At 40.9% G+C, this 115,343-nt stretch carries 110 protein-coding genes and 2 riboswitches (2 of these 112 running past the window's edge); of the genes, 79 read left to right on the forward strand and 31 right to left on the reverse strand.

Annotated features, from left to right (window positions below; all coding sequences use genetic code 11):
• On the forward strand, window positions 1-48 hold the 3' end of the coding sequence (locus ABZP26_RS04285; protein WP_016900259.1) for a hypothetical protein. It extends 471 nt beyond the left edge of the window; 48 of the gene's 519 nt are visible here — the last part of the coding sequence; its start codon lies beyond the left edge, outside the window; it ends in the stop codon at window positions 46-48.
• A gap of 41 nt (window positions 49-89) precedes the next feature.
• On the opposite strand, the gene coaD is transcribed toward ABZP26_RS04285, so the two are convergent.
• Window positions 90-581 (reverse strand): pantetheine-phosphate adenylyltransferase, encoded by a 492-nt coding sequence (gene coaD / locus ABZP26_RS04290; protein ID WP_024601870.1) that lies wholly within the window; start codon window positions 579-581, stop codon window positions 90-92.
• Window positions 582-759: 178 nt separating this feature from the next.
• Here coaD and ABZP26_RS04295 point away from each other — a divergent pair, with 178 nt between their 5' ends.
• Complete coding sequence (locus ABZP26_RS04295) at window positions 760-1,413, forward strand: TetR/AcrR family transcriptional regulator (RefSeq protein WP_013464311.1); 654 nt, start codon at window positions 760-762, stop codon at window positions 1,411-1,413.
• Window positions 1,414-1,513: 100 nt separating this feature from the next.
• Window positions 1,514-2,971 carry a tRNA uracil 4-sulfurtransferase ThiI gene (thiI, locus tag ABZP26_RS04300; RefSeq protein WP_013464312.1) on the forward strand — a complete coding sequence of 486 codons (1,458 nt, stop codon included), beginning with the start codon at window positions 1,514-1,516 and terminating at the stop codon, window positions 2,969-2,971.
• A 291-nt stretch (window positions 2,972-3,262) separates the two neighbouring features.
• On the opposite strand, the gene ABZP26_RS04305 is transcribed toward thiI, so the two are convergent.
• Both ABZP26_RS04305 and ABZP26_RS04310 read right to left on the reverse strand, forming a co-directional pair.
• The gene (locus tag ABZP26_RS04305; RefSeq protein WP_368485403.1) at window positions 3,263-4,165 is read right to left on the reverse strand and encodes a ketopantoate reductase family protein; all 903 of its coding nucleotides are present in this window, start codon (window positions 4,163-4,165) and stop codon (window positions 3,263-3,265) included.
• Complete coding sequence (locus ABZP26_RS04310; protein WP_008466003.1) at window positions 4,158-4,508, reverse strand: VanZ family protein; 351 nt, start codon at window positions 4,506-4,508, stop codon at window positions 4,158-4,160. The genes ABZP26_RS04305 and ABZP26_RS04310 overlap by 8 nt, the downstream gene beginning before the upstream one ends.
• 151 nt (window positions 4,509-4,659) lie before the next feature.
• On the opposite strand from ABZP26_RS04310, the gene ABZP26_RS04315 reads away from it, so the two are divergent.
• Window positions 4,660-5,142, forward strand: a complete 483-nt coding sequence (locus ABZP26_RS04315; protein WP_013464315.1) for a YajQ family cyclic di-GMP-binding protein — start codon at window positions 4,660-4,662, stop codon at window positions 5,140-5,142.
• A gap of 240 nt (window positions 5,143-5,382) precedes the next feature.
• A riboswitch (cobalamin riboswitch) is annotated at window positions 5,383-5,548 on the forward strand.
• A 36-nt stretch (window positions 5,549-5,584) separates the two neighbouring features.
• A complete protein-coding gene (locus tag ABZP26_RS04320) occupies window positions 5,585-7,435 on the forward strand; it encodes a TonB-dependent receptor (protein ID WP_368485610.1) in 1,851 nt (616 codons plus the stop codon).
• Window positions 7,436-7,500: 65 nt separating this feature from the next.
• Here ABZP26_RS04320 and msrA read toward each other — a convergent pair whose 3' ends face one another.
• The 3 genes from msrA to ABZP26_RS04335 all read right to left on the reverse strand — a co-directional run bounded on the left by msrA (window position 7,501) and on the right by ABZP26_RS04335 (window position 12,268).
• Window positions 7,501-8,037, reverse strand: a complete 537-nt coding sequence (gene msrA, locus ABZP26_RS04325) for a peptide-methionine (S)-S-oxide reductase MsrA (RefSeq protein ID WP_013464317.1) — start codon at window positions 8,035-8,037, stop codon at window positions 7,501-7,503.
• A 76-nt stretch (window positions 8,038-8,113) separates the two neighbouring features.
• On the reverse strand, window positions 8,114-11,212 hold the full coding sequence (locus tag ABZP26_RS04330) for an efflux RND transporter permease subunit (protein ID WP_013464318.1): 3,099 nt from the start codon (window positions 11,210-11,212) through the stop codon (window positions 8,114-8,116).
• Between the two features lie 3 nt (window positions 11,213-11,215).
• Window positions 11,216-12,268 (reverse strand): efflux RND transporter periplasmic adaptor subunit, encoded by a 1,053-nt coding sequence (locus tag ABZP26_RS04335; RefSeq protein ID WP_138686400.1) that lies wholly within the window; start codon window positions 12,266-12,268, stop codon window positions 11,216-11,218.
• Window positions 12,269-12,515: 247 nt separating this feature from the next.
• Here ABZP26_RS04335 and ABZP26_RS04340 point away from each other — a divergent pair, with 247 nt between their 5' ends.
• From ABZP26_RS04340 to ABZP26_RS04365, 6 genes are all read left to right on the forward strand, one after another.
• Window positions 12,516-13,220, forward strand: a complete 705-nt coding sequence (locus ABZP26_RS04340; RefSeq protein ID WP_368485404.1) for a DUF2982 domain-containing protein — start codon at window positions 12,516-12,518, stop codon at window positions 13,218-13,220.
• Between the two features lie 35 nt (window positions 13,221-13,255).
• Window positions 13,256-13,588, forward strand: coding sequence for a hypothetical protein (locus ABZP26_RS04345; protein ID WP_013464320.1), 333 nt, complete (start codon window positions 13,256-13,258; stop codon window positions 13,586-13,588).
• Between the two features lie 66 nt (window positions 13,589-13,654).
• On the forward strand, window positions 13,655-15,301 hold the full coding sequence (locus ABZP26_RS04350) for a DUF1566 domain-containing protein (RefSeq protein WP_368485405.1): 1,647 nt from the start codon (window positions 13,655-13,657) through the stop codon (window positions 15,299-15,301).
• 10 nt (window positions 15,302-15,311) lie between these two features.
• Complete coding sequence (locus tag ABZP26_RS04355; protein WP_013464322.1) at window positions 15,312-15,827, forward strand: DUF1566 domain-containing protein; 516 nt, start codon at window positions 15,312-15,314, stop codon at window positions 15,825-15,827.
• A gap of 153 nt (window positions 15,828-15,980) precedes the next feature.
• Window positions 15,981-16,898 (forward strand): ExeA family protein, encoded by a 918-nt coding sequence (locus tag ABZP26_RS04360; RefSeq protein WP_013464323.1) that lies wholly within the window; start codon window positions 15,981-15,983, stop codon window positions 16,896-16,898.
• Window positions 16,899-16,909: 11 nt separating this feature from the next.
• The gene (locus ABZP26_RS04365; RefSeq protein WP_368485406.1) at window positions 16,910-17,917 is read left to right on the forward strand and encodes a general secretion pathway protein GspB; all 1,008 of its coding nucleotides are present in this window, start codon (window positions 16,910-16,912) and stop codon (window positions 17,915-17,917) included.
• Between the two features lie 7 nt (window positions 17,918-17,924).
• On the opposite strand, the gene ABZP26_RS04370 is transcribed toward ABZP26_RS04365, so the two are convergent.
• Window positions 17,925-19,121 (reverse strand): HD-GYP domain-containing protein, encoded by a 1,197-nt coding sequence (locus ABZP26_RS04370; protein ID WP_033104047.1) that lies wholly within the window; start codon window positions 19,119-19,121, stop codon window positions 17,925-17,927.
• Between the two features lie 110 nt (window positions 19,122-19,231).
• Complete coding sequence (putA, locus tag ABZP26_RS04375; protein WP_368485407.1) at window positions 19,232-23,035, reverse strand: bifunctional proline dehydrogenase/L-glutamate gamma-semialdehyde dehydrogenase PutA; 3,804 nt, start codon at window positions 23,033-23,035, stop codon at window positions 19,232-19,234.
• Window positions 23,036-23,204: 169 nt separating this feature from the next.
• Between putA and ABZP26_RS04380 the strand changes: the two genes are divergently transcribed.
• Window positions 23,205-23,687, forward strand: a complete 483-nt coding sequence (locus tag ABZP26_RS04380; RefSeq protein ID WP_016899359.1) for a winged helix-turn-helix transcriptional regulator — start codon at window positions 23,205-23,207, stop codon at window positions 23,685-23,687.
• A 91-nt stretch (window positions 23,688-23,778) separates the two neighbouring features.
• Here the strand turns inward: ABZP26_RS04380 and ABZP26_RS04385 are convergent, their stop codons facing one another.
• Window positions 23,779-24,384, reverse strand: a complete 606-nt coding sequence (locus tag ABZP26_RS04385) for a TIGR04211 family SH3 domain-containing protein (protein ID WP_013464329.1) — start codon at window positions 24,382-24,384, stop codon at window positions 23,779-23,781.
• A gap of 212 nt (window positions 24,385-24,596) precedes the next feature.
• Here ABZP26_RS04385 and ABZP26_RS04390 point away from each other — a divergent pair, with 212 nt between their 5' ends.
• Window positions 24,597-26,117 (forward strand): CYTH and CHAD domain-containing protein, encoded by a 1,521-nt coding sequence (locus ABZP26_RS04390; RefSeq protein WP_036956778.1) that lies wholly within the window; start codon window positions 24,597-24,599, stop codon window positions 26,115-26,117.
• Window positions 26,117-26,794 carry an START domain-containing protein gene (locus tag ABZP26_RS04395; protein WP_036956779.1) on the forward strand — a complete coding sequence of 226 codons (678 nt, stop codon included), beginning with the start codon at window positions 26,117-26,119 and terminating at the stop codon, window positions 26,792-26,794. Before ABZP26_RS04390 ends, ABZP26_RS04395 begins: the two co-directional genes overlap by 1 nt.
• Before the next feature lie 69 nt (window positions 26,795-26,863).
• Here ABZP26_RS04395 and ABZP26_RS04400 read toward each other — a convergent pair whose 3' ends face one another.
• A complete protein-coding gene (locus tag ABZP26_RS04400; RefSeq protein WP_036956780.1) occupies window positions 26,864-28,381 on the reverse strand; it encodes a S10 family peptidase in 1,518 nt (505 codons plus the stop codon).
• A 304-nt stretch (window positions 28,382-28,685) separates the two neighbouring features.
• On the opposite strand from ABZP26_RS04400, the gene ABZP26_RS04405 reads away from it, so the two are divergent.
• The 5 genes from ABZP26_RS04405 to ABZP26_RS04425 all read left to right on the forward strand — a co-directional run bounded on the left by ABZP26_RS04405 (window position 28,686) and on the right by ABZP26_RS04425 (window position 37,038).
• Complete coding sequence (locus ABZP26_RS04405; protein ID WP_036956781.1) at window positions 28,686-29,468, forward strand: response regulator; 783 nt, start codon at window positions 28,686-28,688, stop codon at window positions 29,466-29,468.
• A 255-nt stretch (window positions 29,469-29,723) separates the two neighbouring features.
• Window positions 29,724-30,062, forward strand: a complete 339-nt coding sequence (locus ABZP26_RS04410; RefSeq protein ID WP_010391070.1) for a P-II family nitrogen regulator — start codon at window positions 29,724-29,726, stop codon at window positions 30,060-30,062.
• A gap of 9 nt (window positions 30,063-30,071) precedes the next feature.
• Window positions 30,072-31,301 carry an ammonium transporter gene (locus ABZP26_RS04415; RefSeq protein ID WP_368485408.1) on the forward strand — a complete coding sequence of 410 codons (1,230 nt, stop codon included), beginning with the start codon at window positions 30,072-30,074 and terminating at the stop codon, window positions 31,299-31,301.
• 138 nt (window positions 31,302-31,439) lie between these two features.
• Window positions 31,440-33,773 (forward strand): penicillin-binding protein 1B, encoded by a 2,334-nt coding sequence (gene mrcB, locus ABZP26_RS04420; protein ID WP_036956782.1) that lies wholly within the window; start codon window positions 31,440-31,442, stop codon window positions 33,771-33,773.
• A 244-nt stretch (window positions 33,774-34,017) separates the two neighbouring features.
• Complete coding sequence (locus ABZP26_RS04425) at window positions 34,018-37,038, forward strand: TonB-dependent receptor (RefSeq protein ID WP_036956783.1); 3,021 nt, start codon at window positions 34,018-34,020, stop codon at window positions 37,036-37,038.
• A gap of 88 nt (window positions 37,039-37,126) precedes the next feature.
• Here ABZP26_RS04425 and hemL read toward each other — a convergent pair whose 3' ends face one another.
• The 4 genes from hemL to ABZP26_RS04445 form a co-directional block, all read right to left on the reverse strand.
• Window positions 37,127-38,407: a glutamate-1-semialdehyde 2,1-aminomutase gene (gene hemL / locus ABZP26_RS04430; RefSeq protein WP_024601882.1), complete on the reverse strand. Its 1,281-nt coding sequence runs from the start codon at window positions 38,405-38,407 to the stop codon at window positions 37,127-37,129.
• Window positions 38,408-38,445: 38 nt separating this feature from the next.
• Window positions 38,446-39,462, reverse strand: a complete 1,017-nt coding sequence (locus ABZP26_RS04435) for an aspartate carbamoyltransferase (RefSeq protein WP_013464336.1) — start codon at window positions 39,460-39,462, stop codon at window positions 38,446-38,448.
• A 111-nt stretch (window positions 39,463-39,573) separates the two neighbouring features.
• Window positions 39,574-40,008 (reverse strand): CopD family protein, encoded by a 435-nt coding sequence (locus tag ABZP26_RS04440; protein WP_010391077.1) that lies wholly within the window; start codon window positions 40,006-40,008, stop codon window positions 39,574-39,576.
• A 16-nt stretch (window positions 40,009-40,024) separates the two neighbouring features.
• On the reverse strand, window positions 40,025-41,707 hold the full coding sequence (locus ABZP26_RS04445; protein ID WP_013464337.1) for a chloride channel protein: 1,683 nt from the start codon (window positions 41,705-41,707) through the stop codon (window positions 40,025-40,027).
• Between the two features lie 238 nt (window positions 41,708-41,945).
• On the opposite strand from ABZP26_RS04445, the gene erpA reads away from it, so the two are divergent.
• Entirely contained in the window at window positions 41,946-42,284 is a 339-nt protein-coding gene (gene erpA, locus ABZP26_RS04450) for an iron-sulfur cluster insertion protein ErpA (RefSeq protein WP_002958911.1), read from the forward strand.
• 57 nt (window positions 42,285-42,341) lie between these two features.
• On the opposite strand, the gene ABZP26_RS04455 is transcribed toward erpA, so the two are convergent.
• Entirely contained in the window at window positions 42,342-42,530 is a 189-nt protein-coding gene (locus ABZP26_RS04455) for a hypothetical protein (protein ID WP_013464338.1), read from the reverse strand.
• Window positions 42,531-42,891: 361 nt separating this feature from the next.
• Here ABZP26_RS04455 and ABZP26_RS04460 point away from each other — a divergent pair, with 361 nt between their 5' ends.
• A complete protein-coding gene (locus tag ABZP26_RS04460; RefSeq protein ID WP_008111877.1) occupies window positions 42,892-43,131 on the forward strand; it encodes a helix-turn-helix domain-containing protein in 240 nt (79 codons plus the stop codon).
• Window positions 43,132-43,199: 68 nt separating this feature from the next.
• Here ABZP26_RS04460 and ABZP26_RS04465 read toward each other — a convergent pair whose 3' ends face one another.
• Genes ABZP26_RS04465 through ABZP26_RS04480 form a run of 4 tightly spaced genes read right to left on the reverse strand, consistent with a single transcriptional unit; the run spans window position 43,200 to window position 46,965 of the window.
• Window positions 43,200-44,579 carry an MFS transporter gene (locus ABZP26_RS04465; RefSeq protein ID WP_036956784.1) on the reverse strand — a complete coding sequence of 460 codons (1,380 nt, stop codon included), beginning with the start codon at window positions 44,577-44,579 and terminating at the stop codon, window positions 43,200-43,202.
• Window positions 44,580-44,632: 53 nt separating this feature from the next.
• Entirely contained in the window at window positions 44,633-45,253 is a 621-nt protein-coding gene (locus ABZP26_RS04470) for a peptidylprolyl isomerase (protein ID WP_013464341.1), read from the reverse strand.
• 2 nt (window positions 45,254-45,255) lie between these two features.
• The gene (locus ABZP26_RS04475) at window positions 45,256-45,816 is read right to left on the reverse strand and encodes a YajG family lipoprotein (protein WP_013464342.1); all 561 of its coding nucleotides are present in this window, start codon (window positions 45,814-45,816) and stop codon (window positions 45,256-45,258) included.
• Window positions 45,817-46,965 carry a methyltransferase gene (locus ABZP26_RS04480; RefSeq protein WP_036956785.1) on the reverse strand — a complete coding sequence of 383 codons (1,149 nt, stop codon included), beginning with the start codon at window positions 46,963-46,965 and terminating at the stop codon, window positions 45,817-45,819.
• Between the two features lie 43 nt (window positions 46,966-47,008).
• Between ABZP26_RS04480 and ABZP26_RS04485 the strand changes: the two genes are divergently transcribed.
• The 17 genes from ABZP26_RS04485 (at window position 47,009) to cyoE (ending at window position 62,813) form a co-directional block, all read left to right on the forward strand.
• Entirely contained in the window at window positions 47,009-47,608 is a 600-nt protein-coding gene (locus ABZP26_RS04485) for an alpha-ketoglutarate-dependent dioxygenase AlkB (protein WP_013464344.1), read from the forward strand.
• Between the two features lie 69 nt (window positions 47,609-47,677).
• Window positions 47,678-47,989 carry a BolA family transcriptional regulator gene (locus ABZP26_RS04490; protein WP_013464345.1) on the forward strand — a complete coding sequence of 104 codons (312 nt, stop codon included), beginning with the start codon at window positions 47,678-47,680 and terminating at the stop codon, window positions 47,987-47,989.
• Window positions 47,990-48,098: 109 nt separating this feature from the next.
• The gene (gene fabV, locus ABZP26_RS04495; RefSeq protein ID WP_036956786.1) at window positions 48,099-49,292 is read left to right on the forward strand and encodes an enoyl-ACP reductase FabV; all 1,194 of its coding nucleotides are present in this window, start codon (window positions 48,099-48,101) and stop codon (window positions 49,290-49,292) included.
• A gap of 355 nt (window positions 49,293-49,647) precedes the next feature.
• Window positions 49,648-50,991, forward strand: coding sequence for a Na(+)-translocating NADH-quinone reductase subunit A (locus ABZP26_RS04500; RefSeq protein WP_036956787.1), 1,344 nt, complete (start codon window positions 49,648-49,650; stop codon window positions 50,989-50,991).
• A 1-nt stretch (window position 50,992) separates the two neighbouring features.
• On the forward strand, window positions 50,993-52,198 hold the full coding sequence (locus ABZP26_RS04505; protein ID WP_008111893.1) for an NADH:ubiquinone reductase (Na(+)-transporting) subunit B: 1,206 nt from the start codon (window positions 50,993-50,995) through the stop codon (window positions 52,196-52,198).
• The gene (locus ABZP26_RS04510) at window positions 52,191-52,940 is read left to right on the forward strand and encodes a Na(+)-translocating NADH-quinone reductase subunit C (protein WP_024601889.1); all 750 of its coding nucleotides are present in this window, start codon (window positions 52,191-52,193) and stop codon (window positions 52,938-52,940) included. The genes ABZP26_RS04505 and ABZP26_RS04510 overlap by 8 nt, the downstream gene beginning before the upstream one ends.
• Entirely contained in the window at window positions 52,940-53,572 is a 633-nt protein-coding gene (locus ABZP26_RS04515; RefSeq protein ID WP_006791491.1) for an NADH:ubiquinone reductase (Na(+)-transporting) subunit D, read from the forward strand. The genes ABZP26_RS04510 and ABZP26_RS04515 overlap by 1 nt, the downstream gene beginning before the upstream one ends.
• Window positions 53,573-53,582: 10 nt before the next feature.
• Window positions 53,583-54,191, forward strand: a complete 609-nt coding sequence (nqrE, locus tag ABZP26_RS04520; protein WP_006791490.1) for an NADH:ubiquinone reductase (Na(+)-transporting) subunit E — start codon at window positions 53,583-53,585, stop codon at window positions 54,189-54,191.
• 17 nt (window positions 54,192-54,208) lie between these two features.
• A complete protein-coding gene (gene nqrF, locus ABZP26_RS04525; protein WP_036956788.1) occupies window positions 54,209-55,432 on the forward strand; it encodes an NADH:ubiquinone reductase (Na(+)-transporting) subunit F in 1,224 nt (407 codons plus the stop codon).
• Between the two features lie 140 nt (window positions 55,433-55,572).
• Window positions 55,573-56,598, forward strand: coding sequence for an FAD:protein FMN transferase (locus ABZP26_RS04530; protein WP_036956789.1), 1,026 nt, complete (start codon window positions 55,573-55,575; stop codon window positions 56,596-56,598).
• Between the two features lie 97 nt (window positions 56,599-56,695).
• Window positions 56,696-56,908: a (Na+)-NQR maturation NqrM gene (nqrM, locus tag ABZP26_RS04535; RefSeq protein WP_010391098.1), complete on the forward strand. Its 213-nt coding sequence runs from the start codon at window positions 56,696-56,698 to the stop codon at window positions 56,906-56,908.
• Window positions 56,909-57,233: 325 nt separating this feature from the next.
• Window positions 57,234-57,662 (forward strand): hypothetical protein, encoded by a 429-nt coding sequence (locus ABZP26_RS04540; protein ID WP_013464351.1) that lies wholly within the window; start codon window positions 57,234-57,236, stop codon window positions 57,660-57,662.
• A 327-nt stretch (window positions 57,663-57,989) separates the two neighbouring features.
• Window positions 57,990-58,943, forward strand: coding sequence for a ubiquinol oxidase subunit II (gene cyoA / locus ABZP26_RS04545; RefSeq protein WP_013464352.1), 954 nt, complete (start codon window positions 57,990-57,992; stop codon window positions 58,941-58,943).
• A gap of 2 nt (window positions 58,944-58,945) precedes the next feature.
• Window positions 58,946-60,934 (forward strand): cytochrome o ubiquinol oxidase subunit I, encoded by a 1,989-nt coding sequence (gene cyoB / locus ABZP26_RS04550; RefSeq protein ID WP_024601893.1) that lies wholly within the window; start codon window positions 58,946-58,948, stop codon window positions 60,932-60,934.
• Window positions 60,931-61,563 carry a cytochrome o ubiquinol oxidase subunit III gene (gene cyoC / locus ABZP26_RS04555; protein ID WP_008111916.1) on the forward strand — a complete coding sequence of 211 codons (633 nt, stop codon included), beginning with the start codon at window positions 60,931-60,933 and terminating at the stop codon, window positions 61,561-61,563. Before cyoB ends, cyoC begins: the two co-directional genes overlap by 4 nt.
• Window positions 61,563-61,919, forward strand: coding sequence for a cytochrome o ubiquinol oxidase subunit IV (gene cyoD, locus ABZP26_RS04560; protein WP_013464355.1), 357 nt, complete (start codon window positions 61,563-61,565; stop codon window positions 61,917-61,919). Before cyoC ends, cyoD begins: the two co-directional genes overlap by 1 nt.
• A 9-nt stretch (window positions 61,920-61,928) precedes the next feature.
• Window positions 61,929-62,813 (forward strand): heme o synthase, encoded by an 885-nt coding sequence (cyoE, locus tag ABZP26_RS04565; protein ID WP_013464356.1) that lies wholly within the window; start codon window positions 61,929-61,931, stop codon window positions 62,811-62,813.
• Window positions 62,814-62,908: 95 nt separating this feature from the next.
• Here the strand turns inward: cyoE and ABZP26_RS04570 are convergent, their stop codons facing one another.
• From ABZP26_RS04570 to ABZP26_RS04585, 4 genes are all read right to left on the reverse strand, one after another.
• A complete protein-coding gene (locus tag ABZP26_RS04570; RefSeq protein WP_029609918.1) occupies window positions 62,909-63,586 on the reverse strand; it encodes a hypothetical protein in 678 nt (225 codons plus the stop codon).
• Between the two features lie 135 nt (window positions 63,587-63,721).
• Window positions 63,722-65,692 (reverse strand): phytase, encoded by a 1,971-nt coding sequence (locus ABZP26_RS04575; protein ID WP_368485409.1) that lies wholly within the window; start codon window positions 65,690-65,692, stop codon window positions 63,722-63,724.
• Window positions 65,693-65,703: 11 nt separating this feature from the next.
• On the reverse strand, window positions 65,704-66,678 hold the full coding sequence (locus ABZP26_RS04580) for a metallophosphoesterase (RefSeq protein ID WP_024601896.1): 975 nt from the start codon (window positions 66,676-66,678) through the stop codon (window positions 65,704-65,706).
• A gap of 64 nt (window positions 66,679-66,742) precedes the next feature.
• Window positions 66,743-69,049 (reverse strand): TonB-dependent siderophore receptor, encoded by a 2,307-nt coding sequence (locus ABZP26_RS04585; protein ID WP_024601897.1) that lies wholly within the window; start codon window positions 69,047-69,049, stop codon window positions 66,743-66,745.
• 285 nt (window positions 69,050-69,334) lie between these two features.
• Between ABZP26_RS04585 and ABZP26_RS04590 the strand changes: the two genes are divergently transcribed.
• Together ABZP26_RS04590 and ABZP26_RS04595 are read left to right on the forward strand one after the other, a co-directional pair.
• Entirely contained in the window at window positions 69,335-70,243 is a 909-nt protein-coding gene (locus tag ABZP26_RS04590; RefSeq protein ID WP_024601898.1) for a GGDEF domain-containing protein, read from the forward strand.
• A complete protein-coding gene (locus ABZP26_RS04595; RefSeq protein ID WP_024601899.1) occupies window positions 70,227-71,225 on the forward strand; it encodes an AraC family transcriptional regulator ligand-binding domain-containing protein in 999 nt (332 codons plus the stop codon). Before ABZP26_RS04590 ends, ABZP26_RS04595 begins: the two co-directional genes overlap by 17 nt.
• Here ABZP26_RS04595 and ABZP26_RS04600 read toward each other — a convergent pair whose 3' ends face one another.
• From ABZP26_RS04600 to ettA, 3 genes are all read right to left on the reverse strand, one after another.
• Window positions 71,226-72,134: a histone deacetylase gene (locus ABZP26_RS04600; protein WP_024601900.1), complete on the reverse strand. Its 909-nt coding sequence runs from the start codon at window positions 72,132-72,134 to the stop codon at window positions 71,226-71,228.
• 57 nt (window positions 72,135-72,191) lie between these two features.
• A complete protein-coding gene (locus ABZP26_RS04605) occupies window positions 72,192-72,554 on the reverse strand; it encodes a PilZ domain-containing protein (protein WP_013464365.1) in 363 nt (120 codons plus the stop codon).
• A gap of 137 nt (window positions 72,555-72,691) precedes the next feature.
• Window positions 72,692-74,365, reverse strand: a complete 1,674-nt coding sequence (gene ettA, locus ABZP26_RS04610) for an energy-dependent translational throttle protein EttA (protein WP_024601901.1) — start codon at window positions 74,363-74,365, stop codon at window positions 72,692-72,694.
• Between the two features lie 224 nt (window positions 74,366-74,589).
• Between ettA and metA the strand changes: the two genes are divergently transcribed.
• The 4 genes from metA (at window position 74,590) to ABZP26_RS04630 (ending at window position 80,499) form a co-directional block, all read left to right on the forward strand.
• Window positions 74,590-75,537, forward strand: a complete 948-nt coding sequence (gene metA, locus ABZP26_RS04615) for a homoserine O-succinyltransferase (protein WP_028835473.1) — start codon at window positions 74,590-74,592, stop codon at window positions 75,535-75,537.
• The gene (locus ABZP26_RS04620) at window positions 75,527-76,597 is read left to right on the forward strand and encodes a homocysteine S-methyltransferase family protein (RefSeq protein ID WP_016899386.1); all 1,071 of its coding nucleotides are present in this window, start codon (window positions 75,527-75,529) and stop codon (window positions 76,595-76,597) included. Before metA ends, ABZP26_RS04620 begins: the two co-directional genes overlap by 11 nt.
• Before the next feature lie 10 nt (window positions 76,598-76,607).
• Window positions 76,608-79,238, forward strand: a complete 2,631-nt coding sequence (gene metH, locus ABZP26_RS04625; protein ID WP_368485410.1) for a methionine synthase — start codon at window positions 76,608-76,610, stop codon at window positions 79,236-79,238.
• A gap of 565 nt (window positions 79,239-79,803) precedes the next feature.
• Window positions 79,804-80,499 carry an aspartate/glutamate racemase family protein gene (locus ABZP26_RS04630; protein ID WP_368485411.1) on the forward strand — a complete coding sequence of 232 codons (696 nt, stop codon included), beginning with the start codon at window positions 79,804-79,806 and terminating at the stop codon, window positions 80,497-80,499.
• 73 nt (window positions 80,500-80,572) lie between these two features.
• On the opposite strand, the gene ABZP26_RS04635 is transcribed toward ABZP26_RS04630, so the two are convergent.
• The 5 genes from ABZP26_RS04635 to flgA form a co-directional block, all read right to left on the reverse strand.
• Window positions 80,573-80,770: a CsbD family protein gene (locus tag ABZP26_RS04635; protein ID WP_010391132.1), complete on the reverse strand. Its 198-nt coding sequence runs from the start codon at window positions 80,768-80,770 to the stop codon at window positions 80,573-80,575.
• Between the two features lie 338 nt (window positions 80,771-81,108).
• Window positions 81,109-82,626, reverse strand: a complete 1,518-nt coding sequence (locus ABZP26_RS04640) for a DUF3360 family protein (protein WP_036956799.1) — start codon at window positions 82,624-82,626, stop codon at window positions 81,109-81,111.
• A 506-nt stretch (window positions 82,627-83,132) separates the two neighbouring features.
• Complete coding sequence (gene flgN / locus ABZP26_RS04645) at window positions 83,133-83,555, reverse strand: flagellar export chaperone FlgN (RefSeq protein ID WP_016899393.1); 423 nt, start codon at window positions 83,553-83,555, stop codon at window positions 83,133-83,135.
• Window positions 83,552-83,842, reverse strand: coding sequence for a flagellar biosynthesis anti-sigma factor FlgM (gene flgM / locus ABZP26_RS04650; RefSeq protein WP_016899394.1), 291 nt, complete (start codon window positions 83,840-83,842; stop codon window positions 83,552-83,554). Before flgM ends, flgN begins: the two co-directional genes overlap by 4 nt.
• A gap of 93 nt (window positions 83,843-83,935) precedes the next feature.
• Entirely contained in the window at window positions 83,936-84,697 is a 762-nt protein-coding gene (gene flgA / locus ABZP26_RS04655; protein WP_036956800.1) for a flagellar basal body P-ring formation chaperone FlgA, read from the reverse strand.
• A 59-nt stretch (window positions 84,698-84,756) separates the two neighbouring features.
• Between flgA and flgB the strand changes: the two genes are divergently transcribed.
• From flgB to ABZP26_RS04830, 35 genes are all read left to right on the forward strand, one after another.
• Window positions 84,757-85,176, forward strand: coding sequence for a flagellar basal body rod protein FlgB (flgB, locus tag ABZP26_RS04660; RefSeq protein ID WP_016899396.1), 420 nt, complete (start codon window positions 84,757-84,759; stop codon window positions 85,174-85,176).
• Window positions 85,176-85,592, forward strand: coding sequence for a flagellar basal body rod protein FlgC (flgC, locus tag ABZP26_RS04665; RefSeq protein ID WP_010391144.1), 417 nt, complete (start codon window positions 85,176-85,178; stop codon window positions 85,590-85,592). The genes flgB and flgC overlap by 1 nt, the downstream gene beginning before the upstream one ends.
• Window positions 85,593-85,596: 4 nt before the next feature.
• Complete coding sequence (locus ABZP26_RS04670) at window positions 85,597-86,250, forward strand: flagellar hook assembly protein FlgD (RefSeq protein WP_036956801.1); 654 nt, start codon at window positions 85,597-85,599, stop codon at window positions 86,248-86,250.
• An 18-nt stretch (window positions 86,251-86,268) separates the two neighbouring features.
• On the forward strand, window positions 86,269-87,597 hold the full coding sequence (locus ABZP26_RS04675; protein WP_036956802.1) for a flagellar hook protein FlgE: 1,329 nt from the start codon (window positions 86,269-86,271) through the stop codon (window positions 87,595-87,597).
• A gap of 11 nt (window positions 87,598-87,608) precedes the next feature.
• A complete protein-coding gene (locus tag ABZP26_RS04680; protein WP_036956803.1) occupies window positions 87,609-88,340 on the forward strand; it encodes a flagellar basal body rod protein FlgF in 732 nt (243 codons plus the stop codon).
• A 14-nt stretch (window positions 88,341-88,354) separates the two neighbouring features.
• Complete coding sequence (gene flgG, locus ABZP26_RS04685) at window positions 88,355-89,140, forward strand: flagellar basal-body rod protein FlgG (protein WP_010391154.1); 786 nt, start codon at window positions 88,355-88,357, stop codon at window positions 89,138-89,140.
• Window positions 89,141-89,142: 2 nt separating this feature from the next.
• Window positions 89,143-89,865: a flagellar basal body L-ring protein FlgH gene (locus ABZP26_RS04690; protein ID WP_013464383.1), complete on the forward strand. Its 723-nt coding sequence runs from the start codon at window positions 89,143-89,145 to the stop codon at window positions 89,863-89,865.
• 18 nt (window positions 89,866-89,883) lie between these two features.
• Complete coding sequence (locus tag ABZP26_RS04695; protein WP_013464384.1) at window positions 89,884-90,993, forward strand: flagellar basal body P-ring protein FlgI; 1,110 nt, start codon at window positions 89,884-89,886, stop codon at window positions 90,991-90,993.
• 11 nt (window positions 90,994-91,004) lie between these two features.
• The gene (locus ABZP26_RS04700) at window positions 91,005-91,466 is read left to right on the forward strand and encodes a rod-binding protein (RefSeq protein WP_290191241.1); all 462 of its coding nucleotides are present in this window, start codon (window positions 91,005-91,007) and stop codon (window positions 91,464-91,466) included.
• 6 nt (window positions 91,467-91,472) lie between these two features.
• Window positions 91,473-92,780 carry a flagellar hook-associated protein FlgK gene (flgK, locus tag ABZP26_RS04705; protein WP_290191242.1) on the forward strand — a complete coding sequence of 436 codons (1,308 nt, stop codon included), beginning with the start codon at window positions 91,473-91,475 and terminating at the stop codon, window positions 92,778-92,780.
• A gap of 11 nt (window positions 92,781-92,791) precedes the next feature.
• Window positions 92,792-93,688, forward strand: a complete 897-nt coding sequence (gene flgL, locus ABZP26_RS04710; RefSeq protein ID WP_028835463.1) for a flagellar hook-associated protein FlgL — start codon at window positions 92,792-92,794, stop codon at window positions 93,686-93,688.
• A 26-nt stretch (window positions 93,689-93,714) separates the two neighbouring features.
• Window positions 93,715-94,740, forward strand: a complete 1,026-nt coding sequence (locus ABZP26_RS04715) for a hypothetical protein (RefSeq protein ID WP_028835462.1) — start codon at window positions 93,715-93,717, stop codon at window positions 94,738-94,740.
• Window positions 94,741-94,983: 243 nt separating this feature from the next.
• Window positions 94,984-95,823 (forward strand): flagellin, encoded by an 840-nt coding sequence (locus ABZP26_RS04720; protein ID WP_016899401.1) that lies wholly within the window; start codon window positions 94,984-94,986, stop codon window positions 95,821-95,823.
• 124 nt (window positions 95,824-95,947) lie between these two features.
• The gene (gene fliD / locus ABZP26_RS04725) at window positions 95,948-97,246 is read left to right on the forward strand and encodes a flagellar filament capping protein FliD (RefSeq protein WP_290191243.1); all 1,299 of its coding nucleotides are present in this window, start codon (window positions 95,948-95,950) and stop codon (window positions 97,244-97,246) included.
• A 6-nt stretch (window positions 97,247-97,252) separates the two neighbouring features.
• Window positions 97,253-97,639: a flagellar export chaperone FliS gene (fliS, locus tag ABZP26_RS04730; RefSeq protein ID WP_016899403.1), complete on the forward strand. Its 387-nt coding sequence runs from the start codon at window positions 97,253-97,255 to the stop codon at window positions 97,637-97,639.
• A gap of 226 nt (window positions 97,640-97,865) precedes the next feature.
• On the forward strand, window positions 97,866-98,201 hold the full coding sequence (locus ABZP26_RS04735; RefSeq protein ID WP_290191244.1) for a hypothetical protein: 336 nt from the start codon (window positions 97,866-97,868) through the stop codon (window positions 98,199-98,201).
• Complete coding sequence (locus tag ABZP26_RS04740) at window positions 98,198-99,487, forward strand: flagellar hook-length control protein FliK (protein ID WP_290191245.1); 1,290 nt, start codon at window positions 98,198-98,200, stop codon at window positions 99,485-99,487. Before ABZP26_RS04735 ends, ABZP26_RS04740 begins: the two co-directional genes overlap by 4 nt.
• Window positions 99,488-99,512: 25 nt before the next feature.
• The gene (locus ABZP26_RS04745; protein WP_028835459.1) at window positions 99,513-99,944 is read left to right on the forward strand and encodes a flagellar basal body-associated FliL family protein; all 432 of its coding nucleotides are present in this window, start codon (window positions 99,513-99,515) and stop codon (window positions 99,942-99,944) included.
• A gap of 9 nt (window positions 99,945-99,953) precedes the next feature.
• Window positions 99,954-100,676, forward strand: coding sequence for a FliA/WhiG family RNA polymerase sigma factor (locus tag ABZP26_RS04750; RefSeq protein ID WP_051440338.1), 723 nt, complete (start codon window positions 99,954-99,956; stop codon window positions 100,674-100,676).
• A 17-nt stretch (window positions 100,677-100,693) separates the two neighbouring features.
• Window positions 100,694-101,557, forward strand: a complete 864-nt coding sequence (gene motA / locus ABZP26_RS04755; protein WP_368485412.1) for a flagellar motor stator protein MotA — start codon at window positions 100,694-100,696, stop codon at window positions 101,555-101,557.
• Window positions 101,557-102,555 (forward strand): flagellar motor protein MotB, encoded by a 999-nt coding sequence (locus ABZP26_RS04760; RefSeq protein WP_290191246.1) that lies wholly within the window; start codon window positions 101,557-101,559, stop codon window positions 102,553-102,555. Before motA ends, ABZP26_RS04760 begins: the two co-directional genes overlap by 1 nt.
• Window positions 102,548-102,949 (forward strand): PilZ domain-containing protein, encoded by a 402-nt coding sequence (locus tag ABZP26_RS04765; RefSeq protein ID WP_013464393.1) that lies wholly within the window; start codon window positions 102,548-102,550, stop codon window positions 102,947-102,949. The genes ABZP26_RS04760 and ABZP26_RS04765 overlap by 8 nt, the downstream gene beginning before the upstream one ends.
• Before the next feature lie 33 nt (window positions 102,950-102,982).
• The gene (locus ABZP26_RS04770; RefSeq protein ID WP_290191247.1) at window positions 102,983-103,888 is read left to right on the forward strand and encodes a FliM/FliN family flagellar motor switch protein; all 906 of its coding nucleotides are present in this window, start codon (window positions 102,983-102,985) and stop codon (window positions 103,886-103,888) included.
• Between the two features lie 3 nt (window positions 103,889-103,891).
• Entirely contained in the window at window positions 103,892-104,224 is a 333-nt protein-coding gene (locus ABZP26_RS04775) for a FliM/FliN family flagellar motor switch protein (RefSeq protein ID WP_055011667.1), read from the forward strand.
• A 4-nt stretch (window positions 104,225-104,228) separates the two neighbouring features.
• Entirely contained in the window at window positions 104,229-104,981 is a 753-nt protein-coding gene (gene fliP / locus ABZP26_RS04780) for a flagellar type III secretion system pore protein FliP (RefSeq protein ID WP_013464396.1), read from the forward strand.
• On the forward strand, window positions 104,978-105,247 hold the full coding sequence (locus ABZP26_RS04785) for a flagellar biosynthetic protein FliQ (protein WP_013464397.1): 270 nt from the start codon (window positions 104,978-104,980) through the stop codon (window positions 105,245-105,247). Before fliP ends, ABZP26_RS04785 begins: the two co-directional genes overlap by 4 nt.
• Window positions 105,244-106,023 (forward strand): flagellar biosynthetic protein FliR, encoded by a 780-nt coding sequence (gene fliR, locus ABZP26_RS04790; RefSeq protein WP_290191248.1) that lies wholly within the window; start codon window positions 105,244-105,246, stop codon window positions 106,021-106,023. Before ABZP26_RS04785 ends, fliR begins: the two co-directional genes overlap by 4 nt.
• A gap of 4 nt (window positions 106,024-106,027) precedes the next feature.
• A complete protein-coding gene (gene flhB, locus ABZP26_RS04795) occupies window positions 106,028-107,158 on the forward strand; it encodes a flagellar biosynthesis protein FlhB (protein WP_028835453.1) in 1,131 nt (376 codons plus the stop codon).
• A gap of 16 nt (window positions 107,159-107,174) precedes the next feature.
• Window positions 107,175-109,250, forward strand: a complete 2,076-nt coding sequence (flhA, locus tag ABZP26_RS04800; RefSeq protein WP_138764138.1) for a flagellar biosynthesis protein FlhA — start codon at window positions 107,175-107,177, stop codon at window positions 109,248-109,250.
• Between the two features lie 139 nt (window positions 109,251-109,389).
• Window positions 109,390-109,472: riboswitch (cyclic di-GMP riboswitch) on the forward strand.
• Window positions 109,473-109,567: 95 nt separating this feature from the next.
• Window positions 109,568-110,440, forward strand: coding sequence for an OmpA family protein (locus ABZP26_RS04805; protein WP_028835452.1), 873 nt, complete (start codon window positions 109,568-109,570; stop codon window positions 110,438-110,440).
• Between the two features lie 20 nt (window positions 110,441-110,460).
• On the forward strand, window positions 110,461-111,774 hold the full coding sequence (locus tag ABZP26_RS04810) for a sigma 54-interacting transcriptional regulator (RefSeq protein WP_368485413.1): 1,314 nt from the start codon (window positions 110,461-110,463) through the stop codon (window positions 111,772-111,774).
• Between the two features lie 17 nt (window positions 111,775-111,791).
• Complete coding sequence (locus tag ABZP26_RS04815; RefSeq protein WP_010391195.1) at window positions 111,792-112,115, forward strand: flagellar hook-basal body complex protein FliE; 324 nt, start codon at window positions 111,792-111,794, stop codon at window positions 112,113-112,115.
• A gap of 8 nt (window positions 112,116-112,123) precedes the next feature.
• Entirely contained in the window at window positions 112,124-113,851 is a 1,728-nt protein-coding gene (gene fliF / locus ABZP26_RS04820) for a flagellar basal-body MS-ring/collar protein FliF (protein ID WP_368485414.1), read from the forward strand.
• Window positions 113,832-114,851 carry a FliG C-terminal domain-containing protein gene (locus tag ABZP26_RS04825; RefSeq protein ID WP_028835449.1) on the forward strand — a complete coding sequence of 340 codons (1,020 nt, stop codon included), beginning with the start codon at window positions 113,832-113,834 and terminating at the stop codon, window positions 114,849-114,851. Before fliF ends, ABZP26_RS04825 begins: the two co-directional genes overlap by 20 nt.
• A 2-nt stretch (window positions 114,852-114,853) precedes the next feature.
• Window positions 114,854-115,343: the 5' portion of a FliH/SctL family protein gene (locus ABZP26_RS04830; RefSeq protein ID WP_368485415.1), read on the forward strand. 143 nt of this gene lie beyond the right edge of the window; 490 of the gene's 633 nt are visible here — the first part of the coding sequence; the start codon lies at window positions 114,854-114,856; its stop codon lies off the right edge, out of view.

Consider the following 115,343-nt stretch of genomic DNA (forward strand, 5'->3'; position numbering starts at 1 on the left):
CTCTGGTTAGTGAAAAGATTTAAAGGCCGTTTTATTTTAGGAGTCTAAAAGTAGCGTCTCATTTATACGCTACTTTCTGAAAAAATTATTTAATGCTTGGTTTTCCCGAGCCTTGATTGCAGCGCCTTCATTACTATGGTGTCAACAAACTCACTCACATCCCCGTTATGGCGTGCTACTTCTTTTACTAGTGTTGATGATATAAAGGTATTGCGCTCGGCGGGCGTTAAAAATACGCTTTCTAAATCAGGGTTTAAACGGCGATTCATATTCGCGAGCTGAAACTCGTAATCAAAATCAGAAACCGCTCTTATGCCTCTGATCAGTACATTAGCATTATGGTCACGGGCTAAATCGGCGAGTAGCCCTGAAAAGCCAATGACTTTTACATTATCTAAATGGCTTAAAATCTCATTTGCTAAATCAACGCGTTCTTCTAAAGTAAAACACGGTTTTTTACTTGGGTTATGAGCAATAGCCACAATAACGGTATCGAACATTTTAGCCGCACGCTGAATTAAATCAGTGTGGCCGTTGGTAAGAGGGTCAAATGTGCCTGGGTAGATTGCGGTCACTTTCATAATATTTACTGTGTTATTATTTTTAGCCGTAGTGTAGCAGTGTTTAGTGTGCAAAGCAGCCTTGTGAGTAAATTGTATATAACTGCAGCTACGCAGTGTTACAAATGCAATGATTTGTTTATACTAGGCGGATTATTTTAATGCAGCATCGTATTTTCGAAAATTGAGTAATGAGTATATGAATACCAAGGATAAAATAATTCAAACCAGTATTTCATTGTTTAACGAACATGGTGAAAGAGCAATATCTACTAATCATATCGCATCGAGTTTAGGTATGAGTCCGGGTAATCTGTACTACCACTTTAAAAATAAAGAAGACATTATTCGCCATATATTTGCACTTTATCGTGACCATTTAAGTACTCATTTTAAGCCGGTCGATCAAGGCGACGATGCTTTTGAACACCTAGGTCCTTATTTAGATTCGCTATTTGAATTGATGTGGCGCTATCATTTTTTTTACGACAACCTTGGCGATATTCTCGCTCGCGATAGTCATTTAAAACAGGGTTACATTGATTTTCAGCAAGAGTTACTTGAGCAGGTGCGTAACATCATTTTGGCTTTACGCGACAGTGAAATTATTGCCATTGATGAACAAGATGCTATCGAACTTGCTCATACGTTAAAATTAACGGTCAGCTTTTGGACACCCTATATGAAAGCAAGAAGGCTTAGTGGTGTGCTGGTTGAGCAAGATATTTACCCTGGTATTGTAAAAGTACTGACTTTATTTAAAGCCTACAGCACCGAAAAAAGCGCAAATAAAATTAATCAGTTAAGAGACAAGTACGCACTTTTAGCAAATGCTGCTCCCCAGAATCCTTAAGCCCGTTAAGTTGGTTAGTTCCTAGGCGCTAAATTTTTTGCTATAATCCGCCGCGCCCAATACCTGGGTGCGCGAATTCCCGCAGTCTAAGAGTTAAACTATGCTTAAATTTATCGTCAAACTTCACCCTGAAATAGCCATTAAAAGCCGTTCAGTCCGTAAACGCTTTACTAAAGTGTTAGAAAATAACATTAAAATTGTATTGCGTCGTGTTGACGAAAAAGTACAGGTACGTAATAACTGGGATAACATTTCAGTTGTAACAAAACTTGACGATGCTCAAACTCGCCTTGATTTTATCGACAGCTTACAACGTATACCTGGCATCGTGCAATTTATTGAAGTGACTGAAACAGACTTTAAAACGATTGATGACATTTATCAAAAAACTATTGAGCTAGTTGGTCACACTATTATTGGTAAAACCTTTTGTGTCCGTGCTAAGCGCATAGGTCAACATGATTTTACTTCAACTGAGCTAGAGCGTTACGTTGGTGGCGGGCTTAATCAACATGTTGAAGGGGCTCGAGTAAAGCTAAGTCGCCCAGAAGTAACGATTCGTTTAGAAATTAAAGACGAAAAAGCCTACATAGTAACGCAAACGCATTTAGGAATGGCGGGCTTTCCACTGCCAACACAAGACGATGTATTATCGCTTATGTCTGGTGGGTTTGATTCTGGCGTTGCCAGTTATCAAATGATCCGTAAAGGTGCTCGCACGCACTTTTTATTCTTTAATTTAGGTGGCGCTGCTCATGAAATTGGGGTTAAACAAGCGAGTTACTATCTATGGAAACAATATAGCTCTACGCACAAAGTTAAGTTTATTACTGTTGATTTTGAGCCAGTGGTTGCTGAAATCTTAGAAAACGTTGAGAACAGCCAAATGGGCGTTGTCCTTAAACGTATGATGATGCGAGCGGGTAGTGCCGTCGCTGAAAAACTAAATATTCAAGCATTGGTCACGGGTGAAAGTATAGGTCAGGTGTCTAGTCAAACCTTAGCTAACTTAAGTGTGATTGACCGCGTAACCGAAACGCTCATTTTACGCCCACTTATCCAACATGATAAGCAAGAAATCATCAATATAGCGCGCCAAATAGGCACTGCAGAAATGGCAGAGACGATGCCTGAATACTGCGGTGTGATCTCTAAAAAGCCGACAGTTAAAGCCAAAATTGAAGTGATTAAAGCAGAAGAAGAAAAGTTTGACTTTGATGTATTAGATACCGTTATTGATAACGCCCGTGTTATGGATGTGCGCGATATTGATGTTGAGGCTAAGCAAGAGCTTAAAGAGGCAGAATCAGTTACAGAGTTACCAGAGGGAGCGGTTGTTGTTGATATTCGCTCGCCTGAAGAAGAAGATGCGGCACCGCTGGAAATTGAAGGTATTGAAGTTATCCACTTACCGTTTTTCCGCTTAGCAACAAAGTTTGGCGATTTACCTAAAGGCAAAGATTATTACTTATATTGCCAAAAAGGAGTAATGAGCCAATTACAAGCGCTTATTCTTCACGAAGAAGGCTTTAACACCGTAAAAGTATATCGTCCTTGATGGCTTAAGATATTGGGTCTGTTGACCTTTGCGGATTATAATTTGTTCAAACTAGGGGCGGTTTAATCGCGGCGCGAGGTTTGTAACCTAGTGGGCTAAGTATAAATCGAGCAACAAAGAGTAAATCGCCCCTAGGCAGAACCCTTCGGGCAGCGCCTGTTTGGCATTGATGCTGCGTTATCGCCTATTTATGGGGAATAACCACACCACATAGGCTCTGCCTTACCTAAATACCAAACAGACTGCTGCAAATTTAACCTTGAAAGGTCAACAGACCCTAAATGCGCGGATTTATTCCGCGCTTTTTTTTGCCAAAATTTTAGCAAGTAAGGCGTCATTATAAGGTGTTGCAATATGGTGCAGTTTTCCTTGCTCACTTATATAGCCACAAATCGCCATGATCTCTGTTTGTCTATTATGCATTACATCTTGATGCATCGAAGAGTAATTTTCGGCAGTTAAACTCATTACTTTGTAAGCCCGCTCTAGGGCATCTATAAGCTTAATATTGAGTTTTAGCGCGGTTGCAATGTGGCATGCCTCAGCTAATAAATTAATAATTGCACTACTGTATTGCGGTGCACGTAACTGACCATTTTTTATATTGTGGTGAGCGGTTAATGGATTTATTGCAATATTAACCAGTAGCTTTTCAAACCGTAGTTGTTCAATATTGTTACTGACAATTAACTGCGGAATAGTGTGTAATTGCGCACTAAGCTGTTGAATATTTTGAATAGCTAGTTGATTACAGCCCCCTAATACACTTTGCCCGTTTCCGGTATGTTGCACAATATTAGAGTTTGACTTAAATCCAGCCATGCTGGTGGTTAAAAAGTACAACGACTGCTGCTTTGTTAGCTGTTCATTTAATTGTTCAACATTACCCATGCCATTATGACTCAGTATAATATGGGTATTATTGCCTAGATAAGGTTTTACTTGAGCATAGGCTTGTTGCACTGTAAACGCTTTTACCGTGAATAAAACAATATCAAATTCAGGAGTTTGAGATAACTGCTCTTGTGAGATAAAAGTGGCGTTAATTTTTTCAGACGCAGCGTTACTGTGGCTGTAAAAGCGAGTATTAACTGTGCCTTTTCGAGTAAGTATATATATAGCGTGATGTTTGGCTAAAAAATGGCTAAATAACAAGCCAATAGCGCCATCACCTACAACAAGTATGTTAGCCATAATGCTTCTTTTTACGCAGTGTTAACAGGGCTTTAGCTAAAAAGTAGCTCGCTGCACCAATAAAATCGGCAACAAAATCGGCCAGTGATGCTTGTCTGTAAGGAAGGCTATCTTGCATAATTTCTATTGCTGCACCGTAACCAGCGAGTAATAGTATTTGTGCATATAATGGGAGTTTAAACGCTTTATCCATAATAATGGCAAGTAAAAAGAAGATACCAAAATGCGCTACTTTATCAACATGCGGAAATAAGTTTGCCGCGCCCTTTACCTCTTTAGCAAATAAGAAGGTAAACGCAACAATACTAATTAAAAAAATTGCTTGGTAAACACGCCTTGTCACGAAAATTCCTAAAATCGTATAAAAAAGAAACCTCAGTATATCAAACTAATTTAGTATCGCACCTGAACAAAATGCAGAAAAATGTAAAGATTTATCATTTTAACGTTATAATTGCGGCATAAAATTAAGATTAGATAGTTAGGAGAACGCTATGCCTTCATTTGATATTGTATCTGAAGTAGAAATGAACGAAGCAAAAAATGCGGTTGATAACGCCAACCGTGAACTAGAAACGCGATTTGATTTTAGAGGCGTTGATGCCTCAATAGAACTAAATGATAAAACAATTAAATTAAAAGCTGAAGCCGATGCTCAGGTAATGCAGTTATTTGATATTTTAGCGAGTAAAATCTCTAAGCGTGGGATGGATGTTGCAAGCTTAGAGCTACAAGATATTTCTCGTGCGGGCAAAAATGTTTTTCGTAACGTTGCACTTAAACAGGGTATCGAAAAAGACATGGCTAAAAAAGTAGTAAAAGCCATCAAAGACTCTAAAGTAAAAGTACAAGCGGCCATTCAAGGTGAGGAAGTTCGCGTAACAGGTAAAAAGCGTGATGACTTACAAGCGGCTATGCAAGTTGTACGCACTGCTGATTTAGGTCAACCATTTCAGTTTAAAAACTTCCGCGATTAATTTATTGCCTCGAGCATGGCAGTATAGGTGCTGAGCTCAAAGGAGTGCGTATAAAGCCAAACACGTTATATTGTTTGGCTTTTTTATTTTTGGATCTATGATAATTATCGAACCCCGAACCCCGAACCCCGAACCCCGTATCCTGAATCTTGAATCTTGAATCTTTGGATTTTTAGATGTTTAGACGTTCGTTGACTTTTTTTAGTAAACAGATAACAATAGCAGCCTATTTTTAAGGTGCTTGCTAAACACTTCAATGGTGTGATTTTTTTAGTAGGATAATCGGGAAGTTGGTGCGTTTTCATTGATGAAGTCAATCCCAACACTGCCCCCGCAACGGTAAAGTTATGCTGTATTAAATTATGGTAACTGAGTCCGGAGACCGGCCTTGATTTAATCTTACTTACTAACATCTTTGCGGTGGGCAAAGATAGGGGACATGATGTTAAATAAAACCGCACTGGGTGTGGCCATTTCGGCTGTACTATCTATTTCTGTATCTGCTGCAGAACAAACCATTGAAAAAATAACCGTTACTGCGAATAAATTTGAACAACCTATAAATGATGTATTAGCAAGTGTGGCAGTTATCGACCGCGCTGATATTGAAAAAGCGAATTATCGAGACTTACCTGCAATATTAAATACCATAGCTGGGATAGATATTGTTCGTAATGGTGGGTTAGGTCAAAAGGCAGATATATTTGTTCGCGGGGCCAGCGCTAAATATACCTTAGTATTGGTTGATGGCGTAAGAGTGAGCGATGCAAGTTCAGGTAGTGTATCGCTGACGAATATTCCAGTTAACAGTATCGAGCGTGTTGAGCTTATTAAAGGGGCAAGAGCTGCTATTTATGGCTCTGATGCGGTAGCCGGAGTAATTAATATTATCACCCGTAAAGCCTCAAATAACTCGCTTTCGGCTACTTTAGGCAGCCATAGCTACAGTAATTATCAGCTTGCTGGTGGGCTTGTAAAAGAGGCGCTTAGCTTTAATTATAATTTAGGCTACGAAGAGACGGATGGTTTTGATGTTACTGGCAAAGATCCAGCGGCTGAGTACACAAAAGATCATGATGATGATGGCTACAAAAATAAAAACATTGGCTTTAATTTAGCTTATGAGCTTGCTGAACTAGGCCAATTGAGCCTGCAATCTCAGTATAGTGAAGGCGAAGCACAATATGATAATGCATGGGGTAACGATGCCTACGACTTTGAAAATTACACCGCTAAGCTAGGCTGGAACAAAGCCTCAGATATATATAGCCAAAGTACCTCGGTGAGCGTTTCGCAAGAAGAAAATACCCAAACAGGTACCGATGTGCAGCAAGTGTATAGCACAGAGCGTGTTGAGTTTGAATATCGAGGGCTTTATACCCTTACTCAAGAACTTGATATATCGGGTGGCTTTAATTATTTATCTGAGGATTTATCAAACTCGTCAGCAACGTCATCAGAAGAAAAACGCGATAATAAGGCGTTGTTTATAGGCGCGTTTTATAGCCATAACAAATGGTTAGCAAATGCGGTTGTTAGAACCGATGATTATGACTTCCATGGCCGTGCAAACACTTACAGTACAGGACTTGGTTACAAAGCAAATAACTATGTAACACTACGTTTAAATCACGGTACTGCATTTAGAGCTCCTTCGTTAATTAATGCGTTTGTGACTAACAGCCCGTACTATTTACCAAACAATAATATTAAACCTGAAGAAGCCTTAAATAATGAGCTTGGTATAACTTTAGAAACCCAATGGGGCCGTTATGATATTGCTATTTTCGATAACCGTATCAATAATTTGATTAGTAATAATTATGATGCAGACTCAGGTAAATATATTGCCACTAACATAGATAAAGTATCTATGCAGGGATTTGAGCTGTCGGCAGAGTTTTCAGCGCTAGGCTTTGAACACTCGGTTAATTTTAGCTTTTTAGACGCTACAGATGAAAAAACGAATACCGATTTACCACGTAGACCTTCTGAATCGCTTAATTATCAACTCGCTAAAACATGGGGTGATTTTGATGCCAGCTTGGATATGCAATATCGCTCATCGCGTCCTTCGATTGCGTATTATGACTCGGAGCTCGCTGCTTATACGGTATTTAATATAGCAGCCAATTACCAGTTGCTAGATAATTTGTCGTTAGCTGCTCGAATAGAGAATATTACTGATGAAGAATATTTTACTGCTGCGACGGGCTTTGCTGCCAGTGGTAAGCTATTAGGTTATAACAGCGCAGGAAGAACTTTCTTTGTAGGGGCAAATTATCAGTTTTAGTCACTTATCCTAGTGCCAAGGAACAAATAGCCCAGCTTATTGCTGGGCTATTTATTAAAAGCACTTTATTCCGATAAAAACTCGCTAAATTCGGTTTCAAACTTATGTAATTTGGGTGCAATTAAAATACTGCAATAGCCCTGCTCAGGATTTTCATTGTAATAGTCCTGATGGTAGTGCTCTGCGGGGTAAAAAGTGGTTGCTGGGCTCACCTCAGTCACTATAGGTTCGCTAACATGACTTTGCAGCTCTGCAATAACTGCCTGTGTTTGTACTTGTTGTTGCTCATTATGATAATACACAACGCTGCGGTATTGAGTGCCTATATCGTTACCTTGGCGATTTAGTTGTGTGGCATCGTGTAGGGTAAAAAACATCGCGAGTAAGGTTTCAAAGCTGATAACACTGGCATCAAATTCAACCTTAATTACCTCTGCATGGCCACTGTTGCCAGTGCAAATAGTTTTGTATGTTGGGTTATCAGTATGTCCACCAGTATAACCAGAGCAAACACTGAGTACACCTTTTACACGCCTAAATGCTGCATCAATACACCAAAAACAGCCGCCGCCGAGTGTTGCTACTTGTGTGGTCGAACTCATAAGTACTTCCTCAATTGTTAGGGATATGTGCACTGAATAAAGCGCCGTAACAGCTAGTTACGACGCTCTAAGTGACTTAGATCTCTTTAAGCGGTTTTTCAGCGGCTTGCTTATCAAGTTTTTGTTGTAAAAACTCAGGTGATTGTGTGTTTCGCGCTAGTGCGTAATAAGCGGCTGGCACCACAAACAGAGTTAGTATGGTTGCAACCGTTACGCCAGTAAATACTACCACACCAATTACCATTCTACTTTCCGAGCCTGGACCGGAAGCCAACACCAAAGGTACGGCACTCATAACCGTTGTTAGGGAAGTCATAATAATAGGGCGCAAACGCTGTGTAGCCGCTTGTAAAATGGCCTCACTAAATTCTACGCCTTTATCACGTAACTGGTTGGTAAATTCAACAATCAGTATACCGTTTTTAGCACTTAACCCTATGAGCATAACAATACCTATTTGGCTGTATATATTAAGCGTTAACCCCATACTCCAAAGCCCAAACATGGCACCCATTAAACCAAGTGGCACAGTTAACATAATAACAAATGGATGCATAAAACTTTCAAACTGAGCTGCCAGTACTAAAAAGGTCACGGTTAATGCCAGCACAAACACATAGGTCATGGCTGAGGCACCTTCATAAAACAATTGCGACTCACCTTTATAGTCAATGGCACCATCAATGTCGTTTTCCTCTGTGGCAACCTTGTTTAAAAAGTTTAGTGCTTGTTCTAGCGTGTAACCATCAGCTAGGTTGGCACTTAAAGTAATTGCACGCATTCGGTTATAACGGTTTAAACGCGAGGCGGTGGCTTCTTCTTTTAAGCTAATAAGGCTATCAAGAGGAACAAGTTCTCCGCTACGTGATTTTAGGTAAATATTTGAAATATCAGTCGGGTTGGCAAAGTCTTGTTTTGTGCCCTTTAAAATTACATCGTATTCTTCACCGCGGTCAATAAAGGTGGTTACACGGCGTTGGCCAAGCATGGTTTCAAGTGTACGACCCACATCAGAGACTGATACGCCTAAATCAGCGGCTTTATTTTTATCAATACTGACTAAAAACTGAGGGAAGGTTTCTTTATAATCATGATCAATACGCACTAATCCAGGGTTTTTCTCAGCGCGTTTAATAATTCTATCTCGCCAATCGGCAAGTTGAGCATAATCATTACCTTGCAAAACAAATTCAATAGGGCGAGATGAACCACCTCCGCCAATACCACGGCGCATAATAGCAAATGCACGAACGTCGGTGACCTCTTGCATTTTGCCGCTTATTTCATCCATGACTTCCCATGTTGAGCGTTTGCGCTTATCCCAGTCAGCCATGCCTACAATAGCCACGCCGCCACTGCCACCCCAACCTGGGACTCGAACAAGCACTCGACTTAGTTCGCCAGATTCAGAATAAGGCATCAAGCGCTCTTCAATTTTTGCCATATTAGCTGCGTTATTTTCGTAACTTGCCCCTTCAGGGCCATTCATAAGCACAAAGAAGGTGCCACGATCTTCTTTTGGCGTGAGCTCTGAGGGTATTTGTAAAAATAATGAATAACTAACAAACCCAGCCAAAACTAAGCTCAGCATTAAGCCCCATTTTCGGGTCATGTTTGACGCTAAAGCGTTACGGTATCCATTTTCTAATTTAGTAAAAAAACGGTCCATAACTTGGCTAAACTTACTTTCTTTTTCAGAGGCCTTTAACACTTTTGAACACAGCGCCGGAGAGAGTGTCAACGCAGTGATACTAGAGAAAAACACGGCAGCACTTACTGCCATAGCAAACTCTGTAAATAGTGCGCCAATTCGTCCTTCCATAAACACTAATGGTACAAACACGGATATAAGCACTAAGGTGGTGGCTATAATTGCAAAGCCCACCTCACGTGCGCCGCGATAAGCTGCCAATAAAGGCGGTTCACCAAGTTCAATACGGCGGTGAATATTCTCTAGCATTACAATGGCATCATCGACCACTAAGCCTATTGCTAACACCAGTGCTAGTAGAGTTAATAAGTTAATTGAATAACCCATTGCTAATAAAAACATAAAACTACTGACTAGGGCGACCGGTACTGTGACCGCGGGAATAAGAGTGGCGCGAATGTTACCTAAAAATATAAAGATAATAAGCACGACTAACCCCATAGAAATTGCTAAAGTTTTATAAACCTCATTAATTGACTCTTTAATAAATACCGAAGAATCATAACTGTCTTCTATGGTGGTGCCTTCAGGTAAATTACGTTTTATTTTTTCCAGTTCACTGCGGGCGTTATCAACCACAGTTAGGGTATTGGCTTTGGCTTGTTTAACAATACCCATACCAATCATATTACGGCCATTACCTCGGAATAAACTTTCATCATCGGCGGCTTCTAGTTTTACGTCAGCCACTTCGCCTAGACGCACTAAATAACCATCTTCACCTCGTTTAATAACTAGGTTTTGAAAATCACGTTGGTTTTTATAGCTGCGGGCAGTGCGAACGGTAAAATCACGATCAACTGATTCAATTTCACCGGCCGGAAGTTCTACATTTTCACTACGCAGTGTTTGCTCAATATCACTGGAGGTAATACCACGGGCGGCCATCGCTTGGCGGTTAAGCCATACTTTCATGGCATACTTTCGCTCCCCCCCAATGCGCACATTCGATACGCCATCAACAACGGCTAATCGATCTACAATAAAACGCTGTGCATAATCAGAAAGTTGCAATGAATCCATGGTTTCGCTGTTAAGTACAAACCACGCGATAGGGCTTTCGTCACTATTTGATTTTGATACTTCAGGAGGACGCACTTGTTCGGGTAGGCTATCAAGTGCACGCGCTACACGTTCACGCACATCGTTGGAGGCATCATCTATGTCGCGGCTAATATTAAACTCAATGGTAATGTTTGAGCGGCCATTACGACTCGATGAGTTAATACTTTTAATACCTTCAATGCCCGAAATACGGTTTTCAATAACTTGCGTTATTTTTGTTTCAATAATTTCGGCAGATGCACCGGTATATTCAGTACTAATATTTACAATCGGTGTTTCAATATCTGGATACTCACGCAAAGGCAACATGCTAAAAGCAACTAAGCCAAAAGTGAGTAACAGTAAGTTAATAACAATCGCAAAAACGGGGCGTTTGACGCTAGTATCGGTAATTTTCACGTGTTACCCCTTAACGCTTACTTTACTACCTGAGCGAATTTTAATTATTCCCTCGGTAACAATTTGCTCGCCATTACTTAACCCTTTGTCTATCGCAACCCAGCCATTATTTCTACTTGCAACATGTACTTCTTTGCGGTTTGCTATGCCATCTTCAATTTGAAAAACGTAATGCTTATCTTGCAGAGGAATAATGGCCTTTTCAGGCACCATCAGCGCTTGGTTACTGCTCAGTTCTAAAGCGGTATTAAGCAACATACCTGGGCGAAGTAAACCTGATTTATTAGCAAAACTGGCTGTTACTTCTACACTGCGAGTGATTGAGTCGATACGTGAGCTTATATGGGTTACTTTACCGCTGAAGGTTTGATCAGGGTAAGCATCGTTTTGAGTGCGAACAATCATTCCGTTTTTCAATTGAGCTAAATACTTTTCAGGCACTTTAAAATCAACTTTTATAATACTAATGTCATCGAGGGTTGTGATCACAGTACTATTATTAATATACGCACCCACCGATATTTCGCGTTTCCCCAGTAACCCAGAAAAAGGCGCGGTGATGGCCATTTCATTGAGTTTGGTTTTAGCACTTTCAAGTTGTGCTTCGCTGGCATCAACGCGAGCGAGTTGTTCTTCAAGCAATGACTTGGCCGTCGCTTGCGAGCGAGAAAGCTCGGTCAGTCTGGCTAATTGACGTTTTTCTTCTTGTAAATTAATGCTAAGTTCTTTTACTGCAAATTGTTCTTGTTGGTTTTGCAGTTGTACTAATTTTTGTCCTTTGCTGACCAAGTCGCCATCTTCAAAGTAAATGCTAGTGACATAATCGTTTTGGGCGCTTTTAATGTAGATAGCCTGATTAGCACGAGCACTGCCAATGGCTTCAATCATAATTGCGTTTTCTTGCGATCTTACCGTGTGGGCAGAGACTTGCGTTGTCATTGCCGAGTAATTGGCTTGCTCGCCCTGTGATGCGGGAAAATACAAATAAACGCTAAAAATTATTAGTAACGAAATAATAAATGGAAATAAGGCTTTACCTGATTGTTTAGAGTGCATTGTTTTCATACCTGAAAATAGATTATAAGTATTGTACGAAATCAGGACAAAAAAAGGCGGTTATGTATCTCATTAATTTGTGCGTTAAGCGTAAAAATAACTGATACTTAGTCATTGCGCATATTTAACAGTAATAATGGGAGTCAATTGATGAGCTTTAAAACATCATGCAAACGCTGTTTAACGCTGAGAAAGTTAGTATTGTGGGCTATTATTATGTTTATATTTTATATGGCGTTTTTTCAGTATGGCTAATATAAATAAACAAATACTAAAATACCGAGCGCAAGGCGCTAAAAATGGAATTGAAATATTAGTGGTCGGCAGCATTGGCTTGATTATTATCATGCTGTTTAATTTATTACGCCCAGGCGAAATAAGTATTATCGAAATTTTTTTAGTAAGTTTATGTATTGCTGCAATTTTAATTGGCTTTTTTAAAACACAAGAACCTTTTTATAGTATTATTTTAACTGAGCAGCAATTAATATATCAGCATAAGTATGGACAATGGCATTTACACCCAGAGAATTTGCACCATTGTGGTATACCTAAGGTTGATAATGGCATTGATTACCTTGAGCTTAATGCGATTGGTATTAAGTTAAATGATATAGATTCATTCTTGTCTGCTTTAGCTCCAAGAATTGCGGGTAAATTGTTGATAGAGCAGCGACATTTCTTTATGCAAGTTGTTCAAAAAAATTGCAAAAATGGGCATTGCCCATCAGAATGGTTAGTTGAAGATAATAAACATAGGTCAAAAAAAGGAATTGACTATAATGGGCTCATAGCGATGTTTGCTAATAGGGCTAAACATCTTCAGCTTTTAACAGGGTATGACTTACTGTTACCAGCGAGTGTAATAGAAAGTGATATTTGGGAATTTAGCGCAAATTTAAATAAATGGAAGCGCGATCCCTCTCAGTTTATAAAGTCGCAGTGTGAATAATAATATAAGCACTCACTGCGGGATTAGGAATAACTATGAGCCAAGACAGATCTTTCATTAAAAGTGGTCGAAACACCATAATACATAAAGACAGAAAACTAGATTTAGTGATTGTTAATGGTGAGACTCACCCTAAAATTAAAGTAACAGGTAATGGTCTTGAGCCATTTAAAGAAGAACTGCCAAAAAACCGCCGAGATGCAAAAGAGCGTTACCTCGACGTTGTTTATATTACTAGTGCTGATGTATTTAGCGAAGAAAAACAATTGTTGTTTATTCAATCCTTAGATGGCCGCGAATATAAAGTAGATTACAGTAAAGTTGGCACTAAATTATTTGTTCGTATTCATCAAGATAGCTATTTATAATTTATGATGGCATTTTTTTTGCTTAATAGTTTTATTAGATAATTTTAAGACAAAAAGGTGCTGAGTATGAGAGCAATTTCGTTAATACCACTTATGTCATGCTTGCTTTTGGCTGCATGCGGAGGGGGAGGCGGTGCTGATAACAGTGATATTAAAACATCAGTATTTGCAGGTAACGATCTTCAAGTTGTAGAAAAATCAGAGTTTACTATTTCTGCAAAAGGCTCTCCTGCAGATGGTACATTTACTTGGCAGCGTGTAAGTGGCCCTATTATAGATGTGTTTCCGCTTGAAGGGGCTGAACAAACCATTACTGCACCAGATGTAAAGTCTGACAGTGAACTGGTATTAAGAGTTAGCTATCAAACGTCAGATGGCAGTTTAGTGAATGACGACTTGAGTGTTTTCATTGCCTCTAATAATCAGCTTCCTCTTGCTGTTGTTACCCAAGTTGCTCCTGGAAACTTGCCCTCAGTTTATAAGGATACTGTAACCCTAAGTGGTTTAACTTCCACAGACCCAGATGAAAATGGCGAAATTAGCAGTTATTTGTGGCAATTATTGTCAGGGCCGGATTTAACAATTGATAGCTATACCAATCCAACGCTTAGTTTTTCTCATCCATTATTAGAAAATAACACCAACTTAAAATGGCAGCTCACCGTAACGGATGATGAAGGCGGAGTATCTGCATCACAATTTGATATGACCCTTAATAAAACAGCTCAGGTAATTATTGCCAATGCAGGCGCTGATCAAACAGTAGAAGAGTTTGATAAGGTTATTTTAGATGCCACTGCAAGCGAAGCGGCAACTCAATCTTATCAATGTATGTGGCAACAACTTACCGGTAATGCAGAAACCCTGATTGAACCGAAGTCATGTACTGCCAGCTTTTTTGCCTCTGATATTGATTTAAATGCAACGCTTAGCTTTGAAGTACAAGTTATGGACTTAAAAGGGCGCACCGACACAGATACCGTATTTATTGATGTAACACCCAAAGCGCTTGGGTTAATAAATGATACAGGGGTAGGAGAGTGTTATAACAATACTCAGCGAATTAATTGTAATAATGATGAATTTCCAGCTCAAGATGCTGATCTTGGGCGCGATAGTTTTGCCAATCGTTTAGGTAAAGTGGGTAAAGGGAATCTGGCTTTTGATTACACCAAACTTAATGAGTTTGCCGATGAGCTTCTCGATGATGCGCAAAACTTTAGCTGTATTCGTGATAATACTACCGGCCTTGTTTGGGAAGTGAAAAGCCCTTATTCCGGTGTGTTACCAAATACTTCGTTGCGTGATGGACAAAACCGTTATATTTGGCAAGGGACTGTCAATAGTGGCGATGTAGCGGGTAGTGATAATACCACATGCCCGAGCGATACTGATTGTGGATTACAAACCTATATAGATGAGGTTAATGCGCTTGATTTTTGTGGTGGTAGTAACTGGCGTTTACCCACTTATACTGAACTTTTAGGTTTAATTGATTATGGTAAACAAGGGCAAAACGTATTGATAGATACTGCATTTTTTCCTAATACACCATCGACTAACACCGAAGGGCATTTACGCTATTGGACCTCACAGACCGCGGTTGATGGTGCCAGTTTATCTCAGGCTTACATTATCGATATGATGGATGGCAACGACTTAGCCTATCCAAAAGATAATGCCGCTTATGTGCGCTTAGTTAGAAATCGTTAAGGTGATTATTATGAAATTAATTAAAGTCTCTATGTTATTAGCCTTAGGATTAAGTCAGTCACTTGCAGCGCAGCAGTGTTATCAGGAAGTCGCGACTAGCGATGATACAGACCGATTTGTGATTAATATTGATGGCACTGTGTCAGATACTAAAACAGGGCTAATGTGGCAGCGCTGTAACTATGGTCAAGTTTATAATAGCGAAACAACTAGCTGCGATGGTGATACTCAACCATTAAATTGGCAAGCTTCACTTAAAGGCGCACTTAATGACACCACGGCAAATTATAACGACTGGCAAGTGCCGAGTATTAAAGAGTTAGCTAGTATAGTAGATCACCGTTGTACCGATCCAAGTATTAATGCGGGTATATTTTTAGCAACGCAGTCGCAAAATTATTGGTCTAATACCTCGGGTATTAGCAATATAAATTCGGCATGGGTTTATCAATTTTCCAGTGGTTTAAATAGCTTACATGCTAAAACAAGTAACGTATATTTACGCCTAGTACGCTATGAGAAGTAGTTAATTAATATATTAGCGAATCTAAAAATGCTCTTTTATTTACGGTTAGCCTTTTTATTTACACTATTTTAATAATAAAGCCTGGTTGTAGTTGTCACCCAGGCTATTTTTTTGCCATTATAGGCCGTGAATTAACGACCAAGGACTATAAAGGTGTATTTAAGCTATTTTGGTTTACAAGAAAAGCCATTCTCAATTTCGCCTAATCCCCACTACTTATTTTTAAGTGAACGCCACAAAGAAGCATTAGCGCACCTTACCTATGGACTAGGTGAAGACGGTGGCTTTGTGCTGTTAACTGGTGAAGTGGGGACGGGTAAAACCACCATAACACGTAGTATGTTAGAGCGACTGCCTGAAAATACCCAAGTAGCCATGATCCATAATCCTGCGTTATCAGAACTTGAACTGTTAGCCAGTATTTGCGATGAATTACAAATAACTTACGACGCCAAAAATGCCACGCTGAAGAGTCTAACGGATGTGATTAAAAAGCACCTTGAGTTTAATAATAAAGCGGGGGGGCATACTATTTTAATTATTGATGAAGCACAGCTACTTGCCCCCGATGTGCTTGAACAACTTCGCTTATTAACCAATATTGAAACGGATCATAAAAAGTTATTACAAATAGTATTAGTTGGGCAGCCTGAGTTACAGGTACTTTTAAAACGTAATGAGTTAAGACAGCTGGCACAGCGTATTACAGCCAGGTATCACTTGTTAGCGCTAACACCAGGGCAAACCATTGCTTATATTCAACATCGGCTACATATTGCAGGTTGTGACAAGAAAATATTTTCAATGGAAGCGATGCAAATGGTGCATCAGCTAACTGGCGGTGTGCCACGATTAATGAATTTGGTGTGTGAACGCGCATTAGTAGGGGCATTTTCTAAACAACAAGAAATTGTTGGCAGTGATATTGTTAAGCAAGCAGCGAGTGAATCTTTACCTATCGACTTTATTGCCACAAATAATAAGGTGAGTAAAACAGGTTCGATTTGGCCCTATAGCGCTGCTGCGTTAATGCTTTTTGGTGCAGGAATTGGCCTGTCATTTATTCTTTAGTTAGGTGATTCATGTCTTATTTATTAGATGCGTTAAAGCAGTCAAAGCACGATACCATGAGCGCAGAGCAATATGACTTGCAAGCGCAACAATTAAAACAACAACACCAGTTGATGACCTATCGTCGAATTAGTTTTTTACTCGCAGGAAGTTTATTGGCAACGGGTATATTGACCAGTGGCTTTTTTGTCGGGAAGTGGCTGCAACAAGAAAATGTAGCCGTAAAAAATAAGGTTGTCCAAAATGACCTTAGTCAAAAAGACTCAGCAGTGGTAGAAAAACCAACAAGCCCAGAGGAAGTACAAAAAACGGTTGTTCAAGCAGTAACAACCCCTCAAGCGCCCCTTGTTACAACTGCGCCTAACAATTCTGTGCCACTGGCAGGGCAATTGGTTTATGTACAAACCCCAACGGGTGTACAGCAAATGTTGCTTACGCCTCAAGGGCAATATTTACCTATGAGCGTTAATCAAGCGTCTCAAGGGCAAGCGCACAATTTCTCGGCGCAGAATAACGTTCCATCTAGTTTTCAATCACAGAGCAACCAACCGAAAAGCGTACCAACTCAAGCAACGAAAAGAACACTCAGTGCCGATGAGTTAAGTAAATACAAAGTGTTAGGTAAACCACTTAATCAAAATGTGCCTGCTCAGCCAGAATCAACCGCTGAACTAGATACGGTTCCCGACACGCTTAAAAATGCGTTTGCGCAAGCCGTTAATGACACAGAAACAACAGCCGACTACGAAGTAACTAAAGGCTCTCGTCATTCATCACGGGTACAACCCGTTGAGCTACTGCCGGATGGCCTACAAAGTATGTTGCCAAGCATTAAATATCAGGCACATATTTATTCGTCGACAGCAGATAAGCGCTGGATAAAACTCAATGGCAGAGAGCTATATGAAGGGGAGTCTATTGGTGCATTGAGGGTGCTAGAAATAGCACCGGATCAGAGCGTACTTGATTTTGATGGCTATGAATTTAGCTTAAAAGCCCTGCAAGATTGGCCACAATAGTGGCCAATTAACTAAAGATAGAGTGCTTATAAAAGCCCTCTAAATCTATATTATATTCTTTGGGTTTCACTGCTGATTCAAGCGTGTCTTGTGTTCTTTTGCTTGATAAGTCAATATCTTGAACTTCAGTGTAACGCCCATGTTTGGCATTAAAAAACGTTTTTACGACTGGTTTTAATGGTGTTGCAGGGTTACTTTGGGTCACCAGCCCCACTTTTTGGCTGGAAAGTTTTACCAGCGTGCCCACAGGGTGAATACCAATACATTGAATAAATTTATTAAGTAGCACGCCATCAAAGCTATCTGGGCAACCTTGTTTTAATATTTTAAACGCCTTAATTGGCTCCATACCCGCTTTATAAACGCGTTCAGCGGTTAATGCATCATATACATCAACAATAGAGGCCATACGAACGTATTGGCTTATTTCATCGCCTTTCTTACCAAAGGGGTAGCCTTTACCATCTAAGCGCTCATGGTGCATACCTGCGATATCAACAGCAATCCCCGTTAATCCTGCGTCTTCTAGTATTTCTTTGCTAAAGCGCGCATGGTTTTGCATCACTTTAAATTCTTCGTCACTGTAGCGACCTGGTTTGTTGAGAATCGCGTCAGGTATTTTTATTTTTCCCATATCATGCAATAGGGCACCTGTTGCAAGTTCTTCAATGATTGGTTTTTCAATATTGAGATGTTTTGCAAAAATACTCATTAAAATAGACACATTTATCGAGTGCTCTAATAAATAGGCATCTTTTTGGCGCATTTGCGTAATGCACGCCAGCGCATCTTGATTTCTAAATACGGAGTCAATAAACCCGCTAGCCAGCTCCCTAAAAGGAGCAACATCAACAGTGCGGCCAGATTCTATATCGCCAAATGCTTTGGTTTGTAAGTTTTTTGCTTCATCATAAAGCTTTTTAGCTTTACTCATTTCTTGCTCAGCGCTGTGGGTTATTAACCATGGATCGCGCTTTTTGATTTCGTGCTTAGTAGCAGGCGTTGGTTGTGTTTCAGATTCTTCAGAGGTGAGCATTTTATCAGGATCGATTTCAACCTCTAAAATGCCAGATTTTATTAATTTATCAATTCCACTTTGAGTTTTAACCCAGCCTTGGTTTTTTATTCTAATATTGCCAGTTTGCTTAACAACTTTTTGTACAAACATACCAGGTTTTAGCTGTGTAGTAGGAATGGTTTTCAAAGTGAACTCTAATTAACAAATATGATTAGAGAAAGTAACAAATAAATTCACATTTAGAAATAAAAAAAGGCATCAAATTGATGCCTTTTTAATTAAATGATGACTATTTTCTATTCATCATCTTCAACAAGCGTCATCAACGAGGTGTTACCGCCTGATGCCGTTGTATCGATACTGATTGTTTTTTCAGTAATTAAGCGCTTAATTAGCGTGTCGTAATACTCTGAGCTGATCACTGGCAGTATTGCGCCTTTACGTTGTGCAAGCTGTTGGCTGAAGTAGCCTAAGCGAGAAGAACGTGCAGCAACTACCGCACCCGCTAGGTGAGGGTGTGCCAATATAGCTTGTAACTGGTTTGGTTTAGCTACTTGGAAAACACCTTCAGCAACGCCGGTTGCAATAAACTTATCTCTAAAGGCAACCGCTTCGTCGTAAAATATTTCAGATGCAACAGTAATTACCGTATTACCAGCCGCTAGTGCGGTAATAATAGACAGTGCCCAAAAGTTAAATGAGGTGCTTTTATCTGCGTAACAAACCACACAACCCCGAGCTTCAAGGTGAAGTGTATTCGACTCACCTGTTGGCCCTGGCAATGTTGTATATTTACGCATGTGCTTTTCTAAGCGGTTTAACTGAGCGCGAGCATCGGCAAGTGTTAACGCTAAATCGTCCGCGAGGTCGTCAATAATTTCAACCGTCGCTACTTTCGCTAATAACTGACGTACCGCAGAAACACGATCATTCAGTGGCGTTGCACGCCAGATTTTTTCATCGCGCATAGAGTTAACCATCAGCTTTTCTACTTGCTCATTTGCGCCACTGTAGTGGTGTAAATCAAGCTCATCTGGCGTTAGGTTAGTCATTTGTACGTTATCTGGTGATGCTTTTTCTTTTATTAGGCGTTGTAGGTAGTTTGGTCCACCGGCTTTAGGGCCAGTACCAGAGAGTCCACGGCCACCAAACGGTTGCACGCCAACAATGGCACCAATCATATTACGGTTGATGTATACGTTACCTGCACGCGACATTTTCGCTAAATGTTCACAACGTTCTTCAATGCGAGAATGAATACCCATTGTTAAGCCGTAACCCGTGTTGTTGATTTGATCGACAACATTATCAAGCTCACTCGATTTAAAGCGGATAACATGCACACACGGGCCAAATACTTCACGTTTCAATACCGATAAGTCTTTAATTTCGTATAAACGTGGTGCAAAGAAAAATGCGCCATTTTCGCTGTTATCAGGAATTTTACACTCATAGTGAAGTGTTGCATTACCCTTTAGGTATTCAACATGGTCGTTGAGTGTTTTAAGCGCTTTTTCATCTATTACTGGGCCTACGTCTGTAGAGAGTAATGATGGGTCGCCAATATGCAACTCAGCAAGTGCGCCTTTAAGCATATCGATAATGCCATCAGCTACGTCTTCTTGAATAAAGAGTACGCGTAATGCTGAACAACGTTGACCTGCACTTTGGAAACCAGAACTGATAACATCATCAACAACTTGCTCAGGAAGCGCTGTTGAGTCAACAATCATACAGTTTTGGCCGCCAGTCTCTGCAATTAAAGGCACCTGAATATCGTTACGTGCCGCTAATGTTTGCGAGATAAGCGTGCCCGTTTCAGTTGAACCAGTAAACATAACAGCTTGAATACGCTCATCAGGAACAATGGTTTTACCTACTTCGCTACCGCGAGCAATGACAGGTTGTACAACGTGCTCAGGTAAACCAACTGATAGCATTAATTCAATGGCACGTAGTGCGATTAAGCTGGTTTGCTCTGCTGGTTTTGCAATAACCGTGTTACCAGTAACAATGGCCGCTGCAACTTGACCCAAGAAAATAGCGAGCGGGAAGTTCCATGGGCTAATACATAAAATAACACCACGGGCTTCAAAGCGCTCATCTTGCGCAAGCTCTTCTGCACGGGCTGCGTAGTAACGACAAAAATCAACGGCTTCACGTACTTCATCAATACCATCTTGTGCTACTTTACCTGCTTCTTTAATACAGATAGCAACAAGCTCATCGTGATGGCGCTCTAAAATATCAGCAACGCGACGCAACAAATTGGCGCGCTCTTTTACCGGTGTTTGTGACCATGATTCAAATGCGGTTTCAGCGTTGGCTAGCAACACTTTCATTTCATCGCTATTTTGTAATTTTATATGGCCAATAATTTCTTTATGGTTTGCAGGGTTTTTAACTGCCAGCGCGCCCTCTGGTACTTGACTTTCATCAATTAAGTGCTCTTCAAACCAAGTGTCTAAATTTTCTTTAAACGGGGTGATCACGTTAATATCAGTTAAGTCCATACCTTTTGAATTGGCACGTTCTTCACCGTATAAATCAATTGGCATTTTTATCTGTGTGTTGTATTTATTACGTAAACCTTGCAGTGTTTCAACAGGATCTGGCAATAATGCTTCAACCGGTTGTGTGGTATCTACAATGGCATTTACAAATGACGAGTTAGCGCCGTTTTCTAGTAAACGACGCACAAGGTAAGCAAGCAGGTCTTCGTGTTGGCCGACCGGTGCGTATACGCGGCACTGAATTTTTTCTTCATCAACGATTTGGTCAAATAAAGATTCACCCATACCGTGAAGACGTTGGAATTCAAAACCTTGGTTATCACCTTTGGCTACTTCTAAAATAGTCGCTGCGGTGTAGGCGTTGTGTGTTGCAAATTGCGGGTAAAGTACATCACGTGCTTCTAGCATTTTAATCGCACACGCTTTATATGATACATCCGTGGTTGCTTTACGGGTAAACACCGGGAAGTAATCTAAACCATCTTGTTGTGTGGTTTTGATTTCTGTATCCCAGTATGCGCCTTTTACTAAACGCACCATCATTTTTCGACCCACACGGGTTGCTAGGTCGGTCAGCCATTCAATAACAAAAATAGCGCGTTTTTGATAAGCCTGAACCGCTAAACCAAAACCTTGCCAATCGCCTAAATCGTCATCGCTAAATACTGCCTCAATAACATCAAGAGAAATATCTAAACGGTCAGCTTCTTCTGCATCAACAGTAAAGCCGATATCGTATTTTTTAGCGGCAAGGGCTAGTTCTTTTAGTTTTGGAACGATTTCTTCCATTACACGCTCTCTATGAGTGAACTCATATCGAGGGTGAATAGCCGATAACTTTACAGAAATACCTGGGCTTTTTATTGGACCACGGCCATTTGCGGCTTTACCGATAGCATGAATCGCATTCATGTAGCTATCAAAGTAACGCTTGGCGTCTTTCATTGTGCGAGCACCTTCGCCTAGCATATCGTAAGAATATACATAGCCTTTTTGCTCTTTTTCAGCAGCACGCTCAATCGCTTCGTTAATGGTACGACCCATTACGAACTGTTTGCCCATTATCTTCATAGCAAAGTTAACAGACTTACGTATAACTGGCTCGCCTAAACGACCAATGGTTTTTTTGAGTATGCCAAACTGTTGCTCTTTAGTCTTATCGTTATAGTTAACCATTTTACCGGTTACTAATAATCCCCAAGACGAGGCATTAACGAATAAAGAGTCACTACTACCTAAGTGAGAGCTCCAATCGCCGTTTGCTAATTTATCACGTATTAATGTTTCTTGAGTTGCTTTATCAGGAACACGAAGCAGCGCTTCGGCTAAACACATTAATACCACACCCTCTTCACTCGATAGTGAAAATTCATTTAATAGCGCATCAACACCGCTTTGACCGTCTTGGTCTTTACGAATGTTTAAAACTATTTGGCGAGCTCTTTCCCATGCACGGCTTCGTGCTTTAACACCGACTTCTGCAAGTGGTAAAATGTGATCAATAACCGCATTTTCATCTATACGGTAGAAGTCACGGATCTTTTGTCTGATCGGACAAGTCGTTGTTAAATCGCCATTGAATAACATAAGCAACCCTCAGGAGTGTTAAGACTTAGGGTAATTGTTAATTACCGCTAAATGTTGTTGGTGTAAAGCGTGCATTCTAATTAAAATCCAGCAGAATATGCTGGTTAATTTTGCCGTTTTACGATAATTTACAGGGCATATTATTAACTTATCCATATAAAATACTGATATGACTAATCCGAATAGATTACGCCTGCTTGATCGTATCGATATATCAATTTTAGACGTTTTGCAGCGCAATGGTAGAATTTCAAATGTTAACCTCGCAAAACAAGTGAATTTAAGTCCTAGTCCTTGTTTAGATAGAGTTAAACGTCTGGAGCAAGAAGGCTACATTGAGGGATATTTTGCAAAGTTAAGCGAGGAAAAGCTCAATCAAAGCTTAGTGGCGCATGTGCAGGTATCGTTAGTCACCTCAAATACAGCGGTATTTAAAGTGTTTCGTGAACACATTCTTAAAATTAAGCAGGTTGTTGAATGTGACATGGTAGCGGGTGGTTACGACTATTTATTAAAAATTCGTGTCTCTAATATGGACGAATACAGAGAAGTATTAGGTGATTTGGTCGATATTCCAGGGGTGGGTACACACCACACTTACATGGTAATAGAAAAAATAAAACAGGATCCTGGACTGCGTTTAGATATGTAACCTTTGAGTACATTATTGCAGGTATAAAAAATTGCAGGCATAAAAAAAGCATCTTTTTGATGCTTTTTTATGCCTGCAATATAGGTGGCGCTTACGCCCAACCTTCATAGCGTTTTCTGCGCGATAACACAATAGTTAAAATAATTCCTAAGAACAAACCTAAAAATGCAATAGCACCACCATAAGTGAGTAGCTGACGCTTTTCTTTAGCACTGGTTGCTTGCTTTAATTGTTGTTCTTGAGCAAGCGAGTCTTGTAATTGACTTATTTGTGCTAACAGCTGAGCATTTTGTTCGGTTAGCTGTGAGTTTTGTTCTTGTAGTTCAGGTAATTCTACTTGCGCTTGGCGTAATTTATTTTGCATAGCGCTAATTTCGCTGTTAAGCGCTTGATACTGCTGCTTTAAACCAGCTGATTCGCTGATGAATTTAGCCTCTACCCAGCCTTCACGGTCTTTATCATCTTTAACTTTTATAAAACCGTTTTGTTCATCAGATAATAAAGTCAGTTGCGTGCCTGCATCAATAGAACCGAGTAAGCGATAGTCTTTACTGGCGCCTGAACGCATAAAAGTATACAAGTTATCGATTATATAAGCTGTTTTAGCATTAGTAGGCGGCGTTGATTGAGCTTCCTCTGCTTGGCTCATAAACGGGGCGGCTGTTAAAAGCAGCCATAGTAAACAGTGTTTTAGCATTTATCTACCTTGTTAATCTAGCAGTGTCCGTTGTGAACGTGATTTTTATTTCGCATAAGTATATAGATAGTATGGATTTAATAGTTTAATAGCAAGATAGATATTGTAACCAAAGTATTTTGCTTGCGTGTTTATGATTAAAAAATTTGCAATATAGGTCTGCTTTGTTTATTTTGAGCACTTATTAATTTTAAGGGTAATCCGCAAGCCTAATGGATACTGAGATAGAACTGAAGTTTTTGGTATCAGATGACGTCATTCCACTGATCCCCTCGTTAATTACTCAATTTGCAAAAACAGTTACAAACAAGCCTTCTAAAAGTTTGCAAAATGCTTATTTTGATACGCCAAGCAGAGAGCTGAGAGCACTCGATATTGGTTTTAGAACGCGTTGTACAGACGAGCGCTGTGAGCAAACAATTAAGCTTGCAGGAGATGTGGTGGGGGGATTACATCAACGTCCAGAATATAACCTTCCCATAGAAACAAATCGACCTAATTTAATGGCGTTTGATTCATCAATTTGGCCACACGGCATGCAAATTGATGTTATATCACAAAACCTCTACCCTATATTTAGTACTAATTTTATCCGCCGTACGTGGTTAATTGAAACGCAAAATGGTGCCAAAATTGAAGTGGTATTAGATAAAGGTGAAGTGGCCGCCTCGGGTAAAGTGGAGATTATTAGCGAGCTTGAAATAGAGCTCGTCGAAGGTAGCCGAGACGAGCTATTTGCTTTAGCAGATAAATTAATAAGCCAAAACAGTGTGCGCTTGGGGCTTTATTCAAAAGCAGCAAGAGGCTACCGCCTAGCGGATAACACACCGTTACAACCGAGTAAATCTATCGGTTTTGTTAAACTTACTAAGCAAGCCACTCAAGAGCAAGCACTTATTGAAGCCATGGGCTTTGGTATTCGCTTTGTGCAAAAACATGAGCAATGCTATTTTGATAAGCCAAGTTTAAAAACATTAAAACGTGTGACCGACGGTATTAGTTTAATTCGTCATAACTTTTGGTTATTTGATGATATTGTCAGTAAAGACAGCACCGAGCACCTCAGAACGGAGCTAAAGTGGTTATTGAGTGAATTAGCATGGGTTGAAAATGCCATTCAGTTAAAAACTTACACTTCTAAGCGCCATGCTTTTTATAAAAAAATAAACAGTGCGCCCGCCTTAGCTCAAGTTATTAACGATTTAAAAGAGTTACAACCGAGTATTGATGATATTTTTGCGCTTTTTCATAGTGCGCGCTACAACCGTTTATTGCTGAGCTTAACAACGTGGCTGATAAATAAGCAGTGGCGTAAAGACTGGAGCCAAGCAGAGCTACAAAATGCTGAGCAGCCCGTTATTGATATTGCTCATCGTTTATTTGATAAAGATTGGAAAAATTTACACCGCTTATTGCCTAAAGAGCAAAGTTTAGCGGGCAATGATTATTTAAATTTTCGTACTCAGTTAGAGAATAGCTTACTCAGTGGTAACTGTTTAGGTGCACTGTTTAATAAAGATGAACGATTAGAATTTAGGCTTCCTTGGCTCGATATTTCTCATGGCATGTATGAGCTAAGCACGCTTAATTATTTAAAACAGCTGTGTGGCGGGCAAGAAGATGCTCAACTAGCAAAAATACAACTATGGTTGGAACAAAAGTCTGACTTTTTAGTCAGTGCCATGGAGCAAAGTCGACACGCTTCATTTGATACAGAACCGTATTGGCTTTGATGGCTAAGCACTTTTGCACGCTTAACTTGTTGCAAAAGTGCATTATTCTATCGCTTTTGTGTTTTGTTACAAATGTGTATTCACAGCCCTCTTGGCAGCTTTACGAGAGTAAACAGGGGGTGAGTATTTATTTTCAGCGTTTGAGCGATGATACCTTGAAAATGAAAGCTGAAACGGTGGTTAAGAATACCACAGCAGAAGATTTAATCGCCTTACTCAGTGATACCGATGCTGCTCCCCGCTGGATAGAAAATATTGCTAAAGTAAAATTACTGAAATATTTAAGCCCCTCAGAAAACCTTGTTTACAGCTTTATTGACTCCCCTTGGCCCGTTGCAAATAGAGATTTAGTCACGTATTCGTGCTATACAAAACGCAGCGCGTTGCAAACTCAACTTAGTATTCATGCCCGTCCTGATTTTTTACCTCAAACTAAAGGGGTAGTAAGAATAAGCACATTAAATGCGACGTGGTTACTGACTCAGCAAGCGAATAACTTGCATATTGACTATCAGGTTTATGCGTTACCAGGCGGAAGTATACCCAATTGGCTAAATAACCGAGTCGCTCTAAAAAGCACCTTTAACACGCTAATAAATCTAGCTGAAATACTCACGACAAAGCAGTACACAGCAAAGCCAACCGTCATTCGCACCGGTAATTGCACGCATAGCTAATGACCTCAGTTATATACAAAAAAAGTGACCTGAGTGGTCACTTTTTTAATTGTTATAAGCGCATAATCATTAGTATTTAGCGGATTCACCGTCTTTAGGTATAGACTGTTTTATAAACTCGCGTAAATCGTTGTTAGAGCTTTCTAAATCTGCATGACGTAGGTACATCATGTGGCCACTACGGTAGCCTTTAAAGCTTAATCTATTTTGCATTTTACCACTTGGATCTAGTTGCCACATTGTGTATTTAGCATCAAAGTAGTTTGTTGCACCATCAAAATAGCCAGCTTGAACCATCACATTTAAATACGGATTTTGAGCCATAGCTAAACGCAAGTTTTCACCGGTATTGTTTCCGCTTCTATCCCATGGGTGAACGTTACCAAATAAGTTATATTTGATGTCGGTTTTGTAATTAAGCTCTTCACGCAGGTAGTAGTTAATTGCAGGGGTAAAAGAGTGCAGCCACGATGTAAGCTCTGCCCAGTAATCTGGTGATTCACCGGCATCGCGCTTATCAATCCCTAAATAACGAGAATCCAGACGACCAACCATTTGTCCGCGTTCACGTAATAACTCTTTCCAAAAAAACTGTGTCGGAATGTCTAAGTTATTTTGGCTAACAAATGTTTCAGATAGACCTGCATATTCGGCCATTTTTTTAATAATACGACGTTTTTCATCTGGAGCAATAAATCCGCCTTTTGCAAGCGCGGGAATGAGCTCATTAACGGTAAACTGTTCCACTTCAGGTAATAGCTCGTCTAAGTCTTTAGCTTGTAAATCAGCGTTTAATGCCTTGTGGTACCACGCTGTAGCTGCAAAGTAAGGTAAGCGGTTAGCGGCTTTTACAGGACCATCGCGCTTAATACCAATATCGGTAGGTGAAACGAGTACAACACCGTTAATGTACATCCATTGACTATTTTGTAGCTCATGCGCTAAGCCTGATACACGAGTGGTACCATAGCTTTCACCAATTAAAAATTTAGGAGAGCGCCAGCGTTCATTGCGAGATACAAAAGTATTAAGCCACTCTGCTAGATATTTTATATCGGCATTCACACCAAAAAATAACTCTTTTTGTTTATCCTTTGGTAGAAGGTTACCATCTTTATCTTCAACGACACGCGAATAACCCGTGTTTACAGGGTTTACGTAAACGATGTCGGCTACGTCTAAAACCGAGTAAGGGTTATCTTTAACACCGTAAGGTTGAATAGGGTAGCCTTCGTCGTCAATTTTTAAAACGCGTGGGCCGGTGTATGCTAAATGCATCCAAACTGACGCTGAGCCTGGGCCACCATTAAATGAAATAAGTAATGGGCGCTTTGTTCTATCATCGACCTTATCGCGCGTGTAGTAAGTGTATTGAAGGGTTGCGATGGCGTCTCCCTTGTCATCCCATACCGGTTGTGTGCCAGTTGCTACTGTGTAAGAAAATCGTTCATTATTTATTTTTGCTTTGTGCTGGGTAACCACTTTACTGTCAATATCAATGCGACGTTGATTATCGGCAAACGAGGCGCTACTTAGGGTGAGCGCAATAGCGGCAATGGGTAAAAATAGACTTCGACTAAATTTCATAAGTGACCCTTTTTATTTTATGTACTGCAGTTATAGCGATATTTGAGTAAAAAACAAAAGTAATGAGACTAGCTGCCGATAATAATCGTTGAGTTTATGTAATTAAGATTAATCTGATCACAGCAAACAGGCGAAATATGCTTGATGTGTATACCGCACTGTAAGTTTAAGGCGATTAAAAAATTTAATTATTAATTAAGTTTTTAAGTAGTTGGTCGCTTTACTTGTTTCTATATGGATGATTGAAAGTGATTTCTTTTTAGGTTTATAACCTTAAAGAGTGAGCGCAAATAAAAGGGAGTTTATGCAACGGGTTTTAATTGTTGAAGATAATATAAGAGTACAGCAGGTACTCAAACATATTGCTGCTCAATACCTTGATGTTTTGGTTGATTTTGCCTCGTCACTTACTCAATGCAAACAACTCCTGAGCCAAACAAGTTACTCACTCGCCTTAGTTGATTTGCCACTTAGTGGACAAACCGATATGGATGTTGCTCGCTATATTTTATCGCAAGGTATCCCTACGCTATTAATGACAACGCAATTAGAAGAGTCCACGCGCCTAAAAATGCTGGAATTAGGGATTATTGATTACATTATTAAAGATAACCGTGACTCTTACCTTTATGCCATTAAATTTGTAGCACAGTTACTGCGTAATCAAGGGCGTAAGGCGCTAATTGTTGATAATTCTTTATTGAGCAGTAGCTTGGTTAAGCAAATGCTCGAAAAACAGTTATTTGATGTCATTACTGCTGATAATAGCGCTCAAGCATTGCATATACTTAACCATAATAGGGCAATTAAGTTAGTCATTACTAATCATAATTTAACTGATATGAATGGGTTTGAATTAATTAGAGCAATTCGAAATGTTAAAAGTCGTGAGCAATTAGCCATTATTGGTCTGGCCGATGTATATAGTTATGGTGTTGCCACGCAGTTTATTAAATCGGGTGCAAATGACTTTTTAACTAAGCCCTTTACTCATGAAGAGTTTCATTTTCGAGTGGTAAAAACTATGGAATCGCTATGGCTGGGTGAAGCTATAAGAGCTGATTTATCCCTCGACGCGACTGAGTAAGTCATTATGCTTAAAAAATTAATTAGTACTTAGAACGTTGTGCAGCGGGTCACTAGAGATGACGTCTTGCTTTTAACCACCTCGCACCAATGCAGTATTTTGCATAAAAAAAGCGCACCTAAATGGTGCGCTTTTTTGTTTTATATATTATTTGTTTTTTTAAGTTTATGTTTTTATTATTAATTTAAAAATGGCACAAAGGTTGGATTGTATAGAGGAAATACAATAACAAGCTAGCGTCCTAAGGGGGCCTTTGTGAAAATGATCAGTGCAATAATAAAGCCATTCAAACTAGATGATGTGCGTGAAGCACTCGCTGATTTAGGCATCGAAGGAATGACAGTGGTTGACGTTAAGGGATTTGGACGTCAAAGAGGGCATACTGAGTTATACCGTGGTGCTGAATATCAGGTTGACTTTATACCTAAAATTAAACTTGAAATTGCTACTCGTAGTGAAAATTGCCAACGCGTTGTAGAAACCATTACCAAAGTCGCTGGAACGGGCAAAATTGGTGACGGAAAAATTTTTGTTTACGACCTAGACCAAATCGTCCGTATTCGTACTGGCGAGCTTGATGATGATGCAATTTAAGGGGGCAACATGGAAAATACAATTATAGAGCTGAAGTTTTCGCTCGATACGTTTTACTTTTTAATGTCTGGCATCTTAGTCATGTGGATGGCAGCCGGTTTTGCAATGTTAGAAGCGGGTTTAGTGCGCTCAAAAAATACCACAGAAATTCTAACTAAAAATATCGCGCTTTATTCTATCGCGTGTACTATGTTTTTGTTGATAGGCTACAGCATTATGTACGTAGATAATGTTGAAGGCGGTGTTATTCCTTCGTTTGGTGGCCTAATAGGTAGCCAAGCGGCAGATGCTAATCATTCATTAGAGTCTGACTTTTTCTTCCAAGTAGTGTTTGTTGCAACGGCTATGTCTATCGTATCTGGCGCCGTAGCTGAGCGTATGAAATTATGGGCTTTCTTAGTGTTTACTGTGGTACTAACAGGTTTGATTTACCCAATTGAAGGTTACTGGACATGGGGTGGCGGCTTCTTATCTGAATTAGGCTTTGTTGATTTTGCAGGCTCTGCCATTGTCCATGCAACGGGTGCGGCTGCAGCGCTTGCGGGTGTAATTCTACTGGGTGCACGTAAAGGTAAATATGGTAAAAATGGTGAAATTTACCCAATTCCAGGTTCAAATTTGCCGCTTGCTACATTAGGCACATTCATTTTATGGATGGGTTGGTTTGGCTTTAACGGCGGATCACAGTTATTAATTTCAGATAAAGAAAACGCAACAGCGGTAGGTCAAATATTACTTAATACCAACGCTGCTGCAGCTATGGGCGCAATTTCAGCCTTGTTCTTATGTAAACTGTTATGGGGCAAAGCTGATTTAACCATGGTACTTAATGGTGCACTTGCAGGCTTAGTGGTTATTACTGCAGACCCATTATCACCATCACCACTAATGGCGTGTTTATTTGGCTTACTAGGTGGCTCATTAGTGATACTTAGTATTGTCGCACTGGACAAAGCGAAGATAGATGATCCCGTGGGTGCTATTTCTGTTCATGGTGTGTGTGGCATCCTAGGTGTCGTGCTAGTACCTGTTACTAATGCTGAGGCTAGCATTGTTAATCAGTTGATTGGCCTACTATGTATTATTGGTTTTGTGTTTATTGCTTCATTCATTGTATGGGCAATCCTCAAGCAAACCATGGGTATTCGTGTTACCGAAGAAGAAGAGTTAAACGGTATGGATCAACACGATTGTGGTATTGATGCTTATCCAGAGTTTGTATCAGTTAGAAGTAATTAATTAAAAGTATTGTGTGTTCAATCAAAGCCCTACTCTGTTAGGGCTTTTTTGATTTCAGGGGAGGTTAATTTTTCAGGTGCTAGAGTAATGTGATAAGCTCCTCGCGTTAAATTAACCTTCGGAATATATTACACTTAAATGGCTGAAAAAAAGAAAACATCGACCAGTAAACCCTCGACTAAGCGCGCTACAAAGACATCTAAATCATCGGCGCGAAAAAGTGCGACTAAAAAAACTTCAAGCACCGCAAAACGGCCACTTTTTAAAACGTTGTTTTCTATTTTTTGGAAACTGAGTCTGGCGACGTTTATCGCCATTGCACTTTATTTTATTTACCTTGATGCAAAAATAACTCGCCAGTTTGAAGGTAATAAATGGCAACTTCCGGCACAAGTGTATGCTCGCTCAATGACGTTTTTTCCAGGCCAGTTTTTATCAGAGCAAGAAGTATTATGGGAGCTTAAGCGCTTAAACTACACGGCGGTTAATCGCTTAAGCCGTACTGGGCAGTATATTAAAACAGCCAATAGTATTAAGATTTTTCGTCGTGACTTTGAATTTTATGATGGTTTAGAGAGCGCTCATGTTATTGAGTTGCGTTTCTCTGGCGAGAAGGTAGCCAGTATTAAAGATAAGTTTGGCCGTCGCTTAAACACTGCCAGATTAGAGCCTGTACAAATAGCCCGTATTGGTAATGACTCAAAACAAGATAGAGAGTTTGTACCATTAGATAAATTTCCTGACATGCTTAAAAATACCTTATTAGTAGTTGAAGACCGCGATTTTTATGATCATCACGGTGTATCGGTATTTTCAATTTTACGCGCTTTGTATACCAATATTCGCGCAGGGCGCACCGTGCAAGGGGGGAGCACATTAACCCAGCAGCTGGCTAAAAATATTTACCTTACCCGTGAGCGTTCGTTAGTGCGTAAAATTAATGAAGCCTTTATTGCGCTTATTCTTGATTACCGTTACTCAAAAGATCAGATTCTCGAAGCCTATTTAAACGAAGTGTACTTAGGTCAGTCATACAACCAAGGGGTACATGGAATGGGGCTGGCCGCCGAGTTTTACTTTGCCAAACCTGTTGATGAACTCGAGTACGACCAAATTGCCTTGCTGGTGGCTATGGTTAAAGGCCCATCTTATTACAATCCTAGACGTTACAAAGAACGTGCGATGGAGCGTCGTGACCTAGTGCTGCGTTTAATGGTCGATAACAAACTTATTTCTACTAAAGAGTATAGAGCCTCGTTAAAGCGCGCAATTGATATTGCACCAATGAAAGCCAGCTTGCAAAAGTCTTATCCAGGTTACTTAGAGTTGGTTAATCGCGAGCTTAAACAGCTACTACCCGATCAAGACGTATTGGATGCGGGTGTGCGTGTATTTACCTACTTTGATTTACAAAAACAAACCGCGATGGAAGAGTCGATTCAGGCCAGTTTACCTTATTTAGAAAGACGTCCAAATACCAAAGAGTTAGAAGCGGCGATGATCTCCGTTAATGTTGAAAAAGCCGGTGTATCAGCGTTAGTCGCTGGACGTGATGTACGCTACTCAGGATTTAACCGCGTGCTCGATACCAAACGAAATATTGGCTCATTAGTTAAACCTGCAGTATATTTAAGTGCACTGCAGCTTCCTCATTATAACTTAGCGACGTTACTTGATGACTCGCCTGTTCAAGTCACCAACGAGGAGGGTAACGTATGGCAGCCAGAAAACTTTGATCATCAATACCGTGGTGCCATGCCTCTTTATAAAGCATTTAGCCACAGTATTAATATACCGGCAGTTAACTTAGGGCTTGATGTAGGCGTCGATAAAGTGGCTAACACGCTCAGAGGGTTAGGAGCTAAAGGTTATATTAATGAATACCCATCGTTGTTATTAGGGGCTATTGAAATGTCGAGCTTTGAAGTGGCACAGCTTTATACTACGATTGCAGCAGACGGTGAATACAGAGAGCTGACGTCTATTTCTGCGTTAACCGACTCTGTTGGTAAAGTACTTTATAAGCACAAAGTAATTAACGAGCAACGCTTTGATAAAGATGCTATGTACATGACCAAATATGCTATGAAGCGAGTAACTAAAGATGGCACCGCTAAGCGCTTAAACTTACATTTTCCGTCAATCCAGTTGGCAGGTAAAACAGGCACCAGTAATGAATTACGCGACAGCTGGTTTGCTGGATTTGATCAAAATACAGTAACGGTTGCATGGATAGGCCGTGACGATAATAAAAGCACCGGCTTAACCGGCAGTGTTGGCGCGCTTGAAACCTATATTCGTTATTTAAAACCGCTAAACCCGCAAGCAATTGCCGATACCCGTCCGCCTTCAATTAGGTGGGCATTTGTAAACGAGCAAACTGGGAAGCAAGCACCACCGGGCTGTGGCAAAGTGATTCAACTGCCACTTAGAGCCAGTGAGTTTAAAGCAAGACCAGAATGTATTCGTTAAATAGTAAAAACAAAAAAAGCCCGAAAGGGCTTTTTTTATGGATTTCTTTAATAAAGGACTAGTGAAATGTTTTTATTTATTTTTATAGTATAAATATTGTTCACCCGTTGTTAGTTTAAAGGAATGGGTATTTGTTTGTTTTTTTGTTAAATTTGTTGGTTTTTTTGTTTGCATTTTTGTTTCATAAGCATATTATAAATATGCCTTTAAGGCATATAATTATAATTTCAAACAGGGATAAATAATGAAATCAATATTTAGGAAAAGTATAACGGCAATTGCCGTATCAGCATCCTTAGGCCTAGCATTACCTGCTGTTGCATCTGATGTAATAGGAACTGTAAATAATATTAATGATAATAGTTCTTACACTGTAAAAGTTAAAAACCCAGCAACTGGTTTAGAGCGAACTCTAAGTATTTCTAGTGAAGGTACCTTTCGCTTTGCCTCTCTGCCTACAGGTAGTTACGAGATACAAATATTAAAAGGCGATGCTGTAGTCGCTGAAGACCGCGTTAGAGTCTCTTTAGGTGCCAATTCAAAAGCTAACTTTGACCTAAACAGTTTCGATTCTTCTGGCCCAGAGGTAATTCAAGTTGTTGGTGCTCGTATTTCATCAATAGATCTTTCAACAGCTGATTCGGGCCTAGTTATTACAGATGCTGAAATTGACAGAATGCCAATTAATCGTGATTTAACATCAGTTGCATTATTAGCACCTGGGGCTGTAAAAGGCGATAGCGCATTTGGAAATACAGCGTCATTTGGTGGTTCTTCTGTTGCTGAAAATGCATGTTATATTAACGGGTTAGAAGTTACTAATACTCGCCAAGGTTTAGGGTGTGGTGAAGTTCCATTTGAATTTTATGATCAATTTCAAGTTAAAACAGGTGGTTATTCAGCCAAGTTTGGTCGAGCTACTGGTGGTACTATTAATACAACTACAAAAGGTGGTACTAACGAGTGGGAATTTTCTGCTGTAGTTCAGTACCAACCTGATTCTTTGCAAGAAGAGGGCAGCATTTCTCGTGGCAATAATGGAGCAGGTCAAATTTTCAGAGATGAAAGCTATGACTCTGATAACAAGACTGACGTTACACTTGCCGTTGGTGGCCCACTTATTGAAGACACACTTTTTTTCTATGGTTTAATAAACCCTCGTGATACTGAGTCGTCTTATACTTGGGGTGGAGATGAATTTTCACCGAACGATCAGTACCGAGAAGAATCTGCATCTGGCGGAGATAATTTATTCTGGGGTGGTAAACTCGATTGGGATATTAATGAAAACCATCGCTTAAGCTATTTTGCTTATTCAAATCGTCGTGATATTGAACGTTCTGTTTATGATTACAACAACGGTGTTATAGGCGACCGCAAAGATGGTGCATTACTTAAGCGTGGTGGCGAAGCGCAAAGCTTGAGTTACACAGGTGTACTAACTGAAGATTTAGTTGTCACAGCAATGGCTGGTACAATTGAGACTGAGTATGAAACGCAATCAGAAAACTTAATTTGCCCAAGTATTACAGATTCTCGTGGTACTTCTAATCCAATCACTGGTTGTGGTGCTGGTGGTAGTTTTGGTGCAAATAATGATGAAAATACTCAGTACCGCCTTGATATTGAGTATGTTTGGCAAGACCATCAGATTAGCTTTGGTATTGATTATCAAGAGCGTGAATCTGAGCGTGTGAGTCGTCCTATCGGTGGCCACAGTTATGATTACCGTACACTAGCGGCTAACGGCAGTTTTCAAGCTGATAATGGCGCATTAACAAACAATACTGGTAATGTATTGCAATACGTTGAAGATCGAGTGTTTGATGGTGGCGGTAGCTTTAAGTCAGAGCTTACGGCTTATTACATAGAAGATAATTGGCAAGTAACAGATGATTTTGCGGTAACTGTTGGCTTACGTATAGATGAGTTTGATAGTTGGGGCACAACAGATAAGCTACTTACAAGCTTCAAAACGGATGTTGCTCCTCGTTTAGGTTTCACGTGGGATCCAACGAGCACTGGCGACACTAAAGTATATGGTACTTATGGACGTTATTACTTACCTGTTGCAAATAACACTATTTTTCGTGCTGCTTCTGGGGTAAGTGATATTACTACTGCTTACACGTATACGGGTGTTGATGCAACGACAGGAGCACCTACAGGTTTGGCTCCTTTGGCGGATACTCTTGGCTCAGGCGGTTTAGCAAACTCACAACAAGTAAGTGGTGTTCCGGTTATCCCAGAAAAAGATATTTTCCAAGCGCAAGAAGCCGAACCATTTTCAAAAGATGAATATATTTTAGGTGTACAGCAAGCACTAAATGATGAGTACACTGTTGGTATTAAAGGTGTTTATCGTGAAGTTGCTACTGCATTAGATGATTACTGTGGTCGTTATGCTTACCCATATTGTGTGATGATTAATCCTGGTTCATCTTCTAGCTGGTATAGTGATGGTTACTATTGGAATGGTACTGATTGGGGTGATTCAAGCTTTGATAACGACGGTGTTCCAGATGAAGGTTCACTAACGACTTACTCTGCCGACACTATTGGTTTACCTAAGGCTAATAATGAATATACCGCCGTAGAGTTTAACTTAAATTATCAGGCTGATACGATTCGTTACCAGTTTGGTTATACATGGGCACGAAGTGTTGGTAACTTTGAAGGTGCTGTTAAATCCGATATTGGCCAAGCTGATGCGGGTATTACACAAGACTTCGACTTCCCAGCTGTAATGGATGGCTCTCAGGGTTATCAACCTAATGATCGTCGTCATACATTTAAATTCTTTGGTAGTTGGGAGCCAGTTGAAAACTTGACTGTAGGTTGGAATGCAACATTACAAAGTGGTCGTCCTAAAAGTTTATTCGGCCAAGGTTACCCGTCAAAAGATCCAAATCTAAATGGTGGTTGGGGTGATACTTTCTACATTTACACAAATGAGTGTCCTGATACCAATGGTAATGGTGAATGTGAGCAAGAAGAAAAAATCTATGAGAAGCATGACCGTGGTACAAATGGTCGTACACCATGGACATTTAACTTAGATTTATCTGCTGCATATGACTTTACTGTTTCAGATATTGATATGAGAGCATCAATCAATGTGTTCAACATATTAAATAGTCAGTCAGAAGCGTCTGTAAATGAGCATTACGAGCAAAATGAAGGCGAAGTTAATGCTTACCATGACGCTGCTTACTCTTGGCAGACTCCACGTTATGTTCGTATAGGGTTTGAAGCTCGATTCTAATCAACAGAATAACGATTCAATAGCGTTAAAAAACAAAAAAAGCCCGAAAGGGCTTTTTTTATGGGTAAGCGTTTTTAAAAACTAAACGTTATAGCTTAGCAAAAGCGCGCTCTGCCGCTTCAATCGTTGCTTGAACTTCTTGCTCTGTGTGCGCAGCACACACAAAACCAGCTTCAAACGCTGAAGGCGCTAAATAAACCCCTTCTTCAAGCATTAAGTGGAAGAACTTTTTAAAGCGCTCTAAATCACATTCAGTGGCTTGTTTGTAAGTAGTTACTTTTTCTGCATCGGTGAAGAAAAAGCCATACATACCGCCAGCGTAGTTAGTCGTTAAGGCAATACCTGCTTTTTTAGCTGCGGCTTCAAAGCCTTCACAAATCGCTTTACTAATGGCTTCTAACTTATCATGCACGCCAGGAGCGCTTAGTAGTTCGAGTGATTTTAAGCCTGCTGCCATCGCAATAGGGTTACCTGAAAGTGTACCCGCTTGATATACAGGGCCTACAGGAGCTATGTAATCCATGATTTCTGTTTTACCACCAAACGCGCCTACTGGCATGCCACCACCAATTACTTTACCTAAACAGGTTAAGTCTGGTTTGATGTTGTAATACGCTTGAGCGCCACCAAGGGCGACACGAAAACCTGTCATTACTTCATCAAAAATAAGCACGGATTGGTATTGATCACATACTTCACGCAGTCCTTCTAAAAAGCCGGGTACTGGTGGAATACAGTTCATGTTACCGGCAACTGGTTCGACAATAATACACGCGATTTCATCGGCGTACTTGGCAAAAATCGCTTTCACTTCTTCAATATTGTTAAACGAAACGGTGAGTGTGTGCTTAGCTAAATCTTCAGGAATACCTGGAGAGTTAGGTACACCCATAGTTAATGCGCCAGAGCCGGCTTTTACTAGTAATGAGTCTGCATGGCCGTGGTAACACCCTTCAAATTTTAAAATTTTGTCACGACCAGTAAAACCACGGGCTAAACGAATTGCACTCATTGTTGCTTCAGTACCAGAGCTCACCATGCGTACTTTTTCGATAGATGGGACTAGCTCTTTTACTTTTTCAGCCATTAAAATTTCAGCTTCAGTAGGCGCTCCGTAGCTTAAACCATTTTCTACCGCGTCATGTACTGCTTGTTTAATTTCAGGGTGATTGTGGCCCATAATCATTGGACCCCAAGAGCCTACATAATCGATGTAACGGTTGCCATCAGCATCAAATGTAAACGCGCCCTGTGCTTTAGTAATAAACAGCGGAGTACCACCTACACCATTAAATGCACGCACTGGCGAATTTACTCCACCAGGAATAGAGTCTTGAGCTCGTTTAAATAAGTCTTGGCTAATTGTCATGAAAAATCCTATTGTTTTATCACTTTAAAATTAAAAGCTTAGCTGTCGCGTTTGCGGCTAAACCAAGGAACGCTTACTTCATACTGCTCGACTTTGTTTTCTACGCCGAGGGTTAAAGCAAACAGTGCCATACGAATGAGGACGCCATTTTGTACTTGGCGGAATATCGCTAGATTGTCGTTAGCATTTAAGTCGTTATCAAGTTCGTTTGCCTCTAGGCGACTATCGCGAGGAAGCGGGTGCATTAATACTGAATTAGGTTTGCAATGAGTATTATAAATAGACTGGCTAATTCTAAATCCACCACGATACTTATTAGCTTCTTCTTGTGATGGAAAACGCTCTTCTTGGATTCGTGTTTGATAAACGATATCGGCTGCTAAGTTACCTTCCATTTTATCTACCAGTTCAATTTTATGACCGGCATTTTCAACCGCAGATAAAATTGAGTCAGGCATTTGCAAGCCATTAGGGGCAACCATCGAAAACTTAATGTCTTTGTAATGACACAGTAACTTAGAGAGTGAGTGAACAGTACGGCCATATTTTAAATCGCCGACTAGCGCAATATGCATACCATCGATATTTTGATCGAAGCGGTTAAGTTCACGCTCAATAGTTAATAAATCAAGCAGTGCTTGGGTAGGGTGCTCATTGGGTCCATCACCACCGTTTATTACTGGTACGCTGCAACCTGTTGCAAATTCAGCTACCGAGCCTGAGTCAGGATGGCGCATAGCAACAGCATCAGCATACGCTGAAATAACTCGTGCGGTATCATAAAGTGATTCGCCCTTAGCAAGCGCAGAGCTTTGCATGCCGGTGGTTTCACGAACTAGTCCACCGAGTAAGTTAAACGCAGTGCCAAAACTAACACGAGTACGTGTACTGGGTTCAAAAAACAGATTTGCTAAAATAGCGCCTTCAAGCACGTTGGTCCGCTTTTGTTTTTTAGCGTATGGCTCCATTTTTTTTGCCACAGCAAATATGCGTTCAATACAGTCTCTGTCGAGTTGATTAACAGAGAGTATATTTTCACCTTGGAAACTGAACATGGGGTTATTCCTAGTTATTCAAAAAGGCGCGATAATCCACAAAGGAGCACGCAATCGCGCGTATTATACAAACTTAGTATGCGACTTGGCAGCGTAATTTATAAGCCTTTGCTAAAAGCTTGGCTTAATAATCGCCAAAGCGACAATAACGAGTAGCGCTAAAACAGGTAGCTCGTTGAAAATGCGATAAAACCGATCGCTTTTAGTATTTCTATCGTGTTTAAAATCAGCTAACAATTTGAAACAGTAGCCATGATAAATATATAAAATAATCACCAGCACGAGTTTGTAATGCAGCCACATGCTGTAACGAAACCATTCTCGGCCGTATTCAACAATAGTCAATACGCCAAATACTGCGGTAAGCACCGCAAAGGGTGTAACAAAATAAAGTAGCCGACGCTCCATTACTTTTAGCATTGAGTTACACGATTTTTCTTCACTCATAGCGTGATAAACAAAAAGTCGAGGTAGGTAAAAAATACCGGCAAACCAAGCAATCATAAAAAATACGTGCAAGGTTTTGTAGATTAATAATGCGCTCATATTGTTCTCATTATTGTTAAAGTAGACTGTTACGTATGGTTAAAATATGGTGGATTTGATCCCACCTTAGTAATCCCATAATTTGTTGATTATCTAATAAGTTATATACATAAAGTGCACCACTGCGTTTATCATTCAAAATTTCAAATGCATCTGCAAGGGTGGCTTGGCTGCTAATACCTTGTAAGCTAATGTATTTTATATTGACCGCCTGATCAGACATTAAACTTAAGTCATATTCAGCTAGGCGATAACCATTTTCTTCATCAAATACAATTAATGGTGTTTGGCTGTCCATGGCATCTAAACTGTTTTTTATTTGCTCTTTATCGTCGGAGTAGAGCAGTTTAAAGTCTTCATCCATGTCATCCATCACTCCTACTTTCTGTAAGGCTTCAGTGGCGGGAGAGACATGATAGGGAAGCCCTTGAAAGTCTAATTGCTGTAAAAATATGGAGCGGTTACCAAATACCTGTAAAGCTGTAACGTAGGCGGTAGTAATGACGATCATCGCAGGCACAATAATTTCCGGTGACGAGGTCAGCTCCATCACAGTGGTCAGTGCCGCTAAGGGGGAGTGTAGTGTGGCCGCTAATAATCCTGCCATGCCCAGCACCCCGTAAGTGCCGGCTATATCGGTGCCGGGGCTAATAAATTGAGCAAAAAATGCCATTAAAGTACCGGTTAAAACGCCCAGCCCAATAACCGGACCTATCAACCCACCAGGAATACCTAAGCCAATAGCAAATAAGGTGGCTAATAACTTAGCAATTAAAATAGTGGTGAGTAGTTGAATATTTTCAGGTGACTCAACCGCAATAGTGATAGCGCTCATACCCGAGCCCATTGCTTGTGGAACTGCATAGGCAATTAAGCTGGCAATACACCCTGCAATCATTAAACGTGGAAACATACTAAGTGGTTTAAAGGTTTTAATAATTAACATTAAATTCTGATTAAAAGCATAAGCCACCGCGCCTAATCCCATACCGCATAAAATTAAATAGGGGTAATGCCACCCACTTAAGGGGGCAATGGTTATTAGCGCAAGTTCTGAGCCTTCACCAAATACAAACTGTGTTGCTAATGCGCCGGTAACGGCTGCGAGCATAATCGGCACAAAAATATGCACTTTGTATTCTCTGAGCACCACTTCCATTACAAAAATAACCGCAGCCAGGGGGGTGTTGAACGATGCAGCAATGCCCGCGGCAACACCACAACCACTGAGGGTACGCATAGCGTTGTGGGGTAAGTGTAGTTTATTTGCTAATATGCTTGCCCCCGCTGCTCCCATATGCACTGAGGGGCCTTCGCGGCCAACAGAAAAACCGCTGATCAGTGCCAGCGCGCCGCCTACAAACTGGTTAACCGTATTATAAAGTGGCATTTGCCCGTAATGACGTTTTATTCTGTGTATTACAAAAGGGATACCCAAGCGGTAATGTTTAAAGCCGGTAAAAGCCGCAAATGTGGCTATCAGAAGTGCAGCAACTAAAGGCATTAATACCCGTTCTAGGGTAGGGAGAGTAGTAAAGTCGTCAGGGGTTTCTAAAAATAAGCTTTGAAAAAATAAAATGGTTAGGCGAAACAGTATAATGAAAAATGCAGCAATTAATCCGGCACTTACGCCCAATAAGCATAACTGTACGGATGTTTTTGGTTTTGCTAATCGACGTCTCAGTCGCTCAAGCCACATGCTTTATTTCCCCGTAGCATTTTTAGGCGTCAAGTTTATCAAAATAGTCTAGGGAAGTCCTTGAGATTTTTAACAACCGATTAATTTAAATTAAATTTATAGTATATTGATTCACAGAACAGATTAAACGCGCATTGTTTTAATTAAAGCTTATAAACGCGAGCTTACTATACTTGATTAAAACACTCAGGTATTAGATAATCTGGTGCATTAGTATAAAGGTATTGAGGGTTATAAAATGTCTGAAGAATTACCCATTAAGTTTAGCGACGCAGCCGCTGTGCGTGTTAAACAGTTAATCGACGAAGAAGAAAACCCAGATCTAAAACTGCGTGTTTATGTCACAGGCGGTGGTTGTTCAGGTTTTCAATACGGTTTTACTTTTGATGAAAAAGCGAATCCTGGCGATTTAGAGATTGTTAAAAACGGGGTTACCTTAGTCATTGACCCAATGAGTATCCAGTATTTAGTTGACGGTGAAGTAGACTACACCGAAGGGTTAGAAGGGGCACGCTTTTTTGTCTCTAACCCTAATGCCACAACAACGTGTGGCTGTGGCGCTAGTTTTAGCGTGTAAAGATACCGTTATTTGAAAAAAAACCGCTTAATTAGCGGTTTTTTTATGTGTTTAAAATCATAACTCAGTTGGTCTGTATTCTGTTATTTGCATTATTAACACAAAAAAACCAAGTACGAAAGCAGAGAAAGCTAAAATATAGATAAAGCCTTTTTTACCCTGTTTGATTGGAATTGCATAATGGCGTAAAAAAAAGTACCAGCCCAAGCATAAAATAATAGGCAGTAAAAAAAGTAGTCTAAACATGATTTAGCCTTTTTAAACAAATAATAAGTTAATAATAAACGGCTTATATTTAAATGAAACAAAAAAGTTATAAAATATTTAACCTTATTCAGAGTTAGTAAATATTTGTTGTTAAACTTTAATCGCATAATTACTAATTAATCATTCAGATCAACGATGAATGGTATATAATGTATCCAAGAGTGAAACGGGCAAGGTTTCATTTTTCACAATAATAAAGTGTTAATACATATTTGAGCGTTTTTATTGGTTGAATTGTAAGCGTTTACACTGCGCTTTAGTGAGTGGTTGTAGGTTTACAGTGTTGGCGATTTTAAGCGCTTAGCAATATGTATATTTAAACAACGAGTAGGAGTTGTATATGATGGGTAAAACCGTATCTTCGGAAGAAAATGCAAAATTAACAAAGTGGCTTAAAACTAAACGCCATGAAAAAGGCTACACCATGCGTAGCTTAGCGCAAATCTTGGGTACGCCACATTCTTTTATTGGCAAAATTGAAAATCAGGAACGTCGTTTAGATGTAATTGAGTTTGTTCGCTACTGCAATGCATTAGAAGTCGACCCGTATGAAGCATTAAGCTTAATTAAAGCTGACTAACGCTTTCTTTTTGGCTGTAATCGTAAAGTTAAATTAGCGTCTACAGCCAATACTAGTGCAGGGATGCATTAGGTATTTTTATGATAATTTTGCTCTAGTGAATATAGTTTGTGCCTAATTAGAAATAAAAACACTAATGAGGGTAAAACCATAAGCGCAGTTAATACAAAGAACAATGACCAATTCCCCATTAGCCAATCATCAATAACCACGCCACTGTAACTCGATAATAACGTACGCCCTAAATTACCCAATGATGCCAATAGCGCATAATGGGTGGCGCTAAATGCTCTGTCACACAGCATAGATATAAAAGCAACCATTGCCACTAAAGACCAAGCTTGGGTAAAGCCATCAACTACAATTGCCATTGCATATAAGTGCTCTTGTGGACCAGCTAAGGCAATCCAAGAAAACATTAAGTTAGATGCTGCCATGGCTACGCCACTAATAAATAAGCCTTTTACAATGCCATATTTATGGTTAAAAATACTGCCCAAAAAGGCAAATACAATGGTGATTAACCCCGTGCCGAGTTTTGAGTAATTTGCTATTTGCGTATTACTGAAGCCAACTTCTTTATAAAATACAATCGACATCCGCGCTAAAAATGCTTCACCAATCTTAAATAAGAAAATAAACGCCAGCAGCGCCAACGCGGTTTTAACGCCATTTTTAGCAAAAAAGGTTTTAAACGGATCAACCACGGTAACGCCTAGCCATGCGAGCGTTTTTGTCAGTGGTGTTTGTTTAGTTGCGGCGAGTTTTTCAAGATAAACACGTTCTAGTTCGGCATGTACGGCTTCGCGATTTGATTGTGGCTCTTTAGCCCAAAATACACAGCTAATTAATAACAGCATAATCGCGGATAAAAAATAATACACCTGTGGCCAGTCAATATTTGGCATATCAGCCATGTAAAAAGGCACAGCTCCTAATAAAGCATAGCCAGTCCACCAACCTGAGGTGGCCATTGCAGCAGCCGCGGTGGCTTTGTGAGATTCATTTTCACCAAGGGTGTCTATTCGAAAGGCGTCAATTGCAATATCTTGCGTGGCAGAGGCTATGGCGATTAACAAGCAAAGTGCGGCGGCAACCGCTAGGTTTGCTTTCAAATCAAGTCCTGCAAGTAGCAATGTGCCAAGCAAAATAAAGCTTTGGCAAAACAGTATCCAACTACGGCGCTGACCAAGCCAATTATATAAAAAGGGCAGTTTAGTGCGGTCTATTAAAGGTGACCATAAAAAGTTGATGCTGTAGGCACCAAACACAATGCCAAATAGGCCAATCATGCTGCGGCTCAAACCTTCATCTTTAAGCCATGCCGACATTACTGAGCCAATTAATACCCACGGAAAGCCACTGCTCATTCCAAATATAAAAACATTAATCAAACGTTTATCTTTAAAATAAGAAAAGTATTCGCTAACAGAAAGTGTGCTATTCATAGAGGCTCATTGGCTTATACAAAGAGCAGCTAAGGCTGCTCTTATTAAAAAAGTTATAAAGGAACTTGCTCAAGCACCTTAATATTTAATATAACGACCGGTTTTTCGGGTACAAAGTTGTAGCCAATTTTGTCATTAAATCCGGTTTTTACAGCCATGATTTTATCGAGTGTTTCATAGCCTTCCATCACACTGCCAAACACTGCAAATCCCCAATCACGGCCAGGGTTTAAATGATCGTTATCATCCATATTAAAAAAGAACTGACGCGTTCCTGAGTGTGGTTCACGGTCTTGATAAGCCATCGCAATGCTATACATATCGTTTGTTAAGCCGTTACCGCTTTCATTAAAAATAGGGTCGTTTTCATGTAGGCCATCGTAATCTTTATCATAACCACCGCCTTGAATTACAAAGTCACGATCATTTTCTACGTCGCGTTCTACACGATGAAACACACTGCCTTGATAGCTTTTATCCGACACGTACGTTAAAAAATTATTGACCGTAATAGGAGCTCTTGAGCGGTCTAATTCAACCACAATGCTGCCCAACGATGTCACAATTTCTACCCGAGGAAAAATGTTATCTTTTTGCACAAAACGACCCTCTTGAGCCGCTAAGCTACTAACGCTAAATAATAAGCTTACGCAGATTAAAAAAAGTTGCTTCATTGTTAACCTTCTAAAAATGCAATTAATTCTGGGTCAGATACAATGCGGGTAATTAACTGCTCAGTCAACTTATTGAGCTGACCTTCAACTTTTGCCCTATCGTGACCAAGCGGACCAGATAAATTAGCATTACCGCTGTAGCGTTTACTAAAATTACTGGTCGGGCGAATCACCCGCACTTCAAACTCAATCTTGGCTTCACTGGTATGGCTCATTAGCGTTTCTGTAACTACCGCTTGCAGCGTGTGAATATCTAACTCAAAACGCAATTGCGCTAAATTAGAAATGCTGGCGCCATTGCGACTCAGCGCACTGTCTAGCGCACTTTTAACCGATTCAGTAATACCCGTACTGGCAATGGTTTTGGTTTTGCTCGATTCAATCAGCTTTAAGGTTGCACTGTCACCACGTAAATCAATCACGCTGGTGTTTAAGCTGCTGTTTATTGAGCTTATTTGACCACTTTTATACACAGGGTTAAGAATAAGCTGATTAGGCTGATTGGCACATCCCGAAAAAACCACTAATGTACAACAGCTCAATAATGCTTTTAAGAGTTTCATTTATAACGTCCCACTATTTTTAGTTGCGCTAAGTACCACAAACTTTTTATTAGAGCCTAATAAAGTACAGTTACCAAACATACGTTTTAGTTTGTCGTGGTAATCTAGATGGCGGTTACCAATAATACGCAGCTCGCCACCTTCTTTTAATGTGTCTTTTGCTTGCTTGAACATTTGCCATGCTATGTGGTCGGTAACCGCTTGTGCTTGGTGAAATGGCGGATTACACAATACAATATCAGCGCTTTCACGTTCAAAGTCAGTTAAACAATCATTCTCTATAAAGGTACATTGTTCAAACTTGTCTTCCATGTTGAGCTCAATGTTGAGTCGAGCTGATTCAACCGCCATATACGACTCATCAACAAAGCTAATATGGGCATTAGGACAGCGCGCTAATGTCATTAAACCAACTACGCCATTGCCACAGCCTAAATCAATAATATTTTTGGCTTTATTTGTTTGTGGCAAATAATTAAAAAAGAAACGCGCGCCAATATCAAGTGAATCACGTGAAAACACATTGGCATGATTACTTATTGTAAAATCAGTGCCTTCGAGCGGCCAGCTCACTGGGAAATCTGCACCTTTATAACCGCCAGCGGCCTGGCTAATAATTAAACGTGATTTTTTTACTGCGAGGCTTGTTTTCGTCTCACCAATAAAATCTTCAAATGCTTTAATCGTAGAGTTATGCACGTCTTTAGTTTTTGCAGCACCAATAACCGGTGTACCGGGCGCCAGTACTTCGCTTAATTCAGATAGCTGATACTGTAAAAAAGCCAACGTGCGTGGTACTTTTACCAACACTAGGTCTACTTGTTCGGGCAAAGCCGATAAACTATCAAGCTGGCTAAACGCAGTTGTTGCGATTTTGTTTTGCGCTAAGTTATAAGCCGCCGCCTGATGGCTAATATAAGAGTCGTTTACTGAACAAACTGTTAATTGTTGCTTGCTAAAGTAACAGCTAAGTGCACCAAAGCTGTCGTTTAAGATCAGTAAAGAGCGACAATCAGGGTAGTGTTCATTAACATAGTCAATGAGGTATTCGTCTGCTGAATCCCACGCTTGTAAGCTGCGGTTTTTTTGATCCAAAGGAAAGCGTTCAAGAGTAAAGGTGTTATCGCCGAGCGTAGCTTGCGTAGTCATAATAGTTTAATGATCGGTAATCAAATGATAGGTAAATTCTAACATGCAACCGCCAAACGCCAACCCCCAACTGTTACCAAATGGCTTTTCTTATCAAAGTAGGGTGCTTAGTGCGCAAAAAAGCCTCGATTTATTTTATTATTTGCAGCAAAACTTAAATTGGCAACAACCAAATATCACGGTGTTTGGCAAAACGGGGCCAATACCAAGGCTGCAATGTTTTATCAGCGAAGAGAATCTTGAGTACGGCTATTCTGGGCATAAACTCGATTTAGAGCCTTGGCCAGACGTATTACTTGCTATGCGAACACGATTAGAAAATCACTTACAGCAACCGTTTAATTCAATTTTGGTTAATTATTATCGTGATGGCCACGATAGTATGGGCTGGCATAGCGATGATGAGGCGCAGCTAGGGCCTGAGCCTACCATAGCCTGTGTATCGCTTGGCGCAGAGCGATTATTTAAACTTAAACACAAAGTAAGTAACAGCATTACTAACATTAAATTACAAAGTGGTAGCTGTTTAATAATGAGCGGCCAAAGCCAACAAAATTACCAACATGCATTGCCCAAACAAACAACGCTTAAACACCCTCGAATAAGTTTAACGTTTCGCTATATTAATAATAGTTTCAGTTAAATAGCATTAGCCATGGTATAGCCGCAGTTGTTATAGTAAGGACATAACTGAATTTTGAGGATGGTTTTTATGTCAATGCAAGAACAAATACGTAACAAGCTAGCCGATGCGATTGCGTGCAAGCATTTAAATGTGATCAACGAAAGCCATATGCACAGTGCAGGCACTGAATCACACTTTAAAGTGATTGTAGTCAGTGAGGAATTTGCTGGTAAGCGATTATTGCAGCGTCATCGTGAAATTAACGAAATTTTAAAAGATGAGTTAGCAAATCATATTCATGCGCTTGCGATGCACACTTACACCCCTGAAGAATTTACCGAGCACGACGGCGAAGCGCCGCAGTCACCTAATTGCATGGGCGGCTCAAAAATTGGATAACAGGTAATAGTGGATTGGTTTGAGCAGTGAGTAACTGATCAGATCAGTTTTTTTTGTTTTAGCCTTTAAACTAGCGCTAATTTTTATTGTAAAAGATATAGGATGATCAATGGTCATTAAGCCTAAAATTCGCGGATTTATCTGCACCAATGCACACCCAGTAGGCTGTGCAGAGCATGTACAAGAACAAATTAATTATGTTAAGCAGCAAGGGGCATTAAAAAATGCACCTAAAAATGTATTAGTTATTGGTGCGTCTACAGGTTATGGCCTAGCGTCTCGCATTACCGCTGCATTTGGTGGTGGCGCTAAAACATTAGGTGTTTTCTTTGAAAAAGAAGGCACTGAGCGTAAAACAGGCTCTGCGGGTTGGTATAATACGGCGGCGTTTCAAGCAGCCGCTGAAGCTGAAGGTTTATGGTCAAAAAATATTAATGGTGATGCGTTTTCTAACGAAATTAAACAAAAAACAATCGACACCATTAAAGCTGAATTAGGTAAAGTTGACTGTATTATTTACAGCTTAGCATCACCACGTCGTACTGATCCAAATACCGGCGAAGTGTTTTCTTCAACGCTTAAGCCAATTGGTAATGCGGTAACCACTAAAAACTTAAATACGTCAAAGCGTGAAATTGATGAAGTAACTGTTGAAGCGGCAAACCAAGACGATATCGACAACACCATTAAAGTAATGGGTGGCGAAGATTGGGAAATGTGGATTGACGCACTTAAAGAAGCGGATGTACTCGCAGATAACTTTAAAACCACGGCTTACACTTATATTGGTAAAGAACTAACGTGGCCAATTTACGGTCATGCAACAATTGGTAAAGCCAAAGAAGATTTAGACCGTGCCACTGCTGCTATTAAAGCTGCTACCCAAGATTTAAATGGTGAAGCCTACGTTTCATCGCTTAATGCGGTTGTTACTCAAGCAAGCTCTGCAATTCCAATTATGCCACTTTATATTTCTGCCTTATTTAAAGTGATGAAGGCTGATGGCACTTACGAGGGCACCATTGAGCAAATTCATGCGCTATTTAGTGAGAACTTATACGGTGATTCACCTCGCTTTGACGAGGGCGGGCATTTATTCCAAAACTATAAAGAACTGGAAGATGACGTTCAATCTCGCGTTCAAGCCATTTGGGATAGTGTAGATACAGACTCAATTGATGAGTTAACCGATTATATTGGTTACCATAATGAATTTTTACGCTTGTTTGGTTTTGGTATTGACGCGGTTGATTATGAACAAGATGTAAATCCTGTTGCACCTATTGCCAATATGATTGACTAACTTGTCGCTGATAGCGCATTTTTGAAAAAGTCGCCTTGTGCGGCTTTTTTGTTTTTTAGCTTTGATTTGAAAAAATATTTGCTAATTGTTGGCTAATTTACCACTTTGGTCTAGCTTGTATTTTATTAATTGTTAATTACAAAACTAAATAAACGTTTCTCTCGTATAATTTTCATAAATACACTCGCATAGTCAGCCACAATAATGTTAAAATCAAAGCAATATGTGAGGAGTTTTACTGCGCTGCTTGTTTGGTATTTATAGCGAGTCATTTTATATAGCTTGCAATAATACAAATAGCGGCGTGGTTAGTACGATTTTTCAGTTTCTTTCCGTTAATGTAGTGCAAGTGCGTATGATCAATATAAAAAAAGGTCTGGATTTACCCTTAGAGGGCGCACCTCAGCAAGTTATTCATGATGGTTCTGCCGTCAAACGTGTAGCTGTGCTAGGTGAAGAGTTTATCGGTATGCGTCCAACCATGCATGTTCGTGTGGATGACCAAGTCAAAAAAGGCCAGGTACTTTTTGAAGATAAAAAGAACCCAGGCGTATTATTTACTGCACCAGCTTCTGGTACAGTAAAAGAAATTAATCGCGGTGCTAAACGTGTTCTGCAATCTGTTGTTATTGAAGTAAACGGCAGTGAGCAAATCACCTTTGGTTCTTTCTCGGAAACTGAGCTTAACAGCTTAGACCGTGAAAAAGCTAAAGAAGTACTAGTTCAATCGGGTCAATGGATAGCGCTTCGTGCTCGTCCATTTAGTAAAGTAGCGGCATTGGATGCAAATCCGAGCTCTATTTTTGTGACAGCTATCGATACCAATCCACTTGCTGCAGATCCTGCAGTAATTATTGCTGAAAATGCGAAAGCGTTTGAAGCAGGTTTGGCTGTTGTGTCACGTTTAACCGATGGCAAAGTATTTGTTTGTAAGCAAGCAGGTAGTCAAGTTCCTAGTTCACCTATTGCTCAAGTAGAAGTACATGAGTTTGGTGGCGTGCATCCGGCTGGCCTTGTTGGCACTCATATCCATCACCTTGACCCAGTATCTGCTAGTAAGCAAGTTTGGCACATTGGTTACCAAGACGTTATTGCGTATGGTCACCTTTTCCTTACTGGTGAAATTTACACAGACCGTGTGATTTCGCTTGCAGGTCCGCGTGTTAAAAATCCTCGTTTAGTGAAAACACAATTAGGTGCTTCATTAGATGACTTAGTTGCAGGTGAATTAGAAGACGGTGATAACCGTGTTATTTCTGGTTCTGTACTTGCAGGTGCTACGTCGTCTGGCGTTCATGCATTTTTAGGTCGTTACCATGTTCAAGTATCTGTATTACTTGAAGGTCGCGAAAAAGAATTTTTTGGCTGGATTGCACCAGGTAGTGATAAATTCTCTGTAACGCGTACATTCTTGTCTCACCTTACACCGAGTCGTTTATTTAAAATGACAACGTCTACGGGCGGTTCAAAACGTGCCATGGTTCCACTTGGAAGCTATGAGCGTGTTATGCCACTTGATATTTTGCCAACGCTTTTATTACGTGACTTATTGTCTCGTGATTTAGACAGTGCAATTTCATTAGGTGCGCTTGAATTAGATGAAGAAGATTTAGCGTTATGCACCTTCGTTTGTCCTGGCAAATACGAGTACGGCGCAGCCCTACGCGATTGCTTAACTACGATCGAGAAGGAAGGCTAAAATGGGCTTAAAAACTTTCTTAGAAGATATCGAACCGCATTTTGAACCAGGTGGTAAGCATGAGAAATGGTACGCGCTGTATGAAGCCGCTGCGACTATTTTTTACACGCCAGGTTACGTAAACAAAGGTTCAACTCACGTTCGTGATAACATCGACCTAAAACGCATGATGATTTTAGTGTGGATGGCGACGTTCCCTGCCATGTTCTTTGGTATGTTCAATATTGGTCATCAAGCGGCAATCGCGCTTGGTAATGGTTTTGAACTAGCTAACATTTGGCAAGTAGGTTTATTCCAGTTATTAGGCGGTGAGTTAACCGTTGATGCTGGTTGGGGCGCAAAAATGTTCTACGGAGCATGTTTCTTCCTACCTATTTATGCAACAACCTTTATTGTCGGTGGTTTTTGGGAAGTATTGTTTGCTTCTGTGCGTAAGCATGAAGTAAATGAAGGTTTCTTCGTAACCTCTGTATTATTTGCATTAATCCTGCCTGCAACGATTCCTTTATGGCAAGTTGCGCTAGGTATTACTTTTGGTGTAGTTATCGCAAAAGAAATATTTGGTGGTACAGGTCGTAACTTCTTAAACCCTGCGCTTGCTGGTCGTGCGTTTTTATTCTTCGCATACCCTGCACAAATTTCAGGTGACACAGTATGGACTGCCGTAGATTCATTCTCTGGCGCGACTATGCTTGGTCAAGCGTTTGCTGGTACGTTAAATTACGCGACTGATATTGAGCTTTGGTGGAATGCGTTTTACGGATTCATTCAAGGTTCTATGGGCGAAACGTCTACACTAGCAGTGCTTATTGGTGGTTTATTCCTAATTTATGTACGTATCGCGTCTTGGCGTATCGTGCTAGGTGTATTCCTAGGTATGGTAGTAACCTCATCAATACTAAATACTATTGGTTCTGAAACCAATGCTATGTTTGCTATGCCTTGGTACTGGCATATGGTATTAGGTGGTTTTGCATTCGGTATGTTCTTTATGGCAACTGACCCTGTATCTGCTGCATTTACTGATAAAGGTAAATTAGCATACGGTGCGCTTATTGGCTTTATGGTTATCATGATCCGTGTTGTTAACCCTGCATACCCAGAGGGCATCATGCTAGCAATCTTGTTTGCTAACTTGTTTGCACCTTTATTCGATCACTTTGTAGTGCAAGCTAATATCAAGCGGAGGTTGGCACGTAATGTCTAGTAATAACGAATCAATTGGCAAAACGCTAGCTGTTGTTGTCTCATTATGTTTAGTGTGTGCAGTTATTGTGTCGCTAACGTCTGTGCAACTTCGCCCTCTGCAAAAAGCAAATAAAGCAAAAGATATTCAAAGTAATATCTTAGCTGCTGCTGGTATTGGCAAAGTTGATAACGTTGCAGAAACGTTTGAAGCTAAAATCGAAACCCGCTTTGTTGATATGCAAAGTGGTGAGTTTGCTGAGCCGGTAGAAGATTTCGACTTTGAAAAAAGCAAATATGATGCTGATTTAAGCAAGTCTCTTAAAGAGAATGGTATTAAGGACATCGCCGGTATTCAACGTATTACCAAGCGTGCGCCTGTTTACATCTCTAAAAAAGACGATGGCTCTACTGATGCAATCATCCTTCCTATTCAGGGTTATGGTTTATGGGGTTTAATGTACGGTTTTATCTCGCTTGAAAGCGATGGCGAAACTATTAAAGACATTATTTTCTACAAACATAACGAAACACCTGGTTTAGGTGGTGAAATTCAAAACCCACAGTGGACTGCAACGTGGGAAGGTAAAGAGTTACCAATCCAAATCGTTAAAGGGACTGCAGCCGGTGATGAGCATAAGATCGACGGTCTTTCAGGTGCTACATTAACATCTAACGGTGTTGACCATGCAGTTGACTTTTGGACTGGCGAAAATGGCTTTGGCCCTTTCCTTGCGAAAGTACGTAAAGGAGCATTGAACTAATGGCTGATACTAAAGAAATGAAGGCGGTCCTATTCGGTCCAGTTTTCGCTAACAACCCAATCGCATTACAAGTACTTGGTATTTGTTCTGCGCTAGCGGTAACGTCTAGCTTAAAAAATGCATTAATCATGTCAATCGCATTGACCTTGGTAACTGCATTCTCTAGCCTTTTTATCTCGACTATTCGTAACCATATCCCATCATCAGTACGTATCATCGTACAGATGACGATTATTGCATCATTGGTAATCGTGGTTGACCAAGTACTACAAGCTTTCTCTTACGCTACGGCAAAAGAGTTATCTGTATTCGTTGGTCTAATCATTACTAACTGTATCGTAATGGGTCGTGCTGAAGCTTATGCAATGAAGTCGCCGCCATTAATGTCTTTCCTTGATGGTATTGGTAATGGCTTAGGTTACTCTGTAGTGCTTCTTACTGTTGGCTTTATTCGTGAGTTATTCGGTAAAGGTTCACTGTTCGGTGTTGATATTATTCCATTAGTACAAAATGGTGGTTGGTACCAACCTATGGGTCTATTGATCTTACCACCGAGTGCATTCTTCATCATTGGTTTATTCATTTGGGTACTTCGTACTTATAAGAAAGACCAAGTAGAAGCTAAAGCGTAAGGGGCGATAAGTGGAACATTATATTAGTTTATTTGTAAAAGCCGTTTTTATTGAAAACTTAGCGTTAGCATTCTTCCTAGGTATGTGTACTTTCTTAGCCGTGTCTAAAAAAGTAACTACATCAATTGGCCTAGGGGTAGCGGTTATTGTTGTATTAGGTATTTCAGTACCGGTTAATAACTTGGTTTACCATGCAGTATTAGCACCAGGTTCACTTGAGTGGCTTGGTTACCCAGAAGCGGATCTTAGCTTTTTACGTTTCTTAACTTTCATTGGTGTTATTGCTGCACTGGTGCAAATTCTTGAAATGGCATTAGATAAGTTCTTCCCACCACTGTACAACGCATTAGGTATTTTCCTACCACTAATCACAGTTAACTGTGCAATTTTTGGTGCGGTAGCCTTCATGGTTGAGCGTAACTATAACTTCGGCGAGTCTGTTGTTTATGGTATTGGCGCTGGTGTGGGTTGGGCGCTTGCAATTACATTACTTGCAGGTATCCGTGAGAAAATGAAGTATTCAGACGTACCAGATGGTTTACGTGGTCTAGGTATTACCTTTATCACTGTTGGCTTGATGGGTCTTGGCTTTATGTCATTCTCTGGTATTTCACTGTAATAATAGCGAGGTCAATCATGGATATTTTCTTAGGCGTTGGTGTTTTTATCGCTATCGTTGTAATACTAGTTTTAATCATCATTGGTGCTAAATCTAAGCTAGTTGCAAGCGGTGACATCATCATCGGTATTAATGGCGATCCAGAAAAAGCCATTAAAACATCAGCAGGTAGTAAGCTATTAGGTGCACTATCTGAGTCAGGTATTTTCGTATCTTCTGCATGTGGTGGCGGTGGCTCTTGTGGTCAGTGTCGCGTTCACATTAAAGAAGGTGGCGGTGATATTCTGCCAACTGAACTTGACCACATCTCTAAAGGTGAAGCACGTGAAGGTTGTCGTTTAGCGTGTCAGGTTAATGTTAAAAATGACATGGAAATTGAACTTGAAGAGTCAATTTTCGGTGTTAAAAAATGGGATTGTGAAGTTATCTCTAACGATAACAAAGCAACGTTCATCAAAGAACTTAAGCTACAAATTCCAGATGGCGAGTCAGTGCCGTTCCGTGCGGGTGGTTACATCCAAATCGAAGCGCCAGCTCACCATGTTAAATACGCTGATTTCGATATTCCTGAAGAGTATCGTGGCGATTGGAACCATTTTGGTTTCTTCGACCTGGAGTCAAAAGTAGACGAAGAAACAATTCGTGCTTACTCAATGGCTAACTACCCAGAAGAAGAAGGCATTATTATGCTTAACGTGCGTATCGCTACGCCGCCGCCAAGAAACCTAAGCCTACCATGTGGTAAAATGTCATCGTACATTTGGTCACTGAAAGAAGGTGATAAAGTAACTATTTCTGGTCCATTTGGTGAGTTCTTCGCTAAAGACACAGACGCTGAAATGGTATTCGTAGGTGGTGGTGCAGGTATGGCACCAATGCGTTCACATATCTTTGACCAACTTAAGCGTTTAAACTCTAAGCGTAAAATTAGTTTCTGGTATGGTGCGCGTTCTAAGCGTGAAATGTTTTATGTTGAAGATTTTGACGGCCTAGCTGAGCAAAACGATAACTTCGTTTGGCATACAGCGCTTTCAGATCCGCAACCAGAAGATAACTGGGAAGGCTACACTGGCTTTATCCACAACGTGTTATTTGAGAACTATCTTAAAGACCACGAAGCGCCTGAAGATTGTGAGTTCTACATGTGTGGTCCTCCAATGATGAATGCGGCAGTTATCTCTATGCTTAAAGATTTAGGCGTAGAAGAAGAAAACATCTTATTAGATGATTTCGGTGGCTAATACCCAAACTAAATAAATTTAGTTAAAATACCAGCCTCATAGCACTAAGTGTTATGAGGCTTTTTTATATCAACTGACTGAGTTTGGCTTTACCGCTGATTTTAGTTGATACTCTATTTAACCTTTATAAGTAGGCTATTATGAATCGATTAAGCACAGTTAAAGGCGTGGTAGCCTTATTTTTAATCATATCCACGTTACTTATCACCGGTTGTGGCAATTCACAACACAACGAAGAAGCTTACCTTGAAGGTAAAACGATGGGGACAACTTACCACATCAAGTTTTACGCTGATCAAGTGGATCCTCAAGCAGTTCAAGCAGAAATAGATGCGGTTTTAGTTGATATTAACCAGTCTATGTCGACCTATATTGAAGAGTCAGAAATAAACACCTTTAACCGTTTAGGTGCTAATCAAGTAATGCCAATTAGTGATGACTTTAGAGCGGTTATTGCAGAATCTATACGAATTGGTGATTCAACTAAAACACTCGATGTGACTATGGGACCGCTAATCGATTTATGGGGATTTGGTCCTGATAAAAAACCAACAAAGCGCCCAACGGATGAAGCACTGGCAAATATGGTCAGTAACATTGGTATAGATAAGCTAGTCCTTAATGAGCAAGGGTTAGCTAAAACAGTTGCTGATTTAGAGCTGTCGTTTTCGGCTACCGCAAAAGGCTATGGTATTGATAAAGTTGCTGAGCTATTACAAAGTAAAGGCATTACAGATTACATGGTTGAAATTGGTGGAGAACTGCGTATTGCTGGTACAAAACCAGACAATCAAGCATGGCGAATAGCAATCGAACAACCTGATGCAAATCCGGGCGAGCGCAAAGTACACCGCGTATTAACACCGGGTAATAATGGCATTGCCACCTCAGGCGATTATAGAATATTTTATACTATGGATGGCGAAACTTATACGCACCTTATTGATCCGATGACAGGCATGCCAATTAAGCACGATTTAGTCTCTGTTACTGTTTTACACCCAAGTGCAATGACGGCGGACGGTTTAGCGACTGCTTTAACGGTAATGGGTATGGAAAAGGCACAACGCTATGCGCAGCAGCATGATTTACCTGTGTATTTAATTGCGAAATCGGCACAGGGGTTAGTCACCTATTCAAGCCCTGCGTTTAAGCCTTATTTATAGTCTTTAGGTTTATATCCTTATCATGAGGGTATATAATGCAATAAGCTCAGATATGATGTTTGGGCTCATTTTATTGCTGAACAATAGGGGCTAAGCAATGTCACTTTTTTTTCTAACCTTTGGCTTACTTATTTTAATTGTCGCTGCAATGGCGATAGGCATGATAGTACAAAGAAAATCGATGGCGAGTAGCTGCGGAGGCCTAGGCTCTGTAGGTATTGATAAAGCATGTGATTGCGATGATCCATGTGATAAACGCAAAAAGCGTCTAGCCAAAGAGCAAGTATGGAAAGAAAACCAAATTCTTTAAATAGGGTATCCCTGTTTAAACAAAAAAACCTCTCGTAGCTCACTACGGGAGGTTTTTTATTTATATCGGCATAAATAAATCACCAGCCGATAAAATAATCGTGTTTTTATCTTGAACAGAAAATTCTCTTTGTTATACTCATGCCCGAACTTTCAGTAAGTTTTGAAAGTTCTATTGATGCGGATCAAAACTAGCTTGGCAAAATAGTGCTAATGCGTTGAGACTGTATTTCATGTCACTGTATAAGGCTTTACGGCTGCAACCTTTTTTGTTGCCACGGTGTACACCGAATTTTGTTATTAGTCATTTTAATAGGTTAATGTTTTTGAACTCACTTTCTTTGTTTCATACCAGCGCTTTGCTTACCTTAGGTAAGTCAGTGTTGCATGAGCGCTTTAAAAAAGCGAAAAAGGGCGTGAGTGTGGCTGTAACATTATTAGTTTTTAATGTCGTTATGTTGCTTAGTGGCGCTATTGAGGATGCCTTTAGGCTTGAAGCATTGGTCAGTGATGGCTTTTTTATAGAGCCATTATTACTGACAATTGCCGAATTTTTAGCTCATCCCATCTTATCGTGTCAGTTACTTATTGGCCTTTGTTGGCTATTGTTCCACATGTTTCCAGCGCGTCGTGCTGGAATAATCCTCCGTAAAGCAGCCTTTGCTTTTAGCGAGGCTAAAGTTCAGCAACCAGTGCAAGCTGCGCATGGTTGTCGTGCTCCACCTAGCTTTACAGGTTGTCTGTTTACCCATTAATTTTATGGGTATAGGTTACACCTGTGGTATCTAATTATTTATTCTTGCTGTAAATAACGATTACTTTCATTGTAGCTTAGTGTTTTTTACACACTCTCAGCCAACCACACCTCACCCAAGTTAATTTTTATTGCGTTATATTAATGTGTTTAAAAAGCTGGGTTGGTTCTGCTAGGTGTTTATTATTAAGCCAGTGGTCAATACTTCATGCTTGCATTCGCTCTGCATTATTGTAATTCAATCTTAATTAACTTGGGTTTTTATCAAATATCGTTGCTAAATATTTTTGGCAGCTAATAAAAACTCTTTAGGTTTTAGGATAGTCCCTTGTTAATTCGTAACCTTTTTAATATTGCTTTAGCTAGTATGGCGCTGATTTTATCAGGCTGTAATGGCGGGGTACTCGACCCAAAAGGGCAGATAGGTATTGATGAGAAAAATCTGATCATCATCGCCACTGTGCTTATGTTGTTAGTTGTGATCCCCGTTATTGTGATGACTTTGTATTTTGCTTGGAAATACAGAGACACACAAAACCATGAAATTTACGCACCAAAATGGGCTCACTCTAATAAGATTGAGGCTGTTGTATGGGCGGTTCCTATTGTTATTGTTGTTATTTTAGGTGTGATCACCTGGCAGTCAACTCAAGAGCTTGACCCCTATAAACCGATAGAGGGTAAAGGTGAACATCTGACTGTTGAAGTGGTGTCACTTAATTGGAAATGGTTATTTATTTACCCTGAACAAGGTATTGCCACGGTGAATGAATTGGTATTTCCAGCCAATGTTCCGGTTGAATACAAAATCACGTCAGAAAGCACCATGAACTCGTTTTTCATCCCTCAGTTAGGTAGTCAAATCTACTCAATGGCGGGCATGGAAACTAAGCTGCATTTAATTGCTAATGAGCCAGGCACGTTTAAAGGCTTTTCGGCTAATTACAGTGGCGCGGGTTTTACTGGTATGAAATTTAATGCCATCGCAACGCCAACCAAAGCTGACTTCAACCAGTGGGTTGAACAGGTAAAAACTAACGCTAATAACCTTACTCATGCCAATTATGTTGAGCTTGCAAAAGCAAGTGAGAACAACCCAGTTGCTTATTATGGCAAGGTTGATGACGGTTTATTTCATACCATAGTGATGAAATACATGCAGGCGCATGGCGATATGAATAAAAAACATCATGTCATGGGTAAACATCAGCAGATGAGTAATGAGCATCAAGCAATGGGTAATCATTCAATGCCATCATCACACAGCCAGGGCGAGGAATAATCATGTCGTTTTTAGGTAAATTATCTATAGATGCAATTCCGTTTCATGAACCTATTATCATGGTTACCATGGCGGTGATTGCTGTTGTCGGGCTTATTATAGCTGGGCTAATAACAAAATATAAAAAATGGGGTGTGCTTTGGCGTGACTGGATCACCTCGGTTGATCATAAACGCTTAGGCGTTATGTACATTTTATTAGCACTAATCATGCTGTTTCGTGGTTTTTCTGATGCCATTATGATGCGTGCGCAGTTAGCGCTTGCTACCAGTGGCGCCCCAGGCTATCTGCCGCCAGAGCATTACGACCAAATATTCACCGCTCATGGCGTTATTATGATCATCTTTATGGCGATGCCATTTATGATTGGTTTAATGAATATTGTTGTACCACTGCAAATTGGTGCCCGTGATGTGGCTTTTCCATTTTTAAATAATTTAAGTTTTTGGTTTACCGCTAGTGGTGCCATTTTAATAAATTTATCACTTATATTTGGTGAATTTGCCAAAACAGGCTGGGTTGCTTACCCACCGTTGTCGGAGTTGACCTTTAGCCCTGGGGTGGGGGTCGATTATTATATTTGGGCCTTGCAAATATCGGGGCTCGGTACGCTATTAACCGCTGTTAACTTCCTAGTGACAGTATTTAAAATGCGTGCCCCTGGTATGACACTGATGAAAATGCCAATTTTCACATGGGCATGTACGTGGGCAAATATCTTAATTGCGGCATCATTTCCAATTTTAACCGCAGTGCTCGCCATGCTAACGCTAGACCGTTATTTAGATTTCCACTTCTTCACTAATGAAGCAGGCGGTAACGCCATGATGTATATCAACCTGTTTTGGGCATGGGGTCACCCAGAGGTATACATTTTAGTATTACCAGCTTTTGGTATCTTCTCTGAAATAGTGTCGACCTTCACTGGTAAACGTTTATTTGGTTATAAATCGATGGTATATGCCAGCGGTGCCATTTCTATTCTTGGCTTTATTGTATGGTTACACCACTTCTTTACTATGGGTTCAAGTGCCAATGTAAATGCCTTCTTTGGGGTAATGACCATGGTCATAGCTGTCCCTACTGGGGTTAAGTTATTTAGTTGGTTGTTTACTATTTACCGTGGTCGCTTGCGGATTACAGTGCCCGTATTGTGGACGCTTGGTTTTATGGTTACCTTCAGTATTGGTGGTATGACGGGGGTATTACTAGCAATCCCTGGTGCCGATTATGTATTGCATAACAGCTTATTCTTAATTGCTCACTTTCATAACACCATTATTGGTGGCGCAGTATTTGGCTACTTAGCTGGTTTTGTTTTTTGGTTCCCCAAAGCAATGGGCTTTAAGCTTGATGAACGTTGGGGTAAAGCATCATTTTGGTGTTGGTTAATCGGTTTCTTTGTAGCCTTTATGCCATTGTACGTACTCGGCTTTTTAGGCATGACTCGTCGCTTAAATCACTCTAATAATCCTGATTGGAATATCTGGCTTTACATTGCTGCAGTGGGCGCCGTGATTATTATGTTCGGTATTATTTGCCAAGTTATTCAGCTTTATGTGAGCTTTAAAAACCGCGAAGCGCTTGATGATACCACCGGCGATCCTTGGAACGGTCACACCCTTGAATGGTCAACGTCATCACCGCCACAATACTATAACTTTGCTGAAATCCCGCATGTTGATGATATTGATACATGGACTGACATGAAAGAAAAAGGCCTAGCTTATCAAGGTAAATCTAGCTATAGCCCAATTCATATGCCAAAAAATACCGCATCGGGTGTGCTTATTGCTGCGAGTTTAACGGCGTTTTGTTTTGCCATGATCTGGCATATTTGGTGGCTAGCAGGGCTTGGTTTTATTGGCGCGATTGCGCTGTTTATTAACCGTGCTTACACCAGTGATGTAGATTACTACGTGCAAAACGATGAAATATTACAAATAGAAGGCGCGCATATTGCCAGTAATACGAAGGAGGTAAGCGCATGAGTACGTTATCTGCAACTCAAGGCCATGTAAATTTAGAGCCTCATAGCGTAAGTCATACGCATGAACATCACGATACCTCTGGCGATACAATCTTTGGCTTTTGGCTTTATTTAATGACCGATTGCCTTTTATTTGCCTCATTTTTTGCAACCTACGCAGTGCTTTATATGAACACCGCAGGTGGTGTATCGGGCAAAGATATTTTTGAGCTTGATTTTGTTGCCGTAGAAACTGCGGCGCTACTTATTAGTAGTATCACTTTTGGTTTTGCCATGATTGCCGCTCAAGGGCAAAAAAAGGCGCTGACGCTTGGTTGGCTCGCGGTCACTTTTTGTTTAGGCGCGGTGTTTATTGGCATGGAAATTTATGAGTTCCATCATTTAATTGTTCATGGCAATGGCCCACAGCAAAGTGCTTTTTTAACATCGTTTTTCTCATTAGTGGGTTTGCATGGTTTACATGTAACTGCAGGCCTTATCTGGATGAGCATAATGATGATAGAAGTGATCAAGCGCGGTTTAGGTAAACAAACCGTCACGCGCCTAAGTTGCTTAAGCTTATTTTGGCACTTTTTAGATATTGTGTGGATTTGTGTATTTACTGTTGTTTATTTAATGGGAGCAATGTAATGAGCCATAGCGAAACGCATGCTTTAGCGCAAATGCAAAGCCAACATCATGATCAGTCACACGGCAGTGTAAAAACCTATCTTATTGGTTTTGTCTTGTCAGTGATTTTAACGGCCATTCCATTTTGGATGGTGATGGAGGGCGATTTTTCAAAAGTCACCACGCTTTGGAGTATCGTTACTTTTGCAATCGTGCAAATTTGGGTGCATTTAAAATACTTTTTACACCTTAATTTCACCACCGATGAAGGCAAAGCGAATACCTTTACCTTCTTGTTTAGCGCGTTGATCATCGTCATGGTGGTTGGACTGTCTGTTTGGATCATTTATGAATCAAACGCAATGATGATGTATTAGAGGTTTCAGATGTTTCGTCGTTATTTAGCTGTTACTAAGCCAGGTATTATTATGGGGAATTTGATCAGCGTTGCCGGTGGTTTTTTACTTGCCGCCCGCGGTGATATAGACCCATGGTTAATGTTGGTTACCTTGGTTGGTTTATCGCTTGTTGTTGCATCGGGATGTGCCATAAACAATGTTATAGATAGAGACATTGATGTTGCTATGGCACGTACTCGCTCACGTGTAACTGTAACGGGCGAAATGTCTGCAAAAGCCGCTTTAAGCCATGGCGTGTTATTAGGGCTAATTGGCTTTGGCTTATTAATCGCCTTTACCACGCAAGTGGCGGTATTTTTTGCCGCCTTTGGCTATGTCATTTATGTAGGGGTGTACAGCCTCTACATGAAACGCAACTCTGTTTACGGCACCTTTATTGGTAGTCTGTCGGGCGCAGTTCCACCTGTTGTTGGCTATTGCGCCGTTACGGGTGTGTTCGATATGGGTGCATTAATACTGTTGGTGATGTTTAGTTTGTGGCAAATGCCGCACTCATATGCGATTGCTATTTTTCGCTTTAAGGATTACCAAGCCGCTAATATTCCAGTATTACCCGTGGCGCAAGGTGTTAACAAAGCTAAGCGCCATATTGTGCTTTATATTGCAGTATATGCTTTAGTGGTGATGCTATTGCCAATTAGTGGTTATACCGGTGCTGCCTTTATGGCCGTTGCCTGTATTACGAGTTTTTGGTGGTTACTCATGGCACTTAGAGGGTATCGCTACAACATAGACACCACCCGTTGGGCACGCCAAGTGTTTGCGTTTTCTATTATTAATATTACCGCTTTGAGTATTGCCATGGCGGTAGATTATCAAACAATTGCGCCACAACTAGTGGCGCTAAACTGATCTTAAACGATCAATGAACCGAGTTAATTCCCAAAGTTAACCAAAGGCTCTGAGCATTGCGAGGAGCCTTTTTTCGTCCCTAAAACAAGGCTAAGTTATTTACTTAAGCTTTCAGCATCATAAAACATCGGTTTCAATGTGCCACAATTTATAAATTTATAATTGAGCTCACCAGCAGAGGGCACTTCAGTTGAGGTGCGAAACTTTTGTAAACAGGCACCACTTAAATCAACAAACATAATATGATGATAGCTTGGTGGCTGAGTTATTTGGTGAATATAAATACGCTCGTTATTTTTTAGCGTAACCATATCGTACTGTTGCCATTTTGAGGCTGGGCTTAAATCAGTTAGCTCACGAGTAAATAACTGCTCGCTAAGCTCTATTAATTTATCACTGTAAACTAAGCTACCTCCTTGTCTAAAATCTCCAAGATACACATCTGCGGTTATCGCGACTTCTTCGCCTCGCATTAAGCGTTGAATATTAAACGGCTTTGATTTTACGGTAACTAACTCAGCGTCACGTACTAAATCTAAAAATGGAATATCAGATACATCTACCTTGTACATAACATGCATATCATAAGGAAGCTCAAAGCTTGGAATGTTAATGGCGTATACACTTGAACCCTTATTAACTAATACCATGGCATGCTCTGCTTCATACTTGGGGTTTAATGGCGGAAGTTCTGGTGGCTCTTCGGCATTAACAAGCGAGCTGGTACAAAATATAATGCTGATAAATAAATATACGAAGTAGGGTAGCCGCATAATAACCTCAATTAATTTATAGATATAAAGTGTAGTATACATTTATACATAATTATCTTTAGTTATATTTTAGTAAAGCTTAAACGTGATACACACTAAAGCTTTAGTGTGTATCAGTACATTTAGGGTTAGCTATTATCTAATTGCTTTTTTCACTTCGCGCCAGTCAATAATTTTAAAGTTTTGTGGTTGTAGGGGCATGCGATTGTAGCCATCTTGTACTATAAGCATGCCTTCAGGGTAACCTGGCAAAGCCGTTGCTGTAACGGTTAAACCGTCAGTTTCACCTACGCCATCAATGCCTTTATCTAGGTTTGCAATTACATTAAACTTACCTGCAAAGCTTAGACTAGGCTCTTTGTCATCTGAGATTTTATAAAGCACATAGCTATTATCGCCTTGGCTTGATACTACTAAATAGCGAGCATCATTAGCATGATAAATCTCCATACCTTCAACATCTGCCACCAGTTGCTCATTAACACTTTGTAGCTTTACTGCTTTGTTACCAGCGGTAGGCTCTGCACCGATATACCAAATGCCTGCATCTTCTTCACCTGCAAATAGTTGGCCTAGATTATCATCAGCACTACAGCCTTCAGGTTGGCTTGGTAGAGTAAACTCTCTAACCAGTTCACCACTTAAATTACTTTGCTCACCGGTGAGTTTATACTGCTGAAATAAACCTGATTTATCATTAACAAACACGTAATGGCCAGACTCAGAGGAATACATACACATACCGTAAATCTCAGGTAGGTTAGTGGCTATTTCTGTCACATGGTTTACTTGGTTATCGCCATCTACAGTAAATACGCTAATGCTATTAAGAGTACGGTTACTGGCAGTGATCCACGTATGGGTCTGGTTGTTTATGTCTTGATGTTGGCGCACATCAACATTATTTAAACGGCCAACATTAAGCGATTGTACTTTGCTGCCAGCAAGGTCATAAACCATCAAGCCGCGACGTTTATCAGTGCCTAAAATTAAGCTTTTTTTAGCGTCTTGCTCATTAATCCAAATAGCCGGATCATCTGCTGCATCACCAAACGCAGCAACCGGTGTAGTTTGTGCGCTGGCATGAAGGTGAGTCATCGCGACATTGTTTTGTGAAGTCGCTGTTTGCGCTGTGTAGTTAACGTTTGCTTGAATGTAAGCGCCTGTTTCATCATCAATTAATACCAGCTGGGCTTGACTGTCATTGATAAAGCTCGCTGCAACAGACTCTATTGTGTGCTCACCTGCCAGTAACCATTGGCTTAGCTTGTCTGTTTGAGCTTGGTAAGCATAAACCACATTACCATCAGTGGCACTGAGCCATAAAGTACCGTCTTGTGATATCGATAGGGCCCCAATTTCACTGTTTAATTCGCCGTAGGGTTGTACCAAAGCCACAGGCTGCTTATTGGCATCAGATTCTGCATCCGCGTTAATAGCCCACACTCCGAGATCTGCTTCACCCACATACAGAGTTTTGGTGTCATCATTAACAGCACAACCTGAAGCCTCAGTGACCGCAGAGAACTCACGTACTGCGATATTTTTAGCTTGGTTAGTGGCTAAATCATAAATAACCGTTTCGCTGATCAAGCCGCGAACATCCGGCACAAACGCTGATACAGTCTTGGTATTGCTGTTTTTAAATAAACACACTGTATCAGGCTGGGCTTGAGGTGGACTAATGCGGGTGAGTTCATTTAGCTGCCAAGTTCGGCCATTTTTTATAAGCTTAAAAATAGCTACGTTGTCTTGGCTTTTATCAAGGCTGGCGAGTAAAAACTGCTGTGCTGATAATTGCTTTAGTGAAATTGATTCAAAGTTACCGGCTAACAGCACACTGCTTTTCTCGTTATCGGCAAGTAATAAGCCCTGGCTTTCGCTCGCCATTAGCCATTGATTATTACCTAGAGCTGCTGCTTGTGAGCCTTGCATGTTTTGTTGTGGGCCAAATAATTTGGTTTCAATGTCTGTTTTTTCAATATATGTTTTTTTTGCAACTGCTGCATTATTTTGCGTATCGTCATTACTTGTACAGCCGCTTACTGCAGTCATTAGGAGTGCACTGACAAGCACAGCTGAAATTGTATTTAGTTTAAAGTTCATTATTTTATCCTTTACTTATCTATGTGCTTTTCAGTGCTAAAACGTACTTCACCAAGGTGATTAATCGCGCTCATTGTTAGCGTTTCGCCATTGATAGAGACACTTAAAAAGCCCGGTGTTGCTTCTGCGTAGCGGGTAAATTCACGTTGTTTTACAAACCGTGCTTCACTGCCACCACCAGAGACAAAGTGAGCCACCTTGCTATTTTTTGGTTGATTGTATTGCAAGTCGTGCTCGTGCCCTGCGATATAAACGTGCACGTTATGGCGTTCTAAAATAGGTTCTAAAATGTCGCGAAGACCTTGGTTGCGACCAAAGCGTTTACCGCTAGAGTAAAGCGGGTGATGGCCAACAACAATTTTCCATTTTGCGTTACTGCCAGCTAGTTGGGTTTCAAGCCATACCAATTGTGTTTGATAGCTTTGACTTTGGGTTGAGCGGTATTTTTCACGGGTTTTATATTCAGGTTGAATCGGGTTGGTATCTAAAAAAACCATTAACACTTGCTCGTTGTTTTCAAGTGCAAATGTTTTACTGTAGTACCTTGCTGGTAATTGCCAGCGCTGACTTTTTGCTGTGTAGTCAATTTGTGCTTGAGCATTACCAAGGTAATCGTGATTCCCCAAAACAACATACCAATCTTCAAATGTGTGAGGGCCGTGGTATATATTCTCAAAGGCTGATTGCCAAAGAGGATCGTTCACACTTGCCACACCATTTGGGTAAAAGTTGTCGCCGGTCGAGACAACAAAATCGGCATCGGTTTGGTACATGGCGATTTCTAGCTGATGAGCCACCTCTTTTTGATAAAAGTGGCCGTTGTGTCCCCAATCACCAATAACCATAAAGTTAAGGCTATTAGGTAACGTAGTTAACTTGGCTATTTTTTGTTGTTGATATAGCGCATCTTTATAAATAACGGGCTCACCAGCACTAAGCGCTGATGAGCACAGTAGCGCGGCCATTATGAAAGACAATTTAAACATGTTCTATCTCCAAAAAAGCACGCGATGGCTTGCCAATACGTGCTTAAAATGACAATACGTGTGATTAGAATGCGTAACGTAGCATTACTTGAATCACTGGACCTGCTTCTTCAGACTCAAGCTCGTACTCATCAAAGTTACGATTATTTTGATCATCAAGAGAGTCAAACTTGTTGAAAACTTCATCTTTACTGGCATCAAGTAGGTTTGAACCAACTAGGCGAAGCGTTACATTTTCCCAGCGTTTTTCTACGAATAACTCTAAATCAGCACCATAAGAGGTTGTCACTTCTTCACCCACAAAGCGTCCGTATGCATCACCTTGATTACGGTACGTTGCACCAAATGATGCGCCAAGTGTTGGTAAATCTTGGATAAAGCCTACGTTATAAACATAATCAGATTGGTCATTAAATTTACGCTTACCAAAGCTGTCTTCAACTTCACTGTCGAGCCAAGAGTAATTTAAGAAGATTCCAGTGTTAGGCATGTTCAAGGCGCTTAGTGGAGTTGATAAATCAAACTCAACACCTTGAACTGTGCCATCACCAGTATTTTGTGGTTGCAGTACAAATGTGCCTTCGCCTTCAGAGCCTTCAACACCGGTACTGGCAATTTCAATAAGGTCGCTAACGTCACGGTAAAATACGTTTACACCAACAACACCACTTTTACCTAAACGGTATTCGTAACCTAAATCGATACCCCAAGACGATTCTGGTTTAAGGCTTGGGTTACCTAAAAAGTCATTATCGGCGAGCTCTTTTTCAAGTAAGGCGGGTGTCATGTAGTCAAAGTCAGGGCGGCGTAAGCTGCGAGCAACAGAGGCACTGACTCGTCCGTTATCGCTGATGCTATAACGAAAGTGAGCCGACGGTAAGAAAAAGTCATAATCATTCTCGGCAGTTACGCCTTCATTGGTATCAGTAATACTTGAATCAGTTGACTCCCAGCGCACCCCCATCTCCCACGAGAACACATCCGCTTCATGCTTGATTAGCGCAAATAAATCAAAACGGTCTTCTTCTAGGGTATTAACGCCACCAGCCACTGGTTCAAAGGCGTTGTCAAAACCGGCAAGAGTCAGTGGATTCTTAGTAAATTGATCCCAATTGGTAAAGTCTTTTTCAAGCTCATCTTCAGCGACAAAAATAGCGGTATCGCGCTCTTTGCCTTGTATAAAAGCACCAAATTGGATTTCTTTTGAATCACCTACTAGTAAGCTGTGCTGCCATTGTAATGACCATTCTTTATCATCGATATCAACGGTTTCTTCTGCTTCTTCAAATACCATTGGAAGTTCTGAGGTATCAAGCTCAACTTCTTGTTCGTAAACAGACTCTTCAAAGCTGGCGTAACCCACTTTAAATTTACTGGTGCCGCCGAGCAGAGGTAATTCATAGCCAGAATTAATGTTGTAGTTGGTTTGATTAATAAACGAAACGTTTGCGTTATCTGAGAGTAAATTACCCCCTTCAACAACAGAGCCTGACGTTGCCGTTGGGTTGTCGTATTCAAAAGAGCGTTCGTCTTCAGTACGGTCGGTATCAACCCACATAGCACTAATGTCAAACTTACCGTCATTATCAAATACCTTCTCAAAGCTGGCATTTAAAGAGGTATCATCGCCATCACGGGTATCAGATTGATCTTCACGGTTATCAAAATCGTCTGTTGCGTAATTCGGGTTATTTTCAGGGCTATCGCCATAACGTCTGCTTGATTTTTGTTTTGGGTTATAACGACCTTGTAAATTAGCGCCTAACAGTAAACGCCCACCTGCAAACTCAGTGCCGTAAACGCCCGCAAGGCTCTCTTTTATTTCGCCATCATCATAACGTAAGCCACCAGCGCGAATATAACCGCCGTCTAAGCTATAGCCATCGCGTAGTACAATATTAAGCGTACCTGCTATGGCATCGGCAGAGCGGTTGGCACTAGATGAGCGAATAATTTCTACACGCTCAATTAATTCTGCAGGAATACGGTCAACAAAGAATGAACGGTCAGCACCTGCGCCCGGAACTTCCTCGCCATTAATAAGTACTTTTGTGTAAGCAGGGCTTAAGCCTCGCATACGTGCGCCGTCTGATTCCAGTACATCAGATAAAAAAGTAACACTAGGAACACGCTTTAATGCATCACCTGCGGTGAGTGGTTCAAAGCGCTGAAAGTATTCTTGTGAGTATTCAAGCGTGGGCGCTAGTTCTTGCGAGCGGTTGCGATAACCAATCTCGCCATATACCACAAGTTCTTCAGAAACCTTTACTTCAGGTTCTCTTGGTGATGTTTGTTCTTGTGCATTCACGCTAACACTAAATTGGCTCAGTGCTAACGCCGCCACAACAGCATTTAACTTAAATTGTTTCATTGATTTGCTCCGGTTGTCCTTGGTTTGGTGAGCAAACTAAAAAAAGTTAATGACGCTAATGTGACAGTTTTACCGTTAATTCCTGACAAAACGCCAACTTAGTGCTTTTTAAACAGACATTTGAGCTGTTTAAACACGGCTCCAGCGCACTAAAGATGGTTATTACTAGGTTAAATACCTATAAATTTTAATCTCAATGTCATATCAATGAGCCAATATGACCCTGCCGAACACAGCATGACTAAGCTAGCATGCAGACCAACATAGACTAAAGAAGCCACCCTAATGCGATATAACCCATTTACCAGCCATGCAAAATTAACCAACACCATCATTTTATTATTGGTTATTGCTGTAGCAATATGCGCTTACTTTGGCGAACTTAAGCAATGGCAAGACATTGCGTGGCTCGATATTGTTGGTGAGGGCGGTATTGTGTTGATGACACTCAGCTGGATAGTTGCGTTACTTATTTCACGACCGCCAGGCAAAGTAACTACCTTATTAGTGTTAGGTTTAGGTTTGTTTATGTTCTCAGCCACGCTCGATTTACTCGATGAGTGGTTAAAGCAACCTTCACAATTATGGCTCACCTGGTTTGAATCACTGCCAGCGCCGTTTGGTATGTCGCTTACCAGCGCTGGGCTTTATTATTGGCACCAAGAACAGTTTGTTCTAAATCGTCAGTTACGTCGTCGTGAAGCGCATCTGCGAGAGCATGAAAAAGTCTGTCCTGTAACAGGGTTATACCGAGTTAACTACTTACATTCACTCATGCAGCAACAACAAACAGAGCAGCAAGGCGGCACTTTAGGCGTTATTGATATTCGTGATTTTGCAAAGTTTAATGCGCAGTTTGGTTTTAGTGAAGGTGATAGGTTACTAAGAGAAATTAGTGATTTATTAGTAATGAATTGCCGTTTGAATGATGTGCTTTGTCGCTATGCTGGCGATTGTTTTATTGTGCTTATGCCGAATACCAGCCAAAGCCAAGCCAAAGAATTACTAGCGCAAATGAAAGCGGCGCTTAACCATTGTGCGTTTAAAGTCGCAAAAAGCAAAGGCGCACAGTTCCAGCATATTTTAACCGCCACCATGGCAATGGATTTAGCGCAAGATCCAGTGCAGCAAACCAGCCAGTTACATCAACAATTACAACAAGAAAAGGCCCTTGTAGGTGCAGCAGTATATTAGCCTAGATGATAAATACCTCAGCGCGGAGGGAATGATCACTGCGCTGGTGGAGCTTGCTCAAGGGCGAGGGATCCCGCTGCATAAATTGCTGCGTGGTACGGGTATTTTTGAGCAAGATTTATATGATCTATCACAGCGCTTTAGTTTATCCCAGTTATTGGCTTTAATTAGCCAGTTTAAAGCCTTAATGAAGAGTAATGATAGTGGCTTTTTACTGGGTCATCAATTGGTTAATGACGTTAGCCCAGCAGTGCAAAGTGTGCGTTTAAGCCCCAGTTTAGGTATGGCTTTAAAGCAATTACAACAAATTAGTACCGTTATTGCCCCTTTATTATTTACCCGTAAGCATATATTTAAAGACGATTTATATCTGTACTTGCAACCGAGTATCGGTATGGACGAGTCATTAAAAAATTATTGTTTTGAAATATATAGCGCTGCGTTAATGAGCTTGCTTAAACGAGTATGTAATGTGTATCCACATTGTTATTTTGACTTTACCTGTAAACGCCCTCGGCATATTCAAGAATATGAGCAGCACTTAGGCTTACGAATACGGTTTGAACAACCCTATACCCGTTGGCACTTTAATAAACAACTACTTAAGTGCACAAACCCAGAGGCTAGTCAGCTTAGGTGGCAGCAGTGCATAGCGCAAAGTGAGTTACATAAGAATGTATCACAGTCTTTTGTTGAGGCTGTGTGCCAGCGCATTTACCGTGATAAAAACAACAGCCTTGCTAACAGTGCTGAGCATTTTGCCATGAGCTCTGCTACGTTTAAACGTAAGTTAAAACAACACGGTGTCAGTTATTCTCAATTACAAGATGAGCAAAATAAACTTAAAGCTCTGCATTTACTGGGGGTGTGCCAGCAAGGTAATGAACGAGTGGCTGATCGGCTTGCATTTTATGATATTCCTAATTTTCGCCGTGCATTTAAGCGTTGGACAGGTATTACGCCGAGTCAGTTAAAAGTATAATTAAAAACTGGCAGCTTGCTCTATAACAATGCCATGACGTTTTGCTAGGCGCTGATGATCTCTGTCATAGCCTCCACCAATCACAGTGGCTACAGGTGTATTATTTGCAAGGCAACGCTTAAGCACTATGTGGTCGCGCTTTTCTATTCCTTGCCAACTAATATCCAGTTTGCCTAAGCCATCCTCTTGCCAAATATCAACCCCAGCATCATACAAAACCAGATCTGGGTTAAGCTCGTGTAATAAAAATTGTAGCGTATCGTCAACAATACCTAAGTATTCAGCGTCTTGCATATTATTGGCTAAACCAATATCTAAATCGCTAGGAGACTTTCTAAATGGGAAGTTTTTCTCACAATGTATTGAACAGGTAAACGCATAAGGTTGATGAGCCAGCATGGCTGCGGTGCCATCACCTTGGTGAACATCTAAATCAAAAATCAGTACGTTGGTAACTTCACGATTTTGAATTAACGTTTGTGCGGTAAAAGCTAAATCGTTCACCATGCAAAAACCCGAGCCAAAATCACTGTGGGCATGGTGAGTGCCGCCCGCTAAATGGCACGCAAGACCACTTTTAAGCGCTAAACGCGCAGTTTGCAGTGTCCCTAATGGGGCGGTAAATGTGCGGTTCATTAGTGCTTGCGACCAAGGTAGGCCTATACGGCGCATGGCTTTTTCATCTAGGCGATTATGCCATAAATCGTGAATGTAGTTTTCACAGTGCACTATTTCTAACTCTTCAACACGACCATGTGGTGGCTCTATGATATTGCTGCCAGCAAGCCCAAGGGTTTTAACATGCTGGTATAGCTGCGCAAATTTACTCATTACAAAGCGGTGTTTGGGATCAAAACTAAACGAGTAATTAGGATGATAAACTAAAGGTAGATTGGGATTTAAACTCATATCTGCGTCGTTTAATTATTTTTGGTTATGGTAATCAACTTCACGCAGTGCGTCTATTTATGTTTGGTAAATAAGCGTTTCAAGCTCACGGTGTAATAATGTTTCATCAGCAAGGTTTAGTTCAACCAAGCGCTTTAAATGCGTAATGCTGTCTATATCAATGTTATGACATTTAAGACCAATATGGTTTTCTTCTATGTGACGAATAACCACCGGCATTTTTATTTCAATATCGCTTTGTGGCAAGGTAAAACGTAATATTGCTTCGTCATTTTTGTTGCCTGTAAAGGCATCGCTTTTAGTGATCAGTGCACCATGTAAAGAAATATCTAATAGGGTACATGCATACTGGGAGCTAGCCGTTTCCAATTGCGCTGCTGTAGAGAACATAATACGAGAAAATTGCCGACGGTTTTGCATAATAATCTTATAAAGTTGTTATTTATAATAAGCATAGCTGGTAATGCTCAACACGCCAATTTGCTCAAAGATAAAAATAGCTCGCATAAAAAAGCCCCGCATAAAATGCAGGGCTTTTAACTTATTCACTGTGGCTGTTAGCCAATTTTTTTGTACTTAATACGCTTAGGCTGTGCAGCTTCTGCGCCAAGGGTCTTTTTAAGCCACTCTTCGTACTCAGTGTAGTTACCATCAAAGAAGTTAATTTGGCCTTCGTCACGGTAATCTAAAATGTGTGTAGCAATACGGTCAAGGAACCAACGGTCATGCGAGATACACATGACACAACCAGGGAATTCTAAAATAGCATTCTCAAGAGCACGTAATGTTTCAACGTCCAAGTCATTGGTTGGCTCATCCAGTAGCACTACGTTGCCGCCTGCTTTTAACAGCTTAGCTAGGTGTAAACGGTTGCGCTCACCACCAGATAAGTCTTTAACAAACTTTTGTTGATCGTTACCTTTAAAGTTAAAACGGCTAACATAAGCACGGCTTGGGAACTCAAAGTTACCAATTTTTAGTACATCTTGGCCATCAGAGATTTCTTGGAATACCGTTTTGCTTTCGTCCATGTTGCCACGGAACTGATCAACAGTTGCCAGTTCTACTGTTTCACCAATGCTGATATTACCGCTATCTGGCTGCTCTTCACCGCTTAGCATTTTGAATAGCGTTGATTTACCTGCACCATTGGCACCAATAATACCCACAATAGCGCCTTTAGGCATGCTAAAGCTTAAATCATCAATTAAAACACGGTCGCCAAAGCTTTTACGTAAGTTGTTTACTTCTAATACTTGGTCACCTAAACGTGGGCCAGGTGGAATAAACAATTCGTTGGTTTCGTTACGTTTTTGGTAATCAGACTGTTGTAGCTCGCTAAACTGTGCCATACGCGCTTTTGATTTAGCTTGACGACCTTTAGGATTTGAACGCACCCATTCAAGTTCTTGTGCAATTGATTTTTGACGTGCTTTTTCAGATTTTTGCTCTTGCTGTAAGCGGGCATCTTTTTGCTCAAGCCAAGACGAGTAGTTACCTTCCCACGGAATACCTTCACCACGGTCAAGCTCTAAAATCCAGCCAGCAACATTATCAAGGAAGTAACGGTCATGCGTTACTGCCACAACGGTGCCTTCGTAGTCATGTAAGAAGCGCTCTAACCAGGCAACCGACTCAGCATCTAAGTGGTTAGTTGGCTCATCGAGAATAAGCATATCTGGTTTTTCAAGTAACAAACGACAAATAGCAACACGACGGCGTTCACCACCTGAAAGGTGCTCAATTTTAGCGTCCCACTCAGGTAAACGCAGAGCATCGGCAGCACGCTCTAATACGTTATCAATATTATGACCATCGTGCGCTTGAATAATCGCTTCTAATTCACCTTGCTCTTTAGCCAGTGCGTCAAAGTCAGCGCCTTCCATTGCGTATTCGTTATACACTTCGTCAAGGCGGTTAAGGGCATGTTTTACTTCACCCACAGCTTCTTCAACAATTTCACGAACTGTTTTGCTTTCGTCCAAAACAGGCTCTTGCGGCAAGTAACCAATTTTAGTGCCTGGTTGAGGGCGAGCTTCACCTTCAAAATCTTCATCAACACCTGCCATAATGCGTAGTAATGATGATTTACCAGAACCATTTAGACCTAGCACACCAATTTTTGCACCAGGGAAAAAATGCAACGAAATATCTTTTAAGATAGTGCGTTTTGGTGGCACAACCTTAGATACTCGACTCATCGAGAATATAAACTTATCAGGTAAAACCATGGAAGAAGCCTTCAATAATAATAAAAATTTCAATGCTGTATTGTAGTGGCTCACAGGTGAAACAGTCAACGAATGGGGCTGTTTTAAAGTACATATTCAATTTGTACAAAACGCGTGAATAAATTTCATTTAGACATCTATACATCTAGAGGTTGATATTTTTGACATTCTGTTCATAATGAGAGCGTATTAATTCTCGGTTTTTATGAGCAGGAGCTTTAAGAATGCCAATTACAGTAGAAGACGAATTGCCAGCTATTGCACGTTTACGTCATGAAAACGTGTTTGTAATGCCAAAAACACGTGCAAAAACGCAAGAAATACGCCCTATGCGTTTGGCTATTCTTAATCTTATGCCTAATAAAGTAGAAACCGAAGTACAGTTTATTCGCTTGTTGGCTAATTCTCCGCTGCAAGTAAATGTAGAGCTACTACGCCTTGACACGCATCGTAGCAGTAGCAACTCAGAGCAACACTTAGATACCTTTTATCGTTACTTTTCAGAAGTGAAAAACAATAATTACGATGCACTATTAATTACCGGTGCGCCTTTGGCACATTTAGAGTATGAAGAAGTGGCGTATTGGGAAGAATTCAAAGTGATTATTGATTGGGCCGAGCAGCATGTAACCTCTACCTTGTTTTCTTGCTGGGCTGCCCACGCGGCTTTATATCACCGTTATAATTTAAAGCGCGATTTAAAAGAAAATAAACTGTGTGGGGTGTTTACCCATCAATGCTACTTTGCCCATGGTGCACTTACCCGCGGCTTTGACGATACCTTTTTAGTGCCGCACTCACGCTATGGCCACATAGATATAAATAAAATAAACGCCTGTGAAGAGCTGGTGGTATTAGCGGGCTCTGAACGAGTCGGGGCTTATTTACTTAAAAATAAATCGGGCAGCCAAGTGTTTATTACCGGCCACCCAGAATACGATGCCGACAGTTTAAAAGCCGAATATGAGCGCGATTTACAAAAAAGCCCTGATGCGCCAAAGCCCGAAAACTATTTTCCTGATGACGATGCCAGCAAGCAACCATCTAAAACATGGCAAAGCCACGCGTTTTTGCTGTTTTCAAACTGGTTAAATTATTACGTTTACCAAACCACACCCTATGATATTAACTTAGTTAGCCAAGACGTAAGGACTAACAACTATGCCGAATAATCCTCAAAACAATAAGCATCAAGAGCTGAGCGCTGCGCTCAAACAGCGCATTTTAATTTTAGATGGTGCAATGGGAACCATGATCCAAGCGCATAAGCTTGAAGAGCAAGACTACCGTGGTGAACGTTTTAAAGATTGGCACGTGCTTATTAAAGGCAACAACGATTTATTAAGCCTAACCAAGCCAGAAATTATTACTGATATACACCGCAGCTTTTTAGCCGCTGGTGCCGATATTATCGAAACTAACACCTTTAACTCTACCACCATTTCGATGGAAGATTACGACATGGCGAGCATAAGCCGTGAAGTCAATTTAGAGTCGGCTAAGTTAGCCCGCGCTTCATGTGATGAATTTAGCGCCAAAACCCCAGAAAAACCGCGCTATGTAGCCGGTGTGTTAGGGCCAACGTCTAAAACCTGTTCGTTATCGCCGGATGTAAACGACCCCGGCTATCGTAATATCACCTTTGATAAGTTAGTGACTGCGTATGTTGAGTCAACCCTTGCGCTTATGGAGGGCGGTGTAGATATTATTTTAATCGAAACCATATTCGACACGCTTAATGCAAAAGCCGCCTCGTTCGCAGTAGAAGAAGCGTTTGAACAAGCAGGGCGCACATTGCCAGTGATGATTTCAGGTACTATTACCGATGCCTCAGGCCGTACGCTTTCAGGGCAAACAACCGAAGCATTTTATAACTCTATTCGCCATATTAAGCCGCTTTCAATCGGCTTAAATTGCGCCCTTGGGCCAGATTTACTGCGCCAATACGTTGAAGAGCTATCGCGTGTGTGCGAAACCTTTGTCTCTGTTCACCCTAACGCGGGCTTACCTAATGAGTTTGGAGAATACGACTTAGAAGCAGACGACATGGCAAAAGAGATCATAGATTGGGGTAAATCGGGCTTTATTAATATTGTTGGCGGTTGCTGCGGCACTACGCCTGCGCACATTCGTGCCTTTGCCAAAGGGCTTGAAGGCACAGCACCACGAAAATTACCTGAGCTTGAAGTGCGTATGCGTTTATCAGGCCTAGAAGCCTGTAACTTAAATTAAGGAGCCGCCAATGACCCAACAAATTGCAGTATTTACCAATGTCGGCGAGCGTACTAACGTAACTGGCTCGGCGATGTTTAAACGTTTGATCATGGAAGAAGACTACGAGACCGCCCTTAATGTGGCCCGCGAACAAGTAGAAAATGGCGCACAGGTTATTGATATCAACATGGACGAAGCCATGCTGGACTCAAAAGCGGCCATGGTTAAGTTTTTAAACTTAATTGCCTCAGAGCCTGATATTTCTAAAGTACCTATAATGGTCGACTCCTCTAAATGGGAAGTAATAGAAGCAGGCCTAAAGTGTATTCAAGGCAAGGCCATTGTTAATTCCATTTCACTAAAAGAGGGTGAAGAGCCGTTTATTCGCCAAGCTAAAATTATAAAACGCTTTGGCGCCGCCGCTGTTGTGATGGCATTTGATACCGACGGCCAAGCCGATACTGCAGATAGAAAATACGAAATATGCGAACGTAGTTACAGAATATTAGTCGACGAAATTGGCTTTCCGCCAGAAGACATTATATTCGATCCCAATATATTTGCCGTTGCCACCGGCATAGAAGAGCACGACAACTACGCCGTAGAATTTATTGAAGGCACCCGCCGTATTAAGCAAAACTTACCGCACTGTAAAGTGTCGGGTGGGGTATCAAACGTATCGTTTTCGTTTAGAGGTAATAACCCAGTACGTGAAGCGATTCACTCGGTGTTTTTATACCATGCTATAAAAGCGGGTATGGATATGGGCATAGTAAACGCAGGGCAGCTTGCGGTTTACGACGACATCCCCGAGGAACTTCGTAAAGCCGTAGAAGATGTAATTCTTAACACCGACTCAGGTGCGGGCGAGCGCCTTGTTGAACTTGCGCCTAAATATTCAGGCATGGCACAAGCTGAGCGGGTAGAAGATTTAGAATGGCGCACTTGGCCTGTAGAGAAGCGCTTGGAGCATGCCCTTGTAAAAGGCATAACCACCTTTATAGATGAAGATACAGAAGAGTGCCGTGCTGGCGCCGATAAACCTATTCACGTCATTGAAGGGCCACTCATGGATGGCATGAACGTGGTTGGGGATTTATTTGGTGCCGGTAAAATGTTTTTACCCCAAGTGGTTAAATCGGCTCGTGTGATGAAGCGAGCCGTAGCCTACCTTGACCCATTCATTGAAGCCGAAAAAGAAGAAGGCGCCACCAACGGTAAAATTGTTATGGCTACCGTAAAAGGTGACGTGCATGACATAGGTAAAAACATCGTAGGCGTAGTACTACAATGTAATAACTACGAAGTAATCGACCTTGGGGTAATGGTACCAGCAGATAAAATACTGCAAACCGCCATTGACGAAAAAGCCGATATTATAGGCCTTTCAGGTTTAATTACCCCATCGCTTGATGAAATGGTACACGTAGCCAAAGAAATGAAACGCCGAGGCTTTGAGCTACCGCTCATGATTGGTGGGGCAACCACCTCAAAAGCGCATACCGCAGTAAAAATAGAGCCGCAGTACGACAAAGGCGTGGTGTATGTAAATAACGCCAGCCGCGCTGTGGGTGTAGTGTCTAACTTACTTTCTAAAGAGCATAAAGCAGAATTTTTAGCTAAAACCACCGCCGAGTACGACAAAGTACGCGAACAACAAGCACGCAAAAAGCCGCGCTCAAAACCAGTTACCATACAGCGCGCCCGCGATAATGCTGCAAAGCTCGATTGGGATAACTACACACCACCCGTGCCGAAAAAGCTGGGCGTGACCGAGTTTAAAAATGTATCAATCGCGACTCTACGCAAATACATAGACTGGACGCCGTACTTTATGACCTGGTCAATCGCCGGTAAATATCCGCGCATAATGACCGACGAAGTAGTGGGTGAACAAGCACAAAGCTTGTTTAAAGACGCCAACGACATGCTCGATGAGCTTGAAAAGTCAGGCACTTTGCAGCCATTGGGTGTAATTGGTTTATTCCCTGCAAACCGTGTGGGCGATGATATAGAAATTTACACCGACGAAACGCGAAAAGAGCTATTAACTACCTCATGCCATTTACGTCAGCAAACCGAAAAAACCGACTTTGCTAACTACTGCCTAGCCGATTACATTGCGCCAAAAGGCACACCCGATTACTTTGGTGCGTTTGCGGTAACAGGCGGTTTAGAAGAGGACGACCTCGCCAATGCGTTCGATGCCAAGCAAGACGACTATAATAAAATAATGGTAAAAGCCGTAGCCGACAGACTCGCTGAGGCGTTTGCCGAATACTTGCACGAACAAGTGCGTAAAGAGTATTGGGGTTATGCACCGGATGAAAACCTGGGTAACGATGAGCTAATCCGCGAAAACTACCAAGGTATTCGCCCAGCACCGGGTTACCCAGCGTGCCCAGAGCACACTGAGAAAAAGAAAATTTGGCAGTTACTCGATACCGAAAAGCGCATTGGTATGCAGCTCACCAGCTCGTACGCCATGTGGCCAGGTGCTGCGGTGTCGGGTTGGTACTTTTCACACCCACAAGCAAAATACTACGCCGTAGCGGCAGTACAACGTGACCAAGTGGAAGACTACGCCAAGCGAACAAATATGACGCTCGCAGAAGCCGAAAGGTGGTTATCGCCTAACTTGGGGTATGATCCTGATTAGAAGAGCAGCAGTCAAAAGTTGAAGCGGTCAGTTTTTAGCTGTCAGCTATCAGTTAAAACAAAAACGAGCCAAGGTAGGCTCGTTTTTTATTTTAAGAACTAGGTTGTTTACAAAGAGTTTATTTAGTGGAATTATTAATCAATATATAAATTCCCGTTTTAGGGGGGCACTAACTAAGATAATGGGTAATGTTAAGCAATTAGCTTTTTTAAAAGGATTTACATGAATAAAAAAACTTCAAACTTAGTCATTATATTTTTATCTGCATTCATTACATCGTTTGTTAGCCGCTATTTAACTGATTCAATAATAAACCTAAAAGATCTACCTTTTTATATGGAGTTTTTACTTTTCCTAGCTATTTATTTGGTAATTTATTTCCCACTAAATTGTGTATTCGAAAAATTCGTTGTTAAGTCAACATCTGATAGTTAGCAAAACAGTAAGGCAGAATGAGTCAGAGGGTTCGCTATACAAGGCTTTACAGGTATCTTTGCTTATTGTTTTGTCGCATATCTGTGTAGTAATCGGCTTGCTCTTAACCACTATTAAACAAGGCAATTTTATGAAAACGATTGGTATGCTCGGTGGTATGAGTTGGGAGTCAACAGCCAGCTATTACAAAGCTTTAAACGAAGGCGTTAAAAACTCATTGGGTGGGCTACATAGTGCTAAGATTTGTATGGTGAGCGTCGATTTTGCAAAAATTGAAGTGCTACAGCATCAGAGCGATTGGCAACAAACAGCCAATATTCTCACCGAGGCGGCTAAATCTGTAGAGGTTGGTGGTGCCGACTTTTTACTTATTTGTACCAACACTATGCATAAAGTGGCCGATGAGATTGCCAGTAATATTACTATTCCTATTTTGCATATCGCCGATGCCACCGCTGAGCAACTAAAGCACGATAACATTACGCGAGTAGGGTTGTTGGGAACGCAATTTACAATGGAGCAAAACTTTTACAAAGAGCGTTTAACCAATAAGCATAACATTGAGGTGTTAATACCTGAGCCTAATGAGCGAAAGCGAGTGCACGAGGTTATTTATTCGCAGTTATGCCAAGGGATTATTGATGACGATTCGCGAACTGATTATGTGCGTATTATAGAGCGATTATTTGAGCAAGGCGCGCAGGCCATCATTTTAGGCTGTACTGAAATCGCCTTGTTGGTAAAGTCACAACATACGCAGGTTCCGCTTTACGATACCACCAAAATACATGCCGAGGCAGCAGTGAAGTTAGCACTGGCAGAATAGTTAAGCTTGAGATAATAAAAAACCGCCAATTGGCGGTTTTTAATTAGCAAGTAAAGCTGTTAACACGCTTATATTAATGACCTTTCTCAAAGTCATTTACTTCGCGCTCGGCTTCCTCTTTCGACTTACCGTATTTTTGCTGAATTTTACCAACAAGCTCGGTACGGCTACCTTCAATTTTATCTAAATCATCGTTGGTAAGATCGCCCCATTTTTGCTGCGCTTTACCTTTAAGTTCTTTCCAATTTCCTTCGATACGATCGCTATTCATAATTAGCTCCTTATTAAGAGTGATGATTTTTCATTTTAAAAGCGTTACTAATAAAATGATTTTTAACGTTCACTTATAAAGTTGCAAAGGCTATACCAGAAAGTAAAATTTTTTAATTTTATTTATATATCAACTGGTTATTGTTTTTTGATGCGTAAAGTTTTTTAGCTGGTGGCGAGCTTTATAAAAATTCTGCAGGGTGGCTTGTAATTATTGCAGGGACTGTGACTTCAGGGGCTGTTACTTCAAGGGGGATTATTGCAAGTACACTGTGCTGGTTTTTTATAAGTACAAAAAAAGCGAGCTGTTAAAGCTCGCTTTGGTGTTTAATAAAGGAATTAATGTCTAAAGCTTGGCATTAGCGCAGGAATGCCTGGCAGCATACCTACCAGTGCCATTACACCGGTTAATAACACAAACATTATAAGTGGGATGACCCAGCGACTCATTCTCGATAAATCAGCACTTCTTTCTTTACAGCCAATAAGGCCTAAGTTATCAAGTAGCATAGTTAATGACCAACCAAATGCTGGGTTTACTAGGCTTGATGCAAACACCACAATGGCAGCTGATTGCGTGGTTTTACCTTCACGGGTCATTTCCATACCCGCTTCAAGTAGTGGAATAAACACCCCTACAATTAAGGCAACACATAATACTGGCTGCCAAATAGCTAAGTCCATTGGATAGCCCCAAACACCCGCGATAATACAAAATAACGCAGTTAAAATAGCGCCTGCAGGAATAGGGCGTTTTGCAATAGCAGCAGGAACAATGTAAGTGCCCCAAGATGATGCAAAGTTAGCACCGCCTAATAGCGAGCCAAAGGTTTGTCTTGTTGATGCACTAAGCATGGTATCGTCGATATTCATTTGTACTTTTTCAGTACGCTCTGGGTAACTAATTTTTTGAAATACTTGATGGCCTAAAAAGTCAGGCGACCACATAGCAACCGCTAAAACTGCAAAAGGAAGTACAACTATAAAGCTTTCAGCGGTTGGTAAACCAAGCATCCAACCAGTGTTTTCCCCCCACCAGTACATAGGGTTCATGTTTGGTAAGCCCGGTGCGGTATGAAACTCAAACGGTGCGCCTAATGCAAAAGCAGTAAAACCACCAATTAAACAGCTCAGTGGCACGGCTAACCAGCGTTTTTTGTAATGCTCCAATAAAGCATAAAGTAAAATTGTGGCTAAGATTACGATAAAAGCAATATGGGTCATTTGAATTTCTTCAGCCCATGCAAACAGCTTTTTAACTTGTGAAATGGTACCCACAAAGCCTAAATAGAGGAGTAGGCCACCACACACCCCTTTACTGGTGAGCTTGGCCATGAGGCTGCCGCCTTTACTAAATGCTAATATCAATCCAAAGGCACCTATGAGTAAACCAAAGGCCATAGGATGTCCGCCTGCGGCAACCACAATAGGAATTAATGGAATGAGTGGGCCATGAGTACCGGCTAAATTAGCGGTCGGTAAAATAAAGCCCGAAAATAGTAAAATAAATAGCGAAACAATTAAAAGTTCGTAGCGTACGTTTTCAAGTACAAAGCCATCACTTAAACCCAATGGGCCTGCAAACGTGGCAGCAATGGCTGCAACCATGACTACTTTACCTATAGTAGCGGCCATCGCTGGAATGGTGTCTTCAAATTCAAAGCGATAATCTCTAAATGGTAAATTTGGACGCCAGCGTTTTGGCTGCATAATTTGCAATTCGTGCTCTAGGTAAGCGTCGCGGCTTTCAAACTCAGAGCTGGGCTTATGAAGATTTTCATAGCTATCGGACACGGTTTGAGTATCCGCTCCTGGTATAGCATCAGATGAATTATCATCTAGCGGCTTGGTGGTCATGACTTCTCCTGCAACTTAGTTGCTAACTCAAAATAAAAATACAGCTTTTACAAAGCAAATGAACATTGAGTGCGCAGGTTAAAACAGCTTGCTACAGATTGTAATTAGGCAAAAGGTCGTGCATAGCCCAGTTTAACGCATTGTAAGTGTTAACAAAAATAGCAAAGGGATGTGTTGTAACTGGCTTGTTAAATCTAAAAGATATTTAAATTCAATGTCTTATGTTTTTGTTTTTACAGTGTGATCTTGCCATGCAGAATAGCAAAAAGGTCATAAAATCAGCAGATTCAGCAGCAATCATTCTTTAGTCTAATAAAGGTGGCGTTAGCCGCTATTTGCTTATTATAAATACAATTAGCCGCAAAGTTGCACAAAAGCTAACAATACTAAGCTTTAGCGGAACGACTATTTTTGGACTCGAGATAGGGTTTTGAAAGGTAATAATAGGAGTAAAGTAAAAATATGGCGCAAAGTGACTAAACGAGAAATGCCTTTATGTAACGTATTTATAAAGGCATTTCTGGGTACGCTTGTTTGTTTTCACCGCCAGTTAAACGCTGTAACAACCGACGTTGGCTTGAGAGTAATTGCCCTGAGCGTTCATTCATTATTTTGCAGGTTTTAGTTTTTAGCTCAAGCTGGTGTAATAATTTTGTAGTGAGCGAGTTTATATCAGCAGGCAGCAACGCGGTTAATTGTGCTAAGCCTTCTTTGCCACCTTGCAGGCCTAAACTCACCAAAAAGCCATCGCGCTGGTTATGTGATTCATTTAAGCTTTCTAAAAAGCCAAGCATTTTTTTATTGTGTGTTTCTAGCTGCACATTACGTTGGCTTAGCAATTCGTATTGCGTTTCAAGTAATTCAATTAATGCGTCTAGCTTAATAATGTCTTGTTGCAGACTTACAATATACTCTTTTACAGTTTTCATTTTTTATGAAGTTCAACCATAGCGTTAACGGTTTCATCAATATTAATTTTAAATTCACCACTGGCAATTGCCGCTTTCATTTGGGCTACTTTATCCATATCAACGTCTGGCTTTGCAGCTAAATCTTGAAATGTTGAGTCTATTGATTTACTTAATGCACTCACTGAATTTACTTGCTCTTGTTTAGCCGCTACAGGTTGTTGCTCTGGTTTTGCATCCAGTGATGAACGCTGGTTTGTTTTTTGGCTTTGCTCAACCGCAGTGGTTGTTATTGCGCTTATATTCATTGTTTGTTACCTAATTCGTTTATCGAATTTATATTGCTTAGTTTATATCAGCGACCAAGTACAAGCATTACTTAACTTTTATTTCGACATTTTTTAAAATGCCGCCTCTGCCACACCTTGCGCAATTACTCTGCCCTGAACTACTTTTTTTGATGATAAATTTTTTACATTAATAACCTCACCAAGCTGACCATCTTCAAGGGCAATGGCTTTAACATTGGCTGAGAAAGTGGCGGTATTTATTTGCAGTGAAATATGCTCATTTTTATTGATTAAATACTGCTTTTCTAGGTATCGGTTGGAGATCACCGTGCCTTTATCAATCTCGCGTTTAACGGTGAGTCCAACTAGCTGGTCAATACCTGTTTCGCCTTGATGGCGGTGCTTACCTAAATCCACGCTTTTATATTCTAAGTCTTGCTTATTAAGCACTTTACCTCGGTTTAAAGTGTGCTTGGCCGCCACTAGGTTTATCCACACACTTACTTTGGCACTGGCCCTAAAACGCCAAGCAGGCGATGGGCAAGATACAGAAATACTTACTCTGCCTGCGGGTGGCGTGTGACTTTGTGAGCGAGTGATTTGCAACTCATCACAGTTTAGGTTTTCGCTACCTTTAGGAATAAATAGCTCTATGTTTTGCTGCTGACTCTGCGAATTAATCGAGTGCAAATAGCTATTTATTTCACTGTGTAAAAACTGCCGAATTTCTTTATCAAAATTAATGGGGGTGGCCATAGCATGAGCTGGCAGTAGTCCAATAGTTAAAAGTAAGCGGAAAAACCAACGCTTCCCTTGGGGAAGTTCAGCTTCCGTATGTTGGGCTGTTTTTTGCTCTTTTTTTATGTAAGTCATTGAAAAAATATACTTTTAAAAGTTGGCATAAAGGTTGTTATACACAAGGTAGAAAGTGTATGCGAAGCGCGAAAGCATACAAGAAACAAAAATTAGAGGCAACAATGGAACTATTTGATAAAGCGTTAGGTGTTCACCCTTTTTCAATGAAATTAAGGTTAGACAGAGCAGAAATCATTGCCAGTAACTTGGCTAATGTTGACACGCCAGGGTTTAAATCTCGAGATGTAGATTACCGTCAAATTATGCAAAGTGTTTCATCCAGTTTTTCGCAAAACAGAGAGGTTGATTTTGCTGGCGTACAAACAGATGAACTTAAATATCGCGTTCCTTATCAACCATCAAGTGATGGTAATACTGTTGAGTTAAATATTGAGCAAGCAAAATTTGCTAGCAACAGTATGGATTTTCAAACCAGTTTGACCTTTTTAAATATGAAAATAAATGGCTTACATAAAGTTATTTCAGGGAAATCATAATGTCTTTTAATTCAATTTATGACGCTAGCGGCAGCGCCATGCGCGCTCAAGTTATTCGCCTCGATACCATTGCATCTAACTTAGCTAATGCCGATACCGCAGCCGGTTCAGAAGCCGACGCTTACAAGGCACTTAAACCGGTATTTTCTGCTTTGTACAAACAAACTCAAGACAGCCAATCAATTTCAGCCTCGGTTGACGTGTTAGGGATCACTGAGTCAAACCGAGCGGTAGAGCAGCGCTACGAGCCAAACAACCCAATAGCTAACAACGATGGTTATGTATTTTACTCCAACGTAAATGCACTTGAAGAAATGGCCGACATGATGTCTGCAAGTCGCAGCTATCAAACATCTGTTGAAGTAATGGGGCGTGTAAATAGCATGCAGCAAAGCATTCTTAAGTTAGGGCAATAATATTATGCAAGTTAATTCAGCCGTTCCAAGCGCTGCAGACGCCACAAAAAACACCACGAATATTGCTGGTAATAGCTCAGCAGATGAAATGTCGACCATGTTTTTAGAGTTACTCGTTGCGCAAATTAGTAATCAAAATCCATTACAGCCTATGGATGGCACCCAGTATGTAAGCCAGCTTGCGGAGTTTTCTAATGTTGAGTCGTTACAAAGCATTCGCCAAAACACCGCCGACGGCTTGGATTATGTCAGCAGCTTAGCGGTGCTCGAAGCCACTAATATGGTTGGTCAAACGGTTGATGTGCAAGCAAGCAGTATTGCCCTTGAGCAAGATGGCAGTGTCTCAGGCATGGTTAATTTAGGGGAAGGCGCAGATTCAGTCACTGTGCAACTTTATAACCAACAGGGTGAATTAGTTGAAGAAAAACAACTGCCTTATTCAGGAGTCGGTTCGCTGCGTTTTGAATTTGAAAACCAAGAAGCCGGTGCGTATGCAGTTAGAGCGTATGCCACTACCGCAGAGGTACCAAAGCAGCTTGATACTTGGTTAAGCGGTGAGGTTGAGCGTGTTTCTGTAGGTAAGTCGTTAGAAGATATTTTATTGCAAGTCGATGGTTTGGGTAATTTTGGCATCACTGAAATTAATCAAGTGGCATAAATAAGAGGAGTAAATAATATGTCTATGTTCAATATAGGATTAAGTGGTCTTAAAAGTACCCAAACAGGATTAGAAGTAACCAGTAATAATATTGCTAACTCGGGTACTGCTGGTTATAAAAATAACACTGCAGAATTTGCCGCGGTTTATAACGGTAGCCAACGCGGCGGTGTAAAAGTTGCCAATGTTAAAGAAGATTTTGTCACCGGTGGTGAAATTGTGCGCACTGGTAATGCGCTGGATATTGCTATTGATGGCCAAGGGTTTTTTGCCATATCAGAAAACGGCCGAACGGCTTACACCCAAGCAGGTCAGTTTCAGTTAGATAATGACTTAAATATTGTTAATGCCAACGGCGGCAAACTGCAAGGCTTTGGCGTGTCTCAAGTTGATGGTGGTGACCCGACAATTGTACCGGGTGTATTAACCGATTTAAAAATTGAAGCCTCAAACATAGAAGCGCAAGCTAGTACAAACATTAACTTTAACGGTAACTTAAGTTCTTCTAGCGATGTGATTGCTTATCCAACAGCTCCTGCGGTATTTGATCCTAAAGATGGCAGCCAATATAACTTTTCTCAATCTACCGAAGTGTTCGACTCATTAGGTAATAGCCATGTGATGACCCAGTACTTTAACCATACGGGTAGTAATGAATGGCAAGCGATGTTTTTCTTAGATGGTAAACCCCTTACTCAAGGTCAGCTCTCAGCGCTTGGTGCGACGACAGGTTCTCAAGCTATTGATGATGGTGCGGGTGGTTCAATTAACGCCGGAACCATTACACTTAACTTTGATACCGATGGAAAAATGGTGCCGTTTTCAGGCGATTTAACGGCGGTTGATTTAGAAGTGCCTATTACTTCAACACCAGGAAATGCAGAAATAACCAGTGGTGCTGCAGCATTAAATATCGCACTTAAATTTGATGGCACTACGCAGTTTGGTTCAAGTTTCAGTGTTAACGAAAATGATGCCAACGGCTATACCTCAGGAGCGTTTTCTGGTGTGAAAGTTGAAGACGACGGCCGTGTATTTGCAACATTTACTAACGGTGAATCTAAATTACAAGGCCAAGTTGTACTTGCTTCGTTTGCGAACGTTGATGGTTTAGAGCAAGGCAGCAATACCGTGTGGTATCAAACTGAAGAGTCTGGCTCTGCACTCTACGGCGAGCCAGAAAGTGGCTCACTGGGTAAATTGCTATCGGGTTCATTTATGGGCTCAAATGTTGATATTAGTGAGCAGCTGGTTGGTTTAATGTCATTTCAACAAAACTACCAAGCCAACGCAAAAACCATCAGCAGCGCTGATGAAATGATGCAAATTTTATTTAGTAACACCTAAGGAAGCTGAGCGTGGAAAAGTTAATTTATACCGCTGTTTCGGGTGCTGAACTTAATAATACCGCCTTACGTGTTGCTGCAAATAACCTAGCAAATGTTAGCACCGTAGGTTTTAAAGCCGACTTAGAGCAAGCGCAATCAATGATGGTACAAGGCGAGGGCTTTCGTACTCGTTACCACGCGCAACTAACACCAGTAACTACTGATTTATCGTCAGGGCCAATCATGGATACTGGCCGTAATCTTGATATAGCACTAAGCAACGGCGGTTATTTAGAAGTGATGGATGACAATGGCGAACCGGCTTATACCCGCGCGGGTAATTTAGTGGTTGATGCCGATGGCTTTATTACTGTTAATGGCCTACGTGTGCAAGGTGACGGTGGCGATATTCAACTTCCTGAGTTTGGTGATATTGAAATTGGCTCAAACGGCATGATTAACCTAACCCCCATTGGTGGCGGTGTAATTGCAGAAGATGCGCAAATTAAATTAGCCAGCACCGATGCAAACTTAATCAAAGGTGCTGATGGCTTACTCAGAGCTAACGATTTACAGCCTCTTGAGGCCGACGAAACAATCACAGTAAGAACTGGTGCTTTAGAAGGCTCTAATGTGAATGCCGTGGCTGAAATGATCAAAACCATGAATATCAGTCGCCAATTTGAGATGAATGTAAAAATGATGAAGTCTGCTGACGAATTAGCGACCAGCGGTAATAAGCTCATCAGTGGACGTGGATAAACAGGAAGCCAAACATGAATTCAGCATTATGGGTGAGTAAAACCGGTCTTGCAGCGCAAGATTTAAGAATGACAACAATATCTAATAACCTCGCGAACGTGAGCACTGCCGGTTTTAAAAAAGACAGAGCGGTATTTGAAGACTTATTTTACCAAGTACAAAAACAACCTGGCGCGCAGGTAGATGAGCTTAATCAGCTGCCATCTGGGATTCAGGTGGGAACCGGTGTGCGTATTAACGGCACGCAAAAGCAATTTACTGAAGGCAGTTTTGAAACAACCAGCAACCAGTTAGATGTGGCCATTGCTGGGCAAGGTTTCTTTCAAATTGAAAGCCCTGACGGCGAGTTATTATTTACCCGTAACGGTCAGTTTCAACTTAACTCTGAGTCATTACTGGTAAACAGCAACGGCTTACCATTGGCACAAAATATTGCGCTGCCAGAGGGCACCACCAAAGTGAGTATTGGCACCGATGGCACCGTTACTGCGGTAGTGGGTAAAGATGCGCAAGCGGTAGAGTTAGGTCAAATGTTAACGGTTAACTTTGCAAACCCTGCAGGCTTACAAAGTTTAGGTGGCAACTTGTACCGCGAAACAGCGGCATCGGGTGAACCTGTTGAGGGTATCCCTGGCGAAGATGCTTTTGGGGGCTTACAACAATTTACTATTGAAGGCTCAAACGTGAGCGTCGTTGATGAAATGGTGAGCATGATTGCCGTACAGCGCGCTTACGAGATGAACGCTAAAGTAGTCTCTGCGGCAGATGAAATGCTGCGCTTTATAAACCAAAACGTATGATTATGATGAATAAGTTAACATTATTTTTGCTGCTTTTAGGTGTTGCTGGTTGCAGCAACACTCCATCAAAAACTCAAATGGTGGAATGTGAAGTGGTGTATGGGGAAGTGAAATGCCCACAAAATACCACTCAAAAATCAGTTCAAGACTATGAAATAAGCCAAGATGCCTATGCACAGGGTTTGAATCAGCAAGATGGTAGCTTATTTCAAGATAACTATATGTTTTCTTTGTATGCAGATAAACGTGCTTACCGGGTTGGCGATATTTTAACTGTGGTGCTGAACGAGCGTACGCAATCGAGTAAAAGTGCCGATTCGAGTTTAGATAAAAGTACCGACTTGGATGTTTCGGTGCCAGTAGCTGGTGCACTCAATGTAGCTGATTTTAATTTGGGTATAGGCTCGAGTGCTAAGTTTGACGGTGAAAGCAGTGCCAGCCAGCAAAACTTCCTCAGTGGCGCTATTACTGTACGGGTTAATCATGTTTTATCTAATGGGTCGCTGGTTATTAAAGGGCGTAAGCAAATTAAGCTCAACCAAGGTGATGAATACATTGAAATTGAAGGGTTGGTTCGCCCAGGCGATATTGATGTAAGTAACCGTGTTTCGTCGCTTCGTATTGCAGAGGCACAAATAAGTTATACCGGCAAAGGCACTTTGGCAGATGCGAATCGCCCAGGTTGGTTTACCACTTTATTTACCCGATTCTTAAATCCGTTTTAAGGGATTACTGAGGTTTTAATGAAATATTTACTATTAATGCTAGTGTGCTTTTTTAGCCTATTAGCGCCTGCAACTGTAGCCGCCAAAGCACGTCCATTATTAGATATTGTTGATGTGCTAGGTGTGCGAGAAAACCAACTGGTAGGTTACGGACTAGTGGTAGGTTTACCGGGGTCGGGCGATAAAGCCCAAGTGAAATTTGCCGGCCAATCGTTAAGTAATATGCTAAAGCAATTTGGTGTCTCTGTAGATGAAGAACGATTACCAAAATCTAAAAATATTGCCGCCGTTGCGGTACATGCTACGTTGCCGCCAATGGGAAGCCCAGGCCAAGCCATTGATGTAACTGTGAACTCATTAGGCGATGCAAAAAGCTTACATGGTGGTAGCTTAATGTTGACCCCGTTAAAAGGGGTTGATGGCAAAGTGTATGCGCTAGCACAAGGTAACTTAGTGGTAGGGGGTATTAATGCCAGTGGAAAAAGTGGCTCCTCGGTGACTGTCAATGTGCCTACTTCGGGGCTTATTCCCAATGGCGCCATCATTGAGCGCAGTGTTACGGCTATGTATGAAAGCCAAAGCGATGTGATTCTTAATTTAAAAGATCCAAATTATCAAACTGCTCGCAATGTCGTGCGCGCAATAAACAAAGTATTTGGACCCGATGTGGCCACTGCTGAAAATTGGGCGCGTTTAGTGGTCAGTGCGCCAAGCGATGCCAATAGTCGCAACACGTTTATGTCGATGCTACAAGACATTAGTGTAGAGCAAGGCTCTGAGCGTCCTAAAATCGTATTTAATAGTCGCACCGGTACTGTAGTAATGAACGATACTGTACGGGTGAATCAGGCGGCCGTTAATCATGGCAATTTAACCATTACCATTAGCGAACAAGAGCAAGTGTCGCAACCTGGGCCGTTTTCAAATGGCCAAACCACAGCTACACAATCAAGTGATATCACGGTAGATCAACAACAACGAAATATGCTGCTGTGGCCTGAAGGCACCTCTTTAGATGAAATAGTTAAAGCGGTAAATGCACTTGGCGCAACGCCAGCCGAGCTTATGTCGATATTAATTGCACTTGATAATGCTGGGGCTTTAGAAGCCGAGCTATTAGTTATTTAAAGGAAATAGCCATGAAAATAGAGTCATCAACCCAATTATCTCAGTCATTAGCGATAGACCCCACTCACCTAGAAAACATTACCGGCAACAGTGAAGCAGGCGTAAAGCAAGCGGCAGAGCAGTTTGAAGCGATTTTTTTACAACTCGTATTAAAAAGCATGGACAGCACCACCAAAACTATGGCCGGTAACAATGGTTTTTTTAATAGTAACGAGCAAGCCCAATTTAGAGACATGCATAACGCCCAAACTGCGCAGCACTTGGCCTCAACTCATCAACTGGGTTTAGCCGAAGCGATTATTAAGCAGTTTGATGAGAAAATTACCCCGATAGAAAATACATTTAAGAATAGCCAAACCTTGGTCGCTAATGATCATCATAAAAATGCTGAAAATGTTGAACCCACCAAAAGCTATGATATTTATGCAGGGTCGGCGTTTGTTCAGCCATTGAATGCTAATACGATTAGGTAGTTAATTATGTCTATGTTAAATAACGCGTTAAGCGGCCTCAATGCAGCAAATATTGCGCTGACTGTGTCAGGGCAAAATGTGGCGAATGCAGCCGTTGAAGGTTACTCGCGTCAGCAAGCTCAATTTAAAACCTCTAATGTATATTTAGGCGGGGTTGAGGTGGCATCGGTTGACCGGGTTGTTGACGCCTTTTTAAATGATGATATTTGGCGTACTAATTCAGATACCCGTTATTATGAAAACAAACAGTCATATCTAGGTTTTATTGAGCAAATAATTGGTACCGACTCACTCAACTTAAATAACTCTCTTGCCAGCTTAACGGATGCACTTAATGCTGCGGCAACAAAGCCCGATTCACAAGCCTTTAGGCAGCAATTTTTATCTTCAGCCGAAGGCTTTATGCAAGATATTGCGCAAATTAATGGCGCACTGGCAGGCCAAGCAACAAAGTTAAATGCACAAATGAGTAACGTGGCGCTTAATGTGTCTTCTATAACTAAGCAAATAGCTGAAATTAACAGTAGCATTGGGTTAGCAACAGCAAATAATCAATCAACCGCAGAGCTGAAAGACAACCGAGAGCGGTTAGTAAACCAGTTATCTGGGCATATTGGTGTATCTATTGTTGAGCGAGATAATGGCTTTATTGATATTAGTACCTTAAGTGGTGCCCCGCTGGTGGTAGGTAGTAAAGCCGCCTCAATCTCAGTAAATGGTACTACAGTTACAAGCGAGTTTATTGGTCAAGAATTTACTCTTGATAAAAACGTCGGCGGTCAATTTGGTGGCTTGATCAGTGTTGATAACGATGTAATTAAACCAACCCTTGCAACCTTAAACGACCTAGTTGCCGACCTTGCTGATGATATGAACGGTGCACTGCAAAGTGGCTTTGATTTAAATAACGACCCCGGTGAAGCACTGTTTACTTACAATCCATTAAATCCATTAGGGACAATTGAGATAAACCCTGCGATCACACCCGATAAGCTTGGCTTTAAAGACAGTAGTACCTCAGGACCGGGCGATAACTCTAATATTGCAAATATTGTTGCCTCAATGGCAGGAAAAGGCGATAAATTTACGTTATTAGTGGGTGAGCTTGCCATTACCAGTAAACAAAACCTAAACAGTATTACCACGGCCACTAATTTGAGTGAAAACGCCATTGCTGCACGCGATAGCTTTAGTGGTGTAAACCTTGATGAAGAGGCGGCAAGCTTAATGCATTTTCAGCAAATGTATAGTGCCAATGCCAAAGTGATCAGCACCGCAGATCAAATGTTTAAATCTTTACTGCAAATGTTTTAAAGGGCAATATTATGAGAGTTAGTAGTCACCAGTTTCATTTAAATTCAATTAAAAACATTCAAAGTAATACTGAAAACTTTAACGAAAAGTCGATTCAGCTGGCAACCAATAAGCGAATTCTTAAGCCGTCTGATGATCCGCTTGGTACTGTGATGATTATGAATTTAGGTTCAGAAATTAAATCGCTAGAGCAATACAAAACTAATATGGATGCGGTTAACTTTTCATTAGGTCAACAAGAAGTGCAGCTTTCGGCCATAGTTAATCAAATATATTCATTGCAAAGTTTAATTACCACCGCGGCGGATGGCTCTATGGGTGAGTCAGAAATTAAAGCACTAGGCCAAGAAATGAGTGTGGCCTTTCCTGCGATTGTTGACTTACTGAATGCAACCGACAGCGATGGGAAGTATTATTTTTCGGGTAGTAAAACCGATGAAAAACCGTTTCAAATTGATGCTACGGGGAATTACGTTTATGCCGGGGACGATATTGTCAGAGAGGTCGCTGTATCTGACGACTCAAGTGTAAAAAATAATATTGTGGGTAATGATTTAGACCCTGGTGCGGGCTTTTTAAATGCAATGCAAGACTACCTTGTAGAAGTAAATAATCCGCCAGCGGGTGGCGTTGGCAATCAATCACGGGTGATGATAGATAAATTAGCTGACTTTTTAGGTACTATTAGTAGCCAAGTGACCACTATAGGCTCTACTATGGCTTCGCTTGATTCTATTACTACTAGTAATCAAGATATCACCACATTTACGGTTAATTTGCAGGATGATTTAAGTGCTGTTGATTATCCAGAAGCGTTTATTTCGATGAATGAATCTATGGCGGCGTATGAGTCGTCAATGCAGGTTTACTCAACGGTAAGTAAACTTTCATTGTTTTCATACATTTAAAATTTTAATACTGTCAGGAACTAACTATGCTGGTTAAAAGTAGCGAAAAGGCGCAAGCAATTGACTTGGTTAATACCAATAAATCGGATGCACTCGTTACATCATCAAAAGATTCTGCTAATAATTTGTGGAAAAACAAAATTGTTGCCAGAGAGGAGCAAGTTAAAGTACTGACTGATTGGGCGCAGCGCGGAGCGCTTAGTCAGGCGTTGGCAAAAGCTGAGCAAAGCGAAAGCACAATACGAAATTTGTACATGGGGCTTGAAAAGTTAGCGCAACAATTAAATACCCAAGCTGCTAACTCTCAGCCACAACCTATGCAACAACAAAAGATTAAAGTGCAAATAGCGTCACTACAGGGCATAGCAAATAAAAAAGGTTCAGGGCTTGATACCCAGCTAAAAATAACCGATCCAAATCGTGCTATTACCAAACAGCTTAATGCAAATATAGATCTACTTAGCGCACGCCCACATGAAGAAAACATCCAGCTAGTAATGGGGCGTTCGGGCAAATCATTAAGCTTAAAGCTACCCGCCTATCAAGACGAAAAAACCAATTTAACCACCATTCAAAATGCGTTTGCACCACATCATATTAATGTTGAGCTCAATCGTGAAAATCGCCTGCTTTTTAGTGCGCAAAAAGAAAATGCATCCCCACTTTTAGAGCCTTGGGTGATGAGTGGTCAAGGTGTGCGCGTTGCGGCGGGTAACCCGATTTCGTTGCAGCTTAATGATTTAGATAACCCACTTAATGAGCTTGCTAAAATAGCGGATAAAAATGCCTCTATTGCACAGCATCGTGAACAAATTCAAAGTGCGCAGCGTCATTTAAAGGCCAATTTAATAAAAATTCAGGCACAAAAACAGCAATTACAAAGCCAACTAGAGCAGCTTGACTCTGCTAGTTCATTAGGCAATACCGATGAACTACTTGCTTTAAGTTTAGGGGTTAAACAGCATATGCAAAACCCGAGTGTAAATAGTGTGGCTGCGATTATGTCGCAAGCAAACATTACTCGTAATATGGTGCAATACTCTCTCACTTAATTTTTTAATGCAGCAATCTAGTATTGCTGCATCGTTTTTTATTTCTGCTATTCCACTTATCTGCTTTTAGCCAGTCTAAAACGCTTAATTTACCTTTTTTGAACACATTGATTAAAAAAATAAAAAAATAAAAAAATAATTAGAAAAAAGTTTATGTAATTAAAAATATGGTCGCTCTTAGTTATTAGAAGGTGATTTAGGTTCACTAATTACTTTAGCTATTAATTCAAAGAGGAAATAAACATGGCTTTATCAATTCAATCAAACATGGCTTCAATGTCAATCCAAAATCAACTTGGTCGTAGCAACAACGATTTGTCTACAGCACTTGAGCGTTTAGGTTCTGGTTTTAAAATTAACTCTGCAAAAGATGATGCAGCTGGCCTACAAATCGCTTCACGCTTAAACGCACAAGTACGTGGTCAAGACGCTGGTTTATACAACGGTAACAACGCTATGTCTATGATGCAAACTGCTGAAGGTGCGTTTGATGAAATGACTAACATTGCTTACCGCATGAAAGAACTTGCTACTCAAGGTTCAAGTGATACAAACGGTGCAAAAGAGTGGGCTGCACAAAGTGCAGAATACACAGCACTAGCTACTGAGCTTACAAACATCATGACTAATACGTCGTTTGGTGATGGCACTAAACTTTTAGCAGCTGCTGGTAAGTTTGGTGCAGGTGCGGTTAATTTCCAAGTAGGTTCAAGTGCAGCAGAAACCCTTAATGTTGATATTTCTACAGAGCTAGGGAATGTGACAACGGCTATTGGTAATGCTGCTGCATTTACAGACGTTGCAACAGCACAAGCGCAGATTGCGTTTGTTGATACTTTGGTTGGCGAAATTGGTACTGCACGTTCAACGCTTGGTGCATCAATGAACCGTCTTGACCATACAATGACTAACGTATCTAACATGAAGCAAAACACTCAAGCTGCTGTAGGTACGTTAATGGACGCTGATTTTGCTGCTGAAACATCAAACATGACTAAGCAACAATTGCTAATGAACTCTGGTATTTCAGTACTGAGCACAGCTAACAGCACAACACAAATGATTGGTTCACTACTTCGTTAATAGTGATTAATCAATTAAGTATGCATAGCTACACCTAAGGGTGTAGCTATTATTGTTTATAGTCATAAGTAAAAAAATTTACCCTAGATTTTTTTGCTTATAACTAAAATGCTTGGAGATTAAAATGAGCTCTGCAATAGGAATCAATCCTGGGCAATTAGCCTCACAATATACACAAATTGAGCGTAGCGCTAAAGATCAGCAATTAAGTACTAAAAGTAGCCTTTTTAGCAATCAAATTAAGGCGTTTGATAGCCTGAAAAGTAATTTATCAAGCTTTTTTGATGACTTACAAGCTAGCTTAAAAGACACCAGTAGTTTATTTTCCAACACAGCCACAGTGAGCAATCCATCGGCATTAGGTGTGAGTGCAACTGGCACAGCAGCCAGCGGCGAGTACGATGTATTTGTGGAGCAATTAGCGCAAGCACACCAAGTTGCATTGAGTTTTGACCCGGCTAAAGCTTTAACCACTGATGGTGAGTTAAGTATCGATTTGGCAGGCAGTGCGTTTAGTATTGATTTTGCAAGCCTTGGCGCCGATGCATCATTAACTGATGTTGCTAATGCTATCAACTCGCATGTTGATAATAGCGGTGTTAAAGCCTCTGTTGTGCGCTCTGGCACAGAAACTTTTTTAACTTTAACCAGTGCTGAGCCGGGTGCTGCTAATCAGGTGGGTGTAAGTTTTACTCCAGCTGCGGATGCCAATGGCATTGATATCACCAATGCCATAGCAAACAAACAAGATTTAACCTTAGCGCAAGATGCGATTGTTAAGCTAGGGGCTAATTCAGCACTGACAATCACTTCAAGCAGTAATAAACTCGATACGGTTATTGATGGGGTGACGATTGATTTAACGTTGGCGCAGTCGCCGGGCGATCAGCCAATTCACATATCAATTAACCAAGATCAAGAAAGCTCTAAAGAAAACATCCAAAGTTTTGTAGATAAATTTAATTCGCTCACCAATGGCATTACCAGTAACCAGTACTTAAAAAGAGATAATATGGCTGCCGGCCTTGCTCGCTCTTTACGTAACGATTTTCAGGGTACGTTTGAAGGTAAAACCTTGTTCTCTGTGGGTATTGAGTTTGATCGTAGCGGTAACTTAAAAATAGATAATAAAAAACTTGAAGAAGCCATGGCGACTAACCCTGAGCAGTTAACCAGCATGCTTACAGGTGAAAACGGGTTGTTATCTAAGCTGGAAACCCGCGTAGAGCCTTTCACTAAAAGCTATGGTTTGATGACGGATAAAAAGCAATCATTGCAGGCGAGCTTAAATATAGTCACTAGGCAACAAAAAGATCATGAAGTGTCGATGGAGCAAGTGTACCAACGTTACTTGTCGCAGTTTACACAAATGCAACAGACTATTGCGCAATTAGAATCTACAATGGGTCAATTTGGAGGCTAAACATAGATGTTAGATTTAAATGATGGTTTTTCAGCCTATAAAAGCACATCGGTAGATGCAAAAGCGGCCAGTGCTGATATTCATAAACTGGTGTTAATGTTATTTGATGGTTTTTCGGATGAGCTTGAAAGAGTAACCGGCCATATAAAACAAAAAAGACATGATAAAAAAGCCGAAAGTATTGAAAAGCTAATGCGCATTTTAGGCGGGCTTGAGGCCTCATTAGACCTTGAAAAAGGCGGTGAAGTAGCGCAAAACATGCAAAACCTTTATCAGCATTGTGGGCAAGCGTTATTGCAAGCGAGTATAAAAAACGACTTGAGCTATATTGATTCCACCCGTGTGGTGATGAACAACCTGCAAGAAGGGTGGCAAGGGTTAGGCACACAATAAACGTATTAGAACCAGCTACCCTTAGCTGGTTTTTTCATTTTTAACACGGCTATTTTTTTACTTCCTCTACTGCTTAAATAATCTTTCTATTTATTATTAATAGCACATCACTTCCTTCCGGTGTGGAAGTTCCGCTTCCGCCTTTTTGGGTTTTTATTTTATTTATTAATATAAAACAACAACTTAAAATTGGCTTGCTTTTTGCTAAAAGAAATATGAACTTATAATGAATTCAGTATTGCTAATGGAACACTCTCAAAAATACGCAGCGCAAAAAATGGAACAATTACTTAGCACCATGGAAGATGCTATCCATGAGAGTAATTGGTATGAGGTTAAATCAGCCGATAAGCAGTTACTTGCGCTTTATGCACAGTTACAAAGTATGCCTTGGTTTAGCTCAATGAAAACTGAACAAGACAATCTAAAAGCACGCTACGCGGACTTAATTGAGCTGGTTAGTCAAAAGCAAGCAGCTATCAAAGTGCAAATGCAGCGCCATCAAGAGGATAAAGAAGGCTTACTGGCATATGAAAAAGTACAACAAGGACTGTCATTATGAGTATCCAAGCAAATACTATGGCGACAAAGACTGACTTTGGCAGTGCCACTAATAAACCAACCATATTAAAAAGTAGTACGCCTGCAGATGCGCAAGAACTACAGAGCGAGCTTGAGCCGTTTACGCTTTCTTCAAAGCAACAGCAAACAAAACAGCAAAATGTGCAAGGTGAACAACCTCAAGAAAGTTCAGAACAACTAGCGCAAGAAGATGCCAGTGCAGAAACACAAGAAATAATAAATCCGTATTTTTTTAGCACCGCAAATTATAATCTTGATACCAATAAAATAAGCGCGCCTGTCAAAACCTTACTAAATCCAAATAGTAACCTTGGTGTAGATAGCGAAGTAATGGCTGAGGAAGCACCAACAGCACAGCTTGTGGCTAATGAACAGCTGCAGACCACGCATTTAGAGACTCAGAGCGAAGACAGTTTTGTAACTCAAGAGCCTGCTAAAACTACGCCTGTGCAAAACATTGCAATGAACATAGCCACCACGGCTGCGCCTACTGCGGCGATAAATGTAACGCCAGCAAATGCAGTAGTTAATAAAGAATTAAATACACTCGAAGTAGACAAAGCACCACAAACACTATACTCGCAAGCGCTTTTGAATCGATTAAATCAACCTTCGGTAGTGTTGAACACTTATGCACAAGCGCAATCAAGTAGCCTAACCAGTGAGCAAGTAGCCATACAACCGAGTGTGTCGCTGAGCAAACTTGAGCTTGCGGCATTGTCACAAAGTGCGCAATCGAAAATGGTCTTTACAGAAAGTCGCGAGAGTACGGGTCAAAAATCAACATTAGTGAATGCATTTTCAGCGTCCGCACCCGCGCCAGAGAGCTTTGAGTGGCATAAAGAAAAATTAAAAGAGGCTCCCAGTGAATGGGGGCAGCGCTTATTACATGTACTTGGCGACAAGGTAAAACTGCAAATAGGCCAACAACTACAACGCGCGCAAATTAGATTAGATCCTCCTAATTTAGGCAGTATTGAAATATCGATAAATATTGAAGGTGATAAAACCTCAGTCAGTTTAACTACGAGTAATGCGCAGGTGAGAGATGCTATAGCACAAACTTTAGATCAGTTGCGTCAGTCATTATCACAAAACTCATCCACCACAGTGGATGTTAATTTAAGTGATAAACAGCAGCAGTCGCAACAGCAGCTTGAAAATAACGAGATTGCAAATAATCAAACCGAGTCGCCCTCCCATAGTGATACAGCCAGCACTCACTCAGCAAAATCGCCATTAGATTGGTTAGATTTATTAGTATAACTACCTTGGATTAAGAGAGATAAAAGTGAAAAAAATAATAATAGCCCTAACCGTATTAGCACTTATTGCGGCTGCATTTTTTGCGGGACAGTTTTTTAACGACAGTGACTCATCTCAAGAGAGTAAACAAGCTGACATTAGTAAAGTTGAATATCACGAAATGGAGCGCTTTATTATAAGCGTATCAGATGACTCAATTGCCCGTTATTTAGTGCTCGACTTAGTACTTGTTACTTCGCCATCAGTTTACAACACAGGAACAGAGGCCATGGAGCCGCTAGTGAGAAATGTACTGGTAAAACAGTTTGCCAACATGAGCCATAGCCAAGCAAAAGCTGTTTTTAAGGATATCGATGCGGTTCAAAAAGACTTACTCGAGCAGTTTAATTTGGTTTTAGCGAATGCGGTTTCGGTTCGTCTAGATAATGTACTCATTACGAATGTCTTTATTCAATAGGCTATCGCTATGATGCTGCAAGAGGAGTGGGGCGAGCTAGTCACCGAGCCGCCAGTGATATTCACACCGCAAAAAGAGACGCAACTATTATCGCAGTACTCTTTTTTAGTTAATAGAGCGGCTGCGCATATGCGCACTCAAGTAGGCGTTATTGTTGATAACGATGATATTTATCAAATAGGCATTATTGCCTTGCTGTCGTCTATTCGTCGCTATGGCCGCGACTTAGATGAAAAGTTTGCTGCATTTGCGTTTAAGCGTATTCGTGGAGCCATGCTAGATGAATTTCGACGTGTTGATTGGCGACCGCGTCAACTAAGGCAGCAGTCTCATCAGCTTCGTGATATGAGCCGCTCACTTCAAAAGCAGCTTGGTCGTGATGCAACAGACACCGAAATGTGTGAAGCATTAGGCATAAGCCATAAAGAGCTTATTCAACTGCACTACAGTGAGCAAGCCGAGGCATTTGATAGCCTTGAAGCGCTATTAGAAGCTAACCCTAATTTAGCGCTTACCAGTGCCCATACACACGACAAGGAAGAGACAGCAGCTACGCTAAAAGCGGCCATGAGCAAGCTCAATACCCGAGAAAAGCTGCTCTTACAATTGTATTACATGCACGAAATGAATATGAAAGAAATAGCATTAACACTCGATTTAACAGAGGCACGTGTTTGCCAACTTCATAAACAAGCACTTGAAGCGCTCACACAAGCGCTTCAAAAAATCTAATACCTAAGGAATAAAGAATGCAAAGAGTTATAGGGTTAATAGTGGTACTTGCAACAGTATTAGGTGGTTTTGCGTTTGCCGGCGGTAACATTGCCACTATGTGGCAGCCATACGAATTTTTAATCATTTTTGGCGCTGGCTTAGGAGCGCTAATTGTGGGTAATTCAAAATATGTACTGATAGAAATGCTATCGCAATTAAAGTATCAATTTATTAGTGGTAAAGGAACCGATACCTCTGAGCTTTACCACGACCTGCTACTGGTTATTTACTCTTTATTAGATTTAGCCAGAGTGAAAGGCATAAAGGGCCTAGATGAGCATGTTGAAAACCCCGAAACCAGCTCTATTTTTCTTGCCTACCCAAAAGTGTATGAGTTCCCTCAGTTAGTCACTTTTATTTGCGATAACTTACGTTTGTTTAGTATGGGAAAAATCAACTCGCATGACTTTGATGCCATGTTAGAGCAAGAAATTTACACCATTGAAGAACAGCGCCTTAAACCATCTCACTCACTGGCTAATATTGCTGAAGCCATGCCTGGTTTTGGTATTTTGGCAGCGGTAGGCGGCATTATTATCACCATGCAGCATCTTGATGGGCCTTTAAGTGAAATTGGCTACCATGTAGCAGCCGCGCTAGTAGGAACCTTTATTGGTATTTTTGCCTGTTATTGTTTAATTGCACCGCTTGCTTCTGCGATGGAGCAGTATGTAAAAAAACAAGTGGCAATGTTTGAGTGTGTGCGTGCCATGTTAGTGGCTCATGCCAAGGGCCACGTGCCAATTGTAGCGACCGACTCAGGTAGAAAATTAATTAATGAAGAAATTAAACCGACCTTTACCACTATGGAAGAGTGGATCACTAACAAGGCGGCTTAATGATGGAAAACAAAAATCAAGAAATCGTCATCAAACGCTCTCGTAGAAGAGCAACCGAAAAACCGCATGGTGGCGCATGGAAAGTCGCCTTTGCTGATTTTACCTTAGCGATGATGGCGTTTTTTATGGTGATGTGGATTATGGCGATCACCAATGAATCTGAGCGTGAAGAAATTGCACACTACATGCGAACTCACTCAATTTTTGATGGTGGCCCTGCTATTTTTGACCCTCAAAACAGCCCATTTCCCGTTGATTTAGGGGGGTCTCCTTCAGTAATTAAGCACTTAGAGTCGGGAATTACGCCGCCGGACTCTCCAAGGCCAGGAATCAGTGAAGTGTTACAAGTGCCCGATGGAACCGTTGAGCCTAAAGCAGGACAAGGCGAGAAGTTAAATTCAGCCATTGATAGCCAATTTGAAGCCTCATCTGAGCTGAGTTTATTACTTGAAAGCATTGATGAACTTAGTAAAGAAGAGTTATTAAAAAATAACTTATTAGTTGAAGAAGTGCCTTTAGGGCTAAGAGTGATTATTAGAGATGACAAACATCATCAAATGTTTGAACGCTCAAAGTCGCAAATGACTCCGTTTTTTGAAGATCTGTTTTTATACCTTGGCGGCTTAGTAAAAGACATTAATAACAAAATTATTATTTCTGGGCACAGCGACGCCAGCCTGTTTATTGATGGTAGCTCTCGTAATTGGGATATTTCTGGCGATAGGGCGCAACAGGCCAGAAAAGTGATGACCATGGGCGGAATGCCATCAAGCCAAGTGTTGCAAGTAAATGCATTCTCATCTAATCGACCACTTAACAAAGAAAACCAAAAAGCCAGTGAAAACAGACGGGTTGAACTACTTATTTTAACTAAAGATGCAGAGGGAAAATTTAATCAGTTGTTTGATGATAGCAATATTAATAACCCAGTAAAAAAATCTGCCAGTGCGGCAACTGCTAATAAACCTGTGCTACGCCTTGAAGAGAATTATGAGTAACCAATCAGAAACTAAACGAAGTTACAAAAGATGGAATTTAAACCTCAAAGATAATTACGAGCCAGAGTCAGTTCAGCTTGGCGGGGTGGGCGTACAGTTACTTCGTCGCTGCTTTATTGATATTCCACTTTGTCATGGCGTTGCAAAAGACATTAGCGTAGGAGGTGTGGGTTTATTAGTCCCTGCTGAAAAGGCTATTCCAGACAAATTTATTGTGGTTTTTGATAAAGCCAATCGATTGACTGGCAAGGTAACGTACCGCCGCGAAGTAAGTGACAAGTTAGTGTTTTTAGGGGTTGAGTGGATAAGTAAAAATGAGCGCTTACGCAGCGATATTGTTAATCATTTACAGTTACAAGCCCAATTAAAAAAAGCAAAAAAAACCAATGCATAGGCAACATAGAAATGAATCAGGAAATACAGTGATATGAGTAAAACGTTAAGCGCTAAAGCAAAGTTAATTAAAGCGAAAGATTCTGAGCATATTACTCCATTTGCACTAACGCTAGAGCAAAGAGCCTACGAACACGCGCAGCAAAAAGCAGCGCAAATAAACGTCAATATTCGTAAAGCATTGGAGTTAGAACTTGCCCAATTATTTAACGACAGCCGCTTTGATGTAGAAATTTCGCCTTGTTCGCATTCAACTATTAATAGTTGGTTTAAAGAATCGCCTAGAATATTTCTTGCCTGTCCTTTATTTGCACCCACTCAAGGCGAAGCTTTCTTAGCGCTTGATTTTCAAAGTGCTCATAAAACAGCTGATTTATGTTTAGGCGGGCAATTCAATAATTCAGATAATTCAAGCCACGATTACTCACCTACCACGAATGAATTGAGTGCAACAGAGAGCCGTATTTGTGGCCGTTTATTACAACGCCAAGTGCAAGGTATTCAGGGCTTATTATTTAGAGAACGCTCTGCGCTATTAGGTGAAATACAAAAATCGCATGCTTTACCAGAAGCATTGCAACATTTAGCTTTTAAAGTGCGGTTTATATTAGAAAGCCAAGTAATAAGTTGGTTTTTATGGCTACCAATTAGCTTTTTTTGCGCAGCCGATAGCGAGCAAGACCCAGCAAGTAGCGACACACTCAATACCGATATGTGGGCACAGTTTGCAGTGCAAGGTCAGATTGAAATGGCAAAGAAAAAAGTCACTTTAAAGCAATTAAAAGCTTGTGTGGCCGGCGGTGTATTACCGATTGAGCTTAATGAAGCGGCGCTATTTAACCTAGGGCATAAACAAATATTTAAAGGCCAAGTCGTTGAGCAAGAGGCTGGCTTAGCATTTCAAATCACACAATTATCAAACAATACAACGAGTAATTAAATTATGAACGAAAACCTTGATAGCGCCTTAGCGGGCTTAGAGCTTGATGCTTTTGATGGATTTGATGACAAATCTGCTGATAAAACGAACGAAGGCAATATGTCATTTTTTCAAGACGTTCCTTTGTTAGTGACTCTTGAAGTGGCAAGTACTGAAATTACCTTGGGCGAGCTTAGCCAAGCCAAAGAAGGCGACGTGCTTAAACTAGATAAAGTAGCCGGCGAAGCGCTTGATGTAAAGGTGAATGGGGTGTTTTTTGCTAAAGCAGAAGTCGTGATGGTTGAAGGGCAGTATGGTTTGAAATTTGCTCAAACAGATACCGCAAAGGATCAGTAAAAAAATGAATAAACGCGTAATTTTTAAAGTTAGCCTACTGTTGATCATGTTGTTTATACCAAGCTGGCTAAATGCAGAAGAACTTACGCTGTTTTCGCTAAAAGATACGGCCGACGGACAAGACTATAGCGTTAAACTGCAAATACTTTTGTTAATGACGGTATTGAGCTTATTACCTGCGCTATTAATGGTTTTAACGTCTTTTACGAGGATTATCATTGTATTGGCGATTTTACGCCAAGCAATGGGGTTACAACAAAGCCCGCCGAATAAAATTTTAATTGGCATCTCACTGATGCTCACCATGTTGATTATGCGACCGGTTTGGCAAGATATTTATCAAAACGCGTATACGCCTTTTCAGCAGCAAACCATAGGATTAGAAGACGCTTTACTCACCGCTGAAAAGCCTTTACGTGCTTTTATGCTCAGACAAACCCGTGAAAGTGAGTTGCGCCAAGTGCTGCTAATTGCCAATGAGCCAACGACACTCACCGCCGAAGAAATTCCGTTTGAAGTGTTAATGCCTGCGTTTGTATTAAGTGAGCTTACTACCGCTTTTCAAATTGGCTTTATGTTGTTTATTCCTTTTTTAATTATTGACTTAGTGGTCAGTAGTGTATTGATGTCTATGGGCATGATGATGCTATCGCCGCTGATCATTAGTTTACCGTTTAAGCTCATGGTATTTGTACTTGCCGATGGCTGGTCAATGATAGCGGGTACACTGGCGGCTACATTTGGAATGTCACCATGACCCCAGAAATGTCGGTAGAGCTTATTTCAAGCGCAGTTTATACCATTATCAAGCTCATTTTAGTGCTTATTGTACCCGGGTTATTGTTGGGTATTGTGGTCGCTATTATTCAAGGTGCTACTTCTATCCAAGAGCAAACTCTGACGTTTTTACCGCGTATGTTATTAACCTTGTTAATGGTGGTATTTGCAGGCCATTGGATGCTACAAATTTTGATTGATTGGTTTGATAAGCTCAAATTTATGTTACCTGGGGTATTTGGTTGAGCTCATTACTCTCTTTAACGTCTACTGATTTAGTCAGCTGGATGGGCACGCTTTGGTGGCCATTTGTGCGTTTTTCTGCACTTTTATGGTCTATGCCGGTATTTGATAATCCGGCAGTAACGCCGCGCTCACGTATTTTAGTGTCTATGATGTTGGCTTTTTTAGTTGCTCCGCAGTTACCGCTAGCCCCTGCTATCGACTTGTTTTCTTTAGATGCCGCCATTTTAACCTTCGAGCAAATTATTTTTGGGGTAATGATGGGTCTATCACTGCGTATTTTGTTTGAAGTAATGGCAATGATAGGGCTGATATTATCCATGCAGATGGGTTTGTCGATGGCGCTTGTTATGGACCCCGGTAGTGGTAACCAAGTTGCCCTGTTAGGGCAATTATTTTGGATTATGTGTGCCTTATTATTTTTTGCTGTTGATGGCCACCTGATAACTCTACAAGTTATGGTGGAGAGTTTTCATAGTTTTCCGATTGGGCGCAGTATTTATGAGTTTGATATTCAATCGATCATTATGCTATTTGCGTGGATGTTTTCCTCTGCTTTACTGCTTTCGCTACCAGGGATAGTCGCCATGTTATTGGTTAACTTAACCTTTGGTGTGGCAAGTAGAGCAGCGCCGTCATTGAATATTTTTGTATTGGGTTTTCCTATGTCGCTGTTGATGGGCTTTTTCTGTGTATTTATGACCTTAGAGTACACCGGAAGTGCGTTTTCAAGGCTAACGTATCATGTGCTAACAACCTTTGCACAGGCGATGAGGTAGCGGTATGTCTGAAAATAGCTCGCAAGAAAAAACAGAACAACCCACAGAGAAACGGCTAAAAAAAGCCAAAGAAGACGGCCAAGTTGCGCGCTCAAAAGAGCTTAACACCGCTATTTTATTAATGGTTAGTATTGCTGGGCTATTGTGGTTTGCCAATTTATTTTACAGCTTATTTGTTAACTTAATGAACAGCACCATGGTGCTGGATCACACAATTATAAATAACAAAAAAATGATGCCCATCGCATTGGGTGACGCCATTATGAATATGCTATCCACCCTTACGCCGTTTTTATTATTAAGCTTTTGCGCAATGTGGATCACTGGGTGTTTACCGGGTGGGTTTGTGTTTTCAAAAAAACTGGTCGCACTAAAAATGAGCAAGCTCAACCCATTAACCGGGTTAGGCAAAATGTTTGGTAAACAGTCGTTAGTTGAGCTGCTTAAATCGATATTAAAAATAACCTTACTGGCGATTTGCTTATATACCTTTTTAACCAAGCTGTGGATGCAGCTCATGGTATTACAAAACTTAGATATCAAAGTGGCGATAGGCCAAGGTATTGAACTGTTATTTTTATCGTTAATGATCACGGTAACTTTACTACTTTTTATTGCAGTTATTGATGTGCCTTTTCAGCAAAAACAGATTGCCGATAAAATAAAAATGACCCACCAAGAGGTAAAAGAAGAGCGTAAATCTTCTGACGGCAGCCCTGAAATTAAAAATAAAATTAGGCAAATACAGTATCAGCAATCAAACCGAAAAATTGAAGAGCGCGTTCCCACTGCCGATGTCATTGTCACCAATCCAACTCATTATGCTGTGGCAATAAAGTACAGTGAAGAGGCAGCTAAAGCCCCTTATGTTGTCGCCAAAGGCGTGGATGAAATGGCGCTGAGAATACGCGAAGTGGCCCGTATGAATAACAAAGAAATAATAGAAATCCCCGCATTAGCACGGGCTATTTATTTCTCGACCCGGGTCGACCAAGAAGTGCCCAACGGCTTATACAGCGCAGTTGCCTATGTACTGACCTATGTATTGCAACTAAAAGCATACAAGCAAGGACGTGGGCAAGCACCCGCAGCCTTACCTGAATTAACAATCCCTAAAAACTTACAGAAACCTTAGATGTTGGAGTTATAATTTGAACTGGCGCAGTTTTACTCAACCTTATACCGCTATTCCTATTTTGCTGTTAGCTGTTTTGTCGATGGTTATTTTGCCATTACCAGGATGGCTATTAGATGCATTATTCACTTTTAACATTGTATTGTCGGTGATTGTATTGTTAGTGGCGGTATCTACTAAAAAGCCGCTCGATTTTTCTGTATTTCCGACTATTTTGTTAGTCGCCACCTTGATGCGTTTAACACTAAACATTGCCTCAACACGTGTGGTATTGCTGCATGGCCATGAAGGCTCCGATGTGGCAGGTCGCGTTATCCAAGCGTTTGGTGAAGTGGTTATAGGCGGTAACTACGTCGTTGGTATTGTGGTGTTTGTTATTTTAATGGTGATTAACTTTGTGGTTATTACCAAAGGCGGTGAGCGTATTTCTGAGGTGGCTGCACGCTTTACTCTAGACGCTATGCCCGGTAAACAAATGGCAATTGACGCGGATTTAAATGCTGGATTAATTGGCCCTGAGCAAGCAAAAGAGCGACGCAGCACCATAGCCCAAGAGGCCGATTTTTATGGCTCTATGGATGGTGCCTCAAAGTTTGTGCGCGGTGATGCCATTGCCGGTTTAATTATTTTAGTGATTAACCTACTCGGTGGTGTATCAATAGGTGCTTTTCAACATGGTTTAAGTTTAGCCGAAGCGTTTCAACGTTTTGCCCTATTAACCATAGGTGATGGCTTAGTTGCACAAATCCCCTCGTTGCTGTTAGCCGTTGCTGCTGCAATTATTGTTACGCGAATGAACGATGAAGGTGATGTGAGTGAAGCAGTCGGTAAGCAGTTACTTGCCTCTCCGCGTGTTATTTTTACCGCCGCTTTAATCATGGTCACGCTTGGTATTGTGCCAGGGATGCCAACTGTCGCCTTTTTAGCATTTGCTGCGCCATTGTTTTATGTTGCTTGGCGATTGCAGCGCTCTCTCCCCGATAACTCCTTAATTGAAGCAGAGCAGATGACCGACACCATTTTAAGTGAGCAACAAGCTCACTTAGAGTGGGGAGATATTTCTCATGTTGATAAGCTGTCGGTTGAGCTTGGCTTTCGTTTGGTTTATTTAGCAGATAAAGACAAAGGGGAAGAGCTGGTAAAAACCTTAAGAGGTGTGCGTAAAAATCTCTCTGAACAACTTGGGTTTTTATTACCGGAGATCAGAATAAAAGATAACCTGAAACTAAATCCACAAGAATACAAAGTAAACTTAGCGGGTGTACCCGTTGCCAGTGCCAATGTGAATGCCAAAGAGTTACTGGCGTTAAATACCGGGGATGTATATGGCTCGCTAGATGGTGAAATAACCACCGACCCTGCTTATGGGCTTGAAGCTGTATGGATAAAAGATGACAGCAAAACCCAAGCGTTGAATATGGGCTACTCAGTGGTAGATTTAGGCACCATTATTGCCACACACACTGGTAAGGTGATCAAAGAGCATTTAGATGAGCTATTCAGTTATGAGGATGTACAAAAACTCAATGAGCGTTTAAAAGAGATTTCACCTAGCTTAGCGGAAACCTTCGAAAAAGCCTTACCCACTAACTTGCAGCTTAAAGTCATTCGTTTATTGCTTAAAGAGCACATTAGCATTAAAGATATTGTCACCATTGCAGGCACTTTAATTGACAGTGTTGAGGTAACTAAAGATCCTATTCTACTGGTTTCAGATGTGCGCTGTGCTTTGCAAAAAGTATTAGTAAAACAGGTAATGGGTAATCGTGATGAACTCAGTGCTTACAGCTTAGATGAAAAACTAGAAAGTACCTTACAAAGCTCACTCGACCAAGCGATGCAAGCAGGCAAAGTTGTACTGGATAGTTTTGCGGTTGACCCTAATTTACTAGGCCAATTTCAACGCACTATGCCACTGATTGTCGAAGATATGAAATCAAGAGGGGTAACACCTACATTAATTGTGGTGCCACAGTTACGACCCTTGCTGGCACGTTACGCCAAAACCTTTACTAAAGGCAGCTTAGTAGTTCTTTCTTATAATGAAATTCCAGATACCATTCGTGTTGATATACTCGGATCGTTGGGATAATTAGTTAGATTTCATCTATCAAATGAACTTAGCATGAATTTTGTAAGTAATATTTGCAATTAATTCTATTTAACTATAGTCTATTGTTTTTATTATACATAGTTACTAGTTTTTATGTTGGTAAAAAACAATGCATAAGTAAATTAAATGGCAAACTATGCGAAAGCATAGGACGCAAAGCTTCCAGTCTAAGGCAATCGCTACGATCGTGGGGTTACATTAACTTAGTGATATTAATTAATACCTTGTTTGTATTTGTTGTATTTCGCTATTCATTTAAAAAACTTAATTGTTCTCTAAACTTATACGGAATACTCATGAACGGATTTCCTAACATTATTAAATTTGCACTTCCTTGTGCATTATTTTTAACGCAATCAGGGCAGGCTGCAGAACAAAATCTGGTCCAAAGTTATGAAAACTCGACTTGGACTGTTAAGGGCGATTCTTTCGCTTGTTCGCTACAACAGCGCTTTGAAAATTATGCGTTGCTTGAAGTTAAAACCGTGCCAGCACAGCAGCAACAACTTGTGTTTACTTGGCTTTTAAAAGATAAGCCAATAACCCGCTTGCACGTTTCATCACGCAAAGCCGATTGGCAATCAGCAAATACAGTACTCACCCCACTTAACTTCACATCAACAGATATCGAAGACAATAAAGTGCAATTTTCAGCGGATGTAAGTGCTTTACTTCGTTTAATTAAGCAAGGTGGTTGGTTAGACACTTTAGTCAGCTTTAAAGATGAGCAGTTGCGCCTAACGTTTACCAATACCCATAGCGATGAAATAGTTGCAGATTATCAACAGTGTTTAAATAACCTTTCTCCGCTTTCTTGGGAGCAAGCACGTGATCATCAGTTACAGTTTGCCAGCGGGCAGCGCACGGTAACAGCTGAAAAAGACTTAAAATTTCTAAAGGATTTAGTGCGTTATATTTCTTTAGACAATCGCGTTAGTAAAGTACTTGTGGATGGCCACACCGATAATACAGGCTCGCCGCTATCTAATCGGCTGCTTTCAAAAGAAAGAGCGGATGACGTAGCTTCAAGACTCATTGAATTTGGTTTACCCAAAGACATGTTAGAAGTGAGAGCGCATGGTCAACGCTACCCCATTATTAAAAATTCAAAGCAGGGCGCATCGTCTAATCGCCGTGTTTTAGTTCGTCTTTTCAGACACTCAAGTTAATTGCATCGTAAGGGAATTATATGAGTCAAAGATACCTCTTATGGATCAGTGAACAACAGCCAACGCCTGAAATTCAGCAAGTTGTATTTGCCGAAAATTTTAAGTTTTTGCATACAAACTCCATCAGCGATGCGGTTAGTCACTGTCTTATTAATAAACCTGAGCTCGTGTTTGTTGATGCTGATACTCAACAACTCGAGCTGGTTGAATTAGTAAAATTACTGCGCAAAACATGCCCAACTTCACAAATTGTGACTTTAGTGGATTCATCGCAAAGTGAAATTGCTTCAAAAACAATTAATACCGGTGGCGCTGTTGATTATCTCTTAAAACCTTTCTTTGCTGAACAGCTTAAAAAAACAATCAGAAACACTGATTCAATGAAGCATGGGTTTGAAGATTTAATCGCTGTTTCTACTAAATCACAGCAAGTATTACGTTTAGCCAACCGCGCTGCACATACCTCAGCAGGCGTGTTAATCACCGGCGAGTCTGGAACAGGTAAAGAGAAGCTCGCGCACTTTATTCATAAAGCTTCAGATCGCAAAGATAAGCCATTTATTGCAGTTAACTGTGCTGCTATCCCAGAAAATATGCTCGAAGCTATGTTATTTGGATTTAATAAAGGTGCGTTTACCGGCGCTGTAAATACCCAGCCAGGCAAATTTGAAATAGCCAATGGCGGTACTATTTTACTCGATGAAATTACTGAGCTACCGCTCGATTTACAAGCTAAGTTACTGCGCGTATTGCAAGAGCGCGAAGTTGAAAGACTGGGTAGTCATCAAAAAATCAATTTAGATATACGCATTATTGCCGCCTCCAACCGCGTACTGCGTGAACAGGTTGAGCAAGGCGCTTTTCGTGAAGACTTATTTTATCGTTTAGATGTATTACCACTTAGTTGGCCTGCACTTCGGGATCGTGTTGATGACATCATCCCATTGGCTTATCACTTTATCAAAAAATATGGCAACTCTGAGTTTCATATTAGTAAACAAGCAGAAGATGTGATGCTTTGTTACAACTGGCCAGGGAATGTGCGTGAAATTGAAAACGTAATCCAACGCGCCTTAGTGATGGCAAGAGGGGCAGAGATTCAGGTTGAAGACTTAAATTTACCGCAATGCTCACCGGCGGCGGCAGCTTATTGTGCCACCCAGTTAAAAGAAAATAAAAAGCAGGCAGAATTTGATTACATATACAGTTTGTTGAGTCGATTTAAAGGGCATCGTACCCAAACAGCACAGGCGCTTGGGGTAACTACCCGAGCATTAAGATACAAAATTGCCGCAATGCGTGAATGCGGTATTGATATTGATGCAATTGCATAATTTGAAGGAAAAATAAAATGTCGCCAATTGAAAGTCAACAAATGATGCTGGGCAAAATGATGGACATGCAAAAAATTGCAGGTCCAGAAAGTATAGAGCCGGCTGCTATCAGTAATCAAAATGTAAATATTAGCGAAGATTTTAAGCATGTTATTCGCTCTATCAACGCCCAACAAAATATAGCTGGTGAGATGGTAAAAGCCGTTGATACCGGTGAAAGTGAAGACGTAGTAGGGGCGATGATTGCCAGTCAAAAAGCAGGGCTTAGTTTTTCTATGCTAATGGAAATGCGCAATAAAGTGCTCAATGGCATTGATGATGTCATGCGCATGTCACTGTAGAGGCTGATATGAAAGGAGAATTAGCAAAAGTACCTGAGCAAAATGAGAATAACCTAAAAGAAAGAGTGGTTAATCTCTCAAATAAATTAAATTTTGGTAGCTCAGGTGACAGAAGTGTCGCGACCATTGCTCTACTAGCGACATTAGTAGCGGCAACCATAGTCCTTATTTTATGGACATCGGCTAAAAACTACGTGCCGCTCTACGGTAACCAAGAAAGCTACGATAAAGCCAATATTTTAGAGATTTTAGATAAAGAGCAAATCACGTTTCGCATTGATACCGATAGCGGTAATATTTTGGTTCCTCAAGAAAAGCTGGCGGATGCACGTATTACGCTTGCAGCCAGAGGAATAAAAGCCTCTATGCCTGAGGGAATTGAAAATATTAGCGATAAAGTGTCTATGGGCACCAGTCAATTTATCGAATCTATGCAATACCAACATGCCTTAGAAGGTGAGCTGGCGCGCACCATTATTAACATGCAAGGTATTCGTAACGCGCGCGTACATTTAGCGGTACCTAAACGCAGCTTGTTTGTTGGTCGTACTGAGCAAAAAACCGCAGCGTCTGTGATGGTTGATTTAGCGCCAGGCCATGAGCTTAAACCAGAGCAAGTGGAAGCCATTATTGCACTGATTATTGGCAGTGTGCCAGGGCTTGATTCTCGTTCTGTGTCGGTGGTGGATCAGCGCGGTAAACTACTCAGCGGCGACTTATTTGATACTACGCCAGTAGGCAAAGAAACCGATAAAAAACTCGCCTTTATCGAAAAAGTTGAGCGCAACATAGAGCAACGTGCCTCTATTATGTTGTTGCCAATTTTAGGCGAAGGCAATTTTAGAATTCAGGTTTCAAGTGATGTTGACTTTAGCGTGGTTGAAGAAACCCGTGAAATGGTTGACCCACAAAATGTATTAACACAAGAGTTTATTAAATCTGATAGCACCATGGATCAGCTGGCGGCGGGCATTCCGGGTTCTTTAGCTAATGAGCCACCAGTGCCTAATGAACAAGCTGAAGATGAAAACAACGAGCGTACTTCACAACGAAGTGAGAGCAAGCGACAGTTTGAAAATGGCCGCTCAGTCACTCACACCCAATTTGAAGTAGGCCGAATTAAAAACATGAGCTTATCGGTACTTATTAATGAGCAAGTAGCAGGCACTGCTGATGGCTGGAGCGAAGAAAAGCTCGCTTCATTAGGTGAAATGGTAAAAAAAGCCACGGGGTTTAACGACGCACGCGGCGATCAATTCAACATAACCAGCTTTGCCTTTGTAGAACAAAAAATACTCGCCCCAGGTGAAGGCCTTGAGTGGTGGCAAATGCCAGAGCTTAAAGAGTATGCCCGTTATATTGTTGGTACTTTAATTAGTTTATTGCTGATTTTATTTGGTGTGCGTCCTTTAGTTAATCACTTAATTAAAGGCAAAAGTAACGACGCAAACAACGCCATGGCAACCACAGATAATGAGGTTAAGTCAGTCTCTGCAACAGAAAGACAAAGTAGTCCGCTTGATGACGCCATTAATGCGAAATCGCAAATAGAAAACTTAACTGCCAAAGAGGGCGCAAGCGAACATCAAAATATGTCGTTACCGCAAATAGGCAATGACTTTGAAGAACAGATAGCGCACATGCAGTTACTTGCTAATAAAGAAACCGAGCGTGTCACATCGGTGATAAAATATTGGGTAGAACAAGGAGTTGAAATTGAATCAAGAAAAGCTTGATAAAGGCTCACAATTACCGGCATTAGATCGTGCCGCTATTTTATTGCTAAGTATGGGCGAGGAAAACGCCGCCAGTGTTATTCGTAAATTAGGCCGCCGTGAAGTGCAGGCTATTTCTGAGCGCATGGCTAAAATTTCAAACGTTACTCAACATGATGTTGCAGGCACTTTGAGTGAATTTTTTGATTGCTACCGCAATGAAAGTGGCGTCAATGGTGCATCGCGTGTGTATTTAGAGCGAGCACTCGATAAAGCCGTCGGTAGAAAGCTTGCCAAAACTATGCTTGATGATATTTATGGTGGTGCCATGAATGACGATTTACGTCGTTTAGAGTGGATCCCGCCTGAACTTATCGTGCGCTTTTTAGAGCAAGAACACGTGCAAATGCAAGCGCTGTTTTTGGCTTTTTTACCGCCAGAGCAAGCCTCTGCCATTATTGTGCTGTTTCCAGAATCTAAACACGATGACTTACTGTATCGTATTGCGAGTCTTCGTGAAGTGAGTGAACACGTTATTGATGATGTGCGCTTAACGCTTGAATCGTGTATTGAATTTGTTGGTCGCCAAGTGGGCGCACAGGTTAATGGTGTCGATAAAGCAGTTGAAATTATGAATCGTTATAACGGTAATAAGAGCCAAATTATCGAACTAATGAAAAAACATAACACTAACGTAGCTGATGAAATACAAGAGAAAATGTACGACTTTGACAGCTTAATTAAGCAAACAGACGAGACACTAACCTTGTTGCTTAACGACATTCCTGATGAGTTATGGACGATGTCATTAAAGGGTGTGAACAGTGAGTTTTTAGCGCGTGTTTTAGGTGCACTACCTAAACGTTTAGCGCAAGTGTACCAACAGCAAATTGACGGCTTAAGTGCACAACCACTGAGCAAAGTGATTGCCGCCAGAAAAGAAATTATGTCGATTGTCAGAGACATGAGCAAACAAGGTGATATTGAATATCGCTTATTTGAAGAAGAGACTGCAGGCTAGCTATGAGTCAAGTATTCAGGTTTCCCACTTTAAATAAAAATGAGCAACATCAAACGCTGCAAGAGCGTTTAGATGCTGCTCAGCGTGTTGGTTTACAGCAGGGCTATGAAAAAGGCCTTGCGCAAGGTGCTGCCAATAAGCAAAGTGAATTAGAGCAGCAAATGGAGCAACAAATAGAGTTGCGTGTTGCTGAGTGTCTTGAAGCGCAAAAAACACAGCTTATTGAACGTTTTAACACTTTATTCGACAAAGCGAATAACGAACTACTTAACTTTAATGATGAGTTTAAACAAGACATTGCCTTGATGATAAGCACGTTAGCAGAGCACGTTATTGACTGCGAGCTAAAAGTACGCCCCGAAATACGCGCGCAGCTTATTGAAAAAGCCATTACCTTGCTTAGCAATCGTGATGTAGTAACAAAAGTTATGATCTCAGGGGCTGATCGCCACTGCTTTAATGATGCGCGTTTAGCTGAATTTTCGGTGCCGA

Source organism: Pseudoalteromonas sp. SD03 (assembly GCF_040937955.1).
GTDB lineage: Bacteria > Pseudomonadota > Gammaproteobacteria > Enterobacterales > Alteromonadaceae > Pseudoalteromonas > Pseudoalteromonas tetraodonis.

What these genes read in the sequence shown, in the direction of transcription:
- ABZP26_RS04485 (WP_013464344.1), top strand. Translation starts at nt 47,009, where the DNA reads ATGCAACCGCCAAACGCCAACCCCCAACTGTTACCAAATGGCTTTTCT.
- ABZP26_RS04585 (WP_024601897.1), bottom strand. Translation starts at nt 69,049, where the DNA reads ATGAAACAATTTAAGTTAAATGCTGTTGTGGCGGCGTTAGCACTGAGC.
- fliP (WP_013464396.1), top strand. Translation starts at nt 104,229, where the DNA reads ATGAATAAACGCGTAATTTTTAAAGTTAGCCTACTGTTGATCATGTTG.
- ABZP26_RS04315 (WP_013464315.1), top strand. Translation starts at nt 4,660, where the DNA reads ATGCCTTCATTTGATATTGTATCTGAAGTAGAAATGAACGAAGCAAAA.
- erpA (WP_002958911.1), top strand. Translation starts at nt 41,946, where the DNA reads ATGTCTGAAGAATTACCCATTAAGTTTAGCGACGCAGCCGCTGTGCGT.
- ABZP26_RS04505 (WP_008111893.1), top strand. Translation starts at nt 50,993, where the DNA reads ATGGGCTTAAAAACTTTCTTAGAAGATATCGAACCGCATTTTGAACCA.
- ABZP26_RS04735 (WP_290191244.1), top strand. Translation starts at nt 97,866, where the DNA reads ATGAATTCAGTATTGCTAATGGAACACTCTCAAAAATACGCAGCGCAA.
- flgN (WP_016899393.1), bottom strand. Translation starts at nt 83,555, where the DNA reads ATGAAAACTGTAAAAGAGTATATTGTAAGTCTGCAACAAGACATTATT.
- ABZP26_RS04415 (WP_368485408.1), top strand. Translation starts at nt 30,072, where the DNA reads ATGGAAAATACAATTATAGAGCTGAAGTTTTCGCTCGATACGTTTTAC.
- ABZP26_RS04765 (WP_013464393.1), top strand. Translation starts at nt 102,548, where the DNA reads ATGAGTAACCAATCAGAAACTAAACGAAGTTACAAAAGATGGAATTTA.
- ABZP26_RS04715 (WP_028835462.1), top strand. Translation starts at nt 93,715, where the DNA reads ATGCTGGTTAAAAGTAGCGAAAAGGCGCAAGCAATTGACTTGGTTAAT.
- flgB (WP_016899396.1), top strand. Translation starts at nt 84,757, where the DNA reads ATGCGAAGCGCGAAAGCATACAAGAAACAAAAATTAGAGGCAACAATG.
- cyoC (WP_008111916.1), top strand. Translation starts at nt 60,931, where the DNA reads ATGAGTACGTTATCTGCAACTCAAGGCCATGTAAATTTAGAGCCTCAT.
- ettA (WP_024601901.1), bottom strand. Translation starts at nt 74,365, where the DNA reads ATGGTTTTACCTGATAAGTTTATATTCTCGATGAGTCGAGTATCTAAG.
- ABZP26_RS04340 (WP_368485404.1), top strand. Translation starts at nt 12,516, where the DNA reads ATGGCTAATATAAATAAACAAATACTAAAATACCGAGCGCAAGGCGCT.
- ABZP26_RS04635 (WP_010391132.1), bottom strand. Translation starts at nt 80,770, where the DNA reads ATGAATAGCGATCGTATCGAAGGAAATTGGAAAGAACTTAAAGGTAAA.
- flgA (WP_036956800.1), bottom strand. Translation starts at nt 84,697, where the DNA reads ATGACTTACATAAAAAAAGAGCAAAAAACAGCCCAACATACGGAAGCT.
- ABZP26_RS04750 (WP_051440338.1), top strand. Translation starts at nt 99,954, where the DNA reads ATGATGCTGCAAGAGGAGTGGGGCGAGCTAGTCACCGAGCCGCCAGTG.
- msrA (WP_013464317.1), bottom strand. Translation starts at nt 8,037, where the DNA reads ATGAGTTCGACCACACAAGTAGCAACACTCGGCGGCGGCTGTTTTTGG.
- ABZP26_RS04700 (WP_290191241.1), top strand. Translation starts at nt 91,005, where the DNA reads ATGAAAATAGAGTCATCAACCCAATTATCTCAGTCATTAGCGATAGAC.
- ABZP26_RS04575 (WP_368485409.1), bottom strand. Translation starts at nt 65,692, where the DNA reads ATGAACTTTAAACTAAATACAATTTCAGCTGTGCTTGTCAGTGCACTC.
- flgM (WP_016899394.1), bottom strand. Translation starts at nt 83,842, where the DNA reads ATGAATATAAGCGCAATAACAACCACTGCGGTTGAGCAAAGCCAAAAA.
- ABZP26_RS04810 (WP_368485413.1), top strand. Translation starts at nt 110,461, where the DNA reads ATGAGTCAAAGATACCTCTTATGGATCAGTGAACAACAGCCAACGCCT.
- ABZP26_RS04740 (WP_290191245.1), top strand. Translation starts at nt 98,198, where the DNA reads ATGAGTATCCAAGCAAATACTATGGCGACAAAGACTGACTTTGGCAGT.
- fliF (WP_368485414.1), top strand. Translation starts at nt 112,124, where the DNA reads ATGAAAGGAGAATTAGCAAAAGTACCTGAGCAAAATGAGAATAACCTA.
- ABZP26_RS04815 (WP_010391195.1), top strand. Translation starts at nt 111,792, where the DNA reads ATGTCGCCAATTGAAAGTCAACAAATGATGCTGGGCAAAATGATGGAC.
- metH (WP_368485410.1), top strand. Translation starts at nt 76,608, where the DNA reads ATGACCCAACAAATTGCAGTATTTACCAATGTCGGCGAGCGTACTAAC.
- fliD (WP_290191243.1), top strand. Translation starts at nt 95,948, where the DNA reads ATGAGCTCTGCAATAGGAATCAATCCTGGGCAATTAGCCTCACAATAT.
- nqrM (WP_010391098.1), top strand. Translation starts at nt 56,696, where the DNA reads ATGTCACTTTTTTTTCTAACCTTTGGCTTACTTATTTTAATTGTCGCT.
- thiI (WP_013464312.1), top strand. Translation starts at nt 1,514, where the DNA reads ATGCTTAAATTTATCGTCAAACTTCACCCTGAAATAGCCATTAAAAGC.
- motA (WP_368485412.1), top strand. Translation starts at nt 100,694, where the DNA reads ATGCAAAGAGTTATAGGGTTAATAGTGGTACTTGCAACAGTATTAGGT.
- ABZP26_RS04770 (WP_290191247.1), top strand. Translation starts at nt 102,983, where the DNA reads ATGAGTAAAACGTTAAGCGCTAAAGCAAAGTTAATTAAAGCGAAAGAT.
- cyoE (WP_013464356.1), top strand. Translation starts at nt 61,929, where the DNA reads ATGTTTCGTCGTTATTTAGCTGTTACTAAGCCAGGTATTATTATGGGG.
- ABZP26_RS04475 (WP_013464342.1), bottom strand. Translation starts at nt 45,816, where the DNA reads ATGAAACTCTTAAAAGCATTATTGAGCTGTTGTACATTAGTGGTTTTT.
- flhB (WP_028835453.1), top strand. Translation starts at nt 106,028, where the DNA reads ATGTCTGAAAATAGCTCGCAAGAAAAAACAGAACAACCCACAGAGAAA.
- ABZP26_RS04425 (WP_036956783.1), top strand. Translation starts at nt 34,018, where the DNA reads ATGAAATCAATATTTAGGAAAAGTATAACGGCAATTGCCGTATCAGCA.
- coaD (WP_024601870.1), bottom strand. Translation starts at nt 581, where the DNA reads ATGAAAGTGACCGCAATCTACCCAGGCACATTTGACCCTCTTACCAAC.
- ABZP26_RS04355 (WP_013464322.1), top strand. Translation starts at nt 15,312, where the DNA reads ATGAAATTAATTAAAGTCTCTATGTTATTAGCCTTAGGATTAAGTCAG.
- ABZP26_RS04570 (WP_029609918.1), bottom strand. Translation starts at nt 63,586, where the DNA reads ATGCGGCTACCCTACTTCGTATATTTATTTATCAGCATTATATTTTGT.
- ABZP26_RS04515 (WP_006791491.1), top strand. Translation starts at nt 52,940, where the DNA reads ATGGCTGATACTAAAGAAATGAAGGCGGTCCTATTCGGTCCAGTTTTC.
- flgL (WP_028835463.1), top strand. Translation starts at nt 92,792, where the DNA reads ATGAGAGTTAGTAGTCACCAGTTTCATTTAAATTCAATTAAAAACATT.
- ABZP26_RS04690 (WP_013464383.1), top strand. Translation starts at nt 89,143, where the DNA reads ATGATGAATAAGTTAACATTATTTTTGCTGCTTTTAGGTGTTGCTGGT.
- ABZP26_RS04620 (WP_016899386.1), top strand. Translation starts at nt 75,527, where the DNA reads ATGCCGAATAATCCTCAAAACAATAAGCATCAAGAGCTGAGCGCTGCG.
- ABZP26_RS04510 (WP_024601889.1), top strand. Translation starts at nt 52,191, where the DNA reads ATGTCTAGTAATAACGAATCAATTGGCAAAACGCTAGCTGTTGTTGTC.
- ABZP26_RS04630 (WP_368485411.1), top strand. Translation starts at nt 79,804, where the DNA reads ATGAAAACGATTGGTATGCTCGGTGGTATGAGTTGGGAGTCAACAGCC.
- ABZP26_RS04455 (WP_013464338.1), bottom strand. Translation starts at nt 42,530, where the DNA reads ATGTTTAGACTACTTTTTTTACTGCCTATTATTTTATGCTTGGGCTGG.
- flgG (WP_010391154.1), top strand. Translation starts at nt 88,355, where the DNA reads ATGAATTCAGCATTATGGGTGAGTAAAACCGGTCTTGCAGCGCAAGAT.
- ABZP26_RS04390 (WP_036956778.1), top strand. Translation starts at nt 24,597, where the DNA reads ATGGATACTGAGATAGAACTGAAGTTTTTGGTATCAGATGACGTCATT.
- flgK (WP_290191242.1), top strand. Translation starts at nt 91,473, where the DNA reads ATGTCTATGTTAAATAACGCGTTAAGCGGCCTCAATGCAGCAAATATT.
- ABZP26_RS04670 (WP_036956801.1), top strand. Translation starts at nt 85,597, where the DNA reads ATGCAAGTTAATTCAGCCGTTCCAAGCGCTGCAGACGCCACAAAAAAC.
- ABZP26_RS04805 (WP_028835452.1), top strand. Translation starts at nt 109,568, where the DNA reads ATGAACGGATTTCCTAACATTATTAAATTTGCACTTCCTTGTGCATTA.
- ABZP26_RS04380 (WP_016899359.1), top strand. Translation starts at nt 23,205, where the DNA reads ATGACTAATCCGAATAGATTACGCCTGCTTGATCGTATCGATATATCA.
- ABZP26_RS04460 (WP_008111877.1), top strand. Translation starts at nt 42,892, where the DNA reads ATGATGGGTAAAACCGTATCTTCGGAAGAAAATGCAAAATTAACAAAG.
- ABZP26_RS04500 (WP_036956787.1), top strand. Translation starts at nt 49,648, where the DNA reads ATGATCAATATAAAAAAAGGTCTGGATTTACCCTTAGAGGGCGCACCT.
- metA (WP_028835473.1), top strand. Translation starts at nt 74,590, where the DNA reads ATGCCAATTACAGTAGAAGACGAATTGCCAGCTATTGCACGTTTACGT.
- ABZP26_RS04695 (WP_013464384.1), top strand. Translation starts at nt 89,884, where the DNA reads ATGAAATATTTACTATTAATGCTAGTGTGCTTTTTTAGCCTATTAGCG.
- ABZP26_RS04295 (WP_013464311.1), top strand. Translation starts at nt 760, where the DNA reads ATGAATACCAAGGATAAAATAATTCAAACCAGTATTTCATTGTTTAAC.
- ABZP26_RS04600 (WP_024601900.1), bottom strand. Translation starts at nt 72,134, where the DNA reads ATGAGTTTAAATCCCAATCTACCTTTAGTTTATCATCCTAATTACTCG.
- ABZP26_RS04785 (WP_013464397.1), top strand. Translation starts at nt 104,978, where the DNA reads ATGACCCCAGAAATGTCGGTAGAGCTTATTTCAAGCGCAGTTTATACC.
- ABZP26_RS04305 (WP_368485403.1), bottom strand. Translation starts at nt 4,165, where the DNA reads ATGGCTAACATACTTGTTGTAGGTGATGGCGCTATTGGCTTGTTATTT.
- fabV (WP_036956786.1), top strand. Translation starts at nt 48,099, where the DNA reads ATGGTCATTAAGCCTAAAATTCGCGGATTTATCTGCACCAATGCACAC.
- nqrF (WP_036956788.1), top strand. Translation starts at nt 54,209, where the DNA reads ATGGATATTTTCTTAGGCGTTGGTGTTTTTATCGCTATCGTTGTAATA.
- ABZP26_RS04675 (WP_036956802.1), top strand. Translation starts at nt 86,269, where the DNA reads ATGTCTATGTTCAATATAGGATTAAGTGGTCTTAAAAGTACCCAAACA.
- ABZP26_RS04435 (WP_013464336.1), bottom strand. Translation starts at nt 39,462, where the DNA reads ATGTTCAGTTTCCAAGGTGAAAATATACTCTCTGTTAATCAACTCGAC.
- ABZP26_RS04385 (WP_013464329.1), bottom strand. Translation starts at nt 24,384, where the DNA reads ATGCTAAAACACTGTTTACTATGGCTGCTTTTAACAGCCGCCCCGTTT.
- ABZP26_RS04350 (WP_368485405.1), top strand. Translation starts at nt 13,655, where the DNA reads ATGAGAGCAATTTCGTTAATACCACTTATGTCATGCTTGCTTTTGGCT.
- ABZP26_RS04335 (WP_138686400.1), bottom strand. Translation starts at nt 12,268, where the DNA reads ATGCACTCTAAACAATCAGGTAAAGCCTTATTTCCATTTATTATTTCG.
- ABZP26_RS04395 (WP_036956779.1), top strand. Translation starts at nt 26,117, where the DNA reads ATGGCTAAGCACTTTTGCACGCTTAACTTGTTGCAAAAGTGCATTATT.
- ABZP26_RS04605 (WP_013464365.1), bottom strand. Translation starts at nt 72,554, where the DNA reads ATGCAAAACCGTCGGCAATTTTCTCGTATTATGTTCTCTACAGCAGCG.
- ABZP26_RS04445 (WP_013464337.1), bottom strand. Translation starts at nt 41,707, where the DNA reads ATGTGGCTTGAGCGACTGAGACGTCGATTAGCAAAACCAAAAACATCC.
- cyoD (WP_013464355.1), top strand. Translation starts at nt 61,563, where the DNA reads ATGAGCCATAGCGAAACGCATGCTTTAGCGCAAATGCAAAGCCAACAT.
- ABZP26_RS04365 (WP_368485406.1), top strand. Translation starts at nt 16,910, where the DNA reads ATGTCTTATTTATTAGATGCGTTAAAGCAGTCAAAGCACGATACCATG.
- ABZP26_RS04405 (WP_036956781.1), top strand. Translation starts at nt 28,686, where the DNA reads ATGCAACGGGTTTTAATTGTTGAAGATAATATAAGAGTACAGCAGGTA.
- ABZP26_RS04320 (WP_368485610.1), top strand. Translation starts at nt 5,585, where the DNA reads ATGTTAAATAAAACCGCACTGGGTGTGGCCATTTCGGCTGTACTATCT.
- ABZP26_RS04480 (WP_036956785.1), bottom strand. Translation starts at nt 46,965, where the DNA reads ATGACTACGCAAGCTACGCTCGGCGATAACACCTTTACTCTTGAACGC.
- ABZP26_RS04640 (WP_036956799.1), bottom strand. Translation starts at nt 82,626, where the DNA reads ATGACCACCAAGCCGCTAGATGATAATTCATCTGATGCTATACCAGGA.
- mrcB (WP_036956782.1), top strand. Translation starts at nt 31,440, where the DNA reads ATGGCTGAAAAAAAGAAAACATCGACCAGTAAACCCTCGACTAAGCGC.
- ABZP26_RS04490 (WP_013464345.1), top strand. Translation starts at nt 47,678, where the DNA reads ATGTCAATGCAAGAACAAATACGTAACAAGCTAGCCGATGCGATTGCG.
- ABZP26_RS04400 (WP_036956780.1), bottom strand. Translation starts at nt 28,381, where the DNA reads ATGAAATTTAGTCGAAGTCTATTTTTACCCATTGCCGCTATTGCGCTC.
- ABZP26_RS04580 (WP_024601896.1), bottom strand. Translation starts at nt 66,678, where the DNA reads ATGTTTAAATTGTCTTTCATAATGGCCGCGCTACTGTGCTCATCAGCG.
- ABZP26_RS04775 (WP_055011667.1), top strand. Translation starts at nt 103,892, where the DNA reads ATGAACGAAAACCTTGATAGCGCCTTAGCGGGCTTAGAGCTTGATGCT.
- fliS (WP_016899403.1), top strand. Translation starts at nt 97,253, where the DNA reads ATGTTAGATTTAAATGATGGTTTTTCAGCCTATAAAAGCACATCGGTA.
- cyoB (WP_024601893.1), top strand. Translation starts at nt 58,946, where the DNA reads ATGTCGTTTTTAGGTAAATTATCTATAGATGCAATTCCGTTTCATGAA.
- ABZP26_RS04530 (WP_036956789.1), top strand. Translation starts at nt 55,573, where the DNA reads ATGAATCGATTAAGCACAGTTAAAGGCGTGGTAGCCTTATTTTTAATC.
- flgC (WP_010391144.1), top strand. Translation starts at nt 85,176, where the DNA reads ATGTCTTTTAATTCAATTTATGACGCTAGCGGCAGCGCCATGCGCGCT.
- ABZP26_RS04465 (WP_036956784.1), bottom strand. Translation starts at nt 44,579, where the DNA reads ATGAATAGCACACTTTCTGTTAGCGAATACTTTTCTTATTTTAAAGAT.
- ABZP26_RS04440 (WP_010391077.1), bottom strand. Translation starts at nt 40,008, where the DNA reads ATGAGCGCATTATTAATCTACAAAACCTTGCACGTATTTTTTATGATT.
- ABZP26_RS04760 (WP_290191246.1), top strand. Translation starts at nt 101,557, where the DNA reads ATGATGGAAAACAAAAATCAAGAAATCGTCATCAAACGCTCTCGTAGA.
- ABZP26_RS04590 (WP_024601898.1), top strand. Translation starts at nt 69,335, where the DNA reads ATGCGATATAACCCATTTACCAGCCATGCAAAATTAACCAACACCATC.
- ABZP26_RS04720 (WP_016899401.1), top strand. Translation starts at nt 94,984, where the DNA reads ATGGCTTTATCAATTCAATCAAACATGGCTTCAATGTCAATCCAAAAT.
- hemL (WP_024601882.1), bottom strand. Translation starts at nt 38,407, where the DNA reads ATGACAATTAGCCAAGACTTATTTAAACGAGCTCAAGACTCTATTCCT.
- ABZP26_RS04470 (WP_013464341.1), bottom strand. Translation starts at nt 45,253, where the DNA reads ATGAAGCAACTTTTTTTAATCTGCGTAAGCTTATTATTTAGCGTTAGT.
- ABZP26_RS04345 (WP_013464320.1), top strand. Translation starts at nt 13,256, where the DNA reads ATGAGCCAAGACAGATCTTTCATTAAAAGTGGTCGAAACACCATAATA.
- putA (WP_368485407.1), bottom strand. Translation starts at nt 23,035, where the DNA reads ATGTTATTCAATGGCGATTTAACAACGACTTGTCCGATCAGACAAAAG.